The sequence below is a fragment of the Pseudomonas sp. GYB4201 genome (genome assembly GCF_056312595.1).
On sequence record NZ_JBWGIG010000031.1, the window covers coordinates 1 to 81,662 of the forward strand.

The 81,662-nt window shown below is 65.6% G+C and carries 74 protein-coding genes and 1 tRNA gene; 38 read left to right on the top strand and 37 right to left on the bottom strand.

What is annotated here, in order from left to right; translation table 11 throughout:
- Positions 1-101 precede the first annotated feature (101 nt).
- The gene (locus AC0Z2B_RS24000) at positions 102-1,571 is read right to left on the bottom strand and encodes an MDR family MFS transporter (protein ID WP_476299891.1); all 1,470 of its coding nucleotides are present in this window, start codon (positions 1,569-1,571) and stop codon (positions 102-104) included.
- Positions 1,572-1,653: 82 nt separating this feature from the next.
- On the bottom strand, positions 1,654-2,838 hold the full coding sequence (gene pobA / locus AC0Z2B_RS24005; protein ID WP_416426695.1) for a 4-hydroxybenzoate 3-monooxygenase: 1,185 nt from the start codon (positions 2,836-2,838) through the stop codon (positions 1,654-1,656).
- A gap of 183 nt (positions 2,839-3,021) precedes the next feature.
- Here pobA and AC0Z2B_RS24010 point away from each other — a divergent pair, with 183 nt between their 5' ends.
- Positions 3,022-3,924, top strand: coding sequence for a helix-turn-helix domain-containing protein (locus AC0Z2B_RS24010; RefSeq protein ID WP_476299893.1), 903 nt, complete (start codon positions 3,022-3,024; stop codon positions 3,922-3,924).
- Here the strand turns inward: AC0Z2B_RS24010 and AC0Z2B_RS24015 are convergent.
- Positions 3,908-4,081, bottom strand: a complete 174-nt coding sequence (locus AC0Z2B_RS24015; protein WP_473004378.1) for a hypothetical protein — start codon at positions 4,079-4,081, stop codon at positions 3,908-3,910. The two genes, AC0Z2B_RS24010 and AC0Z2B_RS24015, sit on opposite strands and share 17 nt — an antisense overlap.
- 533 nt (positions 4,082-4,614) lie before the next feature.
- Between AC0Z2B_RS24015 and AC0Z2B_RS24020 the strand changes: the two genes are divergently transcribed.
- Positions 4,615-6,045, top strand: a complete 1,431-nt coding sequence (locus AC0Z2B_RS24020; protein ID WP_476299895.1) for a pyridine nucleotide-disulfide oxidoreductase — start codon at positions 4,615-4,617, stop codon at positions 6,043-6,045.
- Between the two features lie 573 nt (positions 6,046-6,618).
- On the opposite strand, the gene AC0Z2B_RS24025 is transcribed toward AC0Z2B_RS24020, so the two are convergent.
- Positions 6,619-7,500, bottom strand: coding sequence for a LysR substrate-binding domain-containing protein (locus AC0Z2B_RS24025; protein WP_476299896.1), 882 nt, complete (start codon positions 7,498-7,500; stop codon positions 6,619-6,621).
- A gap of 116 nt (positions 7,501-7,616) precedes the next feature.
- On the opposite strand from AC0Z2B_RS24025, the gene AC0Z2B_RS24030 reads away from it, so the two are divergent.
- The gene (locus AC0Z2B_RS24030) at positions 7,617-9,257 is read left to right on the top strand and encodes a 5-guanidino-2-oxopentanoate decarboxylase (protein WP_476299898.1); all 1,641 of its coding nucleotides are present in this window, start codon (positions 7,617-7,619) and stop codon (positions 9,255-9,257) included.
- Positions 9,251-10,702 (top strand): aldehyde dehydrogenase family protein, encoded by a 1,452-nt coding sequence (locus tag AC0Z2B_RS24035; RefSeq protein ID WP_476299900.1) that lies wholly within the window; start codon positions 9,251-9,253, stop codon positions 10,700-10,702. Before AC0Z2B_RS24030 ends, AC0Z2B_RS24035 begins: the two co-directional genes overlap by 7 nt.
- 15 nt (positions 10,703-10,717) lie before the next feature.
- On the opposite strand, the gene AC0Z2B_RS24040 is transcribed toward AC0Z2B_RS24035, so the two are convergent.
- A complete protein-coding gene (locus tag AC0Z2B_RS24040) occupies positions 10,718-11,647 on the bottom strand; it encodes an AraC family transcriptional regulator (protein WP_416426682.1) in 930 nt (309 codons plus the stop codon).
- A gap of 292 nt (positions 11,648-11,939) precedes the next feature.
- On the opposite strand from AC0Z2B_RS24040, the gene AC0Z2B_RS24045 reads away from it, so the two are divergent.
- Both AC0Z2B_RS24045 and AC0Z2B_RS24050 read left to right on the top strand, forming a co-directional pair.
- Complete coding sequence (locus tag AC0Z2B_RS24045; RefSeq protein WP_416426680.1) at positions 11,940-12,278, top strand: antibiotic biosynthesis monooxygenase family protein; 339 nt, start codon at positions 11,940-11,942, stop codon at positions 12,276-12,278.
- A gap of 44 nt (positions 12,279-12,322) precedes the next feature.
- Positions 12,323-12,553 (top strand): hypothetical protein, encoded by a 231-nt coding sequence (locus tag AC0Z2B_RS24050; protein ID WP_476299902.1) that lies wholly within the window; start codon positions 12,323-12,325, stop codon positions 12,551-12,553.
- 4 nt (positions 12,554-12,557) lie between these two features.
- On the opposite strand, the gene AC0Z2B_RS24055 is transcribed toward AC0Z2B_RS24050, so the two are convergent.
- The 5 genes from AC0Z2B_RS24055 to bglX form a co-directional block, all read right to left on the bottom strand.
- On the bottom strand, positions 12,558-13,178 hold the full coding sequence (locus AC0Z2B_RS24055) for a flavin reductase family protein (protein ID WP_475506942.1): 621 nt from the start codon (positions 13,176-13,178) through the stop codon (positions 12,558-12,560).
- Positions 13,179-13,331: 153 nt separating this feature from the next.
- Positions 13,332-14,645 carry an MFS transporter gene (locus AC0Z2B_RS24060; protein ID WP_476299904.1) on the bottom strand — a complete coding sequence of 438 codons (1,314 nt, stop codon included), beginning with the start codon at positions 14,643-14,645 and terminating at the stop codon, positions 13,332-13,334.
- A 265-nt stretch (positions 14,646-14,910) separates the two neighbouring features.
- Positions 14,911-16,254 carry a sigma-54-dependent transcriptional regulator gene (locus AC0Z2B_RS24065; RefSeq protein WP_476299906.1) on the bottom strand — a complete coding sequence of 448 codons (1,344 nt, stop codon included), beginning with the start codon at positions 16,252-16,254 and terminating at the stop codon, positions 14,911-14,913.
- Entirely contained in the window at positions 16,251-18,008 is a 1,758-nt protein-coding gene (locus tag AC0Z2B_RS24070) for an ATP-binding protein (protein WP_476299908.1), read from the bottom strand. The genes AC0Z2B_RS24065 and AC0Z2B_RS24070 overlap by 4 nt, the downstream gene beginning before the upstream one ends.
- Positions 18,009-18,264: 256 nt before the next feature.
- The gene (bglX, locus tag AC0Z2B_RS24075; protein WP_476299910.1) at positions 18,265-20,559 is read right to left on the bottom strand and encodes a beta-glucosidase BglX; all 2,295 of its coding nucleotides are present in this window, start codon (positions 20,557-20,559) and stop codon (positions 18,265-18,267) included.
- Between the two features lie 376 nt (positions 20,560-20,935).
- On the opposite strand from bglX, the gene AC0Z2B_RS24080 reads away from it, so the two are divergent.
- From AC0Z2B_RS24080 to AC0Z2B_RS24095, 4 genes are all read left to right on the top strand, one after another.
- Positions 20,936-21,160 carry a response regulator transcription factor gene (locus AC0Z2B_RS24080; RefSeq protein WP_476299987.1) on the top strand — a complete coding sequence of 75 codons (225 nt, stop codon included), beginning with the start codon at positions 20,936-20,938 and terminating at the stop codon, positions 21,158-21,160.
- Between the two features lie 19 nt (positions 21,161-21,179).
- Complete coding sequence (locus AC0Z2B_RS24085; RefSeq protein WP_416426667.1) at positions 21,180-21,353, top strand: hypothetical protein; 174 nt, start codon at positions 21,180-21,182, stop codon at positions 21,351-21,353.
- A gap of 93 nt (positions 21,354-21,446) precedes the next feature.
- On the top strand, positions 21,447-22,661 hold the full coding sequence (locus AC0Z2B_RS24090; RefSeq protein ID WP_476299912.1) for a class I SAM-dependent methyltransferase: 1,215 nt from the start codon (positions 21,447-21,449) through the stop codon (positions 22,659-22,661).
- A gap of 121 nt (positions 22,662-22,782) precedes the next feature.
- On the top strand, positions 22,783-24,885 hold the full coding sequence (locus tag AC0Z2B_RS24095) for a S8 family serine peptidase (RefSeq protein WP_476299914.1): 2,103 nt from the start codon (positions 22,783-22,785) through the stop codon (positions 24,883-24,885).
- 63 nt (positions 24,886-24,948) lie between these two features.
- On the opposite strand, the gene AC0Z2B_RS24100 is transcribed toward AC0Z2B_RS24095, so the two are convergent.
- On the bottom strand, positions 24,949-25,959 hold the full coding sequence (locus AC0Z2B_RS24100; protein WP_476299917.1) for a DUF4917 family protein: 1,011 nt from the start codon (positions 25,957-25,959) through the stop codon (positions 24,949-24,951).
- 124 nt (positions 25,960-26,083) lie between these two features.
- Between AC0Z2B_RS24100 and AC0Z2B_RS24105 the strand changes: the two genes are divergently transcribed.
- Positions 26,084-27,172 (top strand): glycerophosphodiester phosphodiesterase, encoded by a 1,089-nt coding sequence (locus tag AC0Z2B_RS24105; protein WP_476299919.1) that lies wholly within the window; start codon positions 26,084-26,086, stop codon positions 27,170-27,172.
- 378 nt (positions 27,173-27,550) lie between these two features.
- Here the strand turns inward: AC0Z2B_RS24105 and AC0Z2B_RS24110 are convergent, their stop codons facing one another.
- Positions 27,551-27,772 (bottom strand): hypothetical protein, encoded by a 222-nt coding sequence (locus AC0Z2B_RS24110; protein ID WP_476299921.1) that lies wholly within the window; start codon positions 27,770-27,772, stop codon positions 27,551-27,553.
- A gap of 273 nt (positions 27,773-28,045) precedes the next feature.
- Here AC0Z2B_RS24110 and AC0Z2B_RS24115 point away from each other — a divergent pair, with 273 nt between their 5' ends.
- On the top strand, positions 28,046-29,260 hold the full coding sequence (locus tag AC0Z2B_RS24115) for an MFS transporter (RefSeq protein ID WP_476299923.1): 1,215 nt from the start codon (positions 28,046-28,048) through the stop codon (positions 29,258-29,260).
- Positions 29,261-29,597: 337 nt separating this feature from the next.
- On the opposite strand, the gene AC0Z2B_RS24120 is transcribed toward AC0Z2B_RS24115, so the two are convergent.
- The 6 genes from AC0Z2B_RS24120 to AC0Z2B_RS24145 all read right to left on the bottom strand — a co-directional run bounded on the left by AC0Z2B_RS24120 (position 29,598) and on the right by AC0Z2B_RS24145 (position 34,067).
- Positions 29,598-29,969: a DUF7079 family protein gene (locus tag AC0Z2B_RS24120; protein ID WP_476299926.1), complete on the bottom strand. Its 372-nt coding sequence runs from the start codon at positions 29,967-29,969 to the stop codon at positions 29,598-29,600.
- A 269-nt stretch (positions 29,970-30,238) separates the two neighbouring features.
- Positions 30,239-30,312: transfer RNA gene (locus AC0Z2B_RS24125), tRNA-Gly, on the bottom strand.
- A 155-nt stretch (positions 30,313-30,467) separates the two neighbouring features.
- Positions 30,468-31,352: an alpha/beta fold hydrolase gene (locus AC0Z2B_RS24130; RefSeq protein ID WP_476299928.1), complete on the bottom strand. Its 885-nt coding sequence runs from the start codon at positions 31,350-31,352 to the stop codon at positions 30,468-30,470.
- 333 nt (positions 31,353-31,685) lie between these two features.
- Positions 31,686-32,378, bottom strand: coding sequence for a pseudouridine synthase (locus tag AC0Z2B_RS24135; RefSeq protein WP_476299930.1), 693 nt, complete (start codon positions 32,376-32,378; stop codon positions 31,686-31,688).
- A complete protein-coding gene (locus tag AC0Z2B_RS24140; protein WP_476299932.1) occupies positions 32,357-32,587 on the bottom strand; it encodes a cysteine-rich CWC family protein in 231 nt (76 codons plus the stop codon). The genes AC0Z2B_RS24135 and AC0Z2B_RS24140 overlap by 22 nt, the downstream gene beginning before the upstream one ends.
- Positions 32,580-34,067, bottom strand: coding sequence for a sensor domain-containing diguanylate cyclase (locus AC0Z2B_RS24145; RefSeq protein ID WP_476299934.1), 1,488 nt, complete (start codon positions 34,065-34,067; stop codon positions 32,580-32,582). Before AC0Z2B_RS24145 ends, AC0Z2B_RS24140 begins: the two co-directional genes overlap by 8 nt.
- A 235-nt stretch (positions 34,068-34,302) precedes the next feature.
- Here AC0Z2B_RS24145 and AC0Z2B_RS24150 point away from each other — a divergent pair, with 235 nt between their 5' ends.
- Positions 34,303-34,662: a hypothetical protein gene (locus AC0Z2B_RS24150; RefSeq protein WP_473004354.1), complete on the top strand. Its 360-nt coding sequence runs from the start codon at positions 34,303-34,305 to the stop codon at positions 34,660-34,662.
- A 143-nt stretch (positions 34,663-34,805) separates the two neighbouring features.
- Here the strand turns inward: AC0Z2B_RS24150 and AC0Z2B_RS24155 are convergent, their stop codons facing one another.
- Positions 34,806-35,918 (bottom strand): 3-hydroxyisobutyryl-CoA hydrolase, encoded by a 1,113-nt coding sequence (locus AC0Z2B_RS24155; RefSeq protein WP_473004353.1) that lies wholly within the window; start codon positions 35,916-35,918, stop codon positions 34,806-34,808.
- Positions 35,919-36,064: 146 nt separating this feature from the next.
- Here AC0Z2B_RS24155 and ung point away from each other — a divergent pair, with 146 nt between their 5' ends.
- Positions 36,065-36,757 carry a uracil-DNA glycosylase gene (gene ung / locus AC0Z2B_RS24160; protein WP_416426640.1) on the top strand — a complete coding sequence of 231 codons (693 nt, stop codon included), beginning with the start codon at positions 36,065-36,067 and terminating at the stop codon, positions 36,755-36,757.
- A 76-nt stretch (positions 36,758-36,833) separates the two neighbouring features.
- Here the strand turns inward: ung and AC0Z2B_RS24165 are convergent, their stop codons facing one another.
- Genes AC0Z2B_RS24165 through AC0Z2B_RS24175 form a run of 3 tightly spaced genes read right to left on the bottom strand, consistent with a single transcriptional unit; the run spans position 36,834 to position 39,831 of the window.
- A complete protein-coding gene (locus tag AC0Z2B_RS24165) occupies positions 36,834-38,336 on the bottom strand; it encodes a tripartite tricarboxylate transporter permease (protein WP_476299936.1) in 1,503 nt (500 codons plus the stop codon).
- Position 38,337: 1 nt separating this feature from the next.
- Positions 38,338-38,796 carry a tripartite tricarboxylate transporter TctB family protein gene (locus tag AC0Z2B_RS24170; protein ID WP_476299939.1) on the bottom strand — a complete coding sequence of 153 codons (459 nt, stop codon included), beginning with the start codon at positions 38,794-38,796 and terminating at the stop codon, positions 38,338-38,340.
- A gap of 54 nt (positions 38,797-38,850) precedes the next feature.
- Complete coding sequence (locus AC0Z2B_RS24175) at positions 38,851-39,831, bottom strand: Bug family tripartite tricarboxylate transporter substrate binding protein (RefSeq protein ID WP_476299941.1); 981 nt, start codon at positions 39,829-39,831, stop codon at positions 38,851-38,853.
- A gap of 208 nt (positions 39,832-40,039) precedes the next feature.
- Between AC0Z2B_RS24175 and AC0Z2B_RS24180 the strand changes: the two genes are divergently transcribed.
- Together AC0Z2B_RS24180 and AC0Z2B_RS24185 are read left to right on the top strand one after the other, a co-directional pair.
- Positions 40,040-40,711 carry a response regulator gene (locus AC0Z2B_RS24180; RefSeq protein WP_416426632.1) on the top strand — a complete coding sequence of 224 codons (672 nt, stop codon included), beginning with the start codon at positions 40,040-40,042 and terminating at the stop codon, positions 40,709-40,711.
- Positions 40,704-42,083 carry a sensor histidine kinase gene (locus tag AC0Z2B_RS24185; RefSeq protein WP_416426630.1) on the top strand — a complete coding sequence of 460 codons (1,380 nt, stop codon included), beginning with the start codon at positions 40,704-40,706 and terminating at the stop codon, positions 42,081-42,083. The genes AC0Z2B_RS24180 and AC0Z2B_RS24185 overlap by 8 nt, the downstream gene beginning before the upstream one ends.
- On the opposite strand, the gene AC0Z2B_RS24190 is transcribed toward AC0Z2B_RS24185, so the two are convergent.
- Together AC0Z2B_RS24190 and ygfZ are read right to left on the bottom strand one after the other, a co-directional pair.
- Positions 42,080-42,883, bottom strand: a complete 804-nt coding sequence (locus AC0Z2B_RS24190) for an HDOD domain-containing protein (protein WP_476299944.1) — start codon at positions 42,881-42,883, stop codon at positions 42,080-42,082. The genes AC0Z2B_RS24185 and AC0Z2B_RS24190 overlap by 4 nt on opposite strands.
- A 42-nt stretch (positions 42,884-42,925) precedes the next feature.
- Complete coding sequence (gene ygfZ / locus AC0Z2B_RS24195) at positions 42,926-43,867, bottom strand: CAF17-like 4Fe-4S cluster assembly/insertion protein YgfZ (protein ID WP_476299947.1); 942 nt, start codon at positions 43,865-43,867, stop codon at positions 42,926-42,928.
- Positions 43,868-44,179: 312 nt separating this feature from the next.
- Between ygfZ and AC0Z2B_RS24200 the strand changes: the two genes are divergently transcribed.
- On the top strand, positions 44,180-44,434 hold the full coding sequence (locus AC0Z2B_RS24200) for an FAD assembly factor SdhE (RefSeq protein WP_027976992.1): 255 nt from the start codon (positions 44,180-44,182) through the stop codon (positions 44,432-44,434).
- Positions 44,418-44,870 carry a protein YgfX gene (locus AC0Z2B_RS24205; protein WP_476299949.1) on the top strand — a complete coding sequence of 151 codons (453 nt, stop codon included), beginning with the start codon at positions 44,418-44,420 and terminating at the stop codon, positions 44,868-44,870. The genes AC0Z2B_RS24200 and AC0Z2B_RS24205 overlap by 17 nt, the downstream gene beginning before the upstream one ends.
- Here the strand turns inward: AC0Z2B_RS24205 and nadB are convergent.
- The gene (nadB, locus tag AC0Z2B_RS24210) at positions 44,839-46,455 is read right to left on the bottom strand and encodes an L-aspartate oxidase (RefSeq protein WP_476299951.1); all 1,617 of its coding nucleotides are present in this window, start codon (positions 46,453-46,455) and stop codon (positions 44,839-44,841) included. The genes AC0Z2B_RS24205 and nadB overlap by 32 nt on opposite strands.
- Positions 46,456-47,094: 639 nt before the next feature.
- On the opposite strand from nadB, the gene rpoE reads away from it, so the two are divergent.
- From rpoE to pdxJ, 11 genes are all read left to right on the top strand, one after another.
- A complete protein-coding gene (rpoE, locus tag AC0Z2B_RS24215; RefSeq protein WP_003252049.1) occupies positions 47,095-47,676 on the top strand; it encodes an RNA polymerase sigma factor RpoE/AlgU in 582 nt (193 codons plus the stop codon).
- A gap of 31 nt (positions 47,677-47,707) precedes the next feature.
- Positions 47,708-48,304, top strand: a complete 597-nt coding sequence (locus AC0Z2B_RS24220; RefSeq protein ID WP_416426620.1) for a sigma-E factor negative regulatory protein — start codon at positions 47,708-47,710, stop codon at positions 48,302-48,304.
- An 8-nt stretch (positions 48,305-48,312) separates the two neighbouring features.
- Positions 48,313-49,272 (top strand): MucB/RseB C-terminal domain-containing protein, encoded by a 960-nt coding sequence (locus tag AC0Z2B_RS24225; protein ID WP_476299954.1) that lies wholly within the window; start codon positions 48,313-48,315, stop codon positions 49,270-49,272.
- A gap of 332 nt (positions 49,273-49,604) precedes the next feature.
- Complete coding sequence (locus tag AC0Z2B_RS24230; RefSeq protein WP_473006901.1) at positions 49,605-50,990, top strand: Do family serine endopeptidase; 1,386 nt, start codon at positions 49,605-49,607, stop codon at positions 50,988-50,990.
- A gap of 187 nt (positions 50,991-51,177) precedes the next feature.
- Positions 51,178-52,977, top strand: coding sequence for a translation elongation factor 4 (gene lepA / locus AC0Z2B_RS24235; RefSeq protein WP_476299956.1), 1,800 nt, complete (start codon positions 51,178-51,180; stop codon positions 52,975-52,977).
- Positions 52,978-52,982: 5 nt separating this feature from the next.
- On the top strand, positions 52,983-53,837 hold the full coding sequence (gene lepB / locus AC0Z2B_RS24240) for a signal peptidase I (protein ID WP_416426614.1): 855 nt from the start codon (positions 52,983-52,985) through the stop codon (positions 53,835-53,837).
- A 71-nt stretch (positions 53,838-53,908) separates the two neighbouring features.
- Positions 53,909-54,286, top strand: a complete 378-nt coding sequence (locus tag AC0Z2B_RS24245) for a DUF4845 domain-containing protein (RefSeq protein ID WP_476299959.1) — start codon at positions 53,909-53,911, stop codon at positions 54,284-54,286.
- A complete protein-coding gene (gene rnc / locus AC0Z2B_RS24250; protein ID WP_416426612.1) occupies positions 54,283-54,972 on the top strand; it encodes a ribonuclease III in 690 nt (229 codons plus the stop codon). The genes AC0Z2B_RS24245 and rnc overlap by 4 nt, the downstream gene beginning before the upstream one ends.
- A complete protein-coding gene (gene era / locus AC0Z2B_RS24255; RefSeq protein ID WP_416426610.1) occupies positions 54,965-55,867 on the top strand; it encodes a GTPase Era in 903 nt (300 codons plus the stop codon). Before rnc ends, era begins: the two co-directional genes overlap by 8 nt.
- Positions 55,868-56,015: 148 nt before the next feature.
- The gene (gene recO, locus AC0Z2B_RS24260; protein WP_416426608.1) at positions 56,016-56,699 is read left to right on the top strand and encodes a DNA repair protein RecO; all 684 of its coding nucleotides are present in this window, start codon (positions 56,016-56,018) and stop codon (positions 56,697-56,699) included.
- Positions 56,700-56,741: 42 nt separating this feature from the next.
- The gene (gene pdxJ / locus AC0Z2B_RS24265) at positions 56,742-57,482 is read left to right on the top strand and encodes a pyridoxine 5'-phosphate synthase (RefSeq protein WP_473004338.1); all 741 of its coding nucleotides are present in this window, start codon (positions 56,742-56,744) and stop codon (positions 57,480-57,482) included.
- 79 nt (positions 57,483-57,561) lie between these two features.
- On the opposite strand, the gene AC0Z2B_RS24270 is transcribed toward pdxJ, so the two are convergent.
- The 5 genes from AC0Z2B_RS24270 to AC0Z2B_RS24290 all read right to left on the bottom strand — a co-directional run bounded on the left by AC0Z2B_RS24270 (position 57,562) and on the right by AC0Z2B_RS24290 (position 64,020).
- Positions 57,562-58,743 (bottom strand): M20 aminoacylase family protein, encoded by a 1,182-nt coding sequence (locus AC0Z2B_RS24270; RefSeq protein WP_416426605.1) that lies wholly within the window; start codon positions 58,741-58,743, stop codon positions 57,562-57,564.
- Between the two features lie 34 nt (positions 58,744-58,777).
- Complete coding sequence (locus tag AC0Z2B_RS24275; protein WP_476299962.1) at positions 58,778-60,079, bottom strand: MFS transporter; 1,302 nt, start codon at positions 60,077-60,079, stop codon at positions 58,778-58,780.
- Between the two features lie 381 nt (positions 60,080-60,460).
- Positions 60,461-61,381 carry a LysR family transcriptional regulator gene (locus tag AC0Z2B_RS24280; RefSeq protein WP_476299964.1) on the bottom strand — a complete coding sequence of 307 codons (921 nt, stop codon included), beginning with the start codon at positions 61,379-61,381 and terminating at the stop codon, positions 60,461-60,463.
- A gap of 91 nt (positions 61,382-61,472) precedes the next feature.
- A complete protein-coding gene (glyA, locus tag AC0Z2B_RS24285) occupies positions 61,473-62,726 on the bottom strand; it encodes a serine hydroxymethyltransferase (protein ID WP_476299966.1) in 1,254 nt (417 codons plus the stop codon).
- Between the two features lie 220 nt (positions 62,727-62,946).
- The gene (locus AC0Z2B_RS24290; protein ID WP_476299968.1) at positions 62,947-64,020 is read right to left on the bottom strand and encodes an AbrB family transcriptional regulator; all 1,074 of its coding nucleotides are present in this window, start codon (positions 64,018-64,020) and stop codon (positions 62,947-62,949) included.
- 115 nt (positions 64,021-64,135) lie between these two features.
- Between AC0Z2B_RS24290 and AC0Z2B_RS24295 the strand changes: the two genes are divergently transcribed.
- Entirely contained in the window at positions 64,136-65,035 is a 900-nt protein-coding gene (locus tag AC0Z2B_RS24295; RefSeq protein ID WP_416426598.1) for a LysR family transcriptional regulator, read from the top strand.
- On the opposite strand, the gene nadE is transcribed toward AC0Z2B_RS24295, so the two are convergent.
- Genes nadE through AC0Z2B_RS24310 form a run of 3 tightly spaced genes read right to left on the bottom strand, consistent with a single transcriptional unit; the run spans position 65,032 to position 67,716 of the window.
- Complete coding sequence (gene nadE / locus AC0Z2B_RS24300; RefSeq protein ID WP_473004330.1) at positions 65,032-65,859, bottom strand: ammonia-dependent NAD(+) synthetase; 828 nt, start codon at positions 65,857-65,859, stop codon at positions 65,032-65,034. The genes AC0Z2B_RS24295 and nadE overlap by 4 nt on opposite strands.
- A gap of 22 nt (positions 65,860-65,881) precedes the next feature.
- Positions 65,882-67,075, bottom strand: a complete 1,194-nt coding sequence (gene pncB, locus AC0Z2B_RS24305; protein ID WP_416426596.1) for a nicotinate phosphoribosyltransferase — start codon at positions 67,073-67,075, stop codon at positions 65,882-65,884.
- A 2-nt stretch (positions 67,076-67,077) separates the two neighbouring features.
- Positions 67,078-67,716 carry an isochorismatase family protein gene (locus AC0Z2B_RS24310; RefSeq protein WP_476299971.1) on the bottom strand — a complete coding sequence of 213 codons (639 nt, stop codon included), beginning with the start codon at positions 67,714-67,716 and terminating at the stop codon, positions 67,078-67,080.
- Positions 67,717-67,909: 193 nt separating this feature from the next.
- On the opposite strand from AC0Z2B_RS24310, the gene AC0Z2B_RS24315 reads away from it, so the two are divergent.
- The 4 genes from AC0Z2B_RS24315 to AC0Z2B_RS24330 all read left to right on the top strand — a co-directional run bounded on the left by AC0Z2B_RS24315 (position 67,910) and on the right by AC0Z2B_RS24330 (position 71,639).
- Positions 67,910-68,590, top strand: coding sequence for an NUDIX hydrolase (locus AC0Z2B_RS24315; RefSeq protein ID WP_476299974.1), 681 nt, complete (start codon positions 67,910-67,912; stop codon positions 68,588-68,590).
- Between the two features lie 84 nt (positions 68,591-68,674).
- Positions 68,675-69,820: an ABC transporter substrate-binding protein gene (locus AC0Z2B_RS24320; RefSeq protein WP_473004326.1), complete on the top strand. Its 1,146-nt coding sequence runs from the start codon at positions 68,675-68,677 to the stop codon at positions 69,818-69,820.
- A complete protein-coding gene (locus AC0Z2B_RS24325) occupies positions 69,817-70,875 on the top strand; it encodes a FecCD family ABC transporter permease (protein ID WP_416426590.1) in 1,059 nt (352 codons plus the stop codon). The genes AC0Z2B_RS24320 and AC0Z2B_RS24325 overlap by 4 nt, the downstream gene beginning before the upstream one ends.
- Complete coding sequence (locus AC0Z2B_RS24330) at positions 70,875-71,639, top strand: ABC transporter ATP-binding protein (RefSeq protein WP_476299976.1); 765 nt, start codon at positions 70,875-70,877, stop codon at positions 71,637-71,639. Before AC0Z2B_RS24325 ends, AC0Z2B_RS24330 begins: the two co-directional genes overlap by 1 nt.
- 9 nt (positions 71,640-71,648) lie before the next feature.
- Here the strand turns inward: AC0Z2B_RS24330 and cmoB are convergent, their stop codons facing one another.
- The 4 genes from cmoB to lon all read right to left on the bottom strand — a co-directional run bounded on the left by cmoB (position 71,649) and on the right by lon (position 76,426).
- A complete protein-coding gene (cmoB, locus tag AC0Z2B_RS24335) occupies positions 71,649-72,605 on the bottom strand; it encodes a tRNA 5-methoxyuridine(34)/uridine 5-oxyacetic acid(34) synthase CmoB (RefSeq protein ID WP_476299978.1) in 957 nt (318 codons plus the stop codon).
- Positions 72,602-73,345, bottom strand: coding sequence for a carboxy-S-adenosyl-L-methionine synthase CmoA (cmoA, locus tag AC0Z2B_RS24340; RefSeq protein ID WP_416426587.1), 744 nt, complete (start codon positions 73,343-73,345; stop codon positions 72,602-72,604). Before cmoA ends, cmoB begins: the two co-directional genes overlap by 4 nt.
- A 96-nt stretch (positions 73,346-73,441) precedes the next feature.
- Positions 73,442-73,834, bottom strand: coding sequence for a protease inhibitor I42 family protein (locus tag AC0Z2B_RS24345; protein ID WP_476299981.1), 393 nt, complete (start codon positions 73,832-73,834; stop codon positions 73,442-73,444).
- Between the two features lie 174 nt (positions 73,835-74,008).
- Positions 74,009-76,426 (bottom strand): endopeptidase La, encoded by a 2,418-nt coding sequence (gene lon / locus AC0Z2B_RS24350; protein WP_416426585.1) that lies wholly within the window; start codon positions 76,424-76,426, stop codon positions 74,009-74,011.
- A 319-nt stretch (positions 76,427-76,745) separates the two neighbouring features.
- On the opposite strand from lon, the gene AC0Z2B_RS24355 reads away from it, so the two are divergent.
- From AC0Z2B_RS24355 to AC0Z2B_RS24370, 4 genes are read left to right on the top strand one after another with little or no spacing between them, the layout of a single operon-like run.
- The gene (locus tag AC0Z2B_RS24355; protein WP_416426583.1) at positions 76,746-77,423 is read left to right on the top strand and encodes a methylamine utilization protein; all 678 of its coding nucleotides are present in this window, start codon (positions 76,746-76,748) and stop codon (positions 77,421-77,423) included.
- Entirely contained in the window at positions 77,407-79,755 is a 2,349-nt protein-coding gene (locus tag AC0Z2B_RS24360) for a putative bifunctional diguanylate cyclase/phosphodiesterase (protein WP_476299983.1), read from the top strand. Before AC0Z2B_RS24355 ends, AC0Z2B_RS24360 begins: the two co-directional genes overlap by 17 nt.
- A 3-nt stretch (positions 79,756-79,758) precedes the next feature.
- On the top strand, positions 79,759-80,616 hold the full coding sequence (locus tag AC0Z2B_RS24365) for a DUF3034 family protein (protein ID WP_416426579.1): 858 nt from the start codon (positions 79,759-79,761) through the stop codon (positions 80,614-80,616).
- Position 80,617: 1 nt separating this feature from the next.
- Positions 80,618-81,043 (top strand): group I truncated hemoglobin, encoded by a 426-nt coding sequence (locus AC0Z2B_RS24370; protein ID WP_476299985.1) that lies wholly within the window; start codon positions 80,618-80,620, stop codon positions 81,041-81,043.
- Positions 81,044-81,662: the final 619 nt, after the last annotated feature.

Sequence of the window (81,662 nt, forward strand, 5' to 3'; positions counted from 1 at the left end):
CCAGGCTGCGCTGGCCCGTGAATACGCTGAAAATCTCCAGTGAGGCTCAGGACCAGCGCAGCCTGGCGGCAGCGGCTACAGGGGTTTGATGGGGGGCGGCATTAGCGCCCGCGCAAGATGGCGTTGGGCATCGCCAGCGCCGCCCCAAGGCCCAGCACCGAAATGGCCGCGCTGCCCAGCAACAACACCCGGAAGGTCTCCAGCAGCTTGCCGCGTAAGGCCTCCTGGGCCGCACCGCTGCTGGCGTGCAGGCTGGCCAGCAAGGCATCGCCCGAGGCGCCATCGGGGCCCAGGTCTAGCCCATGCAGCAAGGCCAGCAGCAGCGCCGACATGCACGCCACGCCCATGGCCCCGCCCAGGGAGCGGAACAGGTTGGTGGTGCTGGTGCCCACGCCAATGTCCTTCTGCTGCACCGCGTTCTGCGCGCCTACCAGCGAGGTGGGGAATTGCAGGCCGGCGCCGAAGCCGGTCAGCAGCATGAACGCTCCACTGAGCAGCAGCCAGTCCGGTGGGGTGAACGCCAGGCCCAGGATACCCAGGGGGATCAGCACCGCGCCGGTGAGGATCACCGGTTTGTAATAGCCGGTGCGCGCGGTGGTGCGCCCGCCCAGGAAGGCGCCGATCGGCAGGCCGATGGCCAATGGCAGCACGTCCAGTGCCGCGCTGTCGGCGCCGGCACCGGTCACGGTCTGGAAGCGCAGCGGTATCAGCACTGACAGCGAAATGGCCTGGAACGCGGTGAAGAACACCGTGCACCAGCACAGCACTGCCGGGCGAATGGCAAACAGGTGCATGGGCAACAGCGGTTCCGGCGCGCGCCGTTCATGGCGCACGAACAGGCTCAGGGCCACCACTGCCAGCAGCAGCGTGCCCCACACGGGCGCCTCGCCCAGGCCGCGGCCCTGGCCCAGTTCGGTGATGCCCAGCAGCAGCGAGGTGAGGCCGACGATCATCAGCATCGTGCCCAGGTAATCGATCACCGGCTGCCGACGGTTCACCGCCAGGCCGCGCAGCACCTGGCGGGCATACAGCCACGCCCCCAGGCCCAGGGGCAGGTTCAGCAGGAAAATCCAGCGCCACGACAGGTACTCGGTCATGTACCCGCCCATCACCGGGCCGGCGACGCTGGCCGCTGCGTACATGCTGCTGAAATAACCCTGGTAGCGCCCGCGTTCACGTGGCGGCACGAAGTCGCCGATGATCGCCTGGCTCACCGAGACCATGCCGCCGGCGCCGATGCCCTGGATGATCCGCGCCAGCACCAGTTGCTCCATGCTCTGGGCCATGGCGCAGAACAGCGAGGCGCCGGTGAACAGGCCCAGGCCGATGAGGATCATGCGGCGGCGCCCGTACAGGTCGCCAAACTTGCCATAGATAGGCACGGCCACGGTCATGGCCACCATGTAGCCGGAGATGACCCAGGCCAGTAGGTTGACGTCATGGAACTGGGCGGAAATGGCCGGCATCGACACGGCGACGATGGTCTGGTCGAGGGCGCCGAGGAAAATCGCCAGCATCAACGAAATGAGGATGCTGCGCAGGGCAGGTTGGGGGTGGTTGAGGTTGGTCACGGGGCAGGCCTGCAAGGCAGAGAAACCCCGGCAGCACCGGGGGGAAAGTCCCCCCAGTCTACTAGATAGCTAGCTATGTGTTCTATTCGATTGTTTCATAGGGCAAACCGACGTAGTTCTCGGCGATGGTCTTGCGCCCGGCTTCGGAACCCACGTAGTAGTCCAGTTCGGTCTGCTGGATGCGCTGGCTGAAGTCGTCGGTGTCGGGGAATTTGTGCAGTACCGAGGTCATCCACCAGCTGAAGCGCTCGGCCTTCCACACCCGGCGCAGGCAGACTTCCGAATACTTGGCCAGCAGGTCGGTGCGGCCTTCGCCGTAGACCTTGCACAGGATGTCAAACAGCGTGCTGACGTCGCTGGCCGCCAGGTTCAGGCCCTTGGCGCCGGTGGGCGGGACGATGTGCGCGGCGTCGCCGACCAGGAACATGCGCCCGTACTGCATGGGCTCCACCACGAAGCTGCGCAGCGGCGCGATGCTCTTCTCGATGGACGGGCCGGTCACCAGGCGCTCGGCGAGGTCCGCAGGCAGGCGGGCCTTGAGTTCGTTCCAGAAGCGCTCGTCGGACCAGTCCTCAACCTTCTCCTCGGCGCTCACCTGCACGTAGTAACGGGTGCGGGTTTCCGAGCGCATGCTGCACAGGGCGAAGCCGCGTTCGTGGTTGGCGTACACCAGCTCTTCGTTGACTGGCGGCGTGTCGGCGAGGATGCCCAGCCAACCGAACGGGTAGACGCGTTCGAAGGTCTTGATCGAGTCGGCGGGAATGGATTGCCGCGCCACGCCGTGGAAGCCGTCGCAACCGGCGATGTAGTCGCAGTCCAGGCGGTGCACCTGGCCGTCTTTCTCGTAGGTGAGGTACGGCGCCTCGCCCTTCATGTCGTGGGGGCGTACGTTGCTGGCTTCGTAGACGGTCTGCGCGCCGCAGGCCTGGCGGGCAGCCATCAGGTCGCGGGTGACTTCGGTCTGGCCGTAGATCATCACGGTCTTGCCGCCGGTCAGGGTCTTGAGGTCGATGTGCGCGCGGCGGCCATTGAACGCCAGTTCGAAGCCGGTGTGCACCAGGCCTTCGGCGTCCATGCGGGCGCTGACACCGGCCTTGCGCAGCAGGTCGACCATGCCTTGTTCAAGCACGCCGGCGCGGATGCGGCTGAGCACGTAGTCGGGGGATTGGCGTTCGACAATCACGTTGTCGATGCCGGCCTTGTGCAGCAATTGGCCGAGCAGGAGGCCGGAGGGACCGGCGCCGATAATGGCGACTTGAGTCTTCATTGTTATCATCCCAGGCAAGGTTCGCAGGGCCCGAAGGCGGCGTGCGAAGTATTTTTATGATTGGAGTGCCTGCATTTTTCGCTTCAAACGCCGGGTCAGGAAGGTGAAAACCGCGCGTTATTTTGTACTTTTCGCCAATCGGTGCGATTATCGAGTGAAATCCGCGTCCTGGAGTGCGTCACGATGTCACGGCCTGCCGCGCCACCCATTCCGGTGTTCAAGCTCTACGGTGAGGGCCAGGACTGGCTGACCCCCGACCTGCTGCACTGCGAGACCATTCCCAAGCGCAGCCGCCTGTACCACTGGGAAATCCAGCCGCACCGCCACGCCGACCTGTGCCAACTGCTGTACGTGCACGCCGGCCAGGCCGAGATCGAGGTGGAGGGCCAGCGCCGGCTGATTGCCGAGTCGACCCTGCAGGTGGTGCCGCCGCTGTTCGTGCACGGCTTTCGTTTTTCCGAGGACATCGACGGCCACGTCATCACCCTGGCCGCACCGCTGGTCAGTGAGCTGAAAACCTTGCTGGGCGCTGCGGGCGAGGTGCTGATGGCGCCGGCCACCTTCGCCGCCGGCGCGGACCGCGACTACCTCAACACCCTGGTGTCGGCCGTGCAGCGCGAGTACGCCGAGGACCATCCAGGCCGGGATTTGGCCCTGCATTCGTTGATCAACATGATCGTGGTGTGGGGCAGCCGTCAGATGATCCAGCGCAGCCGCGCCGGGCAGACGGTGGAGCGTGGGCGGGAGTATTTCAACGGTTTCACGCGGCTGGTGGAAACGCGGTTTCGCCAGCAGCCCAGCGTCGAGGCGCTGGCCCATGCCGCCGGGCTGTCAGTGGCCCACCTCAACAACGTGTGCCGGGAACTGGCCGGGCAATCGGCGCTACAGATCATTCACCAGCGGCTGTTGCTGGAAGCCAAGCGCAACCTGATCTACACCAGCATGACGGTCAGCCAGGTGTCGGACAGCCTGGGCTTCACCGACCCGGCGTATTTCTCACGCTTCTTCCGCCGCCTGGCGGGCGTGTCGCCGCGGGCGTTTCGCCTGGCGGGCAGCCTGCCGGCCGAACTCAGCGCATCGCGTTGAAGTTGCCCGAGTGGGGCAGGCACATGGTGTCGCTGCAACTGAGCTCGATGCGCGGGACGTTGCGCGCCTCTTCCACTCGCCAGGCTGCCGTGGCGTAGAGCGCGGCGGCCAGGATGATCAGCAGGGTCATCAGGTAGTTTCTTGTTGTAATGATCATTGCACTCACCTTTGCCATGAAGGGAGGGGGTATGCACCAATAAGTCTAGATCAAGGTTCAAGGCAGTGCCCGGCGTCTACACAAAGTACGTTTACGTGTAAAGGCTGATACGGACTAATTTGCTATCAGGAACCATCTTTTTACTTCTAAAAAGAATCTTGGAAATTAAAATCGACCACAAAACAAACAGTTATATGATCCAATAACTCATTTGTGAATGTGTTACTTTAAATTGACACGTGTGGTCCAACTCTGGAACTATCGACTCATGGCTATGGGCCTTCTCTGGTAGCCATCCAGTAGTGCATTGTTTCTCGAAACCCGCGTCCCAACTGATCCCAGAGTGTTTCTGTGCGGTAGCTTTGACCCGCGCGCCAGGGCTCGATCGCTGCAACTTCTCATACCTTTGGACACGTCCTTTGCCGTCAGCACTTTGACGGTTCGCCGGCGTTCGTCCGCTTTTTCTCAACAATAAGCTCCCTCAACGGAAGCATGCGTGCGCCTGGCGCCGTCCCATGCAAAGGGGTCACATCATGTATGGAAAATACCTGGAAACTTCCACCGGCTGCGTAGTGGGTGGCGCCGGGCCTGCGGGCATGGGGCTACTGTTCAATGCCGTGCGCACTGGAACCATTGCCGAACTGGCGCAATATGGGTTGATTATCGTCGATGCCAGCGCTACGCCTGGCATCGGGCGCCTGGGGGAATATCAAATCACCGCCAACTCTGTGGGTGACGTGTTCCTCGACTGCCTGCGCGACCCGGCGATGGCTGAAGTGTTCGCGCCGCTGCAGGCCTCGCCGGCGTATTGGCGTATCCGCGACCAGGCCCAGGAGGCACCGCTGCTGTCGCAGGTGGGTGAACTGCTGCTGGAAGCCTCGCAACTGGTGCTCGATCACATCGTCGCGCGCTACAGCGTGCAATTGTGGAGCGAGACGCTGATCACCGAGGTGTTCCACGACCGTGACGAGTACCACATCTGGGTGGAACACCGCGGTCAGAAACAGTGCATTCGCAGCCATGCGCTGGTGCTCAACCTGGGCGGGCGCCAGGATCCGCACAATCTGCTCAACGGCCTTGCGGCCCAAGGCCTTGCCTTGCCGCCGGCCAGGGCGATTCACAGCGCCGACAGCCTGTTGCGGCTGACGCCCCGGGCGCTGCGCGCCACCTTTGCCACGACGGTGGCCCAGGGCGGCAGTTTCAGCGTGATCGGTGGCTCCCACAGCGCCTTCTCGATGCTGGAAAACATTGCCGTGGCGCTGGAACCGCTGGGCCTTGCGCAGGTGAACCTGATCCATCGCTCGTCCATCCGGCTGTTCTACGAGAGCGTCGAACAAGCGCGGGCCAACGGCTACGAGTTTGACCCCGTGGCGGACGTGTGCCCGATTTCCGGCCGGGTCAACCGTTCCGGCGGCCTGCGCTACCGGGCCCTGGCCGTGGGCCGTGAGGTGCTGGAGCGCGGCGTGGTGGGGGGCACTTCGGTGCGTGCCCGGCTGCTGCAGACCGACGGCAGTGACGTGGAACAGATGCGCTTGGCCAGCGAAGTGCTGCGCACTGCCGCGGTGGTGATGCAATGCACCGGTTACCAACCGCTGCTGCCGCGCCTGCGGCGCATGGATGGCACCGCCATCGAGTTGCGCCAGGTGACCGGGGGCCTGGACTCTGACCCCAGCGGCTGCCCTTGCGACCAGGGCGGGCGGCGGCTGCATGGGTTGCACCTGTTCGGGCTGGGCTCGGGGCTGGGTGTCGACCCGCTGCTGGGCAGCGAGCCGTCGTTCAGCGGGCGGATCTACGGCGTCTGGCAATTCCACCATGACGCCAGTCGCGTAGTGATCGATGCGGTGCTGCAGCGCCTGGCTGACCTGGCCAGCCCACCGGCCACGGTGGTGCATGCGCAACTGGAACTGATCCGTGGCTGGCCCGAGCGGTCGTCGGGCAGTGACTGGGCAGAAGCGGCATCGTGACAACCAAGGGCGAACCCAACCGGGTTCGCCCTTTTTTTTGCCCGTAGCAGCTGCCGAAGGCCGCGTCCGGCCCCGCCGCCGTAAGCCTCAAAGAACGCGTTGCCCGAGACGCGGCCTGCGGCCGCTGCTACAGGTGCCATGTGCACAGGATTTCGCGTAGCAGCTGCCGCAGGCGGCGTCCGGGGCCGCTGCGGCAAGCCTGGAAAAACGCGGCGCCTGGGACGCGGCCTGTGGCCGCTGCTACAGGTGCGGTGTGCACAGGATTCCGCGTAGCAGCTGCCGCAGGCGGCGTCCGGGGCCGCCGCGGCAAGCCTGAAAGAACGCATTGCCCGAGACGCGGCCTGTGGCCGCTGCTACAGGTGCGGTGTGCACAGCATTCCGCGTAGCAGCTGCCGCAGGCGGCGTCCGGGGCCGCCGCGGCAAGCCTGAAAGAACGCGTTGCCCGAGACGCGGCCTGCGGCCGCTGCTACAGGTGCCGTGTGCACAGGATTTCGCGTAGCAGCTGCCGCAGGCGGCGTCCGGCCACGCCGCGGTATGCCTGAAAGAGCGCGGGGGTACGGGGAGGCGGTGTTCTCAGCGCAGGCTTGCCTGGCGCGCCAGCCAGTCGATGAACGCCAGTGTGCCTTCGCTGGCGGTGCTGCGCGGCGGCTGCACCAGGTAATAGGCCAAACCGGTGCGCACTTTCAGCTCGAAGGGCATGGCCAGCCGCTGCTGGGCCAGGTCCTCGGCAATCAGCGACCAGTCGCCGATGGCCACGCCGGTGCCCTGGGTGGCCACGGACATCGCCAGGTCCAGGGTTTCGAAATGCTGGCCCTGGCCCAGGTTGGGCAGGGTCACGCCGGCACCCGCCAGCCAGGTCTCCCAGTCCTCTTCGTCACGCGTAGGGTGCAGCAGCATGTGCTGCGCCAGGTCCTCGGGCTGGCTGAGCGGCAGCGGGCCGGCCAGCAGCGCGGGGGCGCACACGGGCGTGAGCTGTTCGTCGAACAGGTGCCGCGGTTTTTGCCCGGCCGCCGGTTCCGGACCGTAGACGATGGCCGCCTCGAAGCTCTCGTGGCGGAAGTCCACGCCATGCTGCACGGTGGTGGTCAGCTCCACGGGAATGTCCGGGCGCTCAGCCTGCCAGCGCATCAGCCGTGGCCACAGCCAGCGCATCACGCAGGTCGGCGCCTTGAGTTGCAAGGCCTGGCGCTGGCCGCTGGCAGCCTGCACGGCTTCCTCGATCAGGCCGAACACCTGCTGGATCCGCGGGAACAGCTCGCGACCCTGCTGGGTCAGGCTCAACCCGCGCGCCTGGCGCATGAACAGCGGGTAGCCCAGGTGGCTTTCCAGCCCGGCGATCTGCCGGCTGACCGCGCCCTGTGTGATGTGCAACTGCTGGGCGGCGCGGGTGAAGTTGCAGCATTGGGCGGTGACCAGGAAGGTGTGCAGCGCGGGCAACGGGGGCAGGCGTTTCATCAGCTTCAGCCATGATCTGGGGACATGGCTAGTATGACTATATTTGCCTTGTGCACACCAGCCGCCAACCGCTGAAATGCCGCCTGTTTGCAGAACAATCAACAGGCGGTGAAACAATGGCGACGTGCGGCGAAGTGTTGGTCAAACTCCTCGAAGGCTATGGCGTGGAACAGGTCTTCGGTATTCCGGGCGTGCATACCGTGGAACTGTACCGCGGGCTGGCGCGCTCACCCATCGAGCACGTCACGCCACGCCACGAGCAGGGCGCCGGTTTCATGGCCGACGGCTACGCCCGCACCCGCGGCAAGCCGGGCGTGTGCTTTATCATCACCGGGCCGGGGATGACCAACATTACCACGGCCATGGGCCAGGCGTATGCCGACTCCATCCCCATGCTGGTGATTTCCAGCGTGCAGGCCCGCGGGCAGCTGGGCGGCGGCCGCGGCAAGCTGCACGAGCTGCCGAACCAGAGCGCGTTGGTGGCCGGGGTCTGCGCGTTCTCGCACACGCTGATGGCGGCCGCCGACCTGCCGGCCGTGCTGGCGCGCGCTTTTGCCGTGTTCGACGGCGCCCGGCCGCGCCCCGTGCATATCGAAATCCCCCTGGACGTGCTGGTGGAAGACGCCGACGCCCTGTTGGCCTGTGAGCCGGTGCGGGTGCAGCGCGCCGGTGCCGCGCCCCAGGCCGTGGCCCAGATGGCGCAGTGGCTGCGCCAGGCCCGGCGGCCATTGATCCTGGCCGGCGGTGGCGCCATCGATGCCGCGCCAGCGCTGACGTTGCTGGCTGAACGCCTGCAGGCGCCCGTGGCCCTGACCATCAACGCCAAGGGCCTGCTGCCCGCCGCGCACCCGCTGCAGATCGGCTCCACCCAGTCGCTGCCCGCCACCCGTGCGCTGATCGACGAGGCCGACGTGGTGCTGGCCATCGGCACCGAATTGGCGGAGACCGACTACGACATCACCTTCAAGGGCGCCTTCCGCATTCCCGGCACGCTGCTGCGGGTGGACATCGACCCCGACCAGACCGTGCGCAACTTCCTGCCCAAGGTGGCCCTGGTCGCCGACGCCAGCAGCGCCGCCCAAGCCTTGCTGGCCGCATTGGACGTTGGCTTCCTGCCACCGCGCGAGCCGCAGTGGGGCGCCGCCCGCGCCAGCCAGTTGCGTGCCACCCTGGCCGCGGAATGGGACGCGCCTACCCGCGCCCAGACGCTGATGCTCGACACCCTGCTGGAGGTGCTGCCCGACGCGGTGCTGGTCGGCGATTCCACCCAACCGGTGTACACCGGCAACCTGACCCTGGACATGGATCACCCACGCCGCTGGTTCAACGCCTCCACCGGCTACGGCACCCTGGGCTACGCCTTGCCGGCGGCCATGGGCGCCTGGCTGGGCGGCGCGGGCAAGCGCGAGCTGCGGCCGCCGGTGGTGTGCCTGATCGGCGACGGTGGCGTGCAGTTCACCCTGCCGGAGCTGGCCAGCGCCGTGGAAGCGCGCATCCCGGTGATCGTGCTGCTGTGGAATAACCAGGGCTATGAAGAGATCAAGAAGTACATGGTCAACCGCGCCATCGAGCCGGTGGGCGTCGATATCCATACCCCCGACTTCATCGCCATCGCCCGCGCCATGGGCTGCCATGCCCAGGCCGCCAGCAACGTGCAGGCCCTGCGCGAGGCGCTGCACGGCGCCGTGGAGCGCAACGTGCCGACCCTGATCGAAATTGACCAAACTACCTGGATGAGCGAATTCCACCCATGCTGACTTTCCCGCAGAACCTGGCCGGCCTGTACATCGACGGCCAGTGGAGCCACGGGCCCCAGGCCCTGAGCGTCATCAACCCGGCTACCGAAGCCGTGCTGGCCCAGGTGGATGGCGCCGATGAAGGCGCGGTCGACCTGGCAGTGGCCGCCGCCCACCGCGCTTTCCGCCAGTGGTCCACGACCTCGGGCAGCAAGCGCGCCGGCTACCTGCGCGCCATCGCTGCCGGCGTGACCGCCCAGCGCGAACGGCTGGTGCAATTGCAAGCCTGCAACAACGGCAAGCCGCTGTTCGAGGCTGGCATCGACGTGGACGACGTGATCGCCACCTTCACCTACTACGCCGAACTGGCCGACGGCCTCGACGCGCGGCTGGACAGCCCCGTGCCGCTGCCCACTGACGAGTTCAGCGCCCGCGTGCGTCGCGAGCCGTGCGGCGTGGTCGGGCTGATCGTGCCGTGGAACTTCCCCATGGTCACCACTGCCTGGAAGCTGGCGCCGGCCCTGGCCGCCGGTTGCTGCGTGGTGCTGAAACCCTCGGAGGTCACGCCGCTGGCCGAACTGGAACTGGCGCGCATCATCGCCGGTTGCGGCCTGCCCCAGGGGGTGTTCAACCTGGTGTGCGGCACCGGCCTGGCGGTGGGTGCGCCCATGGCGGCCCATCGGCGTATCGCCAAGATCTCCTTCACCGGCAGCAACGCCGTGGGCGTGCAGGTGATGCAACGCGCCGCCGAGACCGTGAAGGGCGTCAGCCTGGAGCTGGGCGGCAAGTCAGCCTTGCTGGTGCTGGAAGACGCCGACCTGCAACTGGCCGTGGAGCTGGCCAGCGGTGGCGGCTATTTCAACGCCGGGCAGATGTGCTCGGCCACCAGCCGCGTGTTGGTAGCGCGGCCGCTGTACGCCGAGTTCGTGCAGCGCCTGCAGGCCCGCGCCGAAGCCATCGTCCAGGGCGACCCCTTCGAGCCGGGCACCGAGATGGGCGCGCTGGTGAACCGCGTGCAGTACCAGCGGGTATTGGGTCATATCGAGGCCGGCATCGAAGCCGGGGCCACGCTGGTCACCGGTGGCTCACGGCCGGGCAACCTGCCGACCGGGTTCTTCGTGGCACCCACGGTGTTCACCGACGTGCCGCTGGACAGCGCCCTGTGGACCGAGGAAATCTTCGGCCCGGTGCTGTGCGTGCGGGCGTTCGACAGCGAAGCCGAAGCCATTGCCCTGGCCAACGACAGCGACTTCGGCCTGGTGGCCAGTGTGGTCAGCGCCGACGTGGCGCGTGCCGAGCAGGTGGCCAACGCCCTGCAGGCCGGGTTGGTGTGGATCAACGCGCCGCAGGTGATCTTCCCGCAGACCGCCTGGGGCGGCTACAAGCAGAGCAGCCTGGGGCGCGAGCTGGGGCCGTGGGGCTTGCAGGCGTTCCAGGAGATCAAGCACGTGGTGCGCGCCATGTGATCCAGCTGGCCCGGCTCACACCGTCATGCGCAGGCGCTGCAGGTCGCGCGCCGGCGGTGCACCGAACAGCCGGCTGTACTCGCGGCTGAACTGCGAGGCGCTTTCGTAGCCCACGCGGTAGCCGGCGGCGCAGGCATCGAGGCCGTCGGTGAGCATCAGCCGGCGGGCCTCCTGCAGGCGCAGCAGTTTCTGGTACTGCAGCGGGCTCATGGAGGTCATGGCCTTGAAGCGGTGGTGCAGGGTGGACACGCTCAGGTTCACCTCGCGGGCCAGGTCTTCCATGCGCAGTGGGTGATCGAAATGGCTGTTTAGCCAGTCGATGGCCTGGGTCACGCGGTGCATCTGGCTGTTGCTCACGGCAATCTCGTACAGCCGGTGGCCCTGCGGGCTGCGCAGCAGGCGGTAAAGAATTTCCCGACGCACCAGCGGCGCCAGCATGGCGATGTCCCGCGGCGTATCCAGCAGCCGCACCAGGCGCACCACGGCGTCGAGCAGCGGCGCATCCAGTTGTTCCACGTACAGGCCGCGCTCGGTGGGCCGCGCCGGCACACCGGTGGGGCCGGCGGCGGCAATCAGCGCGTTGATTTCCCCGGGGTCGATGTCCAGCCGCAACGACAGGCACGGGCTCTGCGGCGACGCTTCCAGGATCGCGCCGCTGACCGGCATGGCCACCGACACCACCATGTAATTCAGCGGGTCGTACAGGTAGTCCTCATCGCCCAGGCGCACGCGCTTGCTGCCATTGGCCAGGATGCACAGGGCCGGGCGCATCAGTTGCGGGAACGACTGGCTGCACTGCTCCGAACGGCTGAGGAACAGCGCCGGTATGGCGGATTCAAAGCTGCCGTTGCCGGCGATGTGGCGGTCGATCAGGTCGGCGAGGGTGGCGCGCTGGCTTTCCATGAAAGGGTCCAGCTGCGCGTGGAGACGCTCGAAATCGGTCATGGCGAAGCCTCGGTAGGCGAATGCGTCGAGGATAGTTTTGTGCAAGCGCCGGGGCCAGTCCAATCCTGCGCGATGCTTGCCTGATCCTGCCGATGTTGCCAAACGGGCCAGCGGCCATGGGCCTGGCTGCTGGCGGCCATTGGTCCGGTTGCAGCGGGCGGTAGCCTGGGCATTGCTGCACCCCGGCAGGATCAGGCAAGGCAGGAGCAGGAATCGACTAACGCTGGCTGGCGGCAGCGCTTAATCTCTGTTGCCGTACCACCAGTATCAGCCGACTACGGAGAAACGTCCCATGTCATTACCCACCCCCGTCAGCCACTGCGCTTTCATTCGGGCCCGCGCCGGGCGTTCCGCCGAACTGGGCCAGCGCCTGGAACGCTTGCTGGCGCCCTCGCGCCACACCCCGGGCTGCCTGCACTTTGCCCTGCAGCACTCCCAGTGCGACGAAGACCTGTGGCTGATCAGCGGTTTCTGGGCCAGCCAGCAGGCCATGGCCATCTGGTTCGATTCGCCGGTGATGCAGGTGTTCGATGCGCTGGTGAACGACATGCTGGTCACCAGCCTGGACTTCCACACCTTCAGCGACGTCGACAGCCGCAGCACCTGTGCAGTGCACAAACTGGCCAGCTGAAGCGCTAGAATGCCCGGCTTCGATAAAACGCCGGGGCACTGAGAATGGCACGCAAAGAGTTTCAACACTTCGAGGCCGTTTCGGCCGTGGTTCCGGGCGAGGGTGGCTATAGCGCAGCCATTGCCGTGAAGGCGCTGGGCGCCGGTGGCGCGCCGCGCTTCCACAAGATCCTGCCAGGCAGCACCTTCGCTACTGCCATGACCGCTGACCAGGCCGCCTGCGACGAGCTGGAAAAACTCGCCGACGTGGACGCCGACGGCGAGCTGGTCTGGTGAAGGCCTACTGCGGCCGGTACATCTTGAACAGGGCCTCGGGGCCCAGCTGGAAGTAGTCGGCCGGGCCGCCCCCACGCAGGATCGGCTGGGCGGCGGCGGTGTCGTAGATACCGTCCTTGAGCAGCCATTTGGCGATGTGCACGGCCACCACCTCACCCAGGATCAGCCAGCTAGGTACCACCTGCTTGTCGGCCCGTTGCAGCTGGATGATCTGCGTGACCTTGCATTCGAACGACACCGGGCTTTCCTGCACCCGCGGCACCGCGATCACCTTCGACGCCACTGGCGTCAGGCCGCTCAGGCTGAACTCGTCGACTTCCGGCGCCACCGCCGCGCAGCTCTGGTTCATCTGCTCGGCCAGCGGCCGGGTGGCCAGGTTCCAGGCGAACTCGCCGGTCTTCTCGATGTTGTTGAGGCTGTCCTTGCGGCCCACGCTGGAGAAACCGATGATCGGCGGGATGTAATTGAAGGCGTTGAAGAAGCTGTAGGGCGCCAGGTTCAGGCGCCCCTGCTCGTCCTGGGACGAGATCCAGCCGATGGGCCGCGGCCCGACGATGGCGTTGAACGGATCGTGGGGCAGGCCGTGGCCCTGGGAAGGTTCGTAGTAGTGGATATCGTCGGGCATTGCACGATCCTGGTAGGCAAAAATGCCAGTGTGCCGCCGACAGGACGCACCACGCAACCGTAGCCGCTGCCGCAGGCTGCGCTGGCCCTGCGGTTCACTGCGGATCTACAGCGAGGCTCAGGGCCAGCGCAGCCTGGCGGCAGCGGCTAGGGGTCAATCGGTTTCGATGCGCGAATGGGTGCGGGTGTCCTTCATGAACACGTACACCAGCAGCGAACAGGCGATGCACGCCGTCACGTACCAGTAATAGCCGCTTTCCATGCCGATGCTCTTGAACCACAGGGCGATGAACTCGGCGGTGCCACCGAATATCGACACCGTCAGCGCATAGGGCAGGCCCACGCCCAGCGCGCGAATCTCGGTGGGGAACAACTCGGCCTTCACCACCGCGTTGATCGAGGTGTAGCCGCTGACGATGATCAGCGCCGCCATGATCAGGAAGAACGCGCCCCACCAGGTTTCAATGGTGTGCAGGGTGGTGAGGATCGGCACGGTGCACAGGGTGCCCAGCACGCCAAAGGCGATCAGGATGGGCCGGCGGCCGATCTTGTCCGACAGCGCGCCGATCACCGGTTGCAGGCACATGAACAGGAACAGCGTGGCCGCCGAGATCATCGTCGAGTCGGTCTTGCTCATGCCCACGGTGTTTACCAGGTACTTCTGCATGTACGTGGTGTAGGTGTAGAACGCCAGGGTGCCGCCCATGGTCAGGCCGACCACGGTCAGCAGTTCCCTGGGGTGGCGCATCAGCGTGCGCATCAGGCTTTCCTTGGGCGCCTCCTTCTTCTGGCTGAACGAGGCGGTTTCCTCCATGCCTCGGCGCAGCCACAGGGCGACCACCGCGCACAGCGCGCCGATCACGAACGGCACGCGCCAGCCCCAGGCCAGCAACTGCTCTTCGGTAAGCGTCTGTTGCAGCACGATCAGCACGGCCAGGGCGATGAGCTGGCCCGAGATCAGGGTCACGTACTGGAAGCTGGAGAAGAACCCGCGGCGCTCCTTGGTGGCCATCTCGCTGAGGTAGGTGGCGGAGGTGCCGTACTCGCCGCCCACCGACAGGCCCTGCAGCAGGCGTGCGAACACCAGCAATATCGGCGCGCCGACGCCGATGGTTTCGTAGCCGGGGGTGAGGGCAATGATCAGCGAGCCGAAGCACATCAACAGCACCGAGGCCATCAGCGCCGCCTTGCGGCCCTTGCGGTCGGCGTACAGGCCCATCAGCCAGCCGCCGATGGGGCGCATCAGGAAGCCCACGGCGAAGATCGCGGCGGTGTTGAGCAGTTGCGCGGTGAGGTCGTTTTTGGGGAAGAACACCTGGGCGAAGTACAGGGAAAACGCGGCGTACACGTACCAGTCGTACCACTCGACCATGTTGCCCACCGAGCCGCTGAAGATCGACTTCAGCCGGCTGGAGGTGGTTTTCGGTGTGGCCTGCGCGCCGGCGGGCAGGCTGGGGGAGATTTCCATGCGGGTTCCTTCTCGTTGTTGTTGTATGGCAGCGAACAGCGTGCCTTGGGAAGGGACGTAGCAGGGGGCGTGCCAGGTTGCAGAGGCTTGTTCTAGAGGGGTTGAGCGCGGTTTTTGGGCAAAATTCCGCCGATTAACCACTGACCTATAAGCGGATTTCCGCTGATCTGAACACCGCGTCGCCTGCATCGCGACTAAAGTCGGCTCCTACCACGGGCAGCGTAGGAGCCGACTTTAGTCGCGATGCAGGCGGCGCATGGTTTTGTCAGGCGAGGAAGTCTTCGCGTTGCAGGCCGTGGCGCTGCATCTTCTCGTTGAGGGTGCGGCGCGGCAGTTGCAGTTCGGCCAGCACCGCCTTGATATCGCCGTGGTGGCGGCTGAGGGCCGCGCGCAGGCACTGGGCCTCGAAGGCTTCCTGCTGGGCGGCCAGCGACGTGCCGGGGCTGTGGGCCGGCGTGGCTTCAGGCGCTTCAAGGCCCAAGGCATGGCGCTCGGCGGCATTGGCCAGTTCGCGGACGTTACCCGGCCAGTCGTGGCTAAGCAGTTGCGCCAGGCGTGTGGCACTCAGGCGGGGCAGCTCGCGGCCAGCCCGGGCTGCGCTGTGGGCGGCGAAGTGCTCGAACAGCAGCGGAATGTCCTCGCGGCGGTCGCGCAGCGGTGCCAGGCGTAGTTCGGCCACGTTCAGGCGGTAGGCCAGGTCTTCGCGGAAGCGCCCGGCGCGCGCCTCCTGCAGCAGGTCCGGCTTGGTGGCGGCGACAATGCGCACGTCGATGGCGATGCTCTGGTTGGAGCCCAGGCGCTCCACCGTCTGCTCCTGGATCACCCGCAACAGCTTGGCCTGCTGGGCCAGCGGCAGGCTTTCGATTTCGTCGAGGAACAGCGTGCCGCCTTGGGCATGTTCCAGCTTGCCGATGCGCTTGCCCTGGGCGCCGGTGAAGGCGCCGCTTTCATGGCCGAACAGCTCGGCCTCGAACAGCGCCTCGGGGATTGCCGCGCAATTGAGCGCCACGAAGGGTTTCGCCGCCCGTGGCCCGCACGCGTGCAGGCAACGAGCCACGCGCTCCTTGCCGCTGCCCGTCTCGCCGCGAATCAGCACGTTCACCGGCAGGCTGGCCAGGTCGAGGATCTGCCGGCGCAGCTGCTGCATGCCCGGCGAATGCCCCAGCAGGTCGGCCTGCAGGCGGTCCTGATGGCTGGCGCGGGCTTGCAGGCGGCGGTTCTCAAGCACCAGCGCACGCTTGTCGAGGGCGCGGCGCAGGCTGCTCAGCAGCGTGTCGGGGCTGAAGGGTTTTTCCAGGAAGTCATAGGCGCCGCCTTGCAGGGCCTGCACCGCCATGGGCACGTCGCCGTGGCCGGTGAGCAGGATCAGCGGCAGCTGCGGGTCACGGGCCTGCAGCTGTTCCAGCAGTTGCATGCCGTCCATGCCCGGCATGCGCACGTCGCTGATGACCACACCGGGAAAGTCCGCGGCCAGCGCCGCCAGGCAGGTTTCGGCGCGGTCATGGCTGGTGACGGTGAACCCGGACAGGCCCAGCCATTGGGTCACGGCATCGCGGATGCTGGCTTCGTCGTCCACCAGCATCACGTCGCGCAGCGGCGTCGGGTTCATGGGGCCTCCGGTTCGACAGGCATGACCAGGGTGAGCAGGGCGCCGTTGCCCTGGTTGGCAGCGCTCAGGTGGCCGCCGCTTTCGTGGGCGATGGCGTAGGACACCGCCAGCCCCAGGCCGAGGCCGTCGCCCACCGGCTTGGTGGTGAAGAACGGGTCGAACACCGTGGCCAGGTGTTCCGGGGCGATGCCACCGCCGCTATCGGCCACCGACACGCGCCACTGCCCGGCGTCGCGGTCGATGCGCACTTCCAGGCGGCGCTGGGGCTTCTGGCTCATGGCATCGAGGGCGTTGCGCAGCAGGTTGATCAGCACCTGTTCCAGGCGAATCGGGTCACCGCGCACCCAGGCCGGGCGGGTCAGGTGCAGCACGGTGCTGACCCGTTCCTGGCGGATGCGCGGCTCCAGCAGTTGCAGGGCCTGGTCCACCACCTCGGCCAGGTCCACGCGCTCGCGCAGGCCCGCCGGGCTCTTGCGCGCGAAGGTCTTCAGGTGCCCGGTGAGCGCAGCCATGCGCGTAAGCATCTGCTCCAGCGGCAGCAGCGCCTGGTAGGCGTCGTCGACGCGGCCGTGGTCCAGCAGCAGGCGCAGGGTGGCCAGCTGCATGCGCTGGGCGGTCAACGGCTGGTTGATTTCGTGGGCCAGGGCCGCCGACATCTGCCCCAGGGCCGCCAGCTTGGCCGCCTGCACCAGGCCGTCCTGGGCGGTTTGCAGCTCGCGGGTGCGCGCCTGCACCAGCGCTTCCAGCTCTTCCCGGCTGCGCTGGCGCACCAGGCCCAGGCGCCAGCGCTGGTACAGGAACAGGCCCAGGAACACCAGGGTCAGCCAGGCACCAGCGGCGGCCAGTGCGGCGTTGCGGGCGTCCTCGGCGGCCAGCTGCGGCTTGCGCAGCAGGTGCAGGGTCCAGCCTTCGCTGGTCAGTGGTAGCGACTCCCACAGGTAGTCGGCGCTGCCATCCGGGCCGTCGACCTGGGCCAGCTGGCTGTCGCCGTCGAAGGCTGCCAACGGCTTCACCGCCAGGGGGCTCAGCGGCTGGCGGTCGTACTGGCGAGTGCTGGCCAGCTCGGCCTGGTCGGCAGCGCTCAACGCCTTGAGCTGGCGGTAGCGCCAGCCCGGCTGGTTGGCGATGAACACGATGCCGCGGGCGTCGCTGACCAGCAGGGTGTCGCTGCCCTGGCGCCATTCGCGCTCCAGCTCCGGAAATTCCAGCTTCACCACCATGGCGCCGAGGAAGGCGCCGTGCTCGTCCTTCACCGCGCTGGAGAGGAAATAGCCCGGCACCCCGCTGGTCACGCCCACGGCGTAGAAACGGCCGCTGCCCTGGCTGCGGGTCTGCAGGAAGTAGGGGCGAAAGCCGTAGTTCTGGCCAACGTAGCTGGTGGGCAGCTGCCAGTTGCTGGCGGCCACGGCCAGGCCGTCACGGTCGAGCAGCTCCAGGGTGGAGCTTTGCGCGGCCTGGTTGATCTGTTCCAGCTTGCGGTTTAATGCGTCCTGGGCGGCGCCGCCGACGGGGCCCTTGAGCGCCGCGATCAATTGCGGGTCCAGCGCCAGCACGGCGGGCAGGCTACGGTAGCGCTCGATCAAGGTGTGCAGGGAGTTGGCGTACAGCCCCAGTTGCTGATGGGCACGGCCCGCTTCCTCGGCCATGGCCAGGCGTTGGGCGTGACGCATGGCCAGCAGGGCCGAAGCCAGGGTGCCGGCGATGATCAGCAGGGTGATCAGGGGCAGGCGCAGGGCGCGAGATGGGAAGCGCATGGGCATTGCCAATCGGTTGGGGGGCAAAACCATAGCACGATGGGAGGGTGTGTAACTTTGTCGCACATCATTGGAAATAATTGGCCGGCGCCTGGGACGCGGCCTGGCGGCCGCTGCTACAGGAACCGCGTTGCCTGCATCGCGACTAAAGTCGGCTCCTACGCCGCGCGTGGTAGGAGCCGGCCTTGGCCGCGATGCAGGCGACGCGATCGGTGGGTTCGCGCGTCCCTGTAGCAGCTGCCGCAGGCGGCGTCGCTTACAGCAAGGTAAAGCTCTGCTGCTTGACGTTTTGCGAGTCCAGGCCGATCTGCACCTGGAACTCACCCGGCTCCGCCGCATACTTGAGCTGCGGGTTGTAGAACTTCAGGTCGTCCTCGGTGAGGGTGAAGCGCACGGTTTTTTCCTCGCCGGGCTGCAGGGTGACCTTCTCGAAGTTCTTCAGCTCCTTGATCGGCCGGGCCATGGACGCCACCACGTCGTGCACGTACAGCTGCACCACCGTGGCACCGGCGACCTTGCCGGTGTTCTTCACGGTCACGCTGGCAGTGACGGTGCCGCCACGCTTGAGGGTGGCACTGGACAGGCTCACGTCCGACAGGCTGAAGTCGGTGTAGCTCAGGCCATAACCGAAGCTGTACAGCGGCCCGGTCTCCTCGTCGAAGTACTGCGAGGTGTAGTTGCCCGGCTGGCCTGCAGTGAACGGCCGGCCAATGGTGAGGTGGCTGTAGTACACCGGAATCTGCCCCACCGAACGTGGGAAGCTGATGGGCAGCTTGCCCGACGGGTTGTAGTCGCCGAACAGCACGTCGGCGATGGCGTTGCCGCCCTCGGTGCCCGAGAACCAGGTCTCCAGCATGGCGTCGGCCTGCTTCTGCTCCTCGACCAGCGACAGCGGCCGGCCATTCATCAACACCAGCACCAGCGGCTTGCCGGTGGCCTTCAGCGCCTTGATCAGGGCTTTCTGGGTGTTGGGCAGGGCCAGGGTGGTGCGGCTGGCCGACTCGTGGGACATGCCCCGGGCCTCACCCACGGCAGCCACCACCACGTCGGCCTGTTCGGCGGCCTTCACCGCCTCGGCGATCATCTGCTCGGCCGGGCGCTTGTCGATGTGCACTTCCTCGCGGTCGAAGATGATGCGGTTGAGGAACTCGATGGCGTCCTGGTTATCGGTGACGTTGGCGCCTTTGGCGTAGACCACCTTGGCGCGGTCGCCCACCGCGTTCTGCAGGCCATGCAGCAGGGTGATCGACTGGTCGGGTTTGCCGGCGGCCGACCAGCTGCCCATCATGTCGATCGGTGCATCGGCCAGTGGCCCCACCAGGGCGATGGTGCCTTGCTTCTTCAACGGCAGGGTGTGGTCGTGGTTCTCCAGCAAGACCATGCTGGTACGCGCCACTTCCCGCGCGGCCTGGCGGTGCAGGCGGCTGTCGGCGTAGGTGTCGGCCGGGTCGTCGCTGGCCTTGCCGATGCGGCGGTAGGGGTCCTGGAACAGGCCCAGGTCGTACTTGGCGCCCAGCACCTCGCGCACGGCGTTGTCGACGTCGGCCTGGCTCACTTCACCGGACTTCACCAGCCCCGGCAGCTCCTTGCCGTACACCTGGTCGTTCATGCTCATGTCGATGCCGGCCTTGATCGCCAGCTTCGCCGCCTCGCGGTCGTCGCGGGCCACGCCGTGCTTGATCAGCTCGTGGATGGCGCCGTGGTCGCTGATGGTGATGCCCTTGAAGCCCCAGTCCTTGCGCAGCAGGTCCTGCATCAGCCAGGTGTTGGCGGTGGCGGGCACGCCGTTGATGGAGTTCAGCGCCACCATCACCCCGCCGGCACCGGCATCGATGGCCGCGCGGTACGGTGGCAGGTAGTCCTGGTACATGCGCGTGGGGCTCATGTCGACGATGTTGTAGTCGCGCCCGCCCTCCACGCCGCCGTACAGGGCGAAGTGCTTGACCGCGGCCATGACGCTGTCGGCAGCGGCGACGTTGTCGCCCTGGTAGCCCTTGACCATCACCTTGGCGATGCGCGACACCAGGTAGGTGTCCTCGCCGAAGCCTTCGCTGGTGCGGCCCCAACGAGGGTCGCGGGCGATGTCCACCATGGGCCCGTAGGTCATGTCGATGCCGTCGGCGGCCGCTTCCTGGGCGGCGGTGCGCGCGCTCAGGCCAATGGCGCTCATGTCCCAGCTGGAGGCCAGGGCGAGGCTGATGGGGAAAATGGTGCGCTGGCCGTGAATCACGTCATAGGCGAAGAACATCGGGATCTTCAGCCGGCTGCGCTGCATGGCCGCGTCCTGCATGGGACGGTTCTCGGCGCGGGTCACCGAGTTGAACGTGCCGCCGATGTGGCCGGCGGCGATCTCGTCGCGGATCTGTTCGTGGGTCATTTCCGGGCCGATGGAGATCAGCCGCAGCTGGCCGATTTTCTCGTCCAGGGTCATGCGCTTCATCAAGTCGGCGATGAACGCTTCCTTGGTCTTCAGAGGAGAGGGGGCGGTGGCCGCCATGGCCGGTGGAAAGGCCAGGCTTGTAAGGATGCCCAGCAGGCACAGCTTCTTCATGAATAGCTCTCGTCATGGCTTGCAGTGGTTTGCGAAGGCAAACAGGCGAGCCCAAGAAGGTGGAACGAATGTTTTTGTAATGTGCGCGCCTCTTTTAGCCCATCGGGGGGCTGCAATCCAGAGTTGTTTTGCCCGGTGTCGTATTCAGGCTGCGGCGGGCGGCTGGCCGGTGAGTAGGAAACGGCGGATGTTCTGACAGACGAAGTTGTAGGACTGTGTAACTTTTTCCTTATCTTTTTGTGGCCTTCTTCTGTTGTTTTTGAAAGTCAATGCGCGGCACTTCTTGATTTTATAAGTACGTATTTCCGTGCATTGTTTTTCCCCCTGCGCCTGACTAAGGTGCGCGCTTGTGCTGGTCGATGAGCAGGCAACCTTCATGCATTTGACCCCACGGGAGAAGGAAGTCCTGAACCTTTTGCTGGCAGGCTCCACCAACCGGGAAATCGCCGAATTGCTGGGTATCAGCGCCTACACCGTGCGTGATCACGTGTCGGCGCTGCTGCGCAAGGGGCGCGCCCGCAACCGCATGGAGCTGGCCCTGTCGCCGCTGCCATCCGCCCCCTTGGTGGCCGCGGCCAGGCCAGCAAGCGTGTTTATCTGACCGAGTCGGGATAATTGAAATGCTGGTGTTATTGATAGGCGAGCTGATGCTGGCCATTGCCGTGATGGGATTGTGCGTATTTCGCATAGGCGCAGGTTCACGATTGGGCAGGGAAGCACTGCTGCAGAGGGTGGTGATGTTCTATTCCGCGGTGCTGATGGGCGTGGGCGGCCTGGCTGCGGCGGCGTGGTAGCAGGGCCGGCGTCCGGAATATGAACAAGTCCGTGCCCTGGCGGGCCAAAGCCCCGTAAAATGCGCGCATCTTCATTCTTCCCAGGCTTTTCCGATGTCCGCCCCTGCTGCCAGCCCCAAGACCGCGACCGACCCGCGCGCCACCTTCCTCGACCTGCTGGGCGCAAGCCTTGAGCAGAACGCCCTGGTCAAGCTGGTGCTGGCCCGGCACGTGGGCGCCGAGGCGCAGTTGCAGCGGGTCATCATCAAGCCGGTGACGGTGAAGGAGCAGGCCTGCCTGTCGTTCGTCTACCGCTACCAGACCCGCGACATCACCAAGAACCTGGCGCTGGACGAAGCCCTGGCGCTGATCGCCGACCTGCTGCCTGCCAGCTTCAAGAACGCGCACCTGCTGACCCTCTCCGACGAGGTGCAGCTGGAGTTCAGCAAGAAGAACAAGCCCATGCTGCACCGCAACGCCGCGCAGCAGCCGCGCCAGGCGGCCTCGGCCGAGCATGACCGCGAGAAGAAACGCTACCTGGAACTGAGCCGACCGTTCCTGGTGGACTTGGGGGTCACCAACAAGCAGCACGAACTGATTCCGGCCATGTCGCGCAAATGGAAGCAGATCAACAAGTTCATCGAGGTGTTTTCCCACGCCTTCGCCGGCGCGCCGATCCCGGCAAACCAGCCGGTGCGCGTGGCTGACTTCGGCTCGGGCAAGGGCTACCTGACCTTCGCCATCCACGACTACCTGCGCAACACCCTGGGCCGCGAGGGGCAGGTGACGGGCGTGGAGCTGCGTGAAGACATGGTCACCCTGTGCAACACCGCCGCGGCGCGCCTGGAACACCCCGGCCTGGTGTTCGAGCATGGCGACGTGCGCACCGTGGTGCCCAGCGCCATCGACGTGATGATCGCCCTGCACGCCTGTGACATCGCCACCGACTACGCCATTCACACCGGCATCCGCACCGGCGCGGCCATCATCATGTGCTCGCCGTGCTGCCACAAGCAGATCCGCCTGCAGATCCAGAGCCCTGGCCTGCTCAAGCCCATGCTGCAATACGGCCTGCACCTGGGCCAGCAGGCCGAGATGGTCACCGACAGCCTGCGTGCCCTGTATCTGGAAGCCTGCGGCTACGACACCAAGGTGTTCGAGTTCATCTCGCTGGAGCACACCAACAAGAACAAGATGATCCTGGCGGTGAAGCGCGCCGAGCCCCAGGACCCGCGTGCGCTGCTGGAAAAGATCGAGGCGCTGAAGGCGTTCTACGCCATCCAGGAGCATTGCCTGGAAACCCTGCTCAAGGCCGACGGCCTGATCTGAAGCCAGCGTTTCCGACGCCAGCGTAGGACGGTTCTTTTTTGCCGTCCGAGGCTTGATGTCGGATAGGCAGCCCCTTCATACCCCTCGACACTCGCCCTTTTTCCACGGGCGAGGTGCTCACATGGGCAATGGCATTTACTTCCTGGCGGCGCTTTGCTGCGGCGCAGGCCAGGTTTGGGCGCAAGAGCCGCCCAGCGACCCCGACTACCCGCTGCAAACCTACCTGCACCAGAGCAACGTGCCTGGGGTGTGGGCGCGCTACAGCGGCCAGGGCGTGCGCATCGGCCAGTTCGAGGCGCACGGCAAGGCGCACAAGAAAGCCTTCGCCTACCACGATGAAGACCTGCTGCCTAACGTCGACCCGCAGTGGCAGGCCAACAGTGTGCCCTGGCTGTGGGGAAACAAGGCCAGCCCCGACCGCCATGCCCAGCACGCCAGCAGCGTGGCTGCGGTGATGGTGGCCGCGCGCAACAGCCAGGGCACCGTGGGCGTGGCGCCCCAGGCGACGATTGGTGGCCACTGGGTGGGCGGGCAGCTGGAAACCCTGGCCAAGCTGAAAAGCTACGATGTGGCCAACCTCAGCTGGGGCGCCATCGGGCGTTTCGAGCCGGTGCTGCAGGTGCCGGCCATTGGCGCGGTGCCGGTGCAGTACCGGCGGGCATTGAGCGAAGGCCGCGACGGGCTGGGCACGGTGATCGTGATGAGCGCCGGCAACGACCGCCAGGCCGGTGGCAACGCCAACTACGCCAGCCTGAGCAACATGCGCGGCAACATCATGGTCGCCGCCACCTGCCCGCCGCCGCGCAGCCAGCCGTGCGCGGCGCCGGGCTTCTCCAGCCCCGGCGCCAACCTGCTGGTGAGCGCACAGGGGGTGGGCGTGTTTACCCGGGTGGGAGTGCCCCAGGCCGGCACCAGCCTGGCGGCGCCGATTGTCAGCGGCATCGTGGCGCTGATGCTGCAGGCCAACCCGCGCCTGGGCTATCGCGATGTGCAGGACATCCTCGCGCTGACCGCCCGCCAGGTGCGCGACCCGTCCACCGACTGGCAGTACAACGCCAGCCGCCAGTGGAACGGCGGCGGCATGCACGTCAGCCACGACTACGGCTACGGCGAGGTCGACGCCCAGGCCGCCGTGCGCCTGGCCCAGGACTGGCCGGCGCGGCAGCGGTTCGCCAACGAGGCGCTGCTGGAGCAGCCGCTGGCCAGCCGCAGCGGCGAGTTCGCCATTCCCGACAACGACCCTGGCGGCCTGAGCTATGCCATGCCGTTGGCGGACGCGCGCCTGCGCGTCGAGCACGCGCTGGTCGAGGTCAAGCTGACGCACCAGCGGCCCGGGGACCTGCAACTGGTGCTGGTCTCACCGTCGGGCACCCGTTCGGTGTTGATGGACCGGCCTGGCAAGCCGCCGGCCGATGGCGCCCATGCCGGCGACCTGCGCTTCCACCGCAAGCAGCGCCTGGACTTCATCTTCAGCACGGCACGCCTGCGTGGCGAACCGGCGACGGGCGAGTGGCGGCTGCACATCACCGACCTGGCCCAGGGCAGCACCGGGGTGCTGCACAGTTGGCGCCTGAACCTGTTCGGGCGCCAGGACAACGGCAATGATCACTACGTGTACACCAACGAGTTGGCTACGTTGCAGGCCCCTGCACGCAAGAGTCTGCGGGACGTGAACGGTGGCATCGACACCCTCAACGCGGCGGCTATCAGCAGCGCTTCCGTTATCGATTTGAGTCGCGGCGAGGCGCGCTTGGCGGGGCAGGCCGTGCGCCTGGACAACCCCGGCGAGCTGGAGCACCTGATCGGTGGCGATTACGCCGACCTGCTGATCGGCAATGGGGCAGCCAACGCGCTGCTCGGCGGTCACGCCGATGATCAACTGCAGGGCGGTGCCGGGGATGACTGGCTGGACGGCGGGCCTGGCCACGACACGCTCAGTGGCGGCGCGGGGCGCGATCGCTTCGTGATTCAAGCGCGGGCCGGGGAGGGCGATACGCTGCTGGACTTCGAGCCGGGGCAGGATCGCCTGCTGCTCAGTGGCTGTGCCGAGGGCAGCCGTCCGGCGTTCACCCGCAGTGGCGAGCACACCCTGGTAACCTTGCCCCACGGCCAAGTGCTGAGCCTGCGCCATGTCCTGCCGGAACAGCTGCGCGACAGCGACTGGCAACTGCTGCCCGAACCACCGGCGCTGGACCTGCTGCGAGCCGGCCTGCCACCCCTGTAGCAGCTGCCGAAGGCTGCGTCCCAGTTGCCAGTGACGCGGCCTGGCGGCCGCTGCTACACCAGCCTAGCGCTTGCGCTTCACTGCCGGCTTTGGCACTGGCACGTTCAGCGCCGGCGCGCCCAGCGGGTGGCTGGTGGCGTCGAAGAACTGCACCTCGCGGCCGGCGAACAGGGTGGTGAAGTAGTGTTTCTGGCTGAGAATCCAGGCATCGCTCAGCGGGAAGATCGACACCGCCAGCTGCTGCACGCCGGCCTGTTCGATGGCCTCCAGCAGGTAGCGGTCCTGCTCGCCCAGGCTGTGGCCGAACAGGCACAACGGGCCCTGGTGCTGGGCCAGTTGCGCGTGGCACCAGCTCAAGTAGTCGGACTGGCGAATGGCACGCAGCTTGTCTTCGCGACGGCCTTCGTTGACGAACAGCGGCACCTCGCCAGGCTGGTTGATGGCGAAGCCATCCAGCAGGGCGCTGCCCACCGCGTTGCGCTTGCGCGTGGTGCCGTCCACCTGGCGAATCAGGTGCAGGCCGCCGTGCAGGTGCAGCACGCGGGTGGCGTCGCTGCGCACGCGGCGCACGTCAAAGCCCTGGTCCACGTCGAACAGCTCGTCGAAGCCCTCGGGCGCCTGTTCCACCGCCCAGGTCAGCAGCAGGTCGTAGTTGCTCGAGTACACCGTGGCGTATTCACGCAGGTGGCGGGCCATCGCCTGCAAGTGTTCGCCCGGCAGCAGGCGGAACGGGATGTGGGCGCTGCGCATGGCGTGAATCAGCGCTTCCTTGATCGCGTAGTAGCGGTTCAGCGGCGCCGAGGCGCTGATGGCCAGCGCGGCGTTGACCCGCACCGTGGTGTTGAGGGCGCTGAGCACCTGCTCGAAGTTCTCGGTGCCCATGGACTTGAACAGCGCCAGGTCGGTCTGCCCCAGGGGCTTGTTGCGCACTTTCTGCGCGCGCTCGAACAGCGAGTCGTAGGCAAAGTTGCGCCACAGGGCACGGCTGGCGCCGTTGCCCAGCAACAGGCCGGTGCAGTGAAAAGGCAGCTGCGGCCATTGGCCCAGGCTGGCGTCGAAAGCGTCGAGTTCCATGGCGTGCGTCTTGCTCGGGATCGGTTACAGGGCGCGACTGTACCATGGGGTGCGGGCGGGGAAACCGTCTTGTCATGTTCGTCGCCGACTATGCTGGTCTCTTTTGCCCATGCAGGAAGCACCCATGTCGTTACGTTGGTTGACCACCGCTTTACTCATGACCGCCGCTGCCGTGGCCCAGGCGCAAGTGCCCACGGGCGAGGCACTGGCCAAGGCTGCCGGCATTCCCTGGCCGGCCGTGATCGCCCATCGCGGCGCCTCCTATGACGCGCCGGAGTCCACTCGCGCCTCCTACCTGCTGGCTCGCGAGCTGGGCGCCGACTACCTGGAGATGGACCTGCAACGCACCCGCGACGGCCAGTTGATTGCCCTGCATGACACCAATCTGGGGCGCACCACCGACATCGCGACGAAATTCCCCGAGCAGAAAGACCAGCCCGTCAACCAGTTCACCCTGGCGCAGCTGAAAACCCTGGATGCCGGCAGCTGGTACAACAAGGCCTATCCCGATCGCGCCCGCCCAGCCTACGCGGGCCTGAAAATCCTGACCCTGGATGAGATCATCGACCTGGCCGACCAGGACGCGGCACACCGCCCGGGGCTGTACATCGAGACCAAGGCGCCGCTGCTGTTCCCCGGCATCGAAAAGGAACTCACCGCCAAACTGATCCAGCGCGGCTGGCTGACCGCTGCCGGCGAGGTGGCGCCGGGCCACCGGGTAGTGCTGCAGACCTTCGAGAAAGGCAGCCTGACCCTGCTCAACCAGTTCATGCCCAAGGTGCCGAAAGTGTTGCTGCTATGGGTAGGCGAGGGCAGCATCGACCCCGCCTCGCCAGCGGCCTACAACCCCGCCAGTGGCGAAACCAAGGCCGCCTACTACGCCCGCCAGCAACCACGCGACCACGTGGCCTTCGAACAGTGGCTGGACTTCGCCAAGGCCAACGGCGCAGTCGGCACCGGCCCCTCGGCGGCCCTGACCCAGGGCGGCGACCAGAGCTACATGGACCTGGTGCAACCCTGGATGAACCAGCTCACCCACGCCAAGGGCATGCTGGTGCACGTGTACACCGTGGATGACCCGGTGGATTACCAGAAAGTCATGGCCGCGGGCGTGGACGGCATCTTCACCAACCGCAGCAGCGAGTTGCTCAAGTTCTACCACCGCCCGGCCAGCCGCAGCGTGCCGGAGATTCTCCAGGCGAACGGCTACTGACTCACCCTGACCCAGCGATCGCACGCAGCAGCAACTGTCTTGAAATGGCGTCGTCTGCATCGCGGTCTATGGGGTCTCCGTATTCGCGTAGCAGCTGCCGAAGGCTGCGTCCGGCGGCGGGCCTGTGTTGCGCCGGGACGCGGCCTACGGCCGCTGCTACGGGGGCGCGCTGTGTCCGATATAAAGCGCCGGAGAGGGCGATACCTTTCTGATCTCGCGCTGACAACTCCTCCACCTAAAAAAACATTGCCTCCGGAGTTCACCGCCCCGCAGAACGGAGTTGTCATTCCTGTAGTTTCGAGAAGTCGCCACTGTGGCTGGCAAACGGAACGCTCCGCGAATGAGTGAGCTGCAGGGGCCAGCGCCGCCTGGCAGCGCCTACAAATCCTGGCGGTCCCTGCGCAACGTGGCGATGGTGCGGTTGATGTAGTCGGCGTTGCGGTCCAGGGTTTCCAGGGCGCTGCGCACGTTCTCGGCGATATCCTCCGCCTCCCAGCGCACCTCGACCCACAGGGCCAGTTCCTCTACTGCGGCGGCGATCGCCAACTGGTTTTCATACAGCTTGTCCAACAGCACGGGTTGCAGCAGCTGGTCCGTCATGCCGAGCTCCTTGTTCCATAGGGCAGCTTGGGGGTCATTATCGGTACGACCTGCGGCGTGTGTAATCGTTCTGTTAATGTGTGGGTGGATCCATTGCCGACAATTTTTTTGCATTGATGGCAGTGTAGCCGTTGCCGCAGGCGGCGCTAGGGACGTTTTTTCACCGATCTCCAGTGAAAGTCGGCTAGATGGAATGGGTATTTGTGCGCAGATTCGGGATTGGCTTATAAAGATGCGTAGCCCTCGACCAATCCTCCAGCGCCAAGACCTACAATGACTGCACTCAATGATCCCCTTGCCGCCGCTTCCCCCATTGGTACTGATCAAATCCTGCGCCGGCGTTCGCTGTTCGCCGCGTGCGGCGCTCATGCCGTACACGACGGTCTCACCGATCTCATTTATGTGCTGCTGCCCATCTGGCAGGCGCAATTTGGCTTGAGCCTGGCCCAGGTGGGGCTCTTGCGCGGCGCTTACTCGGGGACCATGGCCGGTCTGCAACTGCTGGCCAGCCGCGCGGCCCGGCGTTGGGGCCGGGAGCGGTTGCTGGTGGGCGGCACGGCGTTGGCCGGGCTGGCGTACCTGCTGGTTGGCCAGGCCGGTGGCCTGGCGGTGTTGCTGGTTGCGCTGATGGTCGGTGGGCTGGGTGCCAGCGCCCAGCACCCGCTGGCGTCATCGTTGGTGACCGACAGCCATGAAGCGGGCGGAGGCGTGAAGCAGGCGCTGTCGCAGTACAACTTTGCCGGCGATATCGGCAAGACCCTGATCCCCGGCCTGGTAGGGCTGTTGCTGACAGTGATCAGCTGGCGCGCCAGCGCCACCCTTATCGGCCTGCTGGGTATGAGTGCCGCCGTGCTGCTGTGGTGGCTGATTCCCTCGCAAGCAGTGGCTGCGCTCCACGCTGGAAAAAACCCGAAGGCGGCTGCTGGCGAAGGTTCGGTAACCGGCCTGCGCGCATTGCTGGCGACCGGGACCCTCGACAGCGCCGTGCGCATGGGCTTCCTGACCTTCCTGCCGTTCCTGCTGCAAGGCAAGGGCGCGGGTAGCGCCGGCATCGGCCTGGCGCTGATGCTGTTGTTCATCGGTGGTGCCTTCGGCAAGCTGCTCTGCGGCTATTTGGGCGCGCGCATCGGCATGATGAAGACCGTGTGGCTCACCGAGACCACTACCGCGGTGCTGATCGTGCTCGCGGTGTTCCTGCCGCAGTTCGCCCTGATGGCGCTGCTGCCGTTGCTGGGGCTGGCGCTCAACGGGACTTCATCGGTGCTGTACGGCGCCGTGCCTGAGCTTGCCGGTGCCGGCAAGCGCGAACAGGCCTTCGCGCTGTTCTACACCGGCACCATCGGCGCGGGCGCGCTGGCGCCGGTGCTGTTCGGGCGGTTGGGGGACGCGACCGGGATACCGGCGGCGGTGATGACGTTGGCGGCGATGTTGTTGCTGACGGTGCCGTTGGCGTGGGTGGTGGAGCGTGAAAGCCGGATGGCGGGCTGAATTTGATCACCTTTACTCTGTGCAAGATGGGTCGAAAATCTTCAGCGCACACGAACGCCAGCGCAGCCTGACGGCAGCGGCTACGGGTGTTCGAATATCTGGGGGGGAGTATCAGGCTGCATCAGCAGCAGGGCTGACGCTTGCCTTGAACGGTTTCACTGGCTCAGGACGAGCAGCGAACCGTGGAGAATGCTGGAGCGGGTGAAGGAAGTCGAACCCTTATGGGGCACCATCATTCAAGACCGTATACGTGTGTAGGCGCGTGCTCGCCACTTACTTACCGCTACACAGGGCCAGCAATGATTTTGGGCTTGGCTGCATATTGGGGGGGGTGGAGCTATGGGCTAGTGTTGAGGAGTTCCGCATGCAGGCTCTTCCAGAGGTGGTTATAGTCATACTTCAACCAAGCAATGAGCATTTTGTCGAACTGCCTGCGAGCCCATCTGTCCCTTCTCGCAGCCAGCCTCTCCGCGATCATCATGTTTAAAGATTCAGGGTCAAAGCCTGTCCAGACCGTCGGCACCGCTCCAGCAATATTTGGATAGCATACCGGCGCAACCTCTGAAAATAGAATTTCGTATAGTAGGTTTGGATCTATATCCTTTACTGTTTCAGCAATGCTTGCGTAATTCACCGGAAAATCATTGAACAGGTCCGACAGCGCAACTCGAACCGCCTTCAACCTTGGCTCGCTCAGAAGATGTGCCAATGGAAAACTCCTCCCGTTCTTCATCCATCGTATATTGGCTCTGGCGGGATGAATGCGCACGGTGTGTGCGTGTCACCAATAATCACCTTTCCTGAACCACCTATGACAATGGTATCCATTGCATGCACGAGGCCCAAGCAAAGGCATCGTTCGCGCGTCAGAGCGCAGCGCCGCGAGGTTGGACGTCACTGGTAACATGAGGAGGGAAGGATAAAGCAGCCTAGTGGCCGCGCTCCGTAAACCAGGACGATCTACGAAGCAGAAGAAGCTGGAGCGGGTGAAGGGAATCGAACCCTCGTTATCAGCTTGGGAAGCTGGAGTAATGCCATTATACGACACCCGCTGAACGCGGTTCACTTTTTACCAGAACTCGCCGGTCAATTGAAGCCTTTTATCCGCCCGAGGCGGAATTTGCCGGCCGGCCGCCGTGGTTGCCACGCTTCTTTGCCAGGTTATCGGGCGTCGAGCAGCAAGCACAGCGGTCGGCTGGCCAGGCGTTCAGATGGCCAGCGCATGGTGACCGTCGAACGGGCGGTAGCGAACACGGTTTGCCTGCGGGTTGGGCTTGAGGAAGTCCATCAGGGCCAGGCGGGTGTCGCGGCAGGCTGCCTTGTGTTCCATGTCAAGGAAGTGCCCGGTGCTCTGGATGGTGGCAAACTCGGTCCGCGCCACGTGCTGGGCGAAATGCCGTGCCTCATGGGCAGTGGTGTATTCGTCCCATTCACCGTTCATGAACAGCACCGGCACGTTGATCTTGGCCGCGGCGTGCAAGGCGTTGCCCAGGTCGTGTTGCAGTACCTCGCTGATGTGGAAATGCATCTGCGCGTACTCATGGTCGTCCAGGCTGCTGACGTGCCGGTAGTTGAAGCGCTTGAACAACGACGGCAGGTGCTTGCCGATGGTGTCGTTGACCAGGTGCCCGACCTTGTGGCGGTCGCAACGGCCCAGGTAATGGACGCCGCGTTCCAGGTAGTCGCGCATCGAGGCATTGAGCACCGGGGAGAACGAGCTGATCACGGCCTTCTCGATGCGCTTTGGCTGGTGGGCCAAGGCCAGCAGCGCGCAGGCGCCGCCCCAGGAGAAGGACATCACGTGTTCAGCGTTGAAGTGGTCGATCAGCTCCACCAGGATCTGGCCTTCCTCTTCCTTTGTCAGTGCACGGTGGTGCACGTTGTGGGGCTTGGATTTACCGGCGTAGGGCTGGTCGTACAGCACTACGTTGAACTGAGGATGCAGATTGCGCACTGTCTGGGCGAATGACGCGGTAGTGGCCAGCGACCCATTGACCAAGATGATGGTCTTTTCAGCGGCATCCGCGCGATAGAACTCCGTGTAAACCCGATACTGACCCTGTATATCCAGCACAGCGATTTCTGGCCTCATGTCGTAAGACTCCTGGCAAAAGAAACGGGTACTCGCGCAAGCGACTCTGCACGCAAGACTCTGCACGCAATTTGTGACAGGTAGGCAATTGCCTGGGAATTTTTTGCCCATGTCGATCCGTACAATCTGGTCGACGGGTATTGTTATAAGCGGGCGATCTGCCAGTTCGCGGCCCGATGGAAGCGGCCGGTTGCCAGCAAAAAGGTTTCTTAGAATATGGTGGTGACTGCCGAGTCACATGTGGACCGACGATTGGATTCAAGCAGGCCGATGACGTCTGCGCAAGTACCGTTGGCACAATGTCAGTGAGGTTTCTGCCGGGCGGTAAGACGCCTAGATTTGCTGAATCTCTTCAGCGCTCAGCGCCCGGTACTGGCCCGGCGACAGCTCTGGATCAAGGGTTAGCGGACCCATTTGCTCACGATGTAGCCGTAACACCTTGTTTTGAAAGTGACCGAACATTCGCTTCACCTGGTGGTACCGTCCCTCGACGATGGTCAGACGAGCACTGCGCGGCCCCAGCAGCTCCAATTTGGCCGGCTGGGTGGTCAGGTCTTCGAAGGCAAAATAAATTCCGCGGGCGAAGGTCTCGATGTACTGCGCGTCGATGAGTTGCTCGGTTTCAACGTAGTACACCTTGCCCAGTTTCGTCTGCGGCTGGGTCAGGCGGCGGGACCACTGGCCGTCGTTGGTGATCAGCATCAGCCCCGAGGTGTTGTAGTCCAGGCGGCCGGCCAGGTGCAGGTCGTGCTTGTCCGGCTCATGCAGCAGGTCGAGCACCGTGGGGTGCTGCGGGTCGACCGTGGCACTGACGCAGCCCATGGGCTTATGCAGCATGAAGTAGCGCGCTGGGCGCCCGGCTTGCAGCACCTGGTCGTCGAGCGTCACCTGGCTGAACTCGCGCACCTCATGATGCGGGTCGCCCGTGGCCACGCCATCGACGCGCACGCGCCGTTCCACCAGCAGCAGGCGTACCTGCTTGCGGTTGAGCTGCGGCAGGTTGCTCAGGAAGCGGTCGAGGCGCATGCAGGCCCTTGGGGCGGCAGTTGGTCCAGCACCTGGGCGCAACGCGGGCACAGGCAGGCCTTGTCGCGCAGGGCCGCAGGCAGGGCGGCGAGTACGCTGGGGTCGATGCTCACGCCGTAGCACCAGCAGGGCTGGGTAGCGGTGCGCGGGTCGGCCAGGTTGCAGGCGTTGGGGGCGCCACAGGCCGGGCACAGGCTGACATCATTCATGACAGGATTGGGGCAACTCGCTGCGCACGCAATTGCGTCCGCTCTGTTTGGCGCGATAGAGCGCATGGTCGGCGCGGTTGAGCAGGGTGTGCAGGGTGTCGTCCAACTGCAGCCCGGTCACGCCAACGCTGGTGGTGATTTTCAGCGATTTGTCGCCGTAGGGGAAGGCGTATTCCTCGGTGTGCCGACGAATCTTCTCGGCGATCTGCAGGGCATCGGCGCCTGGGGTGGCGCGCAGCAGTACGATGAACTCCTCGCCGCCCCAGCGGCAGAGGATGTCGGAATGGCGCAGGCTGGCGCGCAACACCTGGGCGAAGCCCTTGAGCACTTCGTCGCCGGCCAGGTGGCCGTGGCTGTCGTTGAGTTGCTTGAAGTGGTCCAGGTCCAGCAGCAGCGCCGCCAGTGGCTGGGTGTCGCGCATGGCCTCGCTGATGGCCTGGGTGGCCAGCAGGTCGAAGCCGCGGCGGTTGGGCAGGCCGGTCAGGGTGTCGCAGGTGGCCAGCAGCTCCAGGCGCTGCTGGTAGCGGCCGATCACGCGCTTGAGCAGGGCCAGCACCAGGGCGGTCACCAGCAGGCAGATCATCAGGTTCAGGTACAGCGACTGGCGGATGTCGCCCAGGGCGTTGTCCTCGCGCTTGTCGACGAACAGGTACCAGTCCAGCTCGGGAATGAAGCGCACGTTGAGGAAGTGCCGGGCGCCGTCGGCCAGGTATTCGTGGTTGCCGCTGCTGGGCAGGGGCATCTGCGCCAGCAGCTGCTCCAGCCCTGGCACGGCGCCCAGGGCCTGGCCGCTGCGGGCGCCCTGGGGGCCGCCGTGGGTGCCGGTGAGCACCACCTGGCCCTGGCGGTCGACGAAGTACACCCGGCGCTGGTAGCGCTGCTCGTAGTCCTCGATCAGCTTGACCACGGCGTTCACCTGCAGGCCCACGCCGGCCGCCCCGATGAAGCGGTCCTGGTAGTCGAACACCTTGTAGTTGATGAAGATGGTCAGCGCGTCGTGGTTGGCCATGTCGACGTCGACGTTGATCTCGTAGGGCGTGGCCATGTCGCGCACGCGGAAGTACCAGGCGTCGCGGGGCTCATGGGGCTGCACCTTCTTCAGCACGCCCTTGGCCTGGTAGTAGGTGAGGCTGGCGTTGGAGACGAAGAAGGCGGTGTAGGCGCCGTAGTGGCTCATCACCTCCTGCAGGTAGCGGGTCATCTGCTGCGGGTCGCGCTCGCCGGCCAGCACCCAGTCGCGCATGAAGGTGTCGCGCGACATCATCGAGGAGATCAGCACCGGGCGCACCAGGTCCTTCTGGATTTCGGAGTACACCGTGTCGCTGGTCAGGGGCAGCTCGGTGTTGACGATGTTGTCGCGGATCGAGCTGCGCGAGGCGTAGTAACTCAACAGCGAGGTCAGCACGAAGCCGCTGGCAAGCAGCACCACCAGGGTCAGGATCAACGAGCGCTGGGACAGCGAGGCAAGGCGGGGCGGCATAGCAAATCCATTGGCTGTAGACCGGTGCGGCATTCTAGGGGAAAGCGAGGCCGCGCGGGAAATGCTGGCCTAAAGTACGAGACGGCAATTGGGAGTGTTTCGATGTTGTAGCAAATTATTTCCGTGATGGCACTGAGTCGGGTTTCGCCTGTCTTAATCTATGCCGATCGCTATATTTTGCTCGGCGCCGACCAGCGTCGCTGGTTCGAGCTGTCCAGCGGTCCGGGAGGCCGCCATGAAAACGAGACTTCTGCTGCTAGTGTTGCTGGGTCTGTTGACCACTGCCTGTGCACCTTACGAGGGGCCAGCCTATTACCGTACCGACGTGTATGCCGGTGGTGCATATCCCTACGGCTACTACCCCTACGGGTCGACGTACTACAACTCCGGTTACTACGTGCGCTCGCCGCGTTATTACGCACCGCCGCCTCATTACTACCGCCCAGGGCCCGGCCCTGGCTGGGGTGGGCCGGGCTGGAACGGCCACCGGCCGCCACCTGGCCCACCACCAGGCCGCGGCCCTGGCCGGGGCAACTGGCAAGGGCATGGTGACCATGGCGACCACGGCGGGTTTGGTGGGCCTGGGCGGCGCTAATGGCGCACTGGAAGGGCGCGAAACACTGTAGCCGCTGCCGCCAGGCTGCGCTGGCCCATACAGACGCTGGAGATCTTCAGCGGCCCTGATGGGCAGCGCAGCCTACGGCAGCGGCTACGGTGTGGTGTAGCTGCCGCTGAAGTTCAGTAATCAGACAAATCGGCCAGCGGATGCCGGCCTTCCCACGCCTTGCTGAAATGCGCGTCCACCACCGCTTGCGGGATGCTGGCGACGTCGGGCCAGTGCCAACGCGGCTTCTGGTCCTTGTCGATCAGCCGCGCACGCACGCCCTCGCTGAACTCGGGGTGGCGGCAGCAGTTCAGGCTCAGGGTGTACTCCATCTGGAACACCTGGGCCAGGGACAGGTAGCGCGCCCGCTGGATCTGCTCCCACACCAGGTGTGCGGTCAACGGGCAGCCCTCCTCAAGCGTGTGCGCCGCCTTGGCCAGCAGCACGTCGTCGCTGTGGCGCTGGTGCACCAGCGCGCGCCAGGCGCCGGCCACGTCGCTTGTGTCCAGCAGGCTGTCGATGCGCGTGCGCCGCGGCAGCCACTGGGCTTCGGGCAACTCGCCCAGCGCTTCCTGCTGCAGCGCCTTGAGCAGGCTGTTGAGCTGCACGGCGGTCTGTTCCTGCCAGTTGAGCTGCAACAGCCCCTCGATCAGAGCGGGTTGCTGGTCGTCGCGCAGGAAGCGGTCGGCCAAATCCAGGTCGAGGGCGTCGCGGCCGTTGATGTGCGAGCCGGTCAGGCCCAGGAACAGCCCCAGCTTGCCGGGCAGCCGCGACAGGAACCAGCTGGCGCCCACGTCCGGGTACAGGCCGATGCTGATTTCCGGCATGGCCAGGCGGCTGCTGGGGGTGACGATGCGGATATTGGCACCCTGCAGTAGGCCCAGGCCGCCGCCCAGCACATAGCCATGGCCCCAGCAGATCAGCGGCTTGGGGAAGGTGTGCAGGCGGTAGTCCAGGCGGTATTCGCCAGCGAAGAAGTGCGCGGCCAGCGGCGGCACCTCGCCGGGGTGGGCGCGGCACGCCTGCACCAGGCTGCGCACGTCGCCGCCGGCGCAGAAGGCCTTGGCACCGTTGCCGCGCAGCAGCACGCAGACAATCTGATCGTCCTTTTCCCAGCGTTCCAGCTGGTCGTTGAGGGCCTCGACCATGGGCAGCGACAACGCGTTGAGGGATTTTTCGGCGTCCAGGGTGGCCACGCCAAGGCGCGCGCCGTCGACGCCGACAAGCTCTTCGAATTGCAGATTCATCCTGACCTCTTGAGTGACGCGAATGGGGCAGTGTCCAATTCAGCAGTATGGCCCGCCGTCGGCACGGCGTCAGTCTCCGGTTACATTGATTGACAATCAGGGGCGGCTTTCCTAGTGTCCGCCCCATTGTTTGCCAGGCTATGCCCATGACCACCGACGACCGCATCAAACTCGAACCCAGCTGGAAACACGCCCTGCGTGACGAATTCGACCAGCCGTACATGAACCAGCTGCGTGAGTTCCTGCGCCAGGAACACGCCGCCGGCAAGGAAATCTACCCGCCCGGCCCGCTGATCTTCAACGCGCTGAACCTGACGCCGCTCCCGCAGGTGAAGGTGGTCATCCTCGGCCAGGACCCGTACCACGGCCCGGGCCAGGCCCACGGCCTGTGCTTCTCGGTGCAGCCGGGCATTGCCACGCCGCCGTCGCTGGTGAATATCTACAAGGAATTGAAGCGCGACCTGAACATCGACATCGCGCCCCATGGCTGCCTGCAGCACTGGGCCGAGCAGGGCGTGCTGCTGCTCAACACCACCATGACCGTGGAGCGCGCCAACGCCGCGTCGCATGCGAAGAAGGGCTGGGAGTCGTTCACCGACCGCATCATCCAGACCGTCAGCGACCAGCAGTCGAGCGTGGTGTTCCTGCTATGGGGCGCCCATGCCCAGAGCAAGCAGAAGCTGATCGACAGCAGCAAGCACCTGGTGCTGACCTCGGTGCACCCGTCGCCGCTGTCGGCCTACCGCGGTTTTATCGGCAATGGGCATTTCAGCCGAACCAACAAGTTCCTGCAGCAGAGCGGCCTGGCGCCGATTGACTGGCAGTTGCCGCCCGTGTGATGCCATCGCGGCCAAGGCCGGCTCCTACCGCGGACGGTGTAGGAGCCAGCCTTGGCCGCGATGCGGGCAACGCGGTCTAGGCGACAGCCGACACCGTGCGCTTGCGCCACAGGCGCAGCAACGGCAACAGCAGCATCAGTGCCGTCAGCACCCACACGCCGGCAGTAATCGGGCTGGACCACAGGATATTCAGCGCCCCGTTCGAGATCGACAGCGCGCGCCGCAGGTTCTGCTCCATCAGCCCGCCCAGGATGAACCCCAGCAGCACCGGCGACAGCGGGAAGTCCAGCTTGCGCAGGATATAGCCGAAGATACCGATGCCCACCATCAGGAACAGGTCGAAGGTGGTGGCATGCACCGCGTACACGCCGATACCGGTGATGATCGCGATGACCGGCACCAGCGCCCAGTTGGGCACCGCGAGGATGCGCGTGAAAATTCGGATCATCGGGATGTTGAGGATTACCAGCATGATATTGGCGATGAACAGCGAGGCAATCAGCCCCCAGACGATGTCCGGCTGCTGCTGGAACAGCAGCGGCCCGGGGGTGATGTTGTACAGCGACAGGGCGCCGATCATCACCGCCGTTGTGCCTGAGCCGGGCACGCCCAGGGTCAGCATCGGCACCAGGGCGCCACAGGCCGAGGCGCCGATGGCGGTTTCCGGCGCCGCCAGGCCGCGCTTGTCGCCCTGGCCGAAGTTGCCGCTGGCGCCGGCCATGCGCTTCTCGGTCATGTAGGCCACGGCGCTGGCCAGGGTGGCGCCGGCACCGGGCAGCACGCCCATCACGAAGCCCAGCAGGCCGCAGCGAATGTTCACCACGAACACCGAGGCCGCTTCCTTGAGGTTGAACATCATGCGCCCGGTGGCCTTCACCGCCTCCTGGCCGCGGTGGGTCTTCTCCAGCAACAGCAGAATCTCGCTGACCGAGAACAGCCCCAGCACCAGCACCACGAACTGGATGCCGTCGGCCAGGTGCACGTTGTCCCCGGTGAAACGGTACACGCCGCTGTTGGCGTCGATGCCCACGCAGGCCAGGAACAGGCCGATCAGCGCGGCAATGAAGGTCTTCAACGGCCGGTCGCCGGCCATGCCGCCCAGGCAGACGATGGCGAACACCATCAGCACGAAGTATTCGGCGGGCCCGAAGGCAATGGCCCATTGCGCCAGCAGCGGCGCGAACAGCACCATGCCGCAGGTGGCGATGAACGCGCCGATGAACGAACTCCAGGCCGACAGCGACAGCGCCACCCCGGCCAGGCCCTGGCGGGCCATGGGGTAGCCGTCGAGGGTGGTCATCACCGTCGAGGCTTCGCCGGGGATGTTGAGCAGGATCGAGCTGATGCGCCCGCCATATTCGCAACCCAGGTACACCGCTGCCAGCAGGATCAGCGCCGACTCGGGTGGCAAACCCAGGGCGAAGGCAATGGGGATCAACAGCGCCACGCCGTTGATCGGCCCCAGGCCCGGCAGCAGGCCGACCACGGTGCCGATCAGCGTGCCGCACAGGGCAGTGACCAGGTTGTAGGGGCTCAGGGCCACGCCGAAGCCCTGGCCCAGGTAGCTGAAGGTATCCATGTCAGTTCTCCAGTACGTCGAGCAGGCCCAGGGGCAGGGGGACGTCCATGGCCTTGTCGAACAGCAGGTACAGGGCCACGCTCATCAGGCTCACCACCACGGTGCTGGGCAGCCAGCGGCCGCCGTACAGGCGGGCCATGGGGATGCCGGTCAGCACACTGGCAAGAATGAAACCCAGGGGTTCGAAGGTGCCGGCGAACACCAGCAATAGCACCACGCAGGCGCCGATCTTGCCCAGGGTGGCGCGGTCCAGTGGCGGTGCCTCGTCGCTGTGGATGATGGCGCTGGGGCGCACGGCCATGTACAGCAGGGCTGCGGCCATCAGGCCCAGCATCAGCAGCGGGTAGGCGCGCGGGCCCACGGGTTCGTAGGAAAAAGCGGCCTGGTAGGGCCAGGCCATCACCGCCAGCGCGGCGCAGGCCAGCAGCAGGGCAATGGCAAACAGTCGTTGCAGGGCCATGGTCGAAACTCCTTGGCGAGAGGGGGGCTGCCTCGGGACGAGGCAGGCCGCAGGTCACTGCACCAGGCCGAATTCCTGGGCCAGGGTCTTGTACTCGGTGACCTGTTTCTTCACGTAGTTGTCCAGCTCGGCGCCGGTCATGGCGAAGGGGAACAGCGCGCGCTGGGTGCGCAACGTGGCGAAGTCGTCGGACGCCAGCATCTGGTCGAACGCCGTTTTCCACCAGTCGTATTCGGCATCGCTGACCTTCGGCCCCAGGTAGAAGCCGCGCACCACTGGCCAGACGATGTCGTAGCCTTGCTCGCGAGCGGTGGGGATGTCCTTCATGCCCGGCTCGTCGATGCGCTTGTCGGCAAACACCGCCAGCATGCGCATGTCGCCGCTCTGGATGTGCGGCATGGAGTCGGAAATGTCCGTACTGCCCACCTGAATGTGCCCGCCCAGCAAGGCGGTGGCGATTTCACCGCCGCCTTCCAGGGCCACGTAGCGCAGCTGGCGCGGGTTGATGCCGGCGGCCTTGGCAATCAGCGCAGTCTGCATCCAGTCCTGGCTGCCGACCGTGCCGCTGGCACCGATCACTACCTTGCCGGGCTCTTTTTTCAGCGCCTGCACCAGGTCGTCGAGGTTCTTGTAGGGCGAATCGCTCTTCACCGCTATGGCACCGTAGCTGGTGCCCACCGCGGCCAGCCAGCGCACTGCGTGTTCGTCAAAACGACCGAACTTGCCTTGGGCCAGGTTCAGCAGCGAGCCGCTGGACCAGGCCACCAGCGAGCCGCCATCGGCCGGGCGCTGGGCTACCACGGCGTTATAGGCCACGGCGCCCACGCCGCCAGGCATGTAGGTGACGCGCATGGGTTTGGTGAGGATTTTCTCGTTGACCAGGGCGCTTTGCACCAGCTTGCAGGTCAGGTCGAAACCGCCGCCAGGGGAGGCCGGGGCAATGCATTCGGGGCGTTTGGGTTCGGCGGCTAACGCCGTGTTGGCCAGCAACAGGCAGCTGGCGGCCAGGGCCAGCTGGCGCAGGGTAGGGCTCATGTGATGTCTCCAGTTCTTGTTCTTGTTATGGCGAAAACGCATCGTGGCGTCTTGCGCGGCAGGCCCATGGCGGACCTGTCGTGGCTCGATCCTAGGGGCTCAACCTTTCGCCAACCTTTCAGCCGAAAATTGCCCTACGCGGCCCTTCACAGCCGTGGATCGGGGCGTACACTGCCGCGTCGATACCTACAACAAGAGATACCTGACCATGCGCGTCCTACTTGCCGAAGACCACCTGCCGCTGGCCGAAAGCGTGGCCCAGGCGCTCAAGCATACCGGCCTGACGGTGGATGTGCTGCACGACGGCGTGGCCGCCGACCTGGCGCTGGGCAGCGAGGAGTACGCCCTGGCCGTGCTCGACGTCGGCCTGCCGCGCATGGACGGTTTCGAGGTGCTGGCGCGCCTGCGCGGGCGGGGCAAGCACTTGCCGGTGCTGATGCTGACCGCGCGCAGCGACGTCAAGGACCGCGTCCACGGCCTGAACCTGGGCGCCGACGACTACCTGGCCAAGCCCTTCGAGCTCAGCGAGCTGGAGGCGCGGGTCAAGGCGCTGTTGCGCCGCAGCGTGCTGGGTGGCGAGCGCCAGCAACGCTGCGGCGCGTTGGTCTATGACTTGGAGACCCGGCGCTTCACCCTCGGCGATGAGTTGCTGACCCTGACCTCCCGCGAGCAGGCCGTGCTCGAAGCCCTGATCGCCCGGCCGGGGCGGGTGATGAGCAAGGAACAGCTGGCGGCCCAGGTGTTCGGCCTGGACGAGGAGGCCAGCGCCGACGCCATCGAGATCTACGTGCACCGCCTGCGCAAGAAACTCGATGGCCAGGCCGTGGCCATCGTCACCTTCCGCGGCCTGGGCTACCTGCTCGAAGGTCGTGATGCGTAAGCTCGACAGCCTGCGCGGGCGGCTGCTGTGGAACCTGGCGCTGTTGCTGGTGGTGCTGATGCTCGCCAGCGGCCTGAGCGCCTACTGGAACGGCCGCGAGGCCGCCGACACCGCCTACGACCGCACCCTGCTGGCGTCGGCGCGGACCATCGCTGCCGGGCTGTCCCAGCGCGACGGCAGCCTGAGCGCCGACGTGCCCTACGTGGCACTGGACACCTTCGCCTACGACAGCGCCGGGCGCATCTACTACCAGGTCAACGACATTCACCAGCAGCTGATCTCGGGCTACGAAAACCTGCCGGCGCCGCCGCCGGGCACGCCGCGCACCGACGACTACCCGGCGCTGGCGCGTTTCTATAACGGCCGCTACCTGGGCCAGGACGTGCGCGTGGTCAGCCTGCTCAAGGCGGTCAGCGAGCCGGAGATGAACGGCATGGCCGAGATCCGCGTGGCCGAGACCGAGGAGGCGCGCATCCGCATGGCCCGCGGGCTGATGGCCGACACGCTGCTGCGCCTGGGCATGCTGGGCCTGGGCGCGCTGATGCTGGTGTGGTACGCGGTCAGCGCCGCGCTACGCCCGCTGGAACGCTTGCGCGCCGAGGTTGAAGCACGCCAGCCTGATGACCTGCGGCCGCTGCCAGAGGTCAGCGTGCAGCGCGAACTGGTGCCGCTGGTGGCCTCGCTCAACCACTTCACCGAACGCCTGCGCGGGCAGTTCGAGCGCCAGGCGCAGTTTATCGCCGACGCCGCCCACGAGCTGCGCACGCCGCTGGCAGCGCTGAAGGCGCGCATTGCCCTGGGCCAGCGGGCCGAGCAGGGCGAGGTGTGGCGCCAGACCCTGGACGCCGCCGGCCAGGACGCCGACCGCCTGACCCACCTGGCCAACCAGCTGCTGTCCATGGCGCGGGTGGAGAACGGCGCCCGCGCCATCGCCGAGGGCGGCGCCCAGCGCCTGGACCTGAGCCAGGTGGCCCGCGAACTGGGCATGGCCATGGCGCCCCTGGCCCATGCCCGTGGCGTGGCCCTGGCGTTGGAGGCCGAGCAGCCGGTGTGGCTGCGCGGCGAGCCGACGCTGCTCAACGAGCTGCTCAGCAACCTGCTGGACAATGCCCTGGCGCACACGCCGGTGGGCGGCAACGTGATCTTGCGGGTCAGCGCCCCGGCCGTGCTGGAAGTCGAAGACGACGGGCCGGGTATTCCCGAGGGCGAGCGGGGCAAGGTGTTCGAGCGTTTCTACCGGCGCAGCGCCAAGGGCTCGGGCTTGGGCCTGGCGATCGTCGGCGAGATCTGCAAGGCCCACCGGGCGCAGATCAGCCTGCACGATGGCGCGCAGACCGGCTTGAAGGTGCGGGTGAGCTTTGTCGCCGATTAGCGGAACATCGCCATCGCTGCGTCCAGTTCGAGCCTGTCCAGCGGCACTTCGTCGCCCAAGCCCAGGTGCTGGTAGGCCGCCAGGTCTGGCAGGCGATGGACGTCGTGCTGGCGCAGCAGCCGGGCGATCTGGATCAGCCCCGTGTAGTCCAGCTGAACGCTGGGGCGGTTGAGGTCGAGGTATTCGCCCGGCACCTGCACCAGCGCCTGGGAAAATTCCCACTCGGCGAGGATCTTGCTGCCCAGCACCGGCTGGATGCGCTCGATGACGTGGTTCAGGCACACCGGGTCGGCCAGCAGCTCATTGTGTTCTTCGGCGTAGGTGAGAATCGGCAGCACGCCGATCTGGTGCACCAGCCCGGCCAGCGCCGCCTGGTCCGGCTTGAGCCGGGTGTAGCGGCGGCACAGCTCGTAGCTGATGCCGGCCACTTCCAGGCTGGCCTTCCACACCTCATGCAGCTTGGCCTGCACCACGGGTGCGCGGGCGTTGAAGATCTGCTCGATCACCAGGCCAATGGCCAGGTTGCTGCTGTAGTTGATGCCCAGGCGGTTGATGGCGCCGGTCAGGTCGGTGACTTCCTGGGTGGCGCGCAGCATCGGGCTATTGACCACCTTGATCAGCCGCGCCGCCAACGCCGGGTCGCGGCCGATGACCTTGCCCAGGGCGGGAATGCTGATATCGACGTCCTCGGCGGCCTCGCGGATCTGCAAGGCCACTTCGGGCAGGGTCGGCAGCACCAGGTCATCGTTGGCGATGGCCGTCAGCAAATGCTCTTGGACTGTCTCGGCCAGCTCGCTCATGGGGACTTCCTGGACGCGGTCGCGGGGGCGGGGCAATGTAGCCTAGCGTTGGATCTCGCGGTCGCGATCCAGTTCATATGGCAGGTCCAGCAGGCTCAGGCGCGGGCCTTCCGGGCTGCCCAGGTGCAGGTTGCCGTCTTCCACGGCGTCGGCCTGCAGCACGGCCAGCAGCTCCACGCCTAGCTCGGCAGCGGCCGCCAGGGCCACTTCGCCCACGGCGCTGGCGTGGTTGGGCGAGAACAATGCGGTGCCTGGCGCCGGCGGCTGGCCGTCGGTCAGTGACAGGCGGTAGAGCCGACGCTTGAGCTTGCCCAGGTACTGCATGCGCGCAACAATTTCCTGGCCTGTGTAGCAGCCTTTCTTGAAGCTGACGCCGCCCACGGCCTGCAGGTTGAGCATCTGCGGAATGAACGTCTCGCGGGTTTCCGGCATCACCTGGGCGATACCGGCGCGCACCTGGCCCAGCAGCCAAGCGTTCAGCTCGCCCTGGGGCAAGTGCTGCGCAAGCTTCTGGCGCACGGCTTCGGCCTGCTCGGTTGGCACCCACAGCTCGGCACGCTGGGGCGACACGCGCACGGCAACCAGTGCCTCGTGCCGTGCGGCGACGTTGCTCTCCTCGCCCAGTTCCAGGCCCAGGGCCGCCAGTGCCGGCTGGCCGTCGACCAGGCCGAAGCGCACCCAGGCGTCACTTTCGTCGGTGAGCTTGGACTTGGAGAACACCGCGTACTTCTTCAGGTCCGCCAGTTGCGGCTCCACCAGCTCGCGGGCCATGGCCAGCAGCACGCCATCGCCTTGCAGCAGGATGCGGAAGCTGGACTGCATGCGGCCCTTCTGGGTGCAACGCGCGCCCAGGCTGGCGTACTGCTCGGTGAGGTAGTTGATATTGCAGGTCAATTGACCCTGCAGGAACTTGCCGGCATCGGAGCCGCGTACGGCGAGGACGCCTTCGTGGGACAGCGCGCAGAAAAAAGCAGAATTGGCCATGGGGCATCGCAAGGGCTAAAAGACTGGGCTCCATCATAGAGCGCTGCCGGGAAAATAGGTAGGTGACTATGGTTGAACAGCGTGTGGGGGCCGGACGCCGCCTGCGGCAGCTGCTACGGGTTGGAGGTCGGCGCCGATCCGGATTGGGGGTGTGCCGCATACCAGCGCCGGAATCCGGATTGGCGGCACCCCACACACCTGTAGCAGCGGCCGCAGGCCGCGTCCCGCGCACCCCACACATATATAGACATGCGTCCAAGTGCCGCGCGGCGCAGGTCGCTGTATACTGCGCGCCTATTTGAGGAGCGCTCCATGGTCGAAGATATTGAACTCAACCGGCTCTACTGGCATAGCCGCCGCGGCATGCTGGAGCTTGACGTGTTGCTGGTGCCTTTCGTCAAGGAGGTGTACCCCAGCCTCAATGACGTGGACCGCGAATGCTACCGCCGCCTGCTGGAATGCGAAGACCAGGACATGTTCGGCTGGTTCATGGAACGCACCGAATCCGAGGACCCGGAGCTGCAGCGCATGGTTCGCATGATCCTGGACCGTGTCCAGCCCAAGTAAGCTGTTTCATTGCCGCTGGCACGCCTCGCGGCGATTGCTGGCGGCCTACCTGGCGGCACTGGGGCTGGCACTGTTCAGCCTGGTGCTGCTCGATGCGCCGTTCGCCTGGCGCGGCCTGGGCATGTTGATGTGCCTGGCCCACGCCGCCTGGCACCTGCCCCGCAGCCTTCTGCTCAGCCACCCCCACGCCTGGCGCGCCTTGCGCCGTGATGCCGGCGGCTGGGCGCTGTGGAACCGTGGCCAGGGCTGGCAGGCGGTGCAACTGCTGCCCGACAGCATGGCGCTGCCAGGCCTGGTGCTGCTGCGCTTCCGCCTGCCGGGGCAATGGTTGCCGCGCAGCCTGTGCCTGCCCGCCGACACCCTGGGTGCCGACGAGCATCGGCGCCTGCGGGTGCGGCTCAAGTTCAGTCGTCGAAGGTGGGCGGCACCAGGATAGTGTCCAGCGCTTCCGGCAGCATTTCCGGGTAATCCAGCGTGTAGTGCAGCCCGCGGCTCTCTTTGCGCTGCATGGCCGAGCGAATCATCAACTCGGCCACCTGGGCCAGGTTGCGCAGCTCGATCAGGTCGCGGCTGACTTTATAGTTGCTGTAGAACTCGTCGATCTCGTCCAGCAGCAACCGCACCCGGTGCTCGGCACGTTGCAGGCGCTTGGTGGTGCGCACGATGCCCACGTAGTCCCACATGAAGCGCCGCAGCTCGTCCCAGTTGTGGGCGATGATCACGTCTTCGTCCGAATCGGTCACCTGGCTGGCGTCCCACTGCGGCAGGCGCTCGGGCAGCGCGGTATGCGGCAGTTGCTCGACGATGTGCGCGGCGGCGGAGCGGCCGTAGACGAAGCATTCGAGCAGCGAGTTGCTGGCCATGCGGTTGGCGCCGTGCAGGCCGGTGAAGGTGGTTTCGCCGATGGCGTACAGGCCGGGCACGTCGGTGCAGCCGTGCTGGTCGATCATCACGCCGCCGCAGGTGTAGTGCGCGGCCGGCACCACCGGGATGGGCTGGCGGGTGATGTCGATGCCGAAGGCCAGGCAGCGCTCGTACACGGTGGGGAAGTGGCTGGTGATGAACTCGGCCGGCTTGTGGCTGATGTCGAGGAACACGCAGTCCACGCCCAGGCGCTTCATTTCATGGTCGATTGCGCGGGCCACGATGTCCCGGGGCGCCAGCTCGGCGCGCGGGTCGAAGCGTGGCATGAAGCGTTCGCCGTTGGGCAGCTTCAGCACCGCGCCTTCGCCGCGCAGGGCCTCGGTCACCAGGAAACTCTTGGCCTGGGGGTGGTACAGGCAAGTGGGGTGGAACTGGTTGAATTCCAGGTTGGCCACCCGGCAGCCGGCGCGCCAGGCCATGGCAATGCCGTCGCCGCAGGCGCCGTCGGGGTTGCTGGTATAGAGGTAGACCTTGGCCGCGCCGCCGGTGGCGAGGATAGTGAAGCGCGCGCCGAAGGTGTCGACCTCACCGGTGTTGCGGTCCAGCACGTAGGCGCCCAGGCAGCGGTCGCCGGCCAGGCCCAGGCGCCGCTCGGTGATCAGGTCGACCGCCACGCGCTGCTCCAGCAGCTCGATGTTGGGCCGCAGGCGGGCCTGGGCCAGCAACGTCCGGAAGATCGCCGCGCCAGTGGCGTCGGCGGCGTGGATGATGCGCCGGTGGCTGTGGCCGCCCTCGCGGGTCAGGTGGAACTCGAAGCTGTTCTCGTCGTGGGCCGGGTCGTCGTCACGGGTGAACGGCACGCCCTGGTCGATCAGCCACTGGATGGCCTCGCGGCTGTGCTCCACGGTGAAGCGCACCGCGTCTTCATGGCACAGGCCGCCGCCGGCGTTGAGGGTGTCCTCGACGTGGGACTGCACGGTGTCGGTGTCGTCAAGCACCGCGGCCACGCCGCCCTGGGCCCAGAAGGTGGAGCCGTTGGACAGGTCGCCCTTGCTCAGTACCGCAATGCGCAAATGCCCGGGCAAGGTCAGGGCCAGGCTAAGCCCGGCGGCACCGCTGCCAATCACTAGAACGTCGTGTTGATACTGCTGGCTCATGTCTTTATTCCGCGGGGGCGACTATTGTTTTCGGCGCAGTCTCCTCCAAGCGGCCCTGCGCGCGCAATCCTCACTTCGTAGCGGTAGGTGCGGGACGCCGCCTTTAGCAGCTGCTACTGGCGCATGAGCATCGCGGATCGGTCATGGGCTACTAGTATATAGAGGGGGGTATCGGCACAATAGCCAAGCCTTCATGGCGTTGTGGAACTATACCGTTGGTCGGGCTATCTGATACACGAACCGACGGATGGGGCGCTTGCGCCTGATCGACCGTGCTTGAGCCTTGTTTCATGGCTGAAACACCGGCGGTCAACGCACAATCGCGCAATGTCCGCGGGCGATCCCTGCAAATACCGGGAACTTTATTCAACACCCCGGTATCCATAGACGGTCGCCCATGAGAAGGGAAACGGCGTCGGCTTTATGTGGGGCTGAAGTCGCTGGCCACTGCAAGCGGATTCGACGACAAGATTATTGACGCAGCCGGCCATGACCGCGCTGCGGTTTTCGTGCAGGTCAAATCATGGCGTGCAGGAAACTTGCTTGGAGGGGAGAACTTTTGCGAAAAGCCCGAGTCTATGATTGCAAGCCTGAACGATGGCTTAAGCAATGCTCCTCCCGGCTCAACGAGGAGTGTTCATGCTAACCCAGGAAGAGGATCAGCAACTGGTCGAGCGTGTTCAACGCGGCGACCGGCGAGCTTTCGATCTGTTGGTGCTGAAATACCAGCACAAGATTCTCGGGTTGATCGTGCGATTCGTGCACGACACCCATGAAGCCCAGGACGTGGCGCAAGAAGCCTTTATCAAGGCGTATCGGGCGCTTGGCAATTTCCGCGGTGACAGTGCCTTTTATACATGGCTGTACCGCATCGCCATCAACACGGCGAAAAACTACCTGGTGTCCCGCGGTCGTCGGCCGCCAGATAGCGATGTAAGTTCCGAGGATGCCGAGTTCTACGACGGCGATCATGGCCTCAAGGATCTGGAGTCTCCGGAGCGCTCCCTGTTACGAGATGAGATCGAGGGCACCGTCCACCGGACCATCCAGCAACTGCCAGAAGATTTGCGTACGGCGTTAACTTTACGTGAATTCGACGGTCTGAGTTACGAGGACATTGCCAGCGTCATGCAATGCCCGGTGGGTACCGTGCGATCTCGGATTTTCCGCGCTCGGGAGGCCATAGATAAAGCCCTGCAGCCTTTGTTGCAGGAAACCTGAGACAGCGGCGACAGCCAAGAGAGGAACCGCCATGAGTCGTGAAGCTTTGCAGGAATCGCTGTCCGCGGTGATGGATAACGAAGCGGACGAACTGGAACTGCGCAGGGTCATCAACGCCCTGGAAGATCCAGAAACACGTGCAACCTGGAATCGCTACCAGATTGCCCGTGCGGTAATGCACAAGGACTTGCTCGACCCACGCCTGGACCTGGCCACCGCCGTATCGGCAGCCATTGCCGAGGAAATCGCACCGGTCAAGGCCACTCGTGGTCCATGGCGCAGCCTGGGCCGCCTGGCCGTGGCAGCCTCGGTCACCGTGGCGGTGTTGGCAGGCGTGCGCCTGTACAACCAGGACGAAATCGCCGGCAACCAGCTGGCCCAGCAGCAACCGGCTACCCAGCAGGCACCTTCCGTGCCGCAGGTGCAAGGCCCGGCCGTGCTGGCAGGCTACACTGAGAGCAACGACCAGAGCACTGGCCCCATGGCCAACGGTGTTCTGCAAGGTCAGGCTGGCATGCATGACCAGCGCTTGCCAGGCTACCTGCGCCAACACGCCCAGGAAGCTGCGTTGAAAGGGACCGAAAGCGCGTTGCCATACGCACGTGCCGCGAGCCTTGAAAACCGCTAAGGAGGACCATGCGCGCCATACCGCTACTACCGCTATTGCTCGGTTCCTGTCTGAGCGTCCCGGCCTTCGCGGCCAGCGACGCTTCGCAGTGGCTTAACCGCCTGGCCCAGGCCGAGCAGCAGCAGAGCTTCCAGGGCACCTTCGTCTACGAACGCAACGGCAGTTTCACCACCCACGACATCTGGCATCGCGCCCAGAACGGCAAGGTCAGCGAGCGGCTGTTGCAGCTCGATGGCTCGGCCCAGGAAGTCGTGCGCGTGGATGGCCGTACCCAGTGCGTGAGTGGCGCCCTGGTTCCCGGTGTGAGCGAGACGCCTGATTCCTCTGGCCGCGTGCTCGACCCCCTCAAGCTGATGTCCTGGTACGACCTTGCGGTCGCGGGGCAATCACGCGTGGCCGGGCGCGATGCCACCATCGTTACGCTGACCCCCAAGGATCAGCACCGCTACGGTTTCGAATTGCACCTGGACAGCAAGACTGGCCTGCCGCTCAAGTCGTTGTTGCTCGACGACAAGGGGCGCCTGCTGGAACGCTTCCAGTTCACCCGCCTGGACACCGACGTGCCCACGGATGCGGAGCTGGCTGCCAGCGACAACTGCAAGCCCCTGGGGCCGGCCGTTGTCGCCCAGGCCTCGGCGCCCGCCGCCGGCCATTGGCGTTCGGACTGGCTGCCGCCGGGCTTCGAGCTGGCCGGCAGTTCCTCGCGCAAGGACCCCGACACCAAGACCACCGTCAGCAGCCTGATGTACGACGATGGCCTGGCGCGTTTCTCGGTGTTCCTCGAGCCGCTCAATGGCAACGTCGGGGCTGACGCCCGCACGCAACTGGGGCCGACCTCGGCCGTGTCGCGGCGCCTCACCACCCCCACCGGCGACGTGATGGTCACCGTGGTGGGCGAGATCCCCATCGGCACCGCCGAGCGCATCGCCTTGTCGATGCGTGCCCAAGACGCCCAGGCGAAGAATTGAGGCGCCTGTGCTGAGCAGGAGTGGGCGTGCAGGGAGCGCGTCACCTAGTGCGTCACGGCATCCGTTACAAAGGATGACGAAATGAAACTTCTGTCAGTCAGGTTGCAAAACCCCCTGAATTTTTCTATAGGTCAGACCCTCAAGGGTCTGGCCTTGTCTGCTGTTTCAGGATCGCCACTGCCGACACCCCCGGACCCGGACATTGCCTTGCGGCAGTGCCCGGGTTTTGTGCGTCTGGCGAACCCACTTGCTAAACCTAGCTCGTTAAATACGGGAGCCGTATGTCGATACTACGCTTGAAGCATTACCTGACCGTGTGCGCCGCCGTGCTGATGCTCGGCCAGGTCGTCACCGCCCAGGCCGAGGCGCTGCCTGACTTCACCAACCTGGTGGAGCAAGCCTCGCCCGCGGTAGTCAACATCAGTACCACCCAGAAGCTGCCCGACCGCAGCGCCGGTGCCGGCGACATGCCGGACCTGGACGACCTGCCCCCGGCCTTCCGCGACTTCTTCCGCAACATGCCGCGTTCGCCGCGCAGCCCCAAGGGCGGTGATCGCCAGCGCGAGGCCCAGTCCCTGGGCTCGGGCTTCATCATCTCGCCCGACGGCTACGTGCTGACCAACAACCACGTGATCGCCGACGCCGATGAAATCATCGTGCGCCTGTCCGACCGCAGCGAACTGAAAGCCAAGCTGGTGGGTACCGACCCGCGCACCGACGTGGCCCTGCTGAAAATCGACGGCAAGAACCTGCCTACGGTCAAACTGGGGGATTCCGACAAGCTCAAGGTTGGTGAGTGGGTGCTGGCCATCGGCTCGCCGTTCGGCTTCGATCACTCGGTCACCAAGGGCATCGTCAGCGCCAAGGGTCGCACCCTGCCCAACGACGCCTACGTGCCGTTCATCCAGACCGACGTGGCCATCAACCCGGGCAACTCCGGCGGCCCGCTGTTCAACATGAACGGCGAGGTGGTGGGCATCAACTCGCAGATCTTCACCCGTTCCGGTGGCTTCATGGGCCTGTCGTTCGCTATCCCGATCGACGTTGCCATGGACGTCTCCAACCAGCTGAAGAAAGACGGCAAGGTCAGCCGCGGCTGGCTGGGCGTGGTCATCCAGGAAGTGAACAAGGACCTGGCGGAATCCTTCGGCCTGGACAAACCGGCCGGCGCCCTGGTGGCGCAGATGGTCGAGGACGGCCCGGCGGCCAAGTCCGGCCTGCAGGTGGGCGACGTGATCCTCAGCATGAACGGCCAGCCGATCGTCATGTCCGCCGACCTGCCGCACCTGGTGGGCGGCCTCAAGGCCGGCGCCAAGGCCAGCCTGGAAGTGGTTCGCGAAGGCAAGCGCAAGACCATCGACGTGACCGTCGGTGCCATGCCGGCCAATGACGACGACATCCTCGCCGGTGGCGCCGCCAAGTCCCAGGCCGAGAGCAACAGCAACCGCCTGGGCGTCTCGGTGGCCGACCTGACCGCCGATCAGAAAAAGTCCCTGGACTTGCAAAGCGGCGTGGTCATCAAGGACGTGCAGGACGGCCCTGCGGCGCTGATCGGCCTGCAGCCGGGTGACGTCATCACCCACCTTAACAACCAGGCCATCGGTTCGGCGAAGGAGTTCACCGACATCGCCAAGGGCTTGCCGAAGAACCGCTCGGTGTCCATGCGCGTGCTGCGCCAGGGCCGTGCAAGCTTCATCACCTTCAAGCTGAGCGAGTGATAAGCTGGCGTTGAAACAGGGGAGGGCGGCCGGTGGGCCGCCCTTTTTTGTGAGCGGATGTCGATGGGCGTGGGCTTCCCCAGGATGTTCATGATCAACCGTCTCCCACATCGCCCCGTAATTCAGGTACAATTCCCGGCTATTTTTCGTTGGGCGTCCGGCCCGCAGCCTTTTTGAGTGTTGATCCGTGAGTGATTTGAGTCATATCCGCAATTTCTCCATCATCGCCCACATTGACCATGGCAAGTCGACGCTGGCCGATCGGTTCATCCAGATGTGCGGCGGCCTGGCCGATCGCGAGATGGAAGCTCAGGTGCTGGACTCCATGGACCTGGAGCGTGAGCGTGGCATCACCATCAAGGCCCACAGCGTCACGCTGCATTACAAGGCGCAGGACGGCAAGACCTACCAGCTGAACTTCATCGACACCCCCGGCCACGTCGACTTCACCTATGAAGTCAGCCGTTCGCTGGCCGCCTGCGAAGGCGCGCTGCTGGTGGTCGATGCCGGTCAAGGCGTGGAGGCCCAGTCGGTCGCCAACTGCTACACCGCCATCGAGCAGGGCCTGGAAGTCATGCCCGTGCTGAACAAGATGGACCTGCCCCAGGCCGACCCCGATCGCGTCAAGGACGAGATCGAGAAGGTCATCGGCATCGACGCCACCGACGCCGTGGCCTGCAGCGCCAAGAGCGGCATGGGCGTGATCGACGTGCTCGAACGCCTGGTCCAGGACATTCCCGCCCCTACCGGCAACATCGAAGATCCGCTGCAAGCGTTGATCATCGACTCCTGGTTCGACAACTACCTGGGCGTCGTCTCCCTGGTGCGCGTGCGCCACGGCCGCGTGAAGAAGGGCGACAAGATCCTGGTCAAGTCCACCGGCAAGGTACACCTGGTCGACAGCGTGGGTGTGTTCACCCCCAAGCACACCGCCACCGCCGACCTGAAAGCCGGTGAAGTAGGCTTCATCATCGCCAGCATCAAGGACATCCACGGCGCGCCGGTGGGTGACACCCTGACCCTGAGCAGCACCCCGGACGTGCCGGTGCTGCCTGGTTTCAAGCGCATCCAGCCACAGGTCTACGCCGGCCTGTTCCCGGTCAGCTCCGAAGACTTCGAAGACTTCCGCGACGCGCTGTCCAAGCTGACCCTCAACGACTCGTCGTTGCAGTACCTGCCGGAAAGCTCCGACGCCCTGGGCTTCGGTTTCCGCTGTGGCTTCCTGGGCATGCTGCACATGGAAATCATCCAGGAGCGCCTGGAGCGCGAGTACGACCTGGACCTGATCACCACCGCGCCAAGCGTAATCTTCGAAGTGGTGCTGAAGACCGGCGAGACCATCTACGTCGACAACCCGTCGAAGCTGCCTGACGTGTCCTCGGTGGAAGATTTCCGCGAGCCGATCGTGGCTGCCACTATCCTTGTGCCTCAAGAGCACCTGGGCAACGTCATTACCCTGTGCATCGAGAAGCGTGGCGTGCAGCGCGACATGCAGTTCCTCGGCAGCCAGGTGCAGGTGCGCTACGACCTGCCGATGAACGAGGTGGTGCTGGACTTCTTCGACCGCCTGAAATCCACCAGCCGCGGCTATGCTTCCCTGGACTACCATTTCGATCGCTACCAGTCGGCCAACCTGGTCAAGCTGGATGTGCTGATCAACGGTGACAAGGTTGACGCCCTGGCCCTGATCGTTCACCGCGACAACGCCCACTACAAGGGCCGCGCGCTGACCGAGAAGATGAAAGAACTGATTCCTCGGCAGATGTTCGACGTTGCGATCCAGGCCGCCATCGGCGGGCAGATCGTGGCCCGGACTACTGTCAAGGCGCTCAGAAAGAACGTACTGGCTAAATGCTATGGCGGTGACGTCAGCCGTAAGCGCAAGCTTCTGGAGAAGCAGAAGGCCGGTAAGAAACGCATGAAACAGGTCGGCAACGTGGAAATTCCACAAGAAGCCTTCCTCGCCGTGCTCAGGTTGGATAGTTAGGTCCTATGTCTCTAAATTTCCCGCTGTTGTTGGTCATTGCTGTCGCCGTCTGCGGTTTGCTGGCCCTGTTCGATCTGGTCTTCCTGGCTTCGCGCCGCAAGACTGCGATCGCAACCTACCAGGGTAGTGTCAGCGAGCCGGACCCGGTGGTGCTCGAGCAGTTGAACAAGGAACCGGCGCTGGTCGAATACGGCAAGTCGTTCTTCCCGGTGCTGTTCATCGTGCTGGTGCTGCGCTCGTTCCTGGTCGAACCCTTCCAGATCCCGTCGGGGTCCATGAAGCCGACCCTGGAAGTGGGTGATTTCATCCTGGTCAACAAGTTCTCCTACGGCATCCGCCTGCCGGTGATCGACCAGAAGATCATCCAGATCGGTGACCCGCAGCGTGGCGATGTCATGGTGTTCCGCTACCCAAGCGACCCGAACGTCAACTACATCAAGCGTGTCATTGGCCTGCCGGGCGACAAGATCCGCTACACCAATGACAAGCGCCTGTACGTCAACGACCAGCTGGTGGCCGAGCAACTGCTGGGCGAAGAGCCCAACAGCCTGGGCACTGCCGAGCTGTATCAGGAAAAACTCGGCGACGTCGAGCACCTGATCCGCAAGGAAATGGGCCGCTACCACATGCCGCCGGACAATCAATGGACCGTGCCTGCCGGGCACTACTTCATGATGGGCGACAACCGCGACAACTCCAACGACAGCCGTTACTGGGATGACCCGCGTATTCCCAAGGAACTGCTGGGCATGGTCCCGGACCGCAATATCGTCGGCAAGGCCTTCGCGGTCTGGATGAGCTGGCCGGAGCCGAAGATGAGCCACTTGCCGAACTTCTCGCGAGTCGGGCTGATCAAGTAACACCAGGCGGCGCTGTCCAGTGGACAGCGCCGAATGCTTTTCAGGCGGCAGCAGGGATGGAGAGCTTGAGCATGAACGCAGCCAGTTCGCAGAAAGGTATTTCGCTGCTGGGAGGGCTGGTACTGCTGGCCATACTGGGGTTTGTCGCCAGTACGGCCTTCAAGGTGCTGCCGCACTATTTCGACTACTGGACGATGAAGAAGATCATCGAATCGGCAGCGACTGACAGGGCGGAGAAAATCGACACGGTTGGTGAGTTCTACAACCATGTGGACGCAGGCATGGGCATCAACAATATCCGTGACCTGCAAGCCCGCAATATCATGAAAGTGACACTGGACGACGACGTGTTCGCCGCCCATTTGCAATACGAACAGCGTGAGCCACTGATCGGCAACGTCGATCTGGTGGTGAAATTTGACCACGAATTCAGCGTGCGTAAACCGTGAGTGTTTCCTTGAGCCGTCTCGAGCGTCAGCTCGGCTATACCTTTAAAGACCAGGACCTGATGGTGCTGGCCTTGACTCACCGCAGCTTCGCCGGGCGCAACAATGAGCGCCTGGAGTTCCTCGGTGATGCCATCCTCAACTTCGTGGCCGGTGAATCGTTGTTCGAACGTTTCCCCCAGGCCCGCGAAGGCCAGCTGTCGCGCCTGCGCGCCCGGCTGGTGAAAGGCGAGACCCTGGCCGTACTGGCCCGTGGTTTCGACCTGGGCGAATACCTGCGCCTGGGCAGCGGTGAATTGAAGAGCGGCGGTTTCCGTCGCGAGTCGATCCTGGCCGATGCCCTGGAAGCGCTGATTGGTGCCATCTATCTGGATTCGGGCATGGAAGTGGCCCGCGAGCGTGTGCTGTCCTGGCTGACCAGCGAGTTCGACAGCCTGACGCTGGTGGACACCAACAAGGACCCGAAAACCCGCCTGCAGGAATACCTGCAGTCGCGTGGTTGCGAACTGCCGCGTTACGAAGTGGTGGATATCCAGGGCGAACCGCATTGCCGGACGTTTTTCGTCGAATGTGAAGTGACCCTTTTGAACGAAAAAAGCCGAGGTCAGGGTGTGAGCCGTCGTATTGCCGAACAGGTAGCGGCCGCTTCAGCCCTGATTGCCCTGGGCGTGGAGAATGGCAATGACTGATACAACCCCAACCCGCTGTGGCTATGTCGCAATCGTCGGCCGCCCGAACGTGGGCAAGTCCACGCTGCTCAACCACATCCTGGGCCAGAAGCTGGCGATCACCTCGCGCAAGCCGCAGACCACCCGCCACAACATGCTGGGCATCAAGACCGAAGGCGAGATCCAGGCCATCTACGTCGACACCCCCGGCATGCACAAGAGCAACGAAAAGGCGCTCAACCGCTACATGAACAAGACCGCCTCGGCGGCCTTGAAAGACGTGGACGTGGTGATCTTCGTGGTGGACCGCACCAAGTGGACCGACGAGGACCAGCTGGTGCTGGAGCGCGTGCAGTACGTGCAGGGCCCGGTGATCCTGGCCATCAACAAGACCGACCGCATCGAGGACAAGGCCGAGCTGATGCCGCACCTGGCCTGGTTGCAGGAACAGCTGCCCAACGCCGAGATCGTCCCGGTGTCGGCCCAGCAGGGTCACAACCTCGACGCCCTGGAAGGCCTGATCGCCAAGCACCTGCCGGAAAACGATCACTTCTTCCCTGAAGACCAGATCACCGACCGCAGCAGCCGCTTCCTGGCCGCCGAACTGGTACGCGAGAAGATCATGCGCCAGCTGGGCGCCGAGCTGCCGTACCAGATCACCGTCGAGATCGAAGAGTTCAAGCAGCAGGGCAAGACCCTGCACATCCACGCCCTGATCCTGGTGGAGCGTGATGGTCAGAAGAAGATCATCATTGGCGACAAGGGCGAGCGCATCAAGCGCATCGGCATGGAAGCGCGCAAGGACATGGAGCTGCTGTTCGACTCCAAGGTCATGCTCAACCTGTGGGTGAAAGTGAAGGGCGGCTGGTCCGACGACGAACGCGCCCTGCGCTCGCTGGGTTACGGCGACCTCTGATCGCCGCGCCGCGGGCCCCCCGGCGCACGCTGGATACCTGTAGCCGCTGCCGCTAGGCTGCGCTGGCCTTGGGATACACTGGAGATCTTCAGTGTTTCCACGGGCCAGCGCAGCCTTCGGCAGCGGCTACGTTGCTTCGAGAGCCCCCATGTCCACCCTCGTCCTTTACCCCGCCTACGTCCTGCACTCGCGCCCCTACCGCGAGAACAGCGCCCTGGTCGACTTCCTCACCCCGGGCGGTCGCCTGCGCGCGGTGCTGCGCAGCGCCCGTGGCAAGGCCGGCAGCCTGGCGCGGCCGTTCGTACCGCTGGAAGTGGAGTTCCGTGGCAAGGGTGAGCTGAAGAACGTCGGGCGCATGGAAGCGGTGGGCGTGGCCTCCTGGATGGTCGGCGACGCGCTGTTCAGCGGCCTGTACCTGAACGAACTGCTGACCCGCCTGCTGCCGGCCGAAGACCCCAACCAGGTGATCTACGACAGCTACGCCGCCACCCTGCAGGCGCTGGCCGCCGGCCTGCCGCTGGAGCCGCTGCTGCGCGCGTTCGAATGGCGGCTGCTGGACGAGTTGGGCTACGGCTTCGCCATGGACAGCGACGTCAACGGCGACCCGGTGGAGGCCGACGGCCTGTACCGCCTGCAGGTGGACGCCGGCCTTGAGCGCGTGTGGCTGATCCAGCCCGGCCTGTTCAAGGGCAGCGAACTGCTGGCCATGGCCGAAGCTGACTGGACTGCCCCCGGCGCATTGAGCGCTGCCAAGCGCCTGATGCGCCAGGCGCTGGCCGTGCACCTGGGCGGTCGTCCGTTGGTCAGTCGGGAACTGTTTCGCAAGCCGTGAGCACCACGTATCCTTGGGGTCTCAATTCCAAGGAGCGCTCCCGTGACCACCAGCAATCGCATTCTTCTCGGCGTCAACATCGACCACGTGGCAACCCTGCGTCAGGCCCGCGGCACCCGCTACCCTGACCCGGTCAAGGCTGCGCTGGACGCCGAAGAGGCGGGCGCCGACGGCATCACCGTGCACCTGCGCGAAGACCGCCGGCACATCCAGGAACGCGACGTGCTGCTGCTCAAGGACGTGCTGCAGACGCGCATGAACTTCGAAATGGGCGTTACCGAAGAGATGCTGGCGTTCGCCGAACGCATCCGCCCGGCCCACGTGTGCCTGGTGCCGGAAACCCGCCAGGAGCTGACCACCGAAGGCGGCCTCGACGTGGCCGGCCAGGAAGCGCGTATCCAGGCGGCGGTAGAGCGCCTGAGCAAGATCGGCTGTGAAGTGTCGCTGTTCATCGACGCCGACGAGCGCCAGATCGCCGCCTCCAAGCGCGTGGGCGCGCCGGCCATCGAGCTGCACACCGGCCGTTACGCCGATGCCGAGACTCCGGCGCAGGTGGCTGAGGAGCTTAAGCGCATCGCCGATGGCGTGGCGTTCGGCGTGGCCCAGGGGCTGATCGTCAATGCCGGCCATGGCCTGCACTACCACAACGTGGAAGCGGTGGCGGCCATCAAGGGCATCAACGAGCTGAACATCGGCCATGCGCTGGTGGCCCATGCGTTGTTCGTGGGCTTCAAGGCGGCGGTGAGCGAGATGAAGCAGCTGATCGTGGCTGCTGCTCGCTGATTGCGTAGGCCTTGGACGCGGCCTGCGGCCGCTGCTACGCGGATCCCCGTAGCAGCGGCCGAAGGCCGCGTCCGCGGTCTCAACCTTTCAAATAACCTTCCACCAACCCCACCCAGCACGCCGCGCCCAGCGGGATCACCGCGTCGTCGAAGTCGTAGTGGTCGTTGTGCACCGAGCACCCGGTGAACTCGCCGGTGCCGTTGCCCAGGATGAAGTAGCAGCCCGGCTTCTCGTGCAGCATCCAGGCAAAGTCCTCGCTGCCCATGATGCGCACCGGCATTTTCTCCAGCACGTTCTGCGCGCCCAGCACCTCACGGGCCACGCCCAGCATGCGCTCGGTCTCGGCTTTGCTATTGACCAGCACCGGGGCCAGCAGGCAGTAGTCGATCTCGGCCTTCACGCCGAAGCTGGCAGCTTGCCCCTCGACAATCTCGCGAATGCGCTTCTCCACCCGCTCACGCACAGCCGGGTCGGCGGTGCGCACGCTGAGCATCACCTTGGCCGTCTCGGGAATGATGTTGTACGCGGTGCCGGCCTGCACCATGCCCACGCTGAGCACGGCGGCGTCATCGGTGGACAGGTTGCGCGAGATCACCGTCTGCAGCGCGGTGATGATGCTGGCCAGCGCCGGCACCGGGTCAATGGCCCGCTCGGGCATGGCGCCATGGCCGCCACGGCCGGTCAGGGTGATGGTGACGCGCTCGGACGAGGCCATGAAACCGCCGGCCTGCACCACGGCCTGGCCCACGGGCAGGCCGGGCATGTTGTGGTAGGCGTACACCGCGTCGCAGGGGAAGCGGGTGAACAGGCCGTCGTCGATCATCTGCTTGGCGCCGCACAGGCCTTCTTCGTCTGGCTGGAAGATCAGGTTCAGGGTGCCGTCGAACTCAGCGTGCAGCGCCAGTTGCTCGGCCGCGGCCAGCAGCGTGGCGGTGTGGCCGTCGTGGCCGCAGGCGTGCATGCGCCCCTGGTACTGGCTGGCCCAGGGCAGGCCGTTCTTTTCCAGGATCGGCAGGGCGTCCATGTCGGCACGGATGCCCAGGGTGCGCGCGCCGTTGCCGCGCTTGAGCACGCCCACCACGCCGCAGCCGCCCACCCCGGTGTGCACCTCGTAGCCCCAGGCACCGAGCATCTCGGCCACCAGGCCGGCGGTGCGTGGCACCTCGCCGCCCAGCTCGGGGAAGCTGTGGATGTCGCGGCGGATGGTGGCGAAATGTTCAGCGCTGGCTTGCAGTTTCTGGTTGATGATCAGGTTGCTCACGGTTGCTTCCTTTTTCTGGCAGTTAACGGGAGGCTCAGGCGCGGCCCGGATGTTCCGGGAACAGGCGCAGGGCGATCAGGCTGAGGACGATAGTGGCCATCAGGTAGAAGGCCGGGGTCAAGGGGTTGCCGGTGAGGCCGATCAGCCAGGTCACCAGCAGGGGCGAGAAGCCGCCGAACAGGGTCACGCCGAAGCTGTAGATGATCGACAGGCCGGTGACCCGCTGCTCGCGCGGGAAGGCCTCCATCAGCATCGCCAGGCTGGCGCCGACGCCCACGGCCAGGGGCATGATCAGCAGGGTGATGGCCAGCATGCACAGCCAGGTGCTTTGCCCGCCCAGCAGCAGGAACGAGGGGTAGACGAACACCAGCGACAGGCCCGCCACCCAGTACAGCATGGGCTTGCGGCGCTGGAAGCGGTCGGCCTGGCGCGCGGCGATGGGCGGGATGATTGCCAGCAGGGCGCTGGCCAGGCCCACCAGGGCGAAGGCGAAGCTGCCTGGGTAGTGCAGGGTCTGCACCAGGTAGGTGGGCATGTAGAACACCACCATGTACATGGCCACGGTGGAAGCGGCCATCCACATGATGCCCAGCACCAGGGTGCGCTTGTGCTCGCCCAGCACCTGGCGCAGCGACGGCGTGTTGGCGGTCTCGGTGTGGGTTTCGTCCAGGTGCTGGCGAATGAACCAGCCCACCGGGCCGATCATCAGGCCGATCACGAACGGCACGCGCCAGCCCCAGCTTTGCAGGGCCTCGGGGCTCAGGTTGCTGCTCAGCAGCAGGCCGGTGAGGGCGCCCAGCAGCGCCGCCGCGCCCTGGCTGGCGCCCTGCCAGCTGACCATGAAGCAGCGGTTGTCGGTGCGCCCCGACTCCATCAGGAACGCCGAGGCGCTACCCACTTCGCCACCGGCCGACAGCCCTTGCAGCAGGCGGCCGAACACCAGCAGCAGGGTGGCGGCGATGCCGATGCTCGAATAGGTGGGGGTGAAGGCGATGATGCCGGTGCCCAGGGTCATCAGCGCGATGGTCAGCGACAGCGCCGCCTTGCGGCCCTTGCGGTCAGCCACGCGGCCGATCAGCACCGCGCCCAGCGGGCGCATCAGGAAGCCCACGGCGAAGGTCGCCAGGGACATCAGCAGCGAGGCCAGCGCCGATTCGCCGGGGAAGAACAGCTTGCCGATGATCACCGCGAAGAAGCTGTACACGGTGAAATCGTAGATCTCCAGGCCGTTGCCCAGGGACGAGGCAATCACCACGCGGCGCATCTTGCGCGCTTGCAGCGAGGCCTGGGCCGGGCTGGGTTGGAGGGGCAAATCACTGGCGGGGGTGCTCTTCATGGCGATGTTCCTGTACCCGGGATCGTGGTGGTCCGCAGTGTTGAACAGCGCCGGTGAAAGTGCACATCGCTTTTATGCAAGCCCCCAACCGTTGGTGCGGGTCAGGGGCGGCGTAGGAAATGGCAGGAGCGCAGGGTGGGCATTTTCGACTCGCGGTGCGCGAATGTGGTGCCCTCGAGGTGGGCAGATGGGTAACGCGAGACGCTCTCCAGACAGGGCGCCGGCATTTGCGTATCAGAACAAACCCCGTGGCAGAGGCCCCACCCGCCTCATCCAGCGCGCCGCGCAACCCCTTGCGCAATGCTCCACGTAGCAGCTGCCGCAGGCTGCGTCTGCAGACACCGCGGTGCCCAGGACGCCGCCTGCGGCAGCTGCTACGGGTTATACGATGGCGGGTTTGTTGGCGAGCTGCTCTTGCAGCTGGGCAAACAGCTGCCCGGCGGTCTTGGTCAGGTAGCTGCGGTTCACGCACACCAGGTTCACCGAGTATTCGGGCACCGGTTCCTGGATGTCGACCTTCAGCAGGTGCTTGGACATGTCGCTCAGGCCCACCAGGTCATGCCCCAGGGCCGGCTGGCTCATGATCATCACCGCGTCGCTGTCGATCAGCATCTTGATCGCCAGGTTCATGGCCGTGCACTCGAACACCTTGCGCGGGCGGCCCAGGGCACTGCCTTCGAACAGCTGGTTGAACTGGGACTGGCTGTCGGTGAGCGGGTCGACGCTGATCCAGTGCGCCTGCTGCAACAACCGCAGCGAGCGCACCATGCGCAGCGGATGGTCCTTGCGCACCACCACCACGCCGGGAATGCGGCACAGCGGCTGCCAGTCCAGGCCCACGGCGTTGGCCGGCACCTGGGAGGTCAGGGCGAAGTCCAGCAGGCCGTCGCGCAGGTGCTGCAGCAGCTGGGTGGGGCGCATTTCCAGCACCTTCAGCGTGGCGTTGGGGTAGCTGTGCTGGAAGTCCAGCAGGCTCTGCTTGAGCGGCTGTAGCAGGGCGGTGACGGGCGTCACGCCGATGGTGATCTCGCTCACCACCAGGCCCTTCATGTCTTCGATTTCCTGGCGCGCGCGGCGCACGCTTTCCAGCGCCTGGCGGGCGTGGCCGAGCATGCGCTGGCCGTATTCGGTGAGGGTCATGCCCTTGTTGGAGCGCACCAGCAAGGTAATGCCCAGCTCGTTTTCGAGTTCCTTGATGGCGCGGCTCAGGGCCGACTGGGTCAGGTGCAGCACTTGCGAGGCGTCTTGCAGGCTACCGGTTTCGTGGATGGAGACTAAAGCGCGAAGTTGATGCAGTTTCATTGTTATTCCCGACATGGGCCCGCAGGCCTGCTAGGTTGCCCTACTTGGCAGTTCTTCTGGGCGAAGTGTGCCAGAGGGCAACCCGGCGCGACTAGCGGCCGTATACCGGGAAGTCGCGGCTTAGTGCCGCAACCTGGGCGGCTACCTCGGCTTCCACGTCGGCATCGCCCAAATGATCCAGCACGTCGCAGATCCAGCCGGCCAGGCGCGTGCACTCCGCAGTGCCGAAGCCGCGGGTGGTGACCGCCGGGGTGCCGATGCGCAGGCCCGAGGTCACGAACGGCGACTGCGGGTCGTTGGGCACGGCGTTCTTGTTGACGGTGATGTGCACGCGGCCCAGGGCGGCGTCGGCGTCCTTGCCGGTGAGGCCGCGGCGGATCAGGCTGACCAGGAACAGGTGGTTGTCGGTGCCGCCGGACACCACGTCGTAGCCACGGGCCACGAACACTGCGGCCATGGCCTGGGCGTTGTCGATGACCTGCTGTTGATACGCCTTGAACCCGGGCGCCAGCGCCTCCTTGAAGCACACTGCCTTGCCGGCGATGACGTGCATCAGCGGGCCGCCCTGGCCGCCGGGGAACACCGCCGAGTCGAGCTTCTTCTCCAGGGCCGGGTTGCTGCGCGCCAGGATCAGGCCGCCACGGGGGCCGCGCAGGGTCTTGTGCGTGGTGGTGGTGACCACGTCGGCGTAGGGCAGCGGGTTGGGGTACAGGCCGGCGGCCACCAGCCCGGCGACGTGGGCCATGTCGACGAACAGGTAGGCGCCGACCTTGTCGGCGATGGCGCGGAAGCGGGCAAAGTCCAGGGTGCGCGAATAGGCCGAGAAACCGGCAATGATCATCTGCGGCTGGTGCTCCACGGCCAGGCGTTCCACCTCGTCGTAGTCGATCAGGCCCTGGTCGTCGATGCCGTATTGCACGGCGTTGTACAGCTTGCCGCTGAAGCTCACCTTGGCGCCGTGGGTCAGGTGCCCGCCGTGGGCCAGGCTCATGCCCAGCACCGTGTCGCCCGGTTGCAGCAGCGCCAGGAACACTGCGGCGTTGGCCTGGCTGCCCGAGTGCGGCTGCACGTTGGCGTAGTCGGCGCCGAACAGCTGCCTGGCGCGGTCGATGGCCAGTTGCTCGACCACGTCGACGAACTCACAGCCGCCGTAGTAGCGCTTGCCCGGGTAGCCTTCGGCGTATTTGTTGGTGAGCACCGAGCCCTGGGCCTCGATGACCTGCGGGCTGGTGTAGTTCTCGGAAGCGATCAGCTCGATGTGCTGCTCCTGGCGGCGCGCCTCCAGGGCGATGGCGTCGTGCAGGGCGGGGTCGAAATCGGCGAGGGTGAGGCTTTTGGAGAACATGGCGCGGTCCTTGTGTTCTGTTTGGAATGAGGTTGAACAGAGCAAGGGCAGTGCCAGAAATTAAATCTATATAAATCAATTAGTTATGGTTTTATAGTGTTTAAGGTTGGAATGAAATCATTACGGACGCAAAGCCACCGAGGTCCGATATCGCTCGGTAAGCCGGACGCTCGGTTCATTTCGTATTGATTTCATTCCTTCGGAGTGAAATCAATACAGTCTAGCGTTCCGACAACCGAATCACCCACCGCGCCAGCCACGCGCCGGTCACGATCACCCCGAACAGCCGCAGCGTCTGCATCGCCAGTACCAGCCCCACGTCCGAATGGGTGTCCACCGCGATGATCGCCATGGAGTCCAGGCCGCCCGGGCTGGTAGCCAGGTACACCGAGAGGAAGTCCTTGCCCAGCAGGTCCGCCACCAGCCACGCCGACAGCGCGCATAGCACGATCAGCAGCAGCGAGCCGCTGATCATCGCCGGCAGCCGCTTGAACACGTAGCGGATGGTGGTGCGGTCGAAACGCAGGCCCACGTAACAGCCCACCGTGGCGTAGGCCAGGCTCAGCACCGGCGCTGGCAGCACGATGTGGATCAGCCCGCACAGCTGCAGCACGCCGCCCAGCAGCAACGGCCCCAGCAAGGCGCCGGCCGGCAGGCGCGTGCCCAGCAGCACGCCGATGACGATCACCGCCAGGCTCAGGGCCAGGTCCAGCAGCGGCGCGCCCTGCAGGCTGACCACCGCGCCATGGGCCTGGGTGCCGCTGCCGTCGGCGCCCAGCAGGCGGCTGACCAGCGCGCCGATCATCACCACGCACACCACCCGCACGTACTGCATGGTGGCGACGATGCGGCCATCGGCGCCGTTGTCCTCGGCCATCGACACCATGGCCGAGGCGGCGCCGGGCGAAGTGCCCCAGGCCGCGGTGCGGGCGCCGATGCCGCCGTAGCGGGCCATCACCAGGCCCACCGCGGTGCTCAGCAGCACGGTGAGGGCGGTGGCGAACAGCATCACCGGCCAGGACTGCACCACGGCGGTCAGCACCGCCATGCTGATGGAATGCGCCACCAGCAGGCCGATGGTGCCCTGGCACAGGCGGAACGCCTGGCGGTGGATGCGCAGGGTGGTGCCGCACACGCCGAAGCCGATGGCCACCAGCATGGGGCCGACGAATTGCCCGGCGGGCAGTTGCAGGTGGTTGAGCAGTTGGCCGGCGCTGCCGGCAAGGAGGATCAAGGCGAACCACTGGGCCCAGGTGGGCCAGTAGCGTAGAGCGAGGGAAGGGGCACGCGACACGGTTTCAAGTCTCCAGGCGCCCTGGTCAAGGCAGGACGCGGAAGAATTATCGACCTGGCAACCGATCAAGTCTATTTTCTAATACTGATGAAACGATAACTGGCGGTTATGAATTATGGACCTGCGCGACCTCACCTATTTTGAAACCATCGCCGAGCTCGGCCACCTGGGCCGGGCCGCCGACAAGCTCAACCGCAGCCAGCCGGCGCTGACCAAGAGCATCCAGCGCCTGGAAGAATCCCTGGGCACCCAACTGTTCCGCCGCGAGGGCCGCGGCATCAAGCTCACCGACGTCGGCGAGCTGCTGCTGGCCCGTGGCCGCGAGCTGCGCCAGAGCATCGCCGAGACCGAGCGCGAGGTGAAGGACTTCGCCAGCGGCACGGTGGGCACCATTCGCCTGGGCTGCGCCGCGTCCATGGCCGACCACCTGCTGCCGCAGCTGACCGCGGCACTGCTGGAACGGGCGCCGGACATCACCCTGAACCTAACCATCGGCCAGGACGACGTGCTGCGCGAATCGCTGGTGGCGGGGCGCCTGGACCTGATCATCAGTTCGTTCATCGCCAGCGAAGGGCCGCTGGCCAGCTACCCGCTGCTGCGCGACGAGGCGGTGGTGGTGGCCAGCGCCAGCCACCCGATCTTCGACGGCCCCTACACCCTGGCCGACCTCAACCGTTACCGCTGGGTGCTGCCGGGGCCCACGGTGTCGTCGCGGCGCTGGCTGGACAACCTGTTCAGCAGCCGCGAGCTGCCGCCGCCGGTGGTGCAGGTGGAGAGCAACACGGTGTCGGTGCTGCCGCGGCTGATCGCCCACACGCACCTGCTCAGCTTCTTCTCGCGTGAGTCGCTGGAGCATGGCATTGGCATGAACCTGCTGCGCGAGGTGGAGCTGGCGGAGACCACGGTGACGCGCACCATGGGGGTCACGGTGCGCATCGATGGCTACCTGTCGCCGGCGGCGCAGGTGCTGCTGGCTTTGCTCAAGGAGCGCGGCCAGCACGTGCTGGCGGGTTAAGGCGCGAACGGCAGCTCGCGCTTGTGCTGGCTGTTGTCGTAGGTGCGGACGATGATGGCGTAGGCCTCGTCGCTCACCTTCAGGCCGTGCAGGAAGGCGTCGATCTGCGCGTAGGTGACGCCGTGGGCTTCTTCGTCGGGCTTGCCCGGGCGCAGCTCCTCGAGGTCGGCGGTGGGCACTTTTTCCACCAGGTTTTCCGGCGCGCCCAGGTGCCGGGCAATGGCCCGTACCTGGTGTTTCACCAGGCCGCTGAGCGGGGCCAGGTCGCAGGCGCCGTCGCCGAATTTGGTGAAGAAGCCCATCACCGCCTCGGCGGCGTGGTCGGTGCCGATCACCAGGCCGTTGTTGGCGTTGGCGATGGTGTACTGGGCCACCATGCGGATGCGCGCCTTGGTGTTGCCGATGACGAAGTCACGGCGGGCGTCGGTGAGGCCGTGCAGGTGGGCGACCTGCTCGGACAGGCCCAGCACGGCGCCGGCGATGTTCACGGTGTCTTCCACGTCGGCGCGGATGAACTGCATCGAGGCGGCGGCGTCGTGCTCGTCGTGCTGGATGTTGTACGGCAGGCGCACGGCAATGAATTTATAGCCCTGGTCGCCGGTTTCGGCGCGCAGTTCTTCCACCGACAGCTGGGCCAGGCGGCCGGCGGTCAGCGAGTCGACGCCGCCGCTGATGCCCAGCACCAGCACCTTGACGTGGGCGTTGCGCAGGCACTGCTTGATGAAGGCCTTGCGACGGTCGATTTCCGCTTCCAGCGCGGCAGCGTCGGCGAAGGGCGGCACCACGTTGAGGGCCTGGGCGATTTCGATTTGACGGTTGCTCATGTCGAACTCCTGAGGGTGCGATTCAGACGCGAAATACATGTTTGAGGTAGGTGACGAAGTTCTCGTCCAGGCACTGGGTCTTGCCTGGCGTGTCGGAAATCTTCGCCACCGGATGGCCGTTGCAGGCGGTCATCTTGATCACGATGTTCATGGGCTCGACCCCGGGTATGTCGCAGGTCAGGTTGGTGCCGATGCCGAAGCTTACATTGATCCGCCCGTGCAGCGCTCTATACAGTTCCAGCGCCTTGGGCAGGTTCAGGCCATCGGAGAAGATCAGGGTTTTGCTCAGCGGGTCGATGCCCAGGCTTTCATAGTGTTGGATGGCCTTTTCCGCCCACTGCAGCGGGTCGCCGGAATCATGGCGCAGGCCGTCGAAGAGCTTGGCGAAGTACAGGTCGAAGTCCTTGAGGAAGGCATTCATGGTGATGCAGTCGGTCAGGGCGATACCCAGCAGGCCACGGTATTCGCGCACCCAGCAGTCGAGGGCGGCGATCTGGCTGTCGATGAGGCGCGGGCCCAGTTGCTGGTGGGCCATGAACCACTCGTGGGCCATGGTGCCGATGGGCTTCACGTCCAGTTCGCGGGCCAGGTGTACGTTGCTGGTGCCGACGAAACGGCCGGGGAAGTCGCGCTTGAGGATGTGCACCACCTCTTCCTGCACCCGGTAGCTGAAGCGTCGGCGGGTGCCGAAGTCGGCCAGCTGGAAGCCGGCCAGTTCGCTGGCGCTGGCTTCGCCCTTGAGCCAGTCGAGCTTCTTGTACAGCTGCTCGCTGGCCTGCTCCATGACGATATTGCCGTAGCGCTGGCGGTTGCGCACCTCGCTGATGATCGCCAGCAGCGGGATCTCGTAGAGGATCACGTGCAGCCACGGCCCGCGCAGGCGAATGCACAGCTGGCCGGCTTCGACGCTGGTGTGCACGTAGCGCAGGTTGAAGCGGAACAGGCTGAGGAAGCGGATGAAGTCCGGCTTCATGAACGGAATGCGTTCGAGAAACGCCAGCTGGTCGTGGGTGATGGAAATGTCGGCCAGGCGCTCGATCTGGTAGCGGATCTCGGCCAGGTACGGGGTCAGGTCCTCGGCGTTGCGGCAGCGGAACTCCCACTCCACTTCGGCGTTGGGGTAGTTGTGCAGCACCGCCTGCATCATGGTCAGCTTGTAGAAGTCGGTGTCCAGCAGGTTCTGCACGATACGGTCGGCAAACACGCTCTCGGCCATGCTCAGGCCTCCTTGTTCACGGCAGCGGCCAGTTCAGCGGCGCTGGCGTAGAGTTCGATGCCCGCGGCCTGCATCTGCTGGCAGGCGGCGGTGGCAGTGGCTTGGGCGATGGCGCGGCAGGCAGGCAGGTACACGCCGACGCGGAAGCCGGCGTTGCGCAGTTGCAGGGCCGTGGTCTTCACGCAGTAGTCCAGCGCCAGGCCGCCCACCAGCACGAAACCCACCGCCTGCTGGCGCAGGAACTCGATAGCGCCGGTACTACGGGTGTCGGCCAGGTCGTGGTAGCAGGCGCCATAGGGGTGCAGGTCGGGTTCGATGCCTTTCCACACGAAGAAGTCGTAGTCCAGCGGCTTGGGTAGCTCGTCCAGCAGCTCGAAGCCGGCGGTGCCGGGCACGCAATGGCTGACCCAGGTGATGTCGGCGTTGGGCAGGGCCAGCGGCTGGAGCATTTTTTCCGGGCTGTCGACCACCCAGGCCGCTTGCGGCGAGTGGGCGTCCTTGCTGCCCAGGCGCAGGCTGGCGAAGCTGGCCAGGTGGTTGAGCGCCGCGCCGATCAGATGGCCTTCGGGCACCGGCAGCTCGGCCGGGCAGAGGGGGGTGAAGCCTTTCTGGGCGTCGATGTCGAAACTGGCGATCTTCATGGGGCAACTCCTTGCTTCGCTGTGCGTGACTACATATTCCACCTGATGTAATATGTGGTCAAGCAAATTTTGCCGCCCCGCAATCCTGTAGCCGCTGCCGCAGGCTGCGCTGGCCCGACGGGTCGCTGGAGATCTCCTGTGAGGCACAGGGCCAGCGCAGCCTTCGGCAGCGGCTACAGCGAGAAGGATGCCTATGAACAACGCGCAGATACTGGCCAGCGTCGACATCGTCGCCCTGCGCCTCAACCCGCAGCAGCGCCTGGAACTGCTGCTGATTCGCCGCGCCCGCGAGCCGTTCAAGGACCAGTGGGCGCTGCCCGGCGTGCTGGTGAACGGTCGCTGTGCCGACGCCAGCCTGGACGCGGCCGCTACCCGCGCCTTGGACGAGAAGGCGCGGGTGATGCCACGCCACCTGGAGCAGGTGGCCACCGTGGGCAGCGCCAGCCGCGACCCGCGTGGCTGGTCCATGAGCACCATCTACCTGGCGCTGCTGTGCCCGACCACGGCGCTGGACGGCGATGACCTGCGCTTCTTCGCCCTGGACGCCATCCCGGCGCTGCCCTTCGACCACGCCGAACTGGTGGCCCAGGCCCACGCCCGCCTGTCGGCGAAAGCGGTGTACACGGCCTTGCCGCTGCACCTGCTGCAACCGCGCTTCACCGTCACCGAGGCCCTGGCCGCGTTCGAGGCCAGCCTGGGCCAGGCGGTGCAGCACACCACCCTGCGCGGGCGCCTGGAACGTATGAAGGACAAGGGCTGGATCGTCGACACCGGGGAAAAGAACCGCCCGCCCATGGGCCGCCCGCAGACGCTGCTGGAGCACCGGCCAGAGCCGGGCAAGGTGTTCGTGTTCGACCGTAGTGTGCTGGTGTGAGCCACACCTGACACATGTTTCACGGAGTTAAGAATCATTGGCAGTTAAAATCGGCGGCGTTTTTCATCCGACCGAGGTGTCCCGATGCAACGCCGTGCAACCCGTTCCACCCGCGCCAAAGGCCTGCTGGCCGCCCTGGCCTTGAGCCTGTTCAGCCCGTTGCTGCTGGCGCAGACGGTCACCGACATCGCCGGGCGCACGGTGCAGGTGCCGGACAACCCCCAGCACGTGCTGCTGGGCGAGGGGCGGATGATCTACGCCATGGCGCTGCTGGAAGGCAAGCAGCCGTTCCAGCGCGTGGCCGGCTGGCAGGGTGAGCTGAGCTCGGTGGACAAGCCCGGCTACGACGCCTTCAAGGCCATTTACCCGGCCATCGCCAAGGTGCCGACCATTGGCACCACCTCCGAAGCCAGCGTCAGCGCCGAGAAGGTCCTGGCCCTGAACCCCGACGTGGCCATCTTCGGCATCGCCGGCCATGGCCCGAGCCTGGACAACCCCATCGTCAAGCAGCTGCAGGACGCCGGCGTGCCAGTGGTGTTCATCGACTTCCGCCAGCATCCGATGCAGAACACCGTGCCCAGCATGCGCCTGCTGGGCCAGGTGCTGCACCGCGAGCCCCAGGCCCAGGCCTACATCGATTTCTACCAGCAGCACCTCAAGCGCGTGCAGGATGTGGTTGGCAAGATCCCCCGCGAGCAGCGCCCCAGCGTGTTCATCGAGATGCTGGCCGGCGTCGGCAAGGGCGGCATTCCCTGCTGCCACACCGCCGGCAACGGCAACATGGGCGAGTTCATCGAGGCCGCCGGCGGCAACAACATCGCCGCCGGGCTGCTGCCGGGCATCATCGGTGACATCAACCTGGAAAAACTCATTGCCGCCGACCCGCGCTTCTACCTGGTCAGCGGGACCCGTGACAACAGCGCCACCGACGCCGGCTACAAGGCTGGCGGCGGCGTGAGCGTGGCCAACGCCCGCGCCAGCCTGCAGACCCTGGTGTCGCGCGAGGGCATCAACAGCCTTACCGCCGTGCGTGAAGGCCGGGTGCATGGCGTGTGGCACAACTTCTACAACTCGCCGCTGAACATCATGGCCATCGAAGCCATGGCCAAGTGGTTCTACCCGCAACAGTTCAAGGACCTCGACCCGCTGAAGACCCAGGCCGAGCTGCAGAAAATGTTGCCTGAAGACATCAGCGGCGCCTTCTGGGCCGACCTGAAGGCTGCGCCATGAACATGGAGGTTGCTACGCAGCAGGCGATCACCGACGACTACCAGCGCGTGCTGCGCCGGCGCCTGGTGCTGCTGGGGCTGTTCGCGGTGGCCATCGTCGCCTCGCTGCTGCTGGACTTCACCCTCGGGCCATCCGGCCTGACCCTGCACGACCTGTGGCAGACCCTGGTGCACAAGGCTTCGGTGAACCCCGGCCAGCAGGTGATCGTCTGGAGCATCCGCCTGCCCCAGGCGCTGATGGCGGTGCTGGTGGGCGCCGCCCTGGGCCTGGCCGGCGCCGAGATGCAGACCATCCTCAACAACCCGCTGGCCAGCCCGTTCACCCTGGGCGTGTCCCATGCCGCGGCGTTTGGCGCGGCGCTGGCGATCGTGCTCAACCTGGGCATTCCCGGCGTGCCGGACGAGTGGCTGGTGGCGATCAATGCCTTCATCTTCGCCTTGATCGCCACCCTGGCGCTGGACCTGCTGGCGCGCTGGCGCAAGGCTGACACCAGCGTGGTGGTGCTGTTCGGCATCGCCCTGGGCTTCACCTTTGGTGCGTTGGTATCGCTGATTCAGTTCGTGGCCACCGAGGACTCGCTGCAGGCCCTGGTGTTCTGGACCCTGGGCAGCCTGGCACGGGCCAGCTGGATGAAGGTCGGCCTGCTGGCGCTGGCCGTGGCGGTGGCCTTGCCCCTGGCCCTGCGCCGGGCCTGGCAGCTGACCGCGCTGCGCCTGGGTGAGGACCGCGCCGCCAGCTTCGGCATCGACGTCAAGCGCCTGCGCCTGGGCACCCTGCTGCGAGTCAGCGTGCTGTCGGCGCTGGCGGTGGCTTTCGTCGGCACCATCGGCTTCATCGGCCTGGTGGGCCCGCACATCGCGCGGCTGCTGTTCGGCGAGGACCATCGCTTCTACCTGCCGGGCAGCGCCCTGGCCGGCGCGTTGATCCTGTCGCTGGCCTCGGTGGCGTCGAAGAACATCATCCCCGGGGTGCTGATTCCGGTGGGTATCGTCACCTCGCTGGTGGGCATTCCCTTCTTCCTGTCCATCGTGCTGCGCCGCAGCGGAGGCCACTGATGCTTGAAGTACGGCAACTGGACGTCAGCTACGGCAAGCGTCGCATCATCGAGCAGCTGTCCCTGGCCGGCATCGGCCGTGGCCAGGTCACGGCGTTGCTGGGCCCCAACGGCTGCGGCAAGTCCACCCTGCTCAAGGCCATCGCCGGCCTGACGCCGGCCAGCGGCCAGGTGTTGCTGGCAGGCGACGACCTGCTCAAGGCCAGCTACGCCGCCCGCGCCGAGCGCGTGGTGTACCTGCCCCAGAGCCTGCCGGCCAGCGTGCACCTGCGGGTGTTCGAATCGTTGCTGGTGGCGCGCCGCGCCAGTGGCAACACCCCGCGCCAGCAGGACATCGACGAAGCGCAAGCGCTGCTGGAGCGGCTGGGCATCGCCCACCTGGCCATGAGCTTCCTCGACCAGCTGTCAGGCGGCCAGAAGCAACTGGTGGGCCTGGCCCAGGCGCTGATCCGCAAGCCGCTGCTGCTGTTGCTGGACGAGCCGCTGAGCGCGCTGGACCTCAACCACCAGTTCCACGTGATGGAGGTGATTGGCCAGGAGACCCGCGAGCGCGACATGGTGACCCTGATCGTGCTGCACGACATCAACATCAGCCTGCGCCAGACCGACCGAGTGCTGATGCTCAAGGGCGGGCGGTTGATTGCCCATGGGGCGCCGGCCGAGGTCATCGATGGTGATAGCCTGGCCGCGGTGTATGGCGTGCGCGGGCGGGTGGAGCGCTGCTCCCGGGGCACCGCGCAGGTGATGATCGACGGGTTGGTGTAGGGCCAGCGCTTATTTGCGCGCCTTGATCACCGCACGCATTGGCGCCGGCAGGCCTTCGATGGTGCGGCTGTGGTCGTTGGGGTCGAGGAAATCGCCCAGCGACTGGTATTTCATCCACTCGGTGCTGCGCTGTTCCTGCACGGTGGTCAGGCTGACGTCCACGCACTCGATGTCAGTGAAACCGGCGCGGCGCAGCCACAGTTCCAGGGCCGGCACCGAGGGCAGGAACCACACGTTGCGCATCTGCGCGTAGCGGTCCTCGGGCACCAGCACCTGGTGCTTGTCGCCTTCCACCACCAGGGTTTCCAGCACCAGTTCGCCGCCCTTCACCAGGCAGTCCTTCAGGGCCAGCAGGTGTTCGATGGGCGAGCGGCGGTGGTAGAACACACCCATGGAAAACACCGTGTCGAAGCCTTCCAGGTTCGCCGGCAGGTCCTCCAGGGCGAACGGCAGGTGCCAGGCCGGCAGGTCCGGCAGGTAGCGCTGCACGGCCTGGAACTGGCAGAAGAACAGCCAGTTGGGGTCCACGCCGATGACGCTGTCGGCGCCGGCGCCGAGCATGCGCCACTGGTAGTAGCCATTGCCGCAGCCCACGTCCAGCACGCGCTTGCCCTTGAGGTCGAGGTGCGGGGCCACCCGCGACCACTTCCAGTCCGAGCGCCATTCGGTGTCCACGTGCACGCCGAACAGATTGAACGGGCCCTTGCGCCAGGGCGACAGGCCCATCAGCGCGCTGTGCATCTGCGCGCGGGTGGCGTCGTCGCAGGCGCAGTCCAGGGTCAGGCTGCTGGCCAGCTCGACTTCGCTGGGCACCAGGGCGGGCAGGGCGTCCAGCGCCGCTTGCCAGCGCTCCAGGTCACCGTGGCCTTTTTCCATCTTGGCGTCGAGCTGGGCCTGCAGGCCCTCGCTCCACTTGGCCAGGGGCGTGCCCGCCATGCGGCGGACCAGGGGGGCTAGATCAATCATGGCAGGGCAATCAACGAGGCAAAGTTAAGGCATTGGAACCAGGGCACCACCTTGGAGAAACCGGCGGCCAGCAGGCGCTCGCGGTTTTCCTCCAGGCTGTCGGGCTTCATCACGTTTTCGATGGCGCTGCGCTTCTGGGCAATTTCCAGTTCGCTGTAGCCATTGGCACGCTTGAAGGCGATGTGCAGGTCGGTTAGCAGTTCGTGTTCCTGTTCATCGGCAAAGCGCAGCTTCTCCGACAGAATCAGTGCGCCTCCCGGCACCAGGGCCTGGCGGATGCGTTGCAGCAGGCCCAGGCGCTGGTCGGGGGCGATGAACTGCAGGGTGAAGTTCATGGCGATGACCGACGCCGGGGCGAAGTCCAGGCTGAGGATGTCGCCTTCGATGACCTGCACCGGCAGCAGCTCCTGGAACATCGAGTCCTGGGCGTTGAGGTATTCGCGGCAGCGCTCGACCATGGCGCTGGAATTGTCCACGGCGATCACCCGGCAGTCGTCGCTGCGCACGTGGCGGCGCAACGACTGGGTGACGGCGCCCAGGGAACTGCCCAGGTCGTACAGCGCGGTGTGCGGCTGGGCGAACTGCGCGGCCAGCACGCCGAGGTTCTCGACGATGGTCGGGTAGCCGGGCACCGAGCGCTTGATCATGTCCGGGAACACCCGCACCACGTCTTCGTTGAAGGCGAAGTCGGGCACCTGGGCCAGGGGCTGGGCGAAAAGGCGGTCGGGTTCTTTGCTCACGGCGGTTCCGGCGGGTCGGTAAAAAACGAAGGCCGGGATTTTACCGGGATTGGCGGTTTATTGCAGGTATGCCGGATGAATCGTCCGGCATCCGCATCATTTCACCGTAATGGAACAATCAAACACCTGCACCGGCTTCACCTCCGGCGCCCACGGCTGCTGCAACACCAGCAGCAAGTGCCCGTCGCCCGCGGCCTTGGCCTGGAAGCGCCACACCGACTGGCCGGCCGCGCCTACCAGGCCGGCGTCCTCGGGGTTGGTGTAGACCTCGGGGCTGAGCACCTGCAGCACGTTGGGCGCAGGGTTCTGCACCAGCCAGCGGTAGCCGGTGGTGGGGTTGCTGGGCAGGGCCAGGGTCAGGGTCTGGCCGGTGACCAGTTTCAATGGGCATTGGCTTTGCTTGGCCAGGTCGACGTTGTGCGTCGGTTGCTGGGCGCAGGCGGCCAGCAGCGCAAGGCTGGCAAGCAGGAGGAGGCGGGCAGCGGTCATGGACGGCTCCAGGTGAACGGGATGGCCGTCAGCATAACTGAAGATGTGCATCATGGCGCACAGCTGTAGCCGCTGCCGCAGGCTGCGCTGGCCCTGGGGTTCACCGAATATCTTCAGCGAGGCAGAGGGCCAGCGCAGCCTGGCGGCAGCGGCTACAGATTGCGTGCGGCGGACTTAGAACAGCACCTTGGCTACATCAGCAAAACGCTTGGCGAAGTGCACCGTCAGCCCCTGCTTGAGGTAATCGGGCAGCTCCTCGAAGTTGCCACGGTTGGCCTCCGGCAGGATCAGTTCGTTGATCTTCTGCCGGCGCGCGGCGATGACTTTCTCGCGCACCCCGCCAATGGGCAGTACGTGCCCGGTCAGGGTCAGTTCGCCGGTCATGGCCACGCCTTTCTTCGGCGCCTGGTCGCGGGCCAGGGACAGCAGGGCGCTGGCCATGGTCACGCCGGCGCTGGGGCCGTCCTTGGGCGTGGCGCCCTCGGGCACGTGCAGGTGCACGAAGGCCTCGTCGAAGAAGGTGGTGTCGGCGCCGAACTGCTTGAGGTTGGAGCTGATGTAGCTGTGGGCGATCTCCGCCGACTCCTTCATCACCTCGCCCAACTGCCCGGTCAGCTTGAAGCCGCGGTTGTGGGTGTGGATGCGCGTGGCCTCGATGGGCAGCGTGGCGCCGCCCATGCTGGTCCAGGCAAGGCCGGTGATCACGCCCTTGCCCGACAGCACCTGTTCGCTGCGGAACACCGGCATGCCCAGCGAGGCTTCCAGGTCCTTGGGCCCCAGCTTGATGACCTGGTCCGGCTCATCCAGCAGTTTCACCACGGCCTTGCGCACCAGCTTGCCCAGCTGTTTCTCCAGCTGGCGCACGCCGGCTTCGCGGGCATAACCTTCGATGACCGCGCGCAGGGCGCTGTCGCTGATGCTCAGCTTGCTCTTGTCGACGCCGGCCTTTTCCAGCTGCTTGGGCCACAGGTGGCGCTTGGCGATGGCCAGCTTTTCCTCGGTGATGTAGCCCGACAGGCGAATCACTTCCATGCGGTCCAGCAACGGCCCGGGGATGGAGTCCAGGGTGTTGGCGGTGCACACGAACAGCACCTTGGACAGGTCCAGGCGCAGGTCCAGGTAGTGGTCGAGGAAATCGACGTTCTGTTCCGGGTCCAGGGTTTCCAGCAGCGCCGAGGCCGGGTCGCCCTGGTAGCTCTGGCCCATCTTGTCGATCTCGTCGAGCATGATCACCGGGTTCATCACCTCCACGTCCTTCAGCGCCTGCACCAGCTTGCCCGGCTGGGCGCCGATGTAGGTGCGGCGGTGGCCCTTGATCTCGGCCTCGTCGCGCATGCCGCCGACGCTGAAGCGGTAGAACGGCCGCCCCAGGGATTCGGCGATGGACTTGCCGACGCTGGTCTTGCCCACGCCCGGCGGGCCCACCAGTAGCACGATGGAGCCGCTGATCTCGCCCTTGTAGGCGCCCACGGCGAGGAATTCGAGGATGCGGCTCTTGATGTCATCCAGGCCGGCGTGGTGCTGGTCCATCACCTTGCGGGCGAACTTGAGGTCCAGCTTGTCCTTGCCGTACACGCCCCAGGGCAGGGCGGTGGCCCATTCCAGGTAGTTGCGGGTGACGGCGTATTCCGGCGAGCCGGTCTCCAGGATGGCCAGCTTGCCCATTTCCTCGTCGATGCGCTTCTGCGCCTGGGCGGGCAGGGTCTTGCCTTCCAGGCGCTGCTGGAACTGTTCGAGGTCGGCGCTGCGGTCGTCCTTGGTCAGGCCCAGCTCCTGCTGGATGACCTTGAGCTGCTCCTTCAGGAAGAATTCGCGCTGGTGCTCGCCGATCTGCCGGTTCACCTCGGCGGAGATCTCTTTCTGCAGCCGCGCCACTTCCACTTCCTTGCGCAGCATGGGCAGCACTTTTTCCATGCGCTTGAGCATCGGCACGCAGTCCAGCACCTGTTGCAGCTCGGCGCCGGTGGCCGAGGTCAGGGCGGCGGCGAAGTCGGTGAGCGGCGACGGGTCGTTGGGGCTGAAGCGGTTGAGGTAGTTCTTCAGCTCCTCGCTGTACAGCGGGTTCAGCGGCAGCAGTTCCTTGATCGCGTTGATCAGGGCCATGCCGTAGGCCTTCACCTCGTCGGTGGGCTCGGCGGGCTGGTGCGGGTATTCGACTTCCACCAGGTAAGGCGGGCGATGGTGCTTGAGCCAGGAGCGGATGCGCACCCGCGACAGGCCCTGGGCCACGAACTGCAGCTTGCCGTTCTCGCGGCTGGCGTGGTGGATCTTCACCAGGGTGCCGTACAGCGGCAGGTTGGAGGTGTCCAGGTGGCGGGTGTCCTGGGGCGTCTCCATGAAGAACAGCGCCAGCGAGTGGTGCGGCTCCTTGGCTACCAGGTCGAGGGTCTCGGCCCAGGGCTCCTCGTTGACGATGACCGGCAGCACCTGGGCCGGGAAGAACGGCCGGTTGTGGATCGGGATGATGTAGACCTTGTCCGGCAGGTTCTGGTCGGGCAAGGCCAGCTCGGTGCTGGAATGGGGCGAATGCTCGATGTGCTCGTGGTCCGGCTGCTCGTTCGGGTGTTCGGGGAAATCCTGCTGGTCGCTCATGGGGCACCTGCGCAAATGACTATGGCGGTTAGATGGGGCAGATGCCCGGTGGTTTCAATGGCGGCACTCCAGCTTTACCAAAAGCTGACGATAACCTTCATATACCCACCGGCACGTGCACATGAGCTGTGTTGCAGGCCACGGAATAGACGTTCAAGTGCTATTCTCGCGGCCTGGCTCGCCGCCTTTCGTCGGGAAAATTCAGTGATGGCTATTTGCCTCTTTTTTCCGCGTGATCTCTTTGTCCGGTACGGTTAATCTGCCGGAGCACGCGATTGCCAAGGCTGGCGCATTCTGATTTCTGACCTTGGGTGCCGCTATGGCGAAATTGTTCAAGCATGTTGCTGCAACGCTGCTGGGCCTGGGTATGGCCGCCGCGTGCGTGGCCGCGCCATTGAAGGTGCAAATCGTCGACCCCGCCGGCAAGCCGCTGCCGGGCGCGGTGCTCAGCCTGCAAGGGCAGGGCCCGGGCAACGCCGCGCCGAACGCCGACATGGACCAGGTCAAGCAGGAGTTCGTGCCCCACGTGCTGGCCGTGCACACCGGCACCAACATCAAGTTTCCCAACAGCGACAACATCCGCCACCAGGTGTATTCGTTCTCAACCCCCAAGCGTTTCGAACTACGCTTGTACGAAGGGACGCCGACCAAGCCACTGCTGTTCGACAAACCCGGGGTAGTGGTGCTGGGTTGCAACATTCATGACTGGATGCTGGGTTATATCTACGTGACCGATGATCCGTGGTTTGCCGTCAGTGGTGCCGACGGCAGCCTGAGCCTGGACGTGCCGCCAGGCCATTATCAGGTCACCCTGTGGCACCCGCAGTTGCCCGACATGCAGACCGTCAGCGGTGGCGCCATCGACGTCGCCGCCAGCGGCCTGCAGCGTTCCTGGAACCTCACGGTGACGCCGCCTGCGGCCGACACCCCCCATGCTCCTGAAACGAGTGGCTTCGGCGATGCCTTCAATAAAGCTGTCCGTGAAACTGAGAAGTAGTTTCCAGGCACGCATCGCCTGCGTGCTCATCCTGTTGCTGCTGGTGGTGATCGCCGCGCTGACCCTGTCGGTGAAGCTGGCCACCACCGATGCGGTGCGGGGCCAGGCTGCCGATCAGCTGCAGCTGGGTGCGCGGGTGTTCGAGCGCCTGCTCGACGCCCGTGGCAAGCGCCTCAAGGACGCCGCGCAGCTGCTGGCCGCCGACTTCGGCTTCCGCGACGCCGTGGCCAGCGGCGACTCGGCGACCATTCGCTCGGCCCTGGCCAACCATGGCTCGCGTATTGGCGCCAGCGACATGATCCTGCTGGGCATGGACGGCAAGGTCATGGCCAGCACCGTGGCGGGGCTTGCGGATGGCACGGCGTTCCGTTTCGACCAGGCGCTGCGCGACGCGCGGCGGCAGAACCAGGCCATGCTGATCGTGCCCCTGGGGGGCGAGCCGCACCTGCTGGTGGAGGCACCGGTGATGGCGCCGCTGCCCATCGGCCGGGTGGTGGTGGGCTTCGTCATGGACGACGCGCTGGCCCAGGAACTGCACAGCCTGACCAACCTGCAGGTGTCGTTCCTGTCCCGTGACGGCGGGCAACTGGGCCGGCTGGTCAGCACCCAGCCGCCCGCGCTGCTGCCGTCGATTACCGAGTGGATGCTGGCCAACGGCGCCAGCCACCAGGTGTCGCTGGCCAGCCACGACCAGCGCCGCTACCTCAGCCAGCCGCTGATGCTCGATGACAACGACGGCGGCCAGGTCATCGCTTTGCTGCAAAGCCCGCTGGACGACGCCCTGCACGCCTTCGCGACGCTGGACAACACCATTCTGGTGATCGCCCTGGCGGCGCTGGCCGCGTCCCTGGCCGGCGCCCTGCTGCTGGCGCGCAGCGTGTCGCAGCCAGTGGAAGTGCTGGCCCAGGCGGCCCAGCGCATCGGCAACGGCGACTACCAGAGCCCGGTGCACCTGGAGCGCCGCGACGAACTAGGGGTGCTGGCCAAGGCCTTCAACCACATGCGCGAGGGCATCGCCGAGCGCGAACTGCAGCTGGCGCACAACGCCCTGCACGACAGCCTCACCGGCCTGCCCAACCGCACCCTGGCCATGGAACGCCTGAGCAGCGCCATCGCCGCCAACCGGCCCATGGCCCTGCTGTACCTGGGCGTGGACAACCTGCGGGCGCTGAGCGAAGGCGCCGGCCCGGCGTTCGTCGACGGCCTGTTGAAACAGGTCAGCCAGCGCCTGCAGGCCACCCTGACGCCCGGCGACACCCTGGCGCACCTGATCGCCGACGAATTCCTGCTGCTGTTGGAGCACACCGACAGCGACAGCGCCGTGGCCCGCGCGGACAAACTACAGCAGTTGCTGCTCAAGCCGCACCGCTTCAACGGCCACGACGTGGCCCTGGACTGCCGCATCGGCATCGCCGCGTTCCCCGCCGATGGCGCCAACGCCGAGGAGCTGCTGGGCCGCGCCGCCGTGGCCCTCAAGGACGCCTCGCAGATGCCCGGCCGCCTGCAGGTCTACGAGCAGGGCCGCGACCTGGCGCACCAGCGCCAGATCCGCCTGATCCGCGACCTGCGCCGCGCCGCCGACAACGGCGAGCTGTTGCTCAACTACCAACCCAAGCTGGACATCCGCCAGGGCCAGGTGCGCCAGGCCGAGGCGCTGTTGCGCTGGCACCACCCGCAGCTGGGCATCGTCTCGCCCGGCGAGTTCATCGAACTGGCGGAGCGCACCGGCAGCATCCAGATCCTGACCCGCTGGGTGATCGAGGAAGGCATCCGCCAGCTCAGCGAATGGAACGGCCGCGGCCTGCGCGTGCAGCTGTCGCTGAATATCTCCGCCGACGACTTGCTGGGCCAGGACCTGGCCGAACGCGTCTCGGCGCTGCTCAAGGTGTACGACGTGCCGGCCGGGCAGCTGATTTTCGAGATCACCGAAAGCGCCATCATGCGCGAGCCGGAGTCGGCGCTTAAAGTGCTGTACCGCCTGCGCGAATGTGGCATCAGCCTGTCGGTGGACGACTTCGGCACCGGCTACTCGTCCCTGGCGCACCTCAAGCGCCTGCCGGTGCAGGAGTTGAAGATCGACCAGTCGTTCGTGCGCAACCTGGATGAAACCAGCGAAGACGCGGTGATCGTGCGTTCCACCATCGAGATGAGCCACAACCTGGGGCTCAAGGTGGTGGCCGAGGGCGTCGAATACGAACACAGCCTGCGCCTGCTGGAGCGCTGGCACTGCGACACGGCCCAGGGCTACCTGATCAGCCGCCCGCTTACCGCCATGGCCTTCGAGGCCTGGCTCAAGCAACCCCTGCCTTCATTGTCTGCCATGGTCCACTGAAATATGACCCGTCGATTGTCCCTGTTGCTGTGTTCGTTGTGCCTGTCCTCGGTCGCCGTCGCGGACCAGGGGCGCCTGTTGGCCACCGGTGGCGCCTCCAGCCTGGATGGCGCCGCGGGTGGCGGCATCAACCCCTGGGCGGTGCTGGCCGGCTATGGCGAGCAGGGCGAGTGGGGCGCCACGGCGTTCGGCACCCACGTCGACCTGCCCGACTACAACCTGGACGTGGTGGGCCTGGCGGCCAGCTACGACAACCGCGTGGAAGTCTCCTACGCGCACCAGCGCTTCGACCTCGGCACCCTGGGGCACAAGCTCGACCTGCCCCAGAGCAGCCTGGGCCAGGACATCTTCGGGGTGAAGGTGCGCCTGTTTGGCGACCTGATCTACGACCAGTTGCCCCAGGTGTCCCTGGGCCTTGAGTACAAGCACGACAACAACTTCGAAATTCCGCAGATGGTCGGCGCCAGGCGCGACTCCGACGTGGAAGGCTACCTGGCCGCCAGCCGGCTGTTCCTGGGCGGCGCGTTCGGCTACGACCTGCTGGTGAACGGCAACCTGCGCTACAGCCGCGCCAACGAACTGGGCGTGCTGGGCTTTGGCGGCGACCGCCGCGACACCCGCAGCGTGCTCAAGGAGGGTTCGGTGGCGGTGCTGTTCAACCCGCGCTGGGCAGTGGGCCTGGAATACAAGGAAAAGCCTGACAACCTGTCGTTCTCCGGCGAGAGCGACTGGGCCGACCTGTTCGTGGGCTGGTTCCCCAACAAGCACGTGTCCGTGGTGCTGGCCTACGCGCGCCTGGGCGAAATCGCCACCTTGGACAACCAGAACGGCACGTACCTGTCGATCCAGGGGAGCTACTGACATGCGCCGCCTGTTGCTTGCCACCGCCTTGCTGCTCGGCGCCTGCACCGCCAACACCCAGCCGCCCAAGAACGACAGCCTCTACCGCGACCTGGGGGCCAAGCCTGGCATTACCCGGATCGTCGAGGGCATGCTGCTGCACATCGCCCACGACGAGCGCATCGTCGAGCATTTCCGCAACGTCAACATCACCCGCCTGCGCGACAAGCTGATCGAGCAGTTCTGCGTCGAGGCGGGCGGGCCGTGCACCTACACCGGCGACACCATGGCCGAGTCGCACAAGGGCCAGCACCTGACCCGCAGTGATTTCAACGCGCTGGTGGAGGACCTGATCAAGGCCATGGAAGACCAGGGCGTGCCGGTGACGGCGCAGAACCGGTTGATTGCGCGGTTGGCGCCGATGCGTGGGGAAGTGATCGAGAAGTGACTTTGGCAAGTCACGCAGCCACAGCCAGAGCACAGCCACGGCGGCACCGCAAACCCGCTTTTGATCTTGATCCCGTGCGGCCTTTGATCTTGATTGTGTGCCCCATAAAGCGCCAGGGCCGACTGGAGGCGTCGGCCAAGCGGTCCACGGCGTAGCCGGGGAAGACGGAACCGGAGGCGCTTCTATTCCGGGCCGTCGGCCGCTTGGGCGACGCCGGAGGGAGGGGACCCGCAGCGAAGCGTAGGGACCAAGCAGGGGCAAGCCTTTTTTGGTTACTTTTTGAGGCGTTTGTCAAAAAGTGACCCGGCGTAAGGCCGGAAAGGTGATTCTGCATCACCCTCGGTAATGGATATGGTCACAGATTTGGTATCCCGCTTCGGCGATTCCGAACATATCCATTTTCGTGGTGCGACCACCGACCGTTTCGCCCTTACGGCGACTCACTTTTTTTCAAACGCCAAAAAAAGTAAGCAAAAAACGCTTGCCCCTGCTTGGGCCCTACGCTGCGCTACGGGTCCCCTCCTTCCGGCGTCGCTCAACGGGCAGACGGCACCCGCTATAGAAGCCTGCGGGTTACCGTCTCTTCGGCCTACGGCCTCGGCCCTTCGGGCAGCCCGTT

Bases quoted from the DNA above. Each gene is read 5' to 3' on its own strand.
- AC0Z2B_RS24295 (WP_416426598.1), top strand. From the start codon at position 64,136: ATGGACCTGCGCGACCTCACCTATTTTGAAACCATCGCCGAGCTCGGC.
- AC0Z2B_RS24225 (WP_476299954.1), top strand. From the start codon at position 48,313: ATGCGCGCCATACCGCTACTACCGCTATTGCTCGGTTCCTGTCTGAGC.
- AC0Z2B_RS24170 (WP_476299939.1), bottom strand. From the start codon at position 38,796: ATGGCCCTGCAACGACTGTTTGCCATTGCCCTGCTGCTGGCCTGCGCC.
- AC0Z2B_RS24020 (WP_476299895.1), top strand. From the start codon at position 4,615: ATGTATGGAAAATACCTGGAAACTTCCACCGGCTGCGTAGTGGGTGGC.
- AC0Z2B_RS24165 (WP_476299936.1), bottom strand. From the start codon at position 38,336: ATGGATACCTTCAGCTACCTGGGCCAGGGCTTCGGCGTGGCCCTGAGC.
- AC0Z2B_RS24045 (WP_416426680.1), top strand. From the start codon at position 11,940: ATGTCATTACCCACCCCCGTCAGCCACTGCGCTTTCATTCGGGCCCGC.
- era (WP_416426610.1), top strand. From the start codon at position 54,965: ATGACTGATACAACCCCAACCCGCTGTGGCTATGTCGCAATCGTCGGC.
- AC0Z2B_RS24155 (WP_473004353.1), bottom strand. From the start codon at position 35,918: ATGAATCTGCAATTCGAAGAGCTTGTCGGCGTCGACGGCGCGCGCCTT.
- AC0Z2B_RS24010 (WP_476299893.1), top strand. From the start codon at position 3,022: ATGTCACGGCCTGCCGCGCCACCCATTCCGGTGTTCAAGCTCTACGGT.
- AC0Z2B_RS24370 (WP_476299985.1), top strand. From the start codon at position 80,618: ATGCGCCGCCTGTTGCTTGCCACCGCCTTGCTGCTCGGCGCCTGCACC.
- pncB (WP_416426596.1), bottom strand. From the start codon at position 67,075: ATGGCCGAGAGCGTGTTTGCCGACCGTATCGTGCAGAACCTGCTGGAC.
- nadE (WP_473004330.1), bottom strand. From the start codon at position 65,859: ATGAGCAACCGTCAAATCGAAATCGCCCAGGCCCTCAACGTGGTGCCG.
- AC0Z2B_RS24115 (WP_476299923.1), top strand. From the start codon at position 28,046: ATGACTGCACTCAATGATCCCCTTGCCGCCGCTTCCCCCATTGGTACT.
- AC0Z2B_RS24150 (WP_473004354.1), top strand. From the start codon at position 34,303: ATGAAAACGAGACTTCTGCTGCTAGTGTTGCTGGGTCTGTTGACCACT.
- AC0Z2B_RS24365 (WP_416426579.1), top strand. From the start codon at position 79,759: ATGACCCGTCGATTGTCCCTGTTGCTGTGTTCGTTGTGCCTGTCCTCG.
- AC0Z2B_RS24175 (WP_476299941.1), bottom strand. From the start codon at position 39,831: ATGAGCCCTACCCTGCGCCAGCTGGCCCTGGCCGCCAGCTGCCTGTTG.
- bglX (WP_476299910.1), bottom strand. From the start codon at position 20,559: ATGAAGAAGCTGTGCCTGCTGGGCATCCTTACAAGCCTGGCCTTTCCA.
- AC0Z2B_RS24220 (WP_416426620.1), top strand. From the start codon at position 47,708: ATGAGTCGTGAAGCTTTGCAGGAATCGCTGTCCGCGGTGATGGATAAC.
- AC0Z2B_RS24110 (WP_476299921.1), bottom strand. From the start codon at position 27,772: ATGACGGACCAGCTGCTGCAACCCGTGCTGTTGGACAAGCTGTATGAA.
- AC0Z2B_RS24330 (WP_476299976.1), top strand. From the start codon at position 70,875: ATGCTTGAAGTACGGCAACTGGACGTCAGCTACGGCAAGCGTCGCATC.
- AC0Z2B_RS24145 (WP_476299934.1), bottom strand. From the start codon at position 34,067: ATGCCGCCCCGCCTTGCCTCGCTGTCCCAGCGCTCGTTGATCCTGACC.
- AC0Z2B_RS24050 (WP_476299902.1), top strand. From the start codon at position 12,323: ATGGCACGCAAAGAGTTTCAACACTTCGAGGCCGTTTCGGCCGTGGTT.
- AC0Z2B_RS24035 (WP_476299900.1), top strand. From the start codon at position 9,251: ATGCTGACTTTCCCGCAGAACCTGGCCGGCCTGTACATCGACGGCCAG.
- lepB (WP_416426614.1), top strand. From the start codon at position 52,983: ATGTCTCTAAATTTCCCGCTGTTGTTGGTCATTGCTGTCGCCGTCTGC.
- AC0Z2B_RS24325 (WP_416426590.1), top strand. From the start codon at position 69,817: ATGAACATGGAGGTTGCTACGCAGCAGGCGATCACCGACGACTACCAG.
- AC0Z2B_RS24280 (WP_476299964.1), bottom strand. From the start codon at position 61,381: ATGAAACTGCATCAACTTCGCGCTTTAGTCTCCATCCACGAAACCGGT.
- AC0Z2B_RS24355 (WP_416426583.1), top strand. From the start codon at position 76,746: ATGGCGAAATTGTTCAAGCATGTTGCTGCAACGCTGCTGGGCCTGGGT.
- lon (WP_416426585.1), bottom strand. From the start codon at position 76,426: ATGAGCGACCAGCAGGATTTCCCCGAACACCCGAACGAGCAGCCGGAC.
- cmoB (WP_476299978.1), bottom strand. From the start codon at position 72,605: ATGATTGATCTAGCCCCCCTGGTCCGCCGCATGGCGGGCACGCCCCTG.
- AC0Z2B_RS24090 (WP_476299912.1), top strand. From the start codon at position 21,447: ATGTCCGCCCCTGCTGCCAGCCCCAAGACCGCGACCGACCCGCGCGCC.
- glyA (WP_476299966.1), bottom strand. From the start codon at position 62,726: ATGTTCTCCAAAAGCCTCACCCTCGCCGATTTCGACCCCGCCCTGCAC.
- AC0Z2B_RS24100 (WP_476299917.1), bottom strand. From the start codon at position 25,959: ATGGAACTCGACGCTTTCGACGCCAGCCTGGGCCAATGGCCGCAGCTG.
- AC0Z2B_RS24200 (WP_027976992.1), top strand. From the start codon at position 44,180: ATGGTCGAAGATATTGAACTCAACCGGCTCTACTGGCATAGCCGCCGC.
- AC0Z2B_RS24140 (WP_476299932.1), bottom strand. From the start codon at position 32,587: ATGAATGATGTCAGCCTGTGCCCGGCCTGTGGCGCCCCCAACGCCTGC.
- AC0Z2B_RS24230 (WP_473006901.1), top strand. From the start codon at position 49,605: ATGCTCGGCCAGGTCGTCACCGCCCAGGCCGAGGCGCTGCCTGACTTC.
- AC0Z2B_RS24310 (WP_476299971.1), bottom strand. From the start codon at position 67,716: ATGAAGATCGCCAGTTTCGACATCGACGCCCAGAAAGGCTTCACCCCC.
- AC0Z2B_RS24065 (WP_476299906.1), bottom strand. From the start codon at position 16,254: ATGAACCCGACGCCGCTGCGCGACGTGATGCTGGTGGACGACGAAGCC.
- ygfZ (WP_476299947.1), bottom strand. From the start codon at position 43,867: ATGGCCAATTCTGCTTTTTTCTGCGCGCTGTCCCACGAAGGCGTCCTC.
- AC0Z2B_RS24015 (WP_473004378.1), bottom strand. From the start codon at position 4,081: ATGATCATTACAACAAGAAACTACCTGATGACCCTGCTGATCATCCTG.
- recO (WP_416426608.1), top strand. From the start codon at position 56,016: ATGTCCACCCTCGTCCTTTACCCCGCCTACGTCCTGCACTCGCGCCCC.
- AC0Z2B_RS24085 (WP_416426667.1), top strand. From the start codon at position 21,180: ATGCTGGTGTTATTGATAGGCGAGCTGATGCTGGCCATTGCCGTGATG.
- AC0Z2B_RS24040 (WP_416426682.1), bottom strand. From the start codon at position 11,647: ATGACCGATTTCGAGCGTCTCCACGCGCAGCTGGACCCTTTCATGGAA.
- AC0Z2B_RS24105 (WP_476299919.1), top strand. From the start codon at position 26,084: ATGTCGTTACGTTGGTTGACCACCGCTTTACTCATGACCGCCGCTGCC.
- AC0Z2B_RS24275 (WP_476299962.1), bottom strand. From the start codon at position 60,079: ATGAAGAGCACCCCCGCCAGTGATTTGCCCCTCCAACCCAGCCCGGCC.
- AC0Z2B_RS24080 (WP_476299987.1), top strand. From the start codon at position 20,936: ATGCATTTGACCCCACGGGAGAAGGAAGTCCTGAACCTTTTGCTGGCA.
- rpoE (WP_003252049.1), top strand. From the start codon at position 47,095: ATGCTAACCCAGGAAGAGGATCAGCAACTGGTCGAGCGTGTTCAACGC.
- AC0Z2B_RS24070 (WP_476299908.1), bottom strand. From the start codon at position 18,008: ATGCGCTTCCCATCTCGCGCCCTGCGCCTGCCCCTGATCACCCTGCTG.
- AC0Z2B_RS24185 (WP_416426630.1), top strand. From the start codon at position 40,704: ATGCGTAAGCTCGACAGCCTGCGCGGGCGGCTGCTGTGGAACCTGGCG.
- AC0Z2B_RS24345 (WP_476299981.1), bottom strand. From the start codon at position 73,834: ATGACCGCTGCCCGCCTCCTCCTGCTTGCCAGCCTTGCGCTGCTGGCC.
- AC0Z2B_RS24245 (WP_476299959.1), top strand. From the start codon at position 53,909: ATGAACGCAGCCAGTTCGCAGAAAGGTATTTCGCTGCTGGGAGGGCTG.
- AC0Z2B_RS24060 (WP_476299904.1), bottom strand. From the start codon at position 14,645: ATGGAAATCTCCCCCAGCCTGCCCGCCGGCGCGCAGGCCACACCGAAA.
- nadB (WP_476299951.1), bottom strand. From the start codon at position 46,455: ATGAGCCAGCAGTATCAACACGACGTTCTAGTGATTGGCAGCGGTGCC.
- AC0Z2B_RS24190 (WP_476299944.1), bottom strand. From the start codon at position 42,883: ATGAGCGAGCTGGCCGAGACAGTCCAAGAGCATTTGCTGACGGCCATC.
- pobA (WP_416426695.1), bottom strand. From the start codon at position 2,838: ATGAAGACTCAAGTCGCCATTATCGGCGCCGGTCCCTCCGGCCTCCTG.
- AC0Z2B_RS24025 (WP_476299896.1), bottom strand. From the start codon at position 7,500: ATGAAACGCCTGCCCCCGTTGCCCGCGCTGCACACCTTCCTGGTCACC.
- AC0Z2B_RS24055 (WP_475506942.1), bottom strand. From the start codon at position 13,178: ATGCCCGACGATATCCACTACTACGAACCTTCCCAGGGCCACGGCCTG.
- AC0Z2B_RS24030 (WP_476299898.1), top strand. From the start codon at position 7,617: ATGGCGACGTGCGGCGAAGTGTTGGTCAAACTCCTCGAAGGCTATGGC.
- AC0Z2B_RS24315 (WP_476299974.1), top strand. From the start codon at position 67,910: ATGAACAACGCGCAGATACTGGCCAGCGTCGACATCGTCGCCCTGCGC.
- AC0Z2B_RS24180 (WP_416426632.1), top strand. From the start codon at position 40,040: ATGCGCGTCCTACTTGCCGAAGACCACCTGCCGCTGGCCGAAAGCGTG.
- AC0Z2B_RS24095 (WP_476299914.1), top strand. From the start codon at position 22,783: ATGGGCAATGGCATTTACTTCCTGGCGGCGCTTTGCTGCGGCGCAGGC.
- AC0Z2B_RS24320 (WP_473004326.1), top strand. From the start codon at position 68,675: ATGCAACGCCGTGCAACCCGTTCCACCCGCGCCAAAGGCCTGCTGGCC.
- ung (WP_416426640.1), top strand. From the start codon at position 36,065: ATGACCACCGACGACCGCATCAAACTCGAACCCAGCTGGAAACACGCC.
- AC0Z2B_RS24130 (WP_476299928.1), bottom strand. From the start codon at position 31,352: ATGAGGCCAGAAATCGCTGTGCTGGATATACAGGGTCAGTATCGGGTT.
- AC0Z2B_RS24135 (WP_476299930.1), bottom strand. From the start codon at position 32,378: ATGCGCCTCGACCGCTTCCTGAGCAACCTGCCGCAGCTCAACCGCAAG.